Genomic DNA, 115,343 nt, shown 5'->3' with positions numbered 1-115,343 from the left:
GCTGCTGGCCGGCGGAACCGGCGGCGACGGCCTCGAACCGCTCACCGTGAAACGGCTGCACCGCCTGTGCCGCGGAGACCTGCGGCTGCTGCGCGACCTGGTGGCCGGGGCGCGCGAGCGCGGGCTCCTCACCCGCCTTCCGGACTCGGACGAGTGGGAGTGGCGCGGCCCCGTGCCGGTCACCACGGCCGTACGCGAGCGCACCGCACACGTCCTCGACCGCGGCTGCCCCGACGAGCGCGAGACCCTCGCACGCCTCGCCTTCGCCGAGCCGCTGCCCCTGCACCTGGACGAGCTGCCGCTGCGCGCCCTGGAACACCTGGAGGCCGACTCCCTGGTCCACGTCGACGACCAGGGCGCCGTCCGCCTCGCCCACCCCCTGCACGGCCCGGTGCTGCGGGCCGCGGCCGGCCGGCTGCGGGCGAGGCGGCTGTCCCCGACGCCGGACCAGTACGGCCCCGCCCTCGACGCCGAGCGGGCCGAGCTGACCCGCCGCATCGAGGCGGCGGACGTACGGGCCATGCCGACGCCCGTGGGGGAGTGGCTGGTCGGGGAGGGCACGCCGGTGCCGGCCGGATACGCGGCCGTGCGCGCCCGGTTCGCGCGGCTGCGCGGGGAGCTGCGGGAAGCGGCGGCATGGGCGCGCGAGGGGCTGCGGGAGCGCGGTGACGATCCGTCCTGCCGCCTCGAACTCGCCCTCGCCGCGGCGCAGTCCGGCGACACGCCGGCCGCGCACACGATCCTGGGTGGCCGCTCCCACGGGGGTGGGGCGGTCACCCGGCCGGCAACGGCCCGCGGCGCCGCCGACGGGGGCGACGAGGACGACGGGGACGACGAGGCTCTCACCGACGACGCGTACGACGCCGTCCGCCTCGGCGCCCCCGGGCGTGCCGCGGGCCGGCTGACCGGTGTCTTCGCCGCGCACGCCGACGCGCTCGACCGCGCTGACGGACACGCGCTGGACCGGGTGGCCGGTGAACTGGAGGAGCGCGGCTTCCTGCTGTTCGCCGCCGAGGCGCACGCCCAGGCCGTACGGGCCCACCGCGACCCGAGCGCCGCGCGCACCTCACGCACGCGTGCCGTCACCCTGGCCCGCCGCTGCCAGGGCGCCCGCACCCCCGCGCTCTCCGGGCTCGTCCTCGGTGAACTGACCGCCCGGCAACGGCAGATCGTCGACCTGGCGGCCGCGGGCCTGAGCAACCGGCAGATCGCCGAGCGGCTCACCCTGTCCGTCCGCACCGTCGGCAACCACCTGTACAGCGCCTACGCCCGCCTCGGCGCCAGCGACCGGGGCGCCCTGCCATGGCTGGTGGCACTGCCGGACACCCGGTCGGCGTAAGGGAGTCGGACCTCCTGCCGCGGTCTCAGGCCGCGCCGAACGCGGAGAACGCCCACCCCGTCGCCTGGTGCAGCGCGTCGCCCGGCAGCGCCGCCCGCGCGTCGCGCAGTGCCTCCGCCAGGGACAGCCCCTCGCTCAGCCCCTTGTGCAGCGCGAGCATCAGCGGCACCACCGCGGCGTCGTTGACCGGCGCCGTGCACGCCACCACCCCCGCCGTGCCCAGCGGCAGCAGGGCGGTGACCAGGCCGAGCAGTTCGTCGGCGCCGACGGAGGCGAACCGGGCGGTGTCGCAGCAGGACAGGATGATCCGGTACGGGCTGCGGTCAAGGCGTTCGAAGTCGTGCACGACGATCGGCCCGTCCGCCATCCGCAGCGACGAGAACAACGGACTGTCCGCCCGGAACGTGCCGTGGGCGGCGATATGGGCCAGCGCGGCACCGTCCAGCTCCTCCAGCACCCGCGGCACGCGCGCGTCGGCGTGCTCCAGGACGACAGCACCGCCGTACCGCCAGGCCAGGTGCGGCACCTCCGCCCCGCCCGTCGCCAGACCCGGCCCCCGCACCAGCACCTGCCGGCCGCCCGACGGCGCCTCGGTCTCCCGGGCACGCAGCCAACTGCTCGCCGACGGCGACACGCTGAGCACCCGCTCCCGCAGCGACGGCAGCAACGCCCACGGCACCCGGTGCAGCCGGGCAGGCGGCACGATGACGACCGGCCCTTCACCCAGATGGGCCGCGGCCGGACCGAGCAGCAGCTTCTCCAGACACCGCCCCGCGGCCTCCACCACCGCGAGCCGCCCCTCCGCACCCGGGTGGGCCAGCCGCCGCAGCCCGGCCTGGACATGCTCGGCCTCGGTCTCCGCGTCGGCCAGCAGCCCGGCCTCGTACCGCCGCACCCGCCCCTGCCCGCACAGCAGCACCTGCACCCGCCCGTCCAGCACCGCCAGTTCGACCAGACGTACGTCGTCCTCGCCCAGCCGCTCCAGCAGCCGGCCCGGGTCGAAGCGGTAGCCGTCGCCGGGCGCGTCGCCGCGCAGGTGCAGGGTCCGGGCGCGGATCTCCCGCTCCAGGCGCCGCTGTTCACGCTCCAGCGTCAGAATCGGCCGGTCCTCGCTGCGGGCCTCCTCGGCACGCGCCGCGATCTCCCGGAACGCCGTCAAGTCGCTCTGGAGCCCCGGGTCGGCCGGCGGGCGGGTCGGCGGGGTCGACAGCGCGGTGGCCCGCCAGCGCTCGCTCCACACCAGCAGCCGACGCGGACTGCCGGAGTCGAGGCTGGCCTGCTGGGCCAGCGCGGCGAGTTCGGCGCCCTGCGCGGTCGCGCGTGCCCTCAGCTCCGAGGCGCCCAGCGTCATCCGGTGCGCGTCGAGCACGTCCAGGCCACGCCGGCAGGCCTCCACGACACCGCGCCCCGAGCCGGCCGCCCGCGCCCGCAGCGCCTGCGCCGCCCAGCCCGTCATCCGCGCCAGCGGCGGCCCGCTGTGTCTGCTGCGGGCGGCGTCGCGCAGATGCCGCTCGGCGTCGGCCCGCCAGCCCAGGGCCAGCGCCATCCGGCCCGCGAGCAGCGAGGCCTCCGGCGCGGCCGGCGCGCCGAAGGAGGCCAGCCGCTCCGCGACCGCCGCCGTGTCGGCCACGAGCCGCCCCGAACTGCGACCGGCCGCCACCCGCGCCTCGATCAGCACCAGCCGGGCATGCGTCTCCCACCAGCTGCGCCGCTGCCCGGCGAACAGCCGTACGGCCATGTCGGCGCGCGCGATGGCCGTGTGCGCGTCACCCGCCAGCCGGGCGGCCCGCGCGGCGGCCAGCAGCAGCTCGGCCTTGCGGGTGGACTGACCGCCGATGCCGTCGAGCACCCCGATCGCCGCGTCCGCCTCGGCCAGTGCCTCCGGGGCCAGGCCCGCGGCCATCAGCACCTCGCAGCGGCGGATGTTCAGCATGAACGTCGGCGTGCCGAGCTTCGCGTACCGCTCCTCCGCCTCGTCCAGCAGCCGCAGCGCCGCCGGGATGTCGCCCGACCGGAACGCGGCCAGCCCCCGGCTCTCCACCGCGTCGGCCTTGTCGTGCTCCTGGCCCGTGGTGTCCCACAGCGCCTCAGCGGCGGTGAAGTCGGCGTCCGCCCGGTCCACCGCACCGAGCGCCAGGTGCACGGTCGCGCGCAGCGTCAGCGCCCGCGCCGTCCAGATCACGTCGTCCATCTGCCGCAGCACGGGTATCGCCCGGCGCACGTCCTCCAGCGCCTCCCGGTGCTGGCCCAGCACCCAGCGGGCGTAGGCCCGGCGGAACAACACGCGCGCGCGGGTGTGCCCGCTGCCCCGCTCGACCCCGCGCTCCAGCGCGGCCAGCCCCTGCTGGGTGCGGCCCGCGTGCACCAGCGCGACACCGAGCGCGGCCAGGACGTCCGCCTCCCGGTCGGCCGACTCCGCGCGGGCCGCGAGATCCCGGGCACGCCGCAGGTGGTACAGGGCGATGCGCATGTCGCCCCAGTCCCGCTGCCAGATGCCGATCACCTGATGGGCGACGGAGGCGTGCAACGGCGACGGATCGGCGTCGAGCACCCCTTCCGCCCTCGCCAGCGCGTCGTTCGGGGCGGCGAACACCATCGGCAGCAGTTCGAGAACCGAGTCGCTTCCCGCTGTCACTCCACGGATGGTAGTTGCAGCGGAACCGTGCCACACCGGTTTGGCGCTGTATCAATCGGCGACCGCACGGCTCTGACTGACGAAAGCCGCCTCAGGGGGAGGACCCGCCATGGCACCACAGCGATTCCACGAGCAGTTCGAGCAGATCCAGCGCTCCATGCCCGACGTCCCCCTCGCGATGGGACCGGACGACTCCGCCGAGTTCATCTACGAGAAGGGCTACGTGCTGGTCCGCGACGGCGAGGACGCCCGCGTCGTGGAGGACACCGTGCGCGCGCACTTCACCGCCGACCCCGACCTGGTCCAGGACCATGTGCGCCGCGCGGGCCCGCGGACCAACCGCTCGGGCATCACCCGGATCCAGGTCGGCGACCCCGGCACGGGCGACCGCGCCGGCGACCCGACGGTCGCGCACGCCCTGCGCGCCCTGCGGGAGACCGAGGGCCGGGCCGGACGACGGCTCGTCAGCCGCAACCACCTCGTGGGGATCACCGGGGGCGTCAACTCCTGTCCCGGCGACGAACCCGCGCCCGCCACGCTCGCCGACGGCACCAACCCCACGGCGGCCGAGGGCGCCCACGACCCGGGCAGCGCCGTCGGCGTCCTCGTCATCGACACCGGCCTCATGCACGACTACCGCTCCTTCCCGCTGCTCGCCCACACCGAGGGCGACTTCCAGGTCCAGGAGTGCGACGAGCAGGGCGTGCTCCGGCAGTACGTCGGTCATGGCACCTTCATCGCCGGGCTCGTCGCCGCCGTCGCGCCCAACACCGACATCACGGTCCGCAACACCCTGCAGGACGTGGGCGCCATTCTGGAGTCCGAGTTCGGCGAGAAGCTCTTCGAGGCCGTCGACGCGGGCGGCTGGCCCGACATCCTCAGCCTCTCCGCCGGCACCTCCAACGGCCGCACCGACGGCCTGCTCGGCGTGGAGGCCTTCATGCGGGAACTGCGCGACCAGCGCACCCTGCTCGTCGCGGCGGCCGGAAACAACGGCAGCGCCACGCCGTTCTGGCCCGCCGCCTACGCCGACCTGCCCGACTACCAGGACGTCGTGCTGTCCGTCGGAGCGCTGCGCGGCGACGGCGAGTTCGGCGCCTGCTTCAGCAACCACGGCGGCTGGGTGAAGGTGTACGCGCCCGGCGAGCGCCTCACCAGCGCACTCACCGGCTTCGATGGGCCCGTGCCGTACGTGTACCAGCACTCCACCTACGAGGCCTGCCGCTACGGCTTCGGCTACTCCTGCACCTGCCTGTCGCCGCGGCACACCGGCGTGTTGAGCGAGTCGGGGGCCGTCGCCGAGCCCGACCAGGTGATGTTCGAGGGCTACGCCCAGTGGAGCGGCACCTCCTTCGCCACGCCCCTCGTCGCCGGGATGATCGCCGCCCACATGAGCGCGCAGGCGGAGCGCGACCCGCGGGTCGCCCGGTACAAGATGCTCGCCGCGAACTCCGGGTACGCGGAGGTACGGGGGGCGCATGTGCCGGCCCTTCGCCCCCCGACCTGGCGCCCTGTCTCCGTCACACCGCTGGCTCCTCGCTCATGAGGGTCGGAACCGTCCCCTCCGCGGCGTACGATGACTTGCCGTACACGAGGGGTGGGACTGTGGACCGTGCAGATGTCGGTGCGTTGGTCCAGTCCGCCGTCGACGGTGACGCGGCGGCCTGGAAGGCGCTGGTGGAAGGGCTGAGCCCACTGGTGTGGTCCGTCGTGCGCGCGCACCGGCTGGGGGACGCCGACGCCCACGAGGTGTACCAGACGGTCTGGTTCCGCTTCGCCCAGCACCTCGGGCGGATCCGCGAACCCGAGAAGGCCGGGTCATGGCTCGCCAGCACCGCACGGCACGAGTGCCTGAAGGTGCTCAAGAGCATGCGGCGGCTGACCGTGACCAGCGATCCGCAGCTGCTGGACCGGGTCAGCGAGGACCGGACGCCCGAACAGTCGGTCCTGGACTCCGAGGAGGCCGCCGCCGAGTCCGAGCGCATTCGCTGGATGTGGCAGGAGTTCGAGGAACTCGGGGAGCGCTGCCGCCAGTTGCTGCGCGTCCTGATGGCCTCGCCGCCGCCCAGCTACCAGGAGGTGTCCGCCGCACTGGGCATCGCCGTGGGCAGCATCGGGCCGCTGCGCCAGCGCTGTCTGCGCCGCCTTCGGGCCCGACTCGACGCACGGGGAGCGCTGTGAACGACGACATGCACGACGAAGCGACGGGCGAGGAGCCCTTCGGCGACGACGGGTTCGACGTGGAACTGCTGGAGGAGGAGCTCCGCCAGGCCGCCGCCATCCTGGACCCCGTACCGGCCCAGCTGCGGCAGCTCGCCGTCGAGGCCTTCGCGTTGCACGACCTGGACACCCGGATCGCCGAGCTGACCTTCGACTCGGTGGTCGACGCCATTCCGGTCAGGGGAGCCACGGACGTGCCGCGGATGCTGACCTTCCGCGCGGGCGAGGTGACCGTCGACGTGGAGGTGACCGCGCAGGGCCTGATGGGGCAGGTGCTGCCGCCGCAGCAGGCCAGGATCGAGGTGCTGAGCGGCCCGCAGACGGCCGTTCCGGTCGTCGCCGACGACATGGGCCGCTTCACCAGCGACGCACCGCCGGGCGGCCCGTTCGCCCTGCGGCTGCGGACCGGCGGCGAGGTCGTCGTCACGGAGTGGCTGCGGGCCTGAACCCGCGGGTCAGGGGGAGACGGCGTCCACCAGCGCCGCGAGCGCCTTCGCGAGCCGGGTGAGTCCGGAACCGGCCGGACCACCCGGCTCCGCCATGTACGTGTCCCTGCGGATCTCGATCATCAGGGCGCTGACGCGCGGCTCCTTGCCGTAGTACTCCAGCGGCACGTACGTACCGCTGAACGGGCTGTCGAGCCCTGTCTCCCCGCACTCGGCGAACGCCTCCCGGGCGGCGGCGAGCAGGGCGGGCGGGGTGTGGAAGGAGTCGGTCCCCAGGCAGACCGCGGGCCGAGGGCCCGCGCCGTGCAGTTCGTAGGGGAGCGGGGCGGTCGGGTAGGAGTGGACGTCGATGATCACGGCCCGGCCGGTGCCGGCGAGACGGTCGGCCACGGCGTCCGTCATGACCTTCGCGTACGGCCGGAAGTACCGCTCGACAAGCGGGGCGGGGTCGGTGTCGGCGGGCCGCAACGGCTCCTTGTGCGTGGTCCGGGTGTAGACGGCACCCATGCCCACGGCCAGCATCTCCTCCCGCTCGTCCGGGAACCGCTCCGGGTCGACGACCAGCCGGGACAGCCGGTTCACGAACCGCCATGGGGGGCGATGCGCTGACTTGGCCGACGTCTCCGCGAGGTCGGCGGTGTGCGCGTCGACGATGTGGTCCAGCTCGCGTTCCAGGGCGGTGTCGTCCAGGACGATGCCGGTGCGTACGTCGGGTGGTATCTCGCGTGAGGAGTGCGGTATGTGCAGGATCACCGGCGAATCGGGCGCGCCGGGGAGCAGTTCGAATGAGGGCATCACGGTTACTCCGGGGCGTTGTCGGTCGTGTGCTGCGCTGTTGGGGCTCCCCTCATATGGCTCCGCCCCGACCGGTTCACACAACCGGTCGGGGCGGAGCCTCAGTCAGCGAAGTCGCGTCAGCTCAGGGACGCCAGCGCCTCGTTCCAGGTGGCGGACGGGCGCATGACCGCGGCGGCCTTGGCCGGGTCGGGCTGGTAGTAGCCGCCGATCTCGGCCGGCTTGCCCTGGACGGCGTTCAGCTCGTCGACGATCTTCTGCTCGTTGGCCGCGAGCGTCTCGGCGAGCGGGGCGAAGGCCTTCGCCAGGTCCGCGTCGTCGGTCTGCGCAGCCAGCTCCTGCGCCCAGTACAGGGACAGGTAGAAGTGGCTGCCGCGGTTGTCGATGCCGCCGACGCGACGGGTCGGGGACTTGTCCTCGTTGAGGAAGGTCGCCGTGGCGCGGTCGAGGGTGTCGGCGAGGACCTTCGCACGGGCGTTGCCGGTCGCGGTCGCGTACTGCTCCAGGGACGGCACCAGGGCGAAGAACTCACCGAGGGAGTCCCAGCGCAGGTAGTCCTCCTTGACCAGCTGCTGGACGTGCTTCGGCGCGGAACCGCCGGCACCCGTCTCGAACAGGCCGCCGCCCGCCATCAGCGGGACGACCGACAGCATCTTGGCGCTGGTGCCCAGCTCCAGGATGGGGAAGAGGTCGGTGAGGTAGTCGCGCAGGACGTTGCCCGTGACCGAGATCGTGTTCTCGCCGCGGCGGATGCGCTCCACCGACAGCTTGGTCGCCTCGACCGGCGCGAGGATCCGGATGTCCAGGCCCTCGGTGTCGTGCTCCGGCAGGTAGGCGTTGACCTTGGCGATCAGGTTGGCGTCGTGCGCGCGGGTCTCGTCCAGCCAGAAGACGGCCGGGTCGCCGGTGGCGCGGGCGCGGGTGACGGCCAGCTTCACCCAGTCCTTGATCGGCGCGTCCTTGGTCTGGCAGGCACGGAAGATGTCGCCCTCGGCGACCGGCTGCTCGATGACGACGTTCCCGGCCTGGTCGACCAGACGGACCGTACCGGCTGCCTTGATCTCGAAGGTCTTGTCGTGGGAGCCGTACTCCTCGGCCTTCTGCGCCATCAGGCCGACGTTCGGGACCGAGCCCATCGTCGACGGGTCGTAGGCGCCGTTGGCACGGCAGTCGTCGACGACGACCTGGTACACGCCGGCGTAGGAGGAGTCCGGCAGCACCGCGAGGGTGTCGGCCTCCTGGCCGTCCGGGCCCCACATGTGACCGGAGGTGCGGATCATGGCCGGCATCGAGGCGTCGACGATCACGTCGGACGGCACGTGCAGGTTGGTGATGCCGCGGTCGGAGTCGACCATGGCCAGCTCCGGGCCCTCGGCGAGCTCGGCCTCGAAGGACGCCTTGATCTCGGCGCCGTTCGGCAGCGCGTCCAGGCCCTTGAGGATGCCGCCCAGACCGTCGTTCGGGGACAGACCGGCGGCGGCGAGCGCCTGGCCGTACTTCTCGAAGGTCTGCGGGAAGAAGGCGCGCACCACGTGACCGAAGACGATCGGGTCGGAGACCTTCATCATCGTGGCCTTGAGGTGCACGGAGAACAGCACGCCGTCGGCCTTGGCCTGGGCGATCTGCGCCGTCAGGAACTCGCGCAGCGCGGCGACGCGCATCACGGAGGCGTCGACGACCTCGCCGGCCAGGACCGGTACGGACTCGCGCAGGACGGTGGTGGTGCCGTCCGCGGCGACGTGCTCGATCTTCAGCGCGCCGGCCTCGGAGATCACGGCGGACTTCTCGGTGGAGCGGAAGTCGTTCTGACCCATGGTCGCCACGTTCGTCTTGGACTCGGAGGTCCAGGCGCCCATGCGGTGCGGGTGGGTCTTGGCGTAGTTCTTGACCGAGGCGGGGGCGCGCCGGTCGGAGTTGCCCTCACGCAGGACCGGGTTCACCGCGGAGCCCTTGACCTTGTCGTAGCGGGCCTGGATCTCCCGCTCCTCGTCCGTCTTGGGGTCGTCCGGGTAGTTCGGCAGCGCGTAGCCCTGGCCCTGGAGCTCGGCGATGGCCGCCTTGAGCTGCGGGATCGACGCCGAGATGTTCGGCAGCTTGATGATGTTGGCCTCGGGCGTCTTCGCGAGCTCACCGAGCTCGGCGAGGGCGTCCGGGATGCGCTGGTCCTCGGCCAGGTACTCCGGGAACACCGCGATGATGCGGCCGGCCAGCGAGATGTCACGCGTCTCCACGGTGACACCCGCCTGCGAGGCGTACGCCTGGACCACCGGCAGGAAGGAATACGTCGCCAGGGCCGGGGCCTCGTCAGTGTGCGTATAGATGATGGTCGAGTCAGTCACCGGGTGCTCCGCTCCACGTCTGCAACATTGCTCGACATCAAGATATCTCGTGATCGACCTCGGCTCGACAGGGGTCCGCACACCGGTGCGGTATGTCTGCCGAGATAGCGAATCCGCGCAAACGGATGCGGGGCCTCCGCGCAACCGGATCAGGTGACCGAACAGTCATGTAGGGCGATCAACACCGATCCGGAGGCCGGCCCTGACCACCCGGCCGCCCCAGCGAAAGCGGACCATGAGATATCGCAGCAGAGTGACGGCCCCCGCGGCCGCCCTGATCGGCACGGCGGCGGCCCTCGCCGCCGCTCCCTCCGCCCTCGCGGCACCGACGCGCACGGGGACGTCGGCCGCCAAGACCTCCGGCACGCCGGGCTCCGAGACCCTCGGTGACAGCGTCTACCCGGCCCTCGGCAATGACGGCTACCGCGTCTCGGCCTACCACCTCGACTTCTCCTACGACGCCACGACCCGCCTGGTCGACGCCACCGTCACCCTGAGGATCCGCACCACCCAGGCCCTGTCCCGCTTCTCCCTCGACTCCCTCGGCCTCGACATCCGCTCCGTCCGCGTCGGTGGCCGCATGGCGACGTACGAGCAGGTGGCCGAGAAGCTGCGCATCACGCCCGCACGGACGCTGCCGAACAGGTCCTGGGTGACTGTGTGCGTCGAGTACTCGACGGACCCGCGCCGTATTCCGCAGCCGCTCACCGGGTGGGTCGACACGCTGGACGGGTTCGCGGTCTGCTGCCAGCCGAACCTGGCCCACACCGTCTTCCCGTGCAACGACCACCCCTCCGACAAGGCCGACTTCACGTTCCGCATAACCGTCCCGGGCGGTCTGCGCGGTGTGGCCACCGGCCTGCTCGAACGCACCGAGAGCCTCTCCGGCGGCCGTACCGCGTACACGTACCGCTCCCGCGAGCCCATGGCCACCGAGCTGGTGCAGATCACGGTCGGCGACTACGTGATCAAGGACCGGCAGGGCCCGCACGGCCTCCCGCTGCGCGACGTCGTCCCGGTCGCGCGCGCCGCGGCACTGGAACCGGCGCTCGCGCTGACGCCGAACCTGGTCGAGTGGCTGGAGGCGCGGCTCGGGGCCTACCCCTTCGAGACGTACGGCCTGCTGCCCTGCAACTCCGACGCCCCGAACGCCTTCGACTTCACGGGCCTGGAGACGCAGACCCTGACCATCTACAAGCCGAACTATCTGCTCCAGGAGGAGTCGAAGATCGGCTCGCACATGATGCATGAGCTGGTCCACTCCTACTTCGGCAACAGCGTCAGCCCCGCCGGCTGGGCCGACCTGTGGATCAACGAGGGTCACGCCGACTTCTACGGGCTGCTGTACCGCTACGAGCGCGGCTGGGCCGACTCCCTGGGTCTCACCACCATGGAAGCCCGGATGAAGGACACCCACGCCAAGGGCGACCAGTGGCGCTGGGACTCGGGTCCGGTCGCGGCGCCCAACGCGGTGAACCTCTTCGACAGCCAGCGCTATCTGGGCGGCGTCCTGGTGCTGTACGCGCTGCGCAACCTCGTCGGCGAGCAGGCCTTCAACGCCCTTGAGCAGGCCTTCCTCGACCGGTACCGCAACTCCTCGGCGTCGACGGCCGACTACATCGCCGTCGCCTCGGAGGTCTCCGGTCAGGATCTGACCGGATTCCTCCAGGACTGGCTGTACGGCACGAAGACGCCGCGGATGCCGGGGCACCCGGACTGGACGGTCACGCCGGTGAACCCGGCGCCCGCCGCGCCGCACAGCCGTAGGCGCAGCCGCTCCCACGACAACTCGGCCACCCTGTAGGACGGTTCGGGCAGGTCAGTCGAGGCGGACGGGGGGCATCTCGTCCGCCTCTTCGGGCCCGCGCTGCTGCGGGATCGACACCGTGCCCTGCTGGATCGCCACCGTCCGCGTGGGCGCCGGGATGCGGATGCCCTCCAGGCGGTAGCGCTTGTGCAGGCGCTTGATGAACTCGTGCTTGATCCGGTACTGGTCGCTGAACTCACCGACGCCCAGGATGACCGTGAAACCGATCCGGGAGTCGCCGAAGGTGTGGAAGCGGATGATCGGCTCGTGGTCCGGGAGGGCGCCCTCGACCCCGGTCATCACCTCGCCGATGACCTCGTTCGTCACCCGCTCCACGTGGTCCAGGTCGCTGTCGTAGGCGACGCCGACCTGGACCAGGATCGTCAGCTCCTGCTCGGGACGCATGAAGTTGGTCATGTTCGTCTTCGCGAGCTCCCCGTTGGGGATGACGATCAGGTTGTTGGAGAGCGCGCGCACGGTCGTCTGGCGCCAGTTGATGTCCTCGACGTAGCCCTCCTCGCCGCTGCTCAGCCGGATGTAGTCGCCGGGCTGGACCGTCTTGGAGGCGAGGATGTGGATGCCCGCGAAGAGGTTCGCGAGCGTGTCCTGCAGGGCGAGCGCGACCGCCAGACCGCCGACACCCAGGGCGGTGAGCAGAGGCGCTATCGAGATGCCCAGCGTCTGCAGCACCACCAGGAAGCCGATGGCCAGGATCAGGATCCGGGTGATGTTGACGAAGATCGTGGCCGACCCGGCGACACCGGGCCGGGACTGGGTGACCGTCCGCATCAGCCCGGCGATCCCGCGGGCCACCGCCAGCGTCACGACGAAGATCAGCAGCACGGTCAGGATCTGGTTGACGTTGTGCTGGACCGTCCGGGTCAGCGGCAGCGCCGCTCCCGCGGAGGCCGCGCCGCCGAGGAAGGCCGCCCACGGCACCACGGTCCGCAAGGTGTCCACGATCAGGTCGTCGCCGCTCCAGCGGGTGCGGTCGGCGTGCTTGCCCAGCCAACGCAGCAGCATCCGCAGCAGGAAGGCGGCGAGCAGCCCCGCGGCCACCGCGATCCCGGCGACGACCAGGTCGTCCACGGTGAGCGCCCGGTTCACCGGTCACCTCCGGAAACAAAGGCTGCGGCGAATTCCTTCGCCGACGGCCGGATGTGAAGTCTCGTCACGTTGTCACCTGCTCGATTCCGCGATGTGCCGTCGCGCCGGCCACCCCATCCCCCGAGACCGGCGCGAGGGCTCATCCTGCCGTATCGGGTACACGTGTTCGTGTCGGGATCGTCGGCCGGACGGACCGCATCGATCGCTTTCGGGCATTCTCCCTCGGACAACCGCTTCCCCGGAGGGCCGAACGGCCGCACGCCGGGGGTCGACCGATGCGCGACCGCGGCACACGGGGTCGCACACCGGCCAACCGCGCGCCCGGCTCACGCGGACCCGCAGCAGCCCCCGGCGATGCTGCCACCGCGCTCTCCTGACCCCCGCCTCCTCGTCACATGTCCGTGAACGAACCATGCCGCCCGGCGCCGGAGGCGAAACGGGCCGCACCCTCCAGGCTCTCGGCCAGCACGCCCATCCCGTGGGAGAGTTCACCGCGCAGCGCCGCCGCCTCGTCGAGCCCGTCCTGCTCCAGCACCGAGCCCCGGTCGGCGCGCAGACAGGCCTGCGGGAACCGCGCGATCGTGGCGGCCAGCTTCTCCGCCTCGGCGCGGGCGCGTCCGGTCGGCACCACGCGGTTGGCGAGGCCGATGTCGCGGGCCTCGCTCGCGGGCACCGCCCGGCCGGTCAGGATCATGTCGAGCGCGCGGCTCGTGCCGATCAGCCGGGGCAGCCGTACCGTGCCGCCGTCGATCAGCGGCACGCCCCAGCGGCGGCAGAACACCCCGAAGACGGCGTCCTCCTCGGCGACCCGCAGCACCACAGGGCCAGTTCCAGGCCACCGGCCACGGCATGCCCGGAGACCGCCGCGATCACCGGCTTCGACAGGCGCAGCCGGGTCGGCCCCATCGGCCCGTCGCCCTCCTCGGTGACCCGGTTGCCCCGCTCGGTGCCGAGCGCCTTGAGGTCGGCTCCCGCGCAGAACGTGCCGCCCTCACCCCACAGCACCGCCACCCGCGCCTCGTCGTCGTCCTCGAACTGGCGGAAGGCGGCGACGAGTTCGGCGGCGGTGGGGCCGTCGACCGCGTTGCGGACCTCGGGCCGGGAGAGGACGACGGTGCTGACGTGTCCCTGGCGCTCGACACGGACCGGCATGGCGGGGCCCCTTTCGGTGGGTCGGACCCCGCACGTTACTGACCGGTCACATGACCTTCCACCGGAGCCGGCGGCTCGGATCACCGTCCACCGGAATCCGCCGCTCAGATCACCGTCCACCGGAGCCGGCGGCTCGGATCACCGCCCGCCCGAATCCGCCGCTCGGATCACCGTCCACCGGAACCGGCCGCTCGGATCACCGCCCACCCGAATCCGCCGCTCAGATCACCGTCCACCGGAGCCGGCCGCTCGGATCACCGTCCACCGGAATTCGCCGCTCGGATCACCGTCCACCGAAACCGGCCGCTCGGATCACCGCCCGCCCGAACCCGCCCCTCAGATCACCTTCCACCGCACCAGCGCACCCAGCGTCAACGCCCCCGGCAGCAGCGGCAGCCACACCGTGATGATCCGGTACGCCAGCACCACCGCCGTCGCCACCGCCACCGGGCCGCCAGCCGCCACCAGCGCCAGGACCAGCGCCGCCTCCACCGAGCCGATCCCGCCCGGCGTGGGCACGAGGGCGACGGCGACGGTCGCCGCGAGGTACGCGAGCGCCATGTGGGCCGGCGGCACGTCCAGCCCCAGTGCGAGGCCGACCAGGACCAGCCCGGCCGCCTGAAGCACCGGAAAGGCCAGGGAGCCGCCCCACAACGCCAGCGCCCGCGAGGGCCGGGTGTGGACCGAGCGCGCCTCGCCCAGCGCGGTCCGCAGGAACGACAACACGGCGGTGCGCAGCCGGCGTACGAGCGCGAAGACGGCCCCGACCACGAGCGCCGCCGCACCGATGACCAGCAGCAGCGGACCCAAGGCGCCGTCCGGAAGGAGCGGCCCGAGCCGCAGGGCGTGCGGGAAGGCGATGAGCAGCGCGGCCAGCAGGCCGACCCGGGCCACGCTCTCCGCGAGCAGATACAGCGCCAGCGCCGCCGAGGAACGGGCGAGCGGCAGCCCGCACACCGTCATGAAACGCAGATTGACCGCGCTCGCGCCGAGCCCGGTGGGCAGCAGATGGTTGGCCGAGCCCGCCGCGAACTGCGTGACGAGCAGCCGCAGCCGGGGCAGCCGGTCGACCACGGCGCCCTGCCGGGTCACCGCCGCCGCCACCCAGGTCAGACAGGTGGCGCAGGCCGCCGCGAGGAGCCAGGGCCACTTGGCCGTCGCCAGATGGCCGATGCCCTCGGCGAGCACGGCCCGGTGCCGCACCGCGACCACGACGACGAGGACGAGCGGGAGCAGGCACAGTATCCGGCGCAGCGGGAGCCGCCTGGCCAGGCGTCCCGCGGAAAGTCGTACGGCTGTCACATTCGGAGAGGTTCCCCACGCCGTGCCAACGGCGGGTTGCGGCCGTGGGGACGGCGCCTTACGGACCGGCTGCGGACGGCTGCCGGTCTTCGCGAAGCCGTCCATACGGCGGGGCGGACGGGCCTCGACAGGAAAAGGGGCCTCGGCAGGAAAAGGATTGACCTCAACGTCGCTTGAGGTTCTACGGTCCCCTCCATGAGCATGGAGACCACAGCCTGGACACAGCTGTACAGCGTCATGAACGCCCAGCGGGAGCGGCGCCCGTTCGCCCGCGCCACGCTGCGCCGCATCGGCGCGTTCGCCCGCCCGCACCGCCGCAGGATCGCGCTCTTCGTCGTGCTCGGGATGATGACCGCGTTGCTCGCCGTCGCCACCCCCGTACTCGCCGGACATGTCGTCGACGCGATCGTGACGGGGGACGACGAGGGCACCGTCGTCCGCCTCGCCCTGCTGATCGCCCTGATCGCGCTCGCCGAGGCAGCCCTCGGGATCCTCGCCCGGCGGCTGTCGGCCACCCTCGGCGAGGGACTGATCCTCGATCTGCGGACGGCTGTGTTCGATCATGTGCAGCGCATGCCGGTCGCGTTCTTCACACGTACTCGTACGGGAGCGCTCGTCTCCCGTCTCAACAACGACGTGATCGGCGCGCAGCGCGCCTTCAGCAACACCCTGTCCGGCGTGGTCAGCAACCTCGTCACCCTGCTGCTCACGGTCGCCGTCATGCTCACCCTGTCCTGGCAGATCACCCTGCTCGCCCTCGTCCTGCTGCCGGTGTTCGTCTTCCCGGCCCGGCGCATGGGCCACCGCATGGCCAGGATGCAGCGGGAGGCCGCCGGCCTCAACGCGGCCATGGGGACCCGGATGACCGAGCGCTTCTCGGCCCCCGGCGCCACCCTCGTCAAGCTCTTCGGGCGCCCGGAGGAGGAGTCGGAGGAGTTCGCGAGCCGGGCCAGGCGGGTGGCGGAGATCGGCGTACGCACCGCCACCGCCCAGTCGTTGTTCATCACCGCGCTCACCCTGGTGTCCGCCCTGGCGCTCGCCCTGGTCTACGGCCTCGGCGGCTGGTTCGCCCTGCGCGGCACGCTGGAACCGGGCGCCGTCGTCTCGCTGGCCCTGCTGCTGACCCGTATGTACGCGCCGCTCACCGCGCTGGCCGGCGCCCGCGTCGAGGTCATGAGCGCCCTCGTCAGCTTCGAGCGGGTCTTCGAGGTCCTCGACCTCAAGCCGCTGATCGAGGAGAAGCCGGACGCGAGGAAGGTCCCGGACGGCCCGGTGGCGGTGGAGTTCGACGACGTCCGCTTCGGCTACCCGTCCGCCGACAAGGTCTCCCTCGCCTCCCTGGAGGAGGTCGCGACCCTCGACACCCGCGGCGGCGCCGAGGTGCTGCACGGCATCTCGTTCCGCGCCGAACCAGGACAGACCGTCGCCCTGGTCGGCTCGTCCGGCGCGGGCAAGTCGACCGTCGCCCAGTTGCTGCCGCGTCTCTACGACGTCGACGAGGGCGCCGTGCGCGTGGGCGGCGTGGACGTGCGTGACCTGAGCGCCGAGTCGCTGCGCTCCACCCTCGGCATGGTCACCCAGGACGGCCACCTCTTCCACGACACCGTCCGCGCCAACCTGCTGCTGGCCCGCCCCACCGCCACCGACACCGAACTCTGGGACGCCCTGCGCCGCTCCCGCCTCGACGCTCTCGTACGGTCCCTGCCCGACGGTCTTGACACCGTGGTCGGCGAGCGCGGCTACCGGCTCTCCGGCGGCGAACGCCAGCGCATGACCATCGCCCGGCTGCTGCTCGCCCGCCAACGCGTCGTCATCCTCGACGAGGCCACCGCCCACCTCGACAACACCTCGGAGGCCGCCGTCCAGGAGGCCCTCACCGAGGCCCTGGAGGGCAGGACCGCTGTCGTGATCGCCCACCGGCTGTCCACCGTGCGGGCGGCGGACCTGATCCTGGTCGTCGAGGCCGGCCAGATCGTCGAACGCGGCACGCACGACGTGCTGCTGGCGGCCGGGGGGCGTTATGCGGAGCTGTACCGGACGCAGTTCGAGCAGGGGCCCGGTGGGATGGCGGAGGTCGCGGCGGAGGTCGCGGCGGCGGGTGAGGCGGCGGGTGAGGTGGCGGGGAAGGTGGCGGGGGAGGCCGCGTAACGAGCCGCGGACGGCGCACGGCCGGGATTCGGCCAACGTCGACGGCAGGACCCGTCAGGAACACACAAACATCGACAGCATCATTGCTTCGACTGTGTTCACAACCTAGTGTGCGTTCGGTTTCCCAACAGCACCGCACAGGATCTGACGTTCCCTCAAGCCACTCAGCGCTCGCGCTCTGCCGTCCCGAGGAAGGCCACGTCATGCCGCACGCTCCCGAGTCTCCTGTCGGCCACCCGTCCCACCCCCAGGGTGTGCCCGTCAGCCGGCGACGTCTCCTGGAGGGCGGGGCCGCCGTCCTCGGCGCGCTCGCCCTGTCCGGACCGTCCGCCGCCGCGGTCCACGCGGCCGACGGCTCCGGGGCCGCGGCGGCCACCCCGGAGTGGAACGGGCAGATCGACGTCTTCCAGGTCGGGACCCAGCCGCCGCACACCACGCTCATGCCGTACGCGGACGTCAGACAGGCGCTGGACGGAGACCGGACGCGCTCGCCGTACCGACTCGGCCTCGACGGAAAGTGGAAGTTCGCCTACGTGGACCGGCCCGACGACCGGGACACCGACTTCTACCGCACCGACGTCGACGACAGCGACTGGGACACCATTCCCGTCCCCTCCGTCTGGCAGATGCACGGCTACGACCGGCCGATCTTCGTCAACATCACCTACCCGTGGTGGGGTCCCAACGGGCTCGGCGAGGACGCCCAACCCCCGGCGGCGCCCACCCGCTTCAACCCGGTGGGCCAGTACCGGCGCACCTTCACCGTGCCGCGCGGCTGGGCGGGGCGGCGGACCTTCCTGCACTTCGAGGGCGTCAAGTCCGCGCACTACGTGTGGATCAACGGGGAGTTGGTGGGATACGCCGAGGACTCCTTCACGCCCGCCGAGTACGACATCACCGAGCACCTCAAGCCGGGCACCAACCAGATCGCCGTCGAGGTGTACCGCTTCTCCGACGGGGACTGGCTGGAGGACCAGGACATGATCCGGCTGAGCGGCATCTTCCGCTCGGTCTACCTCTACTCCACGCCGGAAGTCCACCTGCGCGACTTCAAGTTGGACACCCCGCTGAGCGACGACTACACCGCCGCCGAACTGTCCGTCACCGCGAGCGTGCGCGCGTACGGCGGCCGGGCCGAGGGCGGCTACTCCGTCGAGACGCAGCTGTACGACTCCCGCGGCCACGCCGTCTGGTCCCGGCCGCTCCAGCAGGCCGTCGACCTCGGATCCGCCGAAACCGGCGAGGACGTCACCGTCCGGGCGAGCAGAGCCGTCCCCGAGCCGAAGCTGTGGTCCGCCGAACACCCGAACCTCTACACCGCCGTCCTGCGCCTGCGCGACCCGGCCGGCAAGGTCATCGAGACGCTCTCGCACCGGGTCGGCCTGCGCGAGTTCGCGCTCAAGGACGGGCTGATGCGGATCAACGGGCAGCCCGTCTCCTTCCGCGGCACCAACCGCCACGAGATGCACCCCGACAGCGGCATGACGCTCACCCGGGCGCACATGACCAAGGACATCGAGATCATCAAGCGGATGAACATGAACAGCGTCCGCACCTCGCACTACCCCAACAACCCGCTGTGGTACGAACTCGCGGACGAGTACGGCCTCTACCTCGTCGACGAGACCAACCTGGAGACCCACGGCATCCGCGGCGAGTACCCCGGCAACCACGCCGACTGGACCAAGGCCTGCGTGGCCCGCGCCCAGAGCATGGTCCACCGCGACAAGAACCACGCCTCGGTGGTCATCTGGTCGCTCGGCAACGAGGCCGGCGGCGGCAGCACCTTCGTCGCCATGCACGACTGGATCAAGTCCTACGACACGACACGCGTCGTCCAGTACGAGGGCGACGACCGGCCGACGATCAGCGACATCCGCTCGGAGATGTACGACAGCCCCTCCCGCGTCGAGCAGCGCGCCAAGGACACCGCCGACACCCGGCCGTACGTCATGATCGAGTACGCCCACGCGATGGGGAACTCCAACGGCAACCTCACGAAGTACTGGGACCTCGTCCGCCGCTACGACGTCCTCCAGGGCGGCTGGATCTGGGACTTCGTCGACCAGTCCCTGAGCTGGCCCGTGCCCGTGCGCAAGATCCTCACCGAGTCCGGCCCCGGCGCGGTGCGCGGTGAGGTCCTCACCGCGAGCGGCACCTTCGACCGCGCCAAGGGCGTCTTCGGCGCCACCGTCTTCGCCCGCGACGAGCGCCTCGACCTCACCGGCTCGCTCACCCTGGAGGCCTGGGTCACCCCGCACGTCACCGGCTACCACCAGCCGATCATCGCCAAGGGCGACACCCAGTACGCCCTCAAGCAGTCCGACCGCACCCTGGAGTTCTTCATCTACGGCGGCGGCCAGTGGATCACCGCGAACTGGGCCCTCCCGGACGACTGGACCGGCCGTGAGCACCACATCGCCGGTGTCTTCGACGCGGACGCGGGCAGCCTGACCCTCTACGTCGACGGCGCGCAGAAGGCCACCCGGACCACCACGCGGCGCCCCGCCGCGAACACCGCGCCCCTCGCGCTCGGCACCGACGTCGACAACCCCACCCGCGAGTTCAGCGGCACCATCCGCCGGGCCCGCGTGTACGCCCGCGCGCTGAGCGCCGCCGAACTCGGCTCCGACAGCCGGGGCCCCGGCGACGAGGGCGTACGGTTCTGGTTCGACGCCGCCACCGTCGGCCTCACCGAGCAGCGGCCCCGGCAGAAGACCTTCTTCCCGTACGGCGGCGACTGGGGCGACAACCCCAACGACGGCACCTCCAACGCGGACGGCATCGTCACCGCCGACCGCCGCCTCACCGGCAAGGCGGCCGAGGTCAAGCAGGTCTACCAGGCCGTCGGCGTGGCACCGGCCTCCGGTGGCACCCTCGCCCCCGGCTCGGCGATCACCCTCACCAACGAGTACCTGTTCACCAACCTCCGTGAGTTCGACGGCCGTTGGAGCCTCGTCGCCGACGGCGAGGTCGTCCGCCGCGGCAAGCTGGGCCGCGCCCAGCTGGACGTCCCGCCGCTCAGCAGCAAGGACATCACGGTGCCGGTGCGGCTCCCGGACGACCCGGCGCCCGGTACCGAGTACTTCCTCCAGCTGTCCTTCACCACCAAGGAACCCACCCCCTGGGCGAAGGCCGGCTTCGAGGTGGCCAAGCAGCAGCTCCCCGTCGAGGCCAACAGCCCGGCGGTGACGCCCCTGCCGCTGGCGAGCGTGCCGGCGCTGCGGTACGAGGAGCGGGACACGGCCGTCACCGTCAAGGGCGACGGCTTCTCCGTCACCGTCGACAAGAACAGCGGCGTCATCACGTCGTACGAGGCCCGGGGCACCCGGCTCCTCACCTCCGGACCGGTGCCGAACTTCTGGCGGGCGCCCACCGAGAACGACCGCGGCAACGGCCAGCACACCCGCAACCAGACCTGGCGCGACGCGGGCGCCCGGCGCGCGGTGACCGGCGTGACAGTGCGCGCCCTCGGCGACCGGGCCGTCGAGATCAAGGTCAGCGGCACCCTGCCCACGGCGACCGAGTCGACGTACACCACCGCCTACACGGTGTTCGGCAACGGCGAGATCAAGGTCGACAACACCCTGCACCCGGGCGCCGCGTCCCTGCCGTACATCCCGGAGGTGGGCACGATGCTCTTCCTGCCGGGCCGCTTCGAGCGCCTTCGCTACTACGGCCGCGGACCCGAGGAGAACTACATCGACCGCAGGGACGCCACCGACGTCGGCATCCACTCCGGCACCGTCTCCGGCCAGTGGACCCCGTACATCCGCCCCCAGGAGAACGGCAACAAGACCGACGTCCGCTGGATCGCCCTCACCGACCGCACCGGCACCGGCCTCCTCGTCTCCGGTGAACCCCTGCTGGAGATCAACGCCTCGCACTTCACCCCGGAGGACCTGTCGTCCGGCGTGCGCCACGACTACCAGCTCACCCCGCGCGACGAGGTCGTCCTGCGCGTCAACCACCGGCAGATGGGCCTGGGCGGCGACAACAGCTGGGGCGCCCACACCCACGACGAGTTCAAGCTGTTCCCGAGCCGCGACTACTCCTACACCTACCGGCTGCGCCCGCTGACCGACCTCGACGAGGCGACGAGGGCGTCCCGCAGGCCGACCGCCGTGGAGTAGCGGACGTGACCGGGGTCTCGGTGCGCTGCCGGGACCCCGGTCAGTACTCTGGACGCGCCCGTGCACGCAGAGCCCTTGACCTGGCCACCAGGCAGGGAGCCGACCACTCGGAGCGCCCCATGCTGCGCACTATGTTCAAGTCGAAGATCCACCGCGCCACCGTCACCCAGGCCGACCTGCACTACGTGGGATCGGTGACCATCGACGCGGACCTCCTCGACGCCTCCGACCTGCTCCCCGGTGAGCTCGTCCACATCGTCGACATCACCAACGGCGCCCGCCTGGAGACGTACGTCATCGAGGGCGAGCGCGGCTCGGGGGTCGTGGGGATCAACGGTGCCGCCGCGCATCTCGTCCACCCCGGTGACCTGGTGATCATCATCAGTTACGCTCAGCTGACCGACGCCGAGGCGCGGGCGTTCGAGCCGCGGGTCGTGCACGTGGACGGTGCCAACCGGATCGTGGCCCTGGGCGCCGACCCGTCCGAGCCGGTGCCGGGCTCCGACCAGGAGCGCAGCCCGCAGGCCGTGCCGGTGGCCTGAGCGCACGCGTCGTCCCTTCGAAGCCGGACCAGGAGCGTGCCATGAGCGACATCGAGATCCGCGACGACCGGGCGGCGGGCCGCCTGGAGGCCCTTCTGGGCGACGAAGTCACCGGCCGCGTCGAGTACTTCGTCCTCGAAGCCCCGGCGCGCGCCCTCGTGCCCGTCCACACCATCGTGGAACCGGCCCACGAGGGGCAGGGCATCGCGGGCTCCCTGGCACGTGAGCTGTACGGCATGGCGGCGCGCGAGGGAGTCGTCGTCGCACCGCTGTGCCCGTACGTCGTGAAGTGGGCCGAGCGCCACCCCGACGAGGCGCCGGCGGCCGACCCCGAACTGCTTCAGGCGGCGAAGGACTGGCTGCGGGCGCACCCCGGGCGGTTCTGACGACGGGCCACTTGGGCGCCCGCATTGACGCGGGTGAGTGACTGGTGGAGCGGCCATCGGGTACGCGGGGGAGTAGTCCAGAGCCGATGTCACGGACTGGCTGGAGGACACCATGACCAACCCGTATACGGACCCGGTCCATCCGGGACCGACACCGGGCCCCGACCCGTCGAGCCCGGAGCCGCACCCGGTCCCGCCCCCGGAGCCCCCGCCGACCCCCGAGCCGCCCGCCCCGGGACCGCCCCCGCCCCCGGGCCCCCTGCCCGGCCCGGAACCGACCCCGCCCGCGCCGGTGCCCCCGATGCCGCCGTCGCCCCCGGATCCCGCCCCGTCGCCGATCCCGCCGGGACCCGAGCCGGTACCGAACCCCGAGCCCGGCCCGCCGCTCAGCTGAGCGCCGGACGCCCGCAGGACGCGGTGGGCGGCCCGCGGCGGCTGGACGCCGGTGAGGCCAGGTCCGGACAGGGATCCGCCCCGTGCCCGGACCTACGACCGGACACGGGGCGGTCATCTGACGGCCCGGCAGAGGCTAGCCGGCGACCTCCGACCGGTCCCCGCCCCACAGCGTGTGGAACGAGCCGTCCCGGTCGGTCCGCCGGTACGTGTGAGCGCCGAAGAAGTCACGCTGCCCCTGCGTCAGCGCCGCGGGCAGCCGCTCGGCGCGCAGGGCGTCGTAGTAGGCGAGGGCCGCGGCGAAGCCCGGCGTCGGCACACCCTGCCGGGTCGCCGCGATGATCACCTCACGCCAGTCGTCCTGCGCCGCGGCGATCTCCTGCGCGAACGTCTCGTCGGACAGCAGGCTCGGCAGGTCGGCCCGGGCGTCGTACGCCGCGCGGATCCGGTCCAGGAACGCCGCGCGGATGATGCAGCCGCCGCGCCAGATCGCCGAGACGGCACCCAGGTCGATGTCCCAGTCGTACTCCGCGCGCGCCGCGTCGATCTCGTGGAAGCCCTGCGTGTACGACACGATCTTCGACGCGTACAGCGCCTGTTCCACCCGGTCGGCGAACGCCCCCGCCTCCGCCTCGCTCAGCGGCGACGCCTTGGGGCCGGCCAGCCCGCGGGACGCGTCCCGCAGCGCCGCGTGCCCGGACAGGGAGCGGGCGAAGACGGCCTCCGCGATACCGGAGACCGGCACGCCCAGGTCCAGGGCGATCTGGACCGTCCAGCGGCCCGTGCCCTTCTGCTCGGCCTGGTCGACGACCACGTCCACGAACGGCTTGCCCGTCGCCGCGTCCACGTGCGACAGGACCTCGGCGGTGATCTCGATCAGGTAGGAGTCCAGCCGGCCCTGGTTCCAGGTCCGGAAGATCTCCGCGATCTGCGCCGGCTCGTACCCGGCGACATCGCGCAGCAGCTGGTACGCCTCGCCGATGAGCTGCATGTCGGCGTACTCGATGCCGTTGTGCACCATCTTCACGAAGTGCCCGGCACCGTCCGGACCGACGTGCGTCACACAGGGCGCCCCGTCCGCGGCCTTCGCGGAGATCTTCTCCAGCATCGGACCGAGCGAGTCGTACGACTCCTTCGGGCCGCCCGGCATGATGCTCGGCCCGTGCAACGCGCCCTCCTCGCCGCCCGAGACACCCATGCCGACGAAGTGGATGCCCTGCTCGCGCAGGTCGCGCTCGCGGCGCCGGGTGTCGGCGAAGTGCGCGTTGCCACCGTCGATGATCATGTCGCCGGGCTCCAGGAGCGGCGCGAACTCCTGGATCACCGCGTCGGTCGGCTCACCGGCCTTCACCATGATGACCAGCCGCCGCGGGCGCTCCAGCGCCGCCACGAAGTCCTTGGCGGACTCGGCCGCGATGAACTCGCCCTCGCTCCCGAACTCCTCCACCAGCGCCCGCGTACGCGCCGGCGTCCGGTTGTGGACCGCGACCGTGTAGCCGTTGCGGGCGAAGTTGCGGGCGAGATTGCGGCCCATGACCGCGAGACCCGTGACGCCGATCTGCGCCGAAGTGCTCATGCGTTGGCTCCTAGTGACCTCGATATATCAGCGGTGCCGGTCATGCCCGCCAGTATTGCCCCATCGTCCATCCTGACGTGCCGGTACTCCGGCCGCACACTCGGGGTGGCGCGATGTCGCGCAGGCAGATACGCACGAAAGGCCCCCGCACACTCAGCTGTCCCGAGCGCCGTCCCGGGTGCCGTCCGGGTGCCGTCCGCGCGCCGTCCGGATGTCGTCCGGAGTCGGGCAACGTGCGCCGGTTCCGCGCCACTTGGCGTGAAGAGGCGGCTGAATTGCCGTCTTGTCATGGCCTGTTCGCAGCGCTTACTTTTGCCCCTCCTGACGCATGTCAATGGGGGGCTCCGTCATGGCCGTACGCGGTCGGCACCGCCGGTACCAGCCGAACAGGATCAACCGCGCCTCGCTCACCGTCACCGCGGGCGGCGCCGGGATGGCGCTCCCCTTCATCGGCACCGGCACCGCACAGGCCGCCGACGTGAGCACCTGGAACAAGGTCGCCGCATGCGAGTCGACCAGCCGGTGGGACGTCAACACCGGCAACGGCTTCTACGGCGGACTCCAGTTCGCCCAGTCGACGTGGGAGGCCTACGGCGGTCCGCGGTACGCGGCGCGCGCGGATCTGGCCACCAAGGACCAGCAGATAGCCGTCGCGGAGAAGGTGCTCGACGGACAGGGGCCCGGCGCCTGGCCGCAGTGCTCGGTGCGGGCCGGGCTGACCCGGGGCGGGGACACCCCCGAGATCCACCCGGCCGGCACCCGCGACACCGGCGGCACGAGTCGGAAGACCTCGGTCCAGGACGTCCAGCCGCAGACCACGCCCCAGTCACGGGCGGGCACCGCCGAGATGTACACCGTGGTCCACGGCGACACCCTCTCCGGGATCGCCGAGTCGCAGCAGGTCCGGGGCGGTTGGCGGGGCCTGTACGCCGCGAACCGGAAGGCCGTCGGCGCCGACCCCGACCTGATCCTGCCGGGGCAGCGGCTCGCGCTGCGCGGCAAGGCGCCCACGACGACGGACAGTCCGACCGCCACCCGCAAACCCAAATCCAAGCCCAAGCCCAAGCCCAGAACAGAGCCGCAGCCCAGGACGACTCCCGAGAAGACCTCCTCCGACCGACAGGAACAGGCCACCACGAGCAGCCGCTCGCTGGTCTCCCCGGTGAGCGCCTCCACCGGCACGCCGTACCGCAAGGCCGGTGCCCTGTGGTCGAAGGGCTACCACACGGGCGTCGACTTCGCCGTGCCGACCGGCACCTCCGTGCGGGCCGTCGGCGCCGGGCGGGTCGTGAGCGCCGGGTGGGAGGGGTCCTTCGGCTACCAGGTGGTGATCCGGCACGCCGACGGCCGCTACAGCCAGTACGCCCATCTCTCGGCGATCTCCGTGAAGGACGGACAGTCCGTCGGCGCAGGCCAGCGCATCGGCCGCTCCGGCTCCACGGGCAACAGCACGGGCCCGCATCTGCACTTCGAGGTGCGGACAGGGCCCGGTTTCGGCTCCGACATCGACCCGGTGGCCTACCTCCGGGCCGGCGGCGTCAGGATTTGACGCGCATCCGGTGCCGGTCGACGACCGGCATCATCGGAACGTAAGGGCCTCCGTAGAAGGGACCGTAGAGGTTCGGGGTCTCCTGGAGGTCCTGGAGGTCCTGGAGGTCGGTAACAGGCTGCTCGCCCTCCTCGTACGGCTCCTGCGCGACCTGCGCCGGAATGAGGACCCCGTCGATCCCGTCGGGGACGACGATGTCCTCGGGCTCGCTCGCCCCGGACTGCTCCTGAAGGACACCGACCAGCTCCGGGGCGGGCACCGCGTCCAGAGCCGGTTCCACCAGGGCCGGCCCGCCAAGGGCCGACTCCACCAGGGCCGGCTCGACCAAGGCCTCCTCGGCGTCCACCGTCTCGGGAAGCGCCACCTCGGTCCCGGTCTCCGTACGCGCGATCCGCTCCGTCGTCAGCAGGATCAGGCCACCTGCCGCGACCACGCCGCAGCCCAGGGCGAGCAGGGTGCCCGTGGTGCCGTACCGGAAGGTCTCGCCGAACATCGTGATGCCGACCGCGGCGGCCACCACCGGGTTCACGACCGTCAGCGTGGCCAGCGGCGCCGCGAGCCCGGCGCCCCGGTAGGCGGCCTGGGACAGCAGCATGCCGGCCGTCGCGAAGACGCCTATCGTCGCGAGGGCGGGCACGTCGGACGCCGACACCCCGCCGTTCCAGTCCACCGCGGCGACCTTCGTGAACACCGAGGACATGCCGAAGGCTATGCCGGACCCGGTCGCGAGCAGCATGCTGCGCACCGCCGGATGACGGTGGGCCGCCCGGCCGGCGATCATCAGCGCCACGACGACGCCGCCGGTCACCAGGGCCACGCCCACCCGCTCGGCGGTGGCCAGCGACTGCGACTCGGAGGAGCCGACCAGGGACAGCAGCCCGGCGAGACCCACGGTCGCCATGATCGCGCCCCGCCAGGCCGTCGACCCGGCCTCGCGGCCCACGAACAGCGCCGCCATCGGCAGCGCGAACACGATCGTCAGCGCACCCAGCGGCTGCACCAGGCTCAGCGGACCGAAAGCCAGCGCCACCACGTGCAGCAGACCGCCGAGGCCGTTCAGCGCGACCGCCGCCCACCAGCCCGCCCGGCGCATCGGCGCGAACTGCTGACCCGGGGAGGACGCCGCGACACGCTCCTGCACGATCGCCCCGCCCGCGTACGCGACGGCGGAGACGAGCGACAGCAGCACGGACAACGCGAGGGCACTCATGAGCTGCTCCTCTGCGTGAGGCACGGGCGGTGACCCCGGCGCGGCGAACGGTCGGCTCTCATAGCCAACACGATGCCTCGAAAACCTCTTCCCGTCGTCGTACCAGAGCAGTCACTGTCTCCTACTGCCGATGGAGTACGGGGGCCGCGGCCTCATCCCCAAGGCGGGTGACCCCTGACGGAACCCCGAGGTGACGGTCCCGCGAGGCCTTGGTACTACTGCTCTTCGTGGACCTCGACCCCGATCTCGCCGCGCTCCGGCCGCTCGGCGGCTTCTTCGTACTACACACGGCAGGGGAAGCACTTCGGCCACTGCCGACCCTGGCGGAGACCTACGGAGAACCCCTGTCGGCCCCTCAGGGAGATCCCCTGGGGCTCCGCGTCCGGAAAGTCGCGAACGCCCTGCGTGCCCCCGAGCCGCGGGTCGCCGCCTCCATCGCCCAGCAGGGCCTCGCGGCGCGGCTGTGGTCCGTGACGCTCGGCTGCGCCGCCCTGTACGGCAGCATCCCCGACCTCGACCCGCGGCTGCTCCTCTGGGACCCCGAGGGCAGCGCCCCGGAGGACCTCTGGCTCACCGAGGTGCGCCCGCTCCCGACCGGCGCGGCCGACCCGGCGACCCTCGCGGACGTGGTCCTGCACGCCCACCTGGAACCCCTGGCCGCCGCCCTGCACACCCGCTACCGCGTCGCCACCGGACTGCTGTGGGGCAACGCGGGCTCGGCGCTCGCGGGCGCGGCCCGTCAGCTGGACCAGTGGGCGCGCGCCCATGGCCGTACGGACGCCGCCGCCCGGGCCCGTGCCCTGACCGGGGAACTCTTCGCCCACCCCCTGCTGGCCGACACCGGCACCCGCACCGGCACCGCCTTCCGCCGCCGCAGCTGCTGCCTCTACTACCGCGTGCCGGGCGCAGGCGTGTGCGGTGACTGTTGCTTCCCACGACCCCCGCGCTCTTCCCCACGCGCCACATCTGGGTGACCATGAAAGGGCAACCAGCCGCTGAGAACAGGGGGTTCCGGGTGCGTGTGGGACTGCTGACCCGGGAGTACCCGCCGGACGTGTACGGCGGTGCGGGTGTCCATGTCGAGTTCCTCGCCCGGGAGTTGAGGGATCTCGTCGACCTGGAGGTGCACTCCTGGGGCGAGGGACGCGGGGTCGGCGTGCAACGCCACCGCCCCTGGTCCGCGCTCGACACCGCCAACGACGCGCTGCGCACCTTCTCCGTGGACCTCGCCATGGCCGCCGGACTCGACGGCCGCGAACTCGTCCACTCCCACACCTGGTACGCCAACCTCGCCGGCCACCTCGGCAAGCTCCAGTACGGCATCCCGCATGTGATGACCGCCCACTCCCTGGAGCCGCTGCGGCCCTGGAAGGCCGAGCAACTCGGCGGCGGATACGCCCTGTCCAGCTGGGCCGAGCGCACCGCGATCGAGTCGGCGGACGCGGTGATCGCCGTCTCCGGCGCCATGCGCGAGGACATCCTCGGCTGCTATCCGGCGCTCGACCCGGGCCGCGTCCACATCGTGCACAACGGCATCGACACCACCCTCTACCGGCCCGACCACCGCACCGACGTCCTGGCCCGCTTCGGGCTCGACACGGGCCGCCCGTACGTCCTCTTCGTCGGCCGCATCACCCGCCAGAAGGGCGTACCCCATCTGCTGCGCGCGGTACGGGACATCGACCCCGCCGCCCAGGTCGTGCTCTGCGCCGGCGCGCCCGACACCCCCGAGATCGACCAGGAGTTCCGCGACCTCTACCAGGAGCTGAGCCGGGTCCGAGAGGGCGTGCACTGGATCCCGCAGATGCTGCCGCGTCCCGAGGTGATCCAACTCCTCACCCACGCGGCCGTGTTCGTCTGCCCCTCGGTGTACGAGCCCCTCGGCATCGTCAACCTGGAGGCGATGGCCTGCGGAACTCCCGTGGTGGCCTCGCGGGTCGGCGGCATCCCCGAGGTCGTCGAGGACGGCAAGAGCGGCCTGCTCGTCACGCTGGACGACGACACCGAGGCCTTCGAGGCCGGTCTCGCGCGGGCATTGGACTCGGTGATCGGCGACCCGGAGACGGCCAGGGGGATGGGCGAGGCGGGACGGGAGCGCGCGGTGGGGGAGTTCGGCTGGGACGCGGTGGCCCGGCGGACGGTCCGGCTCTACGGGGAGATCCTCAAACAGGCTTAGCGCGCGCTACTCAGGGGCAGGTTGGGACCAACCAGGGTGAGGGGAGCGGCCATGCGTCGTGGCGGACCTTCGGTGCTCGGAATCGTGCTGGCGGGCGGAGAAGGCAAACGCCTGATGCCCCTGACCGCGGACCGCGCGAAACCCGCGGTCACCTTCGGAGGAACGTATCGCCTGGTCGACTTCGTCCTCTCCAACCTCGTCAACGCCGACATCCTGCGCATCTGCGTGCTCACGCAGTACAAGTCGCACTCGCTGGACCGGCACATCACCACGACCTGGCGGATGTCCAGCCTGCTGGGCAACTACGTCACCCCGGTCCCGGCCCAGCAGCGGCTCGGCCCGCGCTGGTACCTCGGCAGCGCGGACGCGATCCTGCAGTCCCTGAACCTGGTCTACGACGAACGCCCCGAGTACGTCGCGGTGTTCGGCGCCGACCACGTGTACCGCATGGACCCGCGCCAGATGCTGTCCCAGCACATCGAGAGCGGCGCGGGGGTGACGGTGGCCGGCATCCGCGTGCCGCGCGGCGAGTCGTCGTCGTTCGGCGTGATCAGCCCCGGCTCCGACGGCCTGACCGTGGAGCGCTTCCTGGAGAAGCCCGCCGACCCGCCCGGCCTCCCGGACGACCCCGAGTGCGTGTTCGCCTCGATGGGCAACTACATCTTCACCACCAAGGCCCTCATCGAGGCCCTCCAGCGCGACGCCGAGGACGAGAACTCCGTGCACGACATGGGCGGTTCGATCCTGCCGCAGCTCACGGGCCGGGGCGAGGCCCAGCTGTACGACTTCAGCGCCAACCACGTCCCCGGCGAGACCAACCGCGACCGGGGCTACTGGCGGGACGTCGGCACCCTCGACGCCTACTACGACGCCCACATGGACCTGATCGCCGAGCGCCCCGCCTTCAACCTCTACAACCGCAACTGGCCCATCTACACCCACTCCGGCCAGCTCTCCCCGGCCCGCTTCAACGCGGGCGGCATGGCCAGCGAGTCCATCATCAGCGCCGGCTGCCTCATACGCGGCCAGGTCACGCGGTCCGTGCTCTCGCCGGGCGTCGTGGTCGACCCGGGGGCCGTGGTGCAGGGGGCGGTGCTGCACGACAACGTGCGCATCGGGCGGGGCGCGGTGGTGCGGGGTGCCGTGCTGGACAAGAACGTCGAGGTGCCGCCGGGCGCGACCATCGGCGTCAACCCGGAGCGGGACGCCGAGTTGTACACCGTCTCCAAGGGCGGAGTGATCGCGCTGGGAAAGGAGCAGCGCGTCCCGTAGCGGGCGCGAGGCGACACCGAGGGCAGTGCGAGTCCCGTCCCGTCCAGGGGCGGGACTCTTGTCATGTACCTGGACGGGCGGCCGGGATCCGTGCTGTCATGCCAACACCTGTCCATGACAACGTTGATCCATGGCCTGACCGAGGTGTACGTCAACGGCACCAAGGTCACAGAGCACGCGGGCGGCTACGACAAGTTCGCCGCAGACATCACCGACGCCCTGAAGCCCGGCCGCGCCCAGGAGCTCATCGTGGGCGTCCACGACCCGACCGACGCGGCGAACGGCGAGACCCGCCCCTCGGCAAGCAGCGCATGGACCCGAGCGGCATCTGGTACACCCCGTCCTCCGGTATCTGGCAGACGGTGTGGCTGGAGCTGGTCGCCCCGGATCACGTGGACGGGCTGGGGCTCGTCCCCGACGTCGACGCCGGCGCGCTCACCGTAGAGGCTCAGGGTGTGCGCGACGGCGTCCCGGTCACGGCGACGGCGTACGAAGGGCGGCGCAAGGTCGCCACCGCGAGCGGCCGCACCGGACAGCCGCTCACGCTCACCCTCCGCGACCCGCACCTGTGGTCACCCGACGACCCGTTCCTGTACGACCTCAAGGTGACCGTCGGCGCCGACCGCGTCGGCAGCTACTTCGGGATGCGCTCCATCGCCGTCGAGAAGGTGAACGGCGTGCCGCGCACGGCCCTCAACGGGGCGCCGGTCTTCCTGATGGCCACCCTCGACCAGGGCTTCTGGCCCGACGGCCTGCACACGCCGACCGACGAGGCTCTCGCGTACGACGTGAAGGCGCACAAGGAACTGGGGTTCAACTCGGTGCGCAAGCGCATCAAGGTCGAGCCGGACCGCTGGTTCTACTGGGCCGACCGGCTGGGCCTGCTGGTGTGGCAGGACATGCCCGTGATGACCGCGGGGGTGAACCCGAGCGCCGGGGCCCGCGCGCAGTACGAGCGCGAGATGAAGCAGATGATCGACGAGCACGCCGGCAGCCCGTCGGTGATCACGTGGGTCACCTTCAACGAGGGCTGGGGCCAGTACGACATCGGCCGCGTCGCCGAGCAGGCGAAGTCCTGGGACCCGACCCGGCTGGTCAACAACCAGTCGGGGCTGAACCTCGGGGCCGACGGCAACGCCGGCGACATCATGGACGAGCACGGCTGTCCCAGCCCGGCCCTGCCGCCCCGGCCCGACGGCGAACGGGCACTGGTCAGCGGCGAGTACGGCGGCCTCGGCCTGGCGGTCCCCGGGCAGGCCTGGTCGGTGCAGCAGTCGTACGTCGACGTCGACCCGGCGACCTACACCGACGACTACCTCACCAAGCTCGACGAGGTGCGCGCCCTGGTCTGCCGGGGCGGCAACGGTGCCGTCTACACCCAGATCACGGACGTCGAGGGTGAGCTGAACGGGCTCCTGACCTACGACCGCGCCGTGCTCAAACGGGACACCGAACGGGTCAGGTCCGCTCACGAGGCGCTCATCCGTGACGCCTCTCGGGTGACACCGTCGGGATGCCCGGTGCCGCTACCCGTGCTGAAGTGACCTCATATGCACCATGAGTCCCGCCCCTTTCATGAGGGGCGGGACTTAATCTGCCGTTAACTGAGCGTAGCTTGATCGTACTTGACTGTAATCGCCAGCGGGCGATTGACTGCTGGTCCACCCTTCGTCGACGCGAGGCAAGCCATTGACTTCTGACCTGCTGGCACCTCTCGACCTGGCGTTCTGGAACATCGAGTCCGCGGAACACCCCATGCACCTGGGCGCGCTCGGTGTCTTCACCGCGCACTCGCCCACCGCCGGAGCCCACGCGGCCGACCTGCTGGCCGCCCGTGCCGCCGCCGTGCCGGGACTGCGGATGCGCATCCGTGACGCCTGGCAGCCGGTCGGCCTCCTGCAGCCGTTCTCGTTCGGCGGAGCCACCCGGGAGCCCGCCCCGGACTTCGATCCGCTCGACCACGTCCGGCTGCACGCCCCGACCGCCGACTTCCAGGCGGTCGCGGGACGGCTCATGGAGCGCCCGCTGGAGCGCGGCCGGCCGCCATGGGAGGCGCATGTACTGCCGGGAGAGGACGGCGTGTCCTTCGCCGTGCTGTTCAAGTTCCACCACGCCCTCGCCGACGGACTGCGCGCGCTGACCCTGGCCGCCGCCGTCCTCGACCCCATGGACATGCCCGCCCGCAAGCCCCGCCCCGAGGAGCCCCGAGTCCGTGGTCTGCCGGATGTGCGCAGGCTGCCGGGGCTGGTCCGCGGCGCTCTGTCGGACGTCGGCCGGGCCCTGGACATCGGCGCCTCCGTCGCCGTGTCCACGTTCGGCGTGCGCTCGTCGTCCGCGTTGGTCGCCGAGCCCAGCGGAACCCGCCGTACCGCCGGGGTCGTCGTGGACATCGACGATGTGCACGTGGTCCGCAAGGCCGTCGGCGGCACCGTCAACGACGTCCTGATCGCCGTCGTCGCGGGCGCCCTGCGCCGCTGGCTCGACGAGCGCGGCGACGGCAGCGAGGGGGTCGCGCCCCGCGCCCTGATCCCCGTCTCCAAGCGCCGGCCCCGCACCGCGCACCCACAGGGCAACCGGCTCTCGGGTTACCTGATACGGCTTCCGGTCGACGACCCAGACCCGCTGCGCCGCCTCGCCACGGTCCGCACCGCAATGGATCGCAACAAGGACGCCGGACCCAACCGGGGCGCGGGGGCCGTCGCCCTGCTCGCCGACCACGTCCCGGCGCTCGGCCACCGGATCGGCGGACCGCTGGTCAGCCAGGCCGCCCGGCTCTGGTTCGACATCCTGGTGACCAGCGTGCCGCTGCCCGGCATCGCCCTGAAGCTCGGCGGCCACCAGGTCACCGAGGTCTTCCCGTTCGCCCCGCTGGCCCGCGGCCAGTCCCTGGCCGTCGCGATCTCGACGTACCGGGGCCGCGTCCACTACGGGCTCGTCGCCGACGCGGAGGCCGTACCGGATCTCGACGTGCTGGCCAGGGCGGTCTCCGAGGAGGTGGAGTCACTGATCGCCGCCTGCGCTCCCTGAACCCCCGGTTTCCCGGGGTCCTTCGCCGGATTTTGGAGGAGTGACCCGGCGCTCCGTACAATTCCCCGTTCGAAAGCGGGCGCGGTCGGAGCGCCGCTCGGGTGATCAGGGAAACGGCAGCGCGATGACGGTGACAGAGGAAGGCTCGGCGACCGCGAACGAGGTCGTGCACGAGTCCGGTGACGAGGTCGTGTACGGCCCCGGCATCGACCCGGAGCGGCTCGCCGTGTGCCTGAGCGTGCTGGACGAGCTCGACAGGCTGGAGGTCGACCACCCCGACGCGATCACCGTGCGCCGGGCGACCGCCGGGATCTACCGCACCGTCAAGCAGCGCCGCCGCCAGGAGCGCCGGGCCGCCAAGACCGCCCACGACAAGGCGGTCACGGAGGCCACGGCGACCGGCTCGGCGCAGCGCATCGACGACGAGACCGAGGGCATCCTGCCGTCGTCGGCCACCGACGCCGGCAAGATCGCGGGGATACTCCAGCGCCCGCGCTCCTGCTACACCTGCAAGACCCGGTACGTGGAAGTCGACTACTTCTACCACCAGCTCTGTCCGGACTGCGCCGCCCTGAACCGCGCCAAGCGCGACGCCGGCGCCGACCTCACCGGCAAGCGCGCCCTGCTCACCGGCGGCCGCGCCAAGATCGGCATGTACATCGCGCTCAGGCTGCTGCGGGACGGCGCGCACACCACGATCACCACGCGTTTCCCGAAGGACGCCATCCGCCGTTTCAAGGCCATGGACGACTCCGCGGACTGGATGCACCGCCTGGAGGTCGTCGGCATCGACCTGCGCGACCCGGCCCAGGCCGTCGCCCTCGCCGACCAGGTCGCCGACGCCGGCCCCCTCGACATCCTCGTCAACAACGCGACGCAGACCGTACGCCGGCTGCCCTCCGCCTACGCCGCCCTGGTCGACGGCGAGAGCGCCCCGCTGCCCGCCGGTGAACTCCCCGCCCACCACGTCATCGGCGCCTTCAACTCCGGCGCGGTCGACGGCCTCGCCGCGCTGCCGCTCGGCACCAGCGGCCTCGACGCCCAGAAGGTCGCGGACCTCGCCCTGGTCGCGGGTAACGCCAGCGTCGCCCGACACCTCGACGGCACCGCGATCGACGCGGGCGGACTCGTGCCCGACGTCGTCGACAGCAACACCTGGGTGCAGACGATCGAGCAGATCTCCCCGGTGGAGCTCCTCGAGACCCAGCTGTGCAACTACACCGCGCCGTTCATCCTGATCAGCAAGCTCCGGCCGGCGATGGCCGACGCCGCGAAGAAGGCGGCGAGCGGGCGGGCGTACGTCGTGAACGTCTCCGCGATGGAGGGTGTCTTCGGGCGCGGCTACAAGGGCGCGGGGCATCCGAACACGAATGCCGCGAAGGCCGCGATGAACATGGTCACGCGGACCAGCGCGCAGGAGATGTTCCAGAGTGACGGCATCCTGATGACGTCGGTCGACACGGGCTGGATCACCGATGAGCGTCCCCACTTCGACAAGTTGCGGCTCGCCGAGGAGGGGTTCCACGCTCCGCTCGATCTGGTCGACGGGGCGGCTCGGGTGTACGACCCGATCGTGCGGGGTGAGGGCGGGGAGGATGTGTACGGGGTCTTTCTGAAGGATTACGCGCCTGGCAAGTGGTAGGCGGGGGCGGTCGTGCGGCTGCGGGTGAGCGGGGGCTGGTCGCGCCCACGCGGCGGAGCCGCACATCCATACAGCCCCGCGCCCCTCAGGTGGGCCGAGTTCCCGGCGTCCGTAGGTGCTGGTGTATCGCGTACGCCGTTGCCGTGTGCGCCGCGCGTACCCGAGTGCCTCCGTCCACCACCAGGTCTGCCCCCGTCACCCACTCCGCCTGGTCCGACGCCAGCCACACCACCGCCCGTGCCACATCCTCCGGTTCCCCGATGCGCCCGAGCGGGAGTCCGGCGGCGACCTCCTCCTCGCCCGGCTCCCACACGAACCGTGCCATTTCCGTGCGGACCAGGCCGGGGGACACCGAGTTGACCCGCACCTTCGGCGCCAGTTCGCCCGCGAGCTGTTGGGTGAGGTGGAGCAGGGAGGCCTTGGTGGTGCCGTAGGCGCCGATGCGGGGGCCGACGTGGGTGGCGCCCTCGGTGCAGATGTTGACGACCGCGCCGCCGTGGTCGCGCATCCAGGCCCGCCAGGCGCACTGGACGAGCCGCAGGGGTGCCTCGACGTTCACGGTGAAGGCCTCGCGCCAGGCGTGGGGATCGACGTCCATGAGGGGGCCGTACGGCAGGTTGGTCGCGGCGTTGTTCACCAGTACGTCGATCCGGCCGAACTCGTGCAGGGTCAGCTCCACGACCGCCCGCAGATGGTCCGGGTCGGCCACGCTGCCGGGCACCCCGATGCCGCCGAGCCCGGTGGCGGCCCGCCGTACCTCGTCCGCGTCCCGCGCGGTCACGCACACCAGCGCTCCGGCGTCGGCCAGGTGCCGGGCGACGGCGTGCCCGATGCCGCGGGTGGCGCCGGTGACGACGGCGGCCCTGCCCTGAAGTCCGTACGGCGACGTCATCGCCGTACCGTCTCATGACGGGCCGTCAGTCAACAGCCCCGAGCGGCGAGTTCCGTGCCGCCACCAGCTCCAGGACCGTGCGCCAGTCCTCAAGGACCCCGGCGTCGAACTCGGCGCCGCGGCCCTCCTCGTCGGCCTGGCGCAGCCGCTGCAGGTCGTCGTCCGCGGAGTCCGGGGCCCGGTGGTGGTCGCGGACGAGGCGGGAGACCCGTTCGCCGAGGAGGGGGCGCACCGCGTCCGCCGCGGACTCGGAGTGGCGGGCCGCGTCGCTCGGGCGCAGCAGCGGGCCGATGACCTGCACGAGCCCCGCGACCTGGAGCTCCTTGTCGGCGGGGCGGGTGCGGCGCAGCAGGGCGGCGGTCCGCAGCGCGTGTTGGTGCAGATCGACCCGGGCCCTCCCGGGGGCCGGGACGTCCCGGGTGCCCCGGCAGGCGTACAGCAGATCCATCAGCTCTTCGACACTGCGCAGCTCCATGCGTCAGTCCTCCCGCCGGCTGGCCGTTGGCGTCCGTCAGCAGATCATGGCCGCCTTGCGATTCGGCCAACGGGACCTGAACTGCGCGGCGTGGCGAGGTCCGACACGGGGTGGCGTGATGTCGTTGAGCCGAACGAGTGACTGGTAAATGCCGTAATTCACAGCAAAACAGGAGATGGCGGGCAGGTGAAATCCGGTCGACTCCGGATAGTTACCGCTTGTTTGCAGCCCCATCGAGCGGGCGCCCGCTCATTTGGTTAGTCTGTAGCGGACGGACAGCATGACAGGGTCCCAACCCACACCCACGGTCCGTCCCGGGACAAGCCGGTGCACAACGGCCTGCTCTCACAGCAGTACACCGGCGCCACCGCGTCCGAGCCGACTTTGAGTAAGACCCGAGCGGGCGTCAAGTACCGGACCGCAGACTGGACCGGCCTCGCCCCGAGGGTGATCCGACACAAAAGGAGTGCGCGGTGACACCTGAGCAGACGAATCGCGAACAGCGCCCCAAGGAACGCACGGAGCGCGCGGGCCGCCGGTCCAAGGAGATCGGCAGTCTCGATGTGTGGGCCAGGTCCGCCCCCATCCGCCTGGCGGGCTACGAGGACGACCTCGCCGAGCCCCACATCCTGCCCAGCGTCGACTGACGAGTCGACCGAAGGGGCAGAGCCCTTCGCGATTGCCGGACGCATGGGCGTGCGAGACTCACGCCCATGCTGATCAGAGAAGCCGCGGCCGACGACTGGCCGCGGATTTGGTCTTTCTGGCACCGGATCGTCGCCGCCGGCGAGACCTACGCCTGGGACCCGGACACCTCCGAGAACGACGCGCGGACCCTGTGGATGAACCCGGCCAAGAGCGTCTACGTCGTCGAGGACGACGCCGGAGTCGTCGTCGCCTCCGCCTACCTCACCCCCAACTACGGCGGCCCCGCCGCCGGTATCGCCAACGCCGGCTTCATGGTGGACCCCGACCACGGCGGGCGCGGCGTCGGCCGTGCCCTCGCCGAGCATCTGCTGGTCGCGGCCAAGGATGAGGGCTACCGGGGCATGGTCTTCAACGCCGTCGTCGAGACCAACCCGGCCGTGCGCCTGTGGACCTCCCTCGGCTTCACGATTCTCGGCACCGTCCCGGAGGCGTTCGACCACCCTCGGCACGGGCGGGTGGGCCTGCACATCATGTACCGGTCGCTTTAGCCAGTCACCTTCACGGCCTTCCCGTTTGCCTAAACGCTTTAGCTTTATGCATAATCGTTAAAGGCGAACGGGAGGACTGTTGTGGCACGCGTAGGACTGACCACGCAACGCCTGGTCCGGGCGGGTGCGGAGCTGGCCGACGAGATCGGCTTCGAGCAGGTGACCGCGTCGGAGCTCGCCCGGCGGTTCGACGTCAAGGTCGCGAGCCTGTACTCGCATGTGAAGAACTCCCAGGACCTCAAGACGCGGATCTCGCTCTTCGCGCTGGAGGAGCTGGCCGACCGGGCCGCCGACGCCGTCGCGGGCCGGGCCGGCAAGGACGCCCTGGTCGCCTTCGCCAACGTCTACCGCGACTACGGCCGCGAGCACCCGGGCCGCGCCGCAGCCGCGCGGATGCGGCTGGACCCCGAGACCGCGGCGGCCGGCGCGGGCGTCCGGCACGCGCAGATGACGCGGGCGATCCTGCGCGGCTACGACCTGGCCGAACCGGACGCGACCCACGCCGTGCGGCTGCTGGGCAGCGTCTTCCACGGCTACGCCGGCCTGGAGGTCGCGGGCGGCTTCAGCCACAGCGCCCCCGACTCCCAGGAGACCTGGACGCGGATCCTGGACGCCCTCGACGCCCTGCTGCGCAACTGGCCCACCGAGCCCACACCTTGACGACAGGCGGAGGACACATGGACACCGAGCACGGCATGCGGCACGACTGGATCACCACGCCCGTCACCGCCGCCCTTCTGCGCGGCGCCCTCGACATCGAGCACACCGAGCACGGAGTGCTGCCGCACCGGCTGCCCGCCCGGGCCCGCGCCCAGAACACCGACGGACAGCTGGCCATGGCCGAGTCCCAGCCCTCCGGCGTACGGCTGGCCTTCCGCACCCGGGCCACGGCCGTCGAACTGGACGCGCTGCGCACCAAGCGTGCCTATGTGGGCGCGCCGGCCCGACCCGACGGCATGTACGACCTGATCGTCGACGGCCGCCCCGCGGGCCAGGGCAGCGTGACCGGCGGCAACGTGGTGACCGTCGACCTGACCGCCGGAACCGCCGAGCAGGAGTTCGGCCCGGCCGGCACCGTCCGCTTCACCGGGCTGCCCGCCGGCGACAAGGACGTCGAGATCTGGCTGCCGCACAACGAGACCACCGAACTGATCGCCCTGCGCACCGACGCCCCCGTCGAGCCCGCCCGTGATCCGGGCCGCAGGGTGTGGCTGCACCACGGCAGTTCGATCAGCCACGGATCCGACGCCGCGAGCCCCACCGGCATCTGGCCCGCGCTCGCCGCCTCGCTCGGCGGCGTGGAGCTGATCAACCTGGGCCTGGCCGGAAGCGCCCTGCTCGACCCGTTCACCGCCCGCGCCCTGCGCGACACCCCCGCCGACCTCGTGAGCGTCAAGCTGGGCATCAACGTGGTGAACCTCGACCTGATGCGGCTGCGCGCCTTCGGGCCCGCGGTCCACGGCTTCCTCGACACCATCCGCGAGGGCCACCCGACGACACCCCTGCTCGTCGTGTCTCCCATCCTGTGCCCGATGCACGAGGACACACCCGGACCCTGCGCCCCCGACTTCGGCGGCATGAGCGCCGGCCGTCTGCGCTTCGTCGCCATGGGCGACCCGGCCGAGCGCGCGAGCGGCAAGCTGACCCTGGGCGTCATCCGGGACGAGCTGTCCCGCATCGTCAAGCAGCGGGCGGCCGACGACCCGAACCTGCACTACCTCGACGGCCGCGACCTCTACGGCGAGACCGACTCCGCCGAACTGCCCCTGCCCGACGGCCTCCACCCGGACGCCGCCACCCACCGCCGCATCGGAGAGCGCTTCGCGCGGCTGGCGTTCACGGCGGACGGGCCGTTCGGGGCCGGGCCTGGCATGGTGACGCCCTAGGGTCCGTTGCTTGGATCGTGTCGGCGTCGCCGGGCTACAGGACCGGGTCCAGTGGAGCCGTCCGCCGCCACGGCCGCAGCTTCTCGATCTGCTCCGCCAGGCCCAGCAGGTCCGCCTCCGAACCAGGACGGCCCACCAGTTGTACGGCGCTGGGGGCGCCGGAGGGGAGGGTGCCGAAGGGGATCGCCATCGCCGGCCAGCCGGTGAGGTTCCACGGGGGAGTCATCGGCGAGTAGTTGGTGTTGGCCAGGACGTTGCGCAGCCAGCCGCGCTCGTGCCAGGGCTCGGACTTGGGGGAGCGGCGGGCGAGGGCCGGGGTGAGCAGCACGTCGTACTCGGCGAAGAACGGCTCCAGTCGCCGGCGCAGCTGCTCCCGGCTTTCGCCGCCGCGCACCCGGTCCACGAAGCGCTTGCCGACGGTGGCGTGGACCCGGGTCCGGCGGGTGAGCTGCCGGGGGTCGAGACCCCGCACGTCCTCGGCCGTGCCCGCCGTCCAGTGGGTGAGCGAGGTGACCCCCAGCGACATCGGGTACGGCGGGTCCGCGCGCCGCACCTGGTGACCGGCCTTGATCAGCAGCCCGGCGGCCTCGCGGGCGGCCGTCGCGTACGGCTTGCTGACGGCGACGCCGGCGAGCGGGCTGCGCAGGGACACCGCGATCCTGTGGGTGCCGGGCGCGTCCGACCGTACGACGTCGGTGCCGGCGAGGACCGACAGCATCAGGCGGGTGTCCTCGACCGTCGTGGCCAGCGGGCCGTTCTCCGACATGCCGAACCAGTCGCCGTCGCTGACGCCGGCCGGGACCACGCCGTAGCCGGGCTTGATGGTGATCAGGCCGCAGTTGGCGGCCGGGATGCGCAACGAGCCCATGCCGTCGTTGCCGAGGGCGATCGGCACCATGCCCGCGGCGACCGCGGCCGCGCTGCCGCCGGACGAGCCGCCCGCCGTACGGGAGGTGTCCCACGGGTTGCGGGCCGTGCCGTGCACGCCCTCCGTGGTGCCGAAGACGCACAGCTCCGGCACGTTCGTCAGGCCCACGACCACCGCGCCCGCCGCCCGGAGCCGGGCCACGGTCACATGGTCCTCGTCGGCCGGGGTGTCCGGGGTCGCCGCCGAGCCGATCCGCTTGGACTCGCCGCGCACCGCGAGATTGTCCTTGATCGCCACCGGCACGCCCGCCAGCGGCAGTTCGGCGAGGTCGCCGCGCGAGGCCACCTCGTCGGCCTCGGCGAGCGCCGTCTCGGCCCGCACCACCCGGAACGCGCCGACGCGACCGTCGAGCCGCTCGATCCGGGCCAGGTGCTCGGCCACCACCTCACGGGGTGTGGCCCGCTTCTCGCGTACGGCGGCGGCGATCTCGGCGGCGGTCCTGCCGACCCAGCTGGTCACGGCTGCTCCTCGGGCTTACTCGCGAGTATGTAGGAGAACTCTGCCCCGCGGCGGGCCCGGCGTCGAGAGGCGCCACGCTTGGATATTCGGGCGCCTCTTCTTGGACTTTTCACGGCGTCCCTTCCCGGCGCGGGCCCGCTGACCTGCGCGTCATCCGATCAATGAGCCAACTCCGCTCACTTCGCGTCCCATTGACAGCCCCTGGGGCCCGCCCAATCATCAGACATCCGATGAATAGGGGTGCCTCATGAGGAGACGCTGGAGATCGTCAGGTGTCCTGGCGGTGCTGACGCTGATGGTGCTGCTCGTCGCGCCGGTGCCCGCCCTCGCGCGGGAGGCCCGGACGGCAGCGCCGGTCACCGTGCCGGCCCTGGCCGACTGGACCCCGGCATCCGGCAGTTACACCTACCGGCGCTCCGCCCGCCTCGTGGCCGACGGCGCCGGCGAACGGCGCGTCGCCGACACCCTCGCCGGAGATCTGCGCGACGCGGGACACGGCACGCCCGCCGTGGTGCCCGGCGGCACCCGCCCCGGCGACATCGTCATCGACGTCCGGCCCTCCCGGACCACCCTCGGCACGGACGGCTACGAACTCCGCGCGGGCGACCGGCTGTCCATCACCGCGGCGACCGAGACCGGCGCCTTCTACGGCACCCGCACCCTCCTCCAGCTCCTCGTCCGCGGCGACCGCGTCCCGGCCGGCCGCACGGTCGACGTACCGCGCTACAAGGAGCGGGGTGTCGGTGTCTGCGCCTGCTACATCCACGTCTCCCTGCCCTGGCTGGAGAACCTGGTCCGCGAGATGGCGTACCACAAGCTCAACCAGCTGCTCCTCGAACTGAAGGTGAAGAGCGAGGCCCACCCCGAGGCCAACACCTGGGGCTACTACACCAAGGACGAGATCCGCCGCCTCGTCGCCCTCGGCAAGCGGTACCACGTCGAGATCATCCCCGAGATCAACTCACCGGGCCACATCGACCCGTGGATCGAGAGCCGCCCGGACCTCCAGCTGACCGACTCCGACGGCAACAAGCAGCCCTCGCGGCTCGACATCACCAGGCCGGAGGCCTTCGCGTACTACACCAGTCTGATCGACGAGTACGCCGAGGTCTTCCCCGCCGCCTCCTGGCACATGGGGGCCGACGAGTACATGCTCGGATCCGACTTCGCCAAGTACCCGCAGATCCTGAAGTACGCACAGGACAGGTACGGCCCCGACGCCACACCCCAGGACGCCTTCATCGACTTCGTCAACCGCGTCCACACCTACGCGGCCGGCAAGGGAAAGAAGCTGCGCATCTGGAACGACGGACTCACCGGCGCCAACACCGTCCCGGTGACCGCCGGCACGACCGTCGAACACTGGCTGAACGTGGCGGTCAAGCCCAGCCGCCTCCTCGCGCAGGGCTACCCGGTGATGAACGCCGCCTACGCCCTCTACCTGGTCCGCGGCGGCTTCCACAGCGACACCAAGGGGCTGTACGACCAGAGCTGGGACCCGCGCAGCTTCGAGGGCGAGAAGCTCGCCTCAGCCGACGGCGTCACCGGAGCGAAGATCAGCCTCTGGCCCGACAACGGCCGGGGCGAGACCGAGAACGAGGTCGCCGTCGCCCTGTGGCCGGCGCTGCGGCACATCGCCCAGGCGACCTGGGGCGAACCCCACCCGGACGCCACCTACGCCGAGTTCACGGCGCGCGGCACGGCCGTGGGCCACGCCCCCGGATGGCGGGACCTGACCCGCGTACCGGTGGCGGACGGGTCGTACACCTTCCGGGCGTCCGGGCGGTCCTTCACCGCCGAGCTGCGGCGCACGCCCGACGGCTACGCGACCGTGCGCACGGCGGACGGCTGCCTCGAGGTGCGCGGCGGAAAGCTCACGCTCAACGTGCCGCTGCAACCCGGGGTGGAGGCGACACCGCAGACCTGCGATCCCGCGAACACCCTCCAGCGCTGGCAGTTGGAGCCCATGGCCGGTGGATACCGGCTCGTCAACGCCATCACCCGGATGACGGTGAGCGTCACGGACGACGGCCGGCTCGCCCAGTACCCGCCGGACCAGCACCCGCCCGCCGTATGGCACCTGAGCTGAGGAGCCTGCCATGGCCGTATCCCGTCGCGCCTTCGTCGCGACAGCCGCCGTCCTCGCCGCGACCGGCGCCACCAGACCCGCCCGCGCAGCAGCAGCGGCCGACGCAGAGGACCGCTACCGCATCCCCGTCAGCCCCGACGACACCGAGGCCGACCTGGTCCGCAAGGCCTCCCAGGTCCGCCCCACCGCACGGCAGATCGCCTGGCAGCGCCTGGAACGCACCGCGTTCCTGCACTTCGGTGTGAACACGTTCACCGGCCTCGAATGGGGCACCGGCGACGAGGACCCCGACGTCTTCCAGCCGACCGGCCTCGACACCGACCAGTGGGCACGCGCCCTGCGCGACGGCGGCTTCCGGCTCGCCATCCTCACGGTCAAGCACCACGACGGCTTCGTGCTCCACCAGACCCGCTACACCAACCACTCGGTGGCGTCCAGCAGTTGGCAGGGCGGCCGGGGCGACGTCCTGCGCTCCTTCGCCGACTCCATGCGCCGCCACGGCATCAAGGTCGGCGTCTACATCTCGCCCGCCGACGAGAACCAGTACCTCCACGGCGTCTACGCCAACGGCAGCGCCCGCACCGACCACACCATCCCCACCCCTCTCCCGGACGACGACCGCACACCGTCACGGTCGTACACCCTCCCGGCCACCGACTACGGCGCCCATATGCTCAACCAGCTCTACGAGGTCCTCACCGAGTACGGCCCGATCGACGAGGTCTGGTTCGACGGCGCCCAGGGCCGTATCCCGCCGGACAAGGTCGAGAAGTACGACTGGGACAGCTGGTACACCCTGGTCCGCGCCCTCGCGCCCGACGCCGTGATCGCCGTGTCCGGCCCGGATGTCCGCTGGGTCGGCAACGAGGGCGGGCTGGCCCGGGAGGACGAGTGGAGCGTCGTGCCGGTGCAGGAGAAGGACTACGGGCGTACGGACTACGCCCTCTCCTACGACGCGCCCGACATGGGCAGCCGTGCCGCCCTGGTGAAGGCCCGGCCCGTCGCCGACCACCTCCAGTGGTGGCCCGCCGAGTGCGACGTGTCCATCCGCGACGGCTGGTTCTACCACGCCGACCAACAGCCCAAGAGTGTCGAGCAGTTGACGGACATCTACTTCCGGTCGGTGGGCCGCAACTCGGTGCTGCTCCTGAACATCCCGCCGGACACGGACGGCCTCCTGCCCGCCGCGGACGTGGCACGGCTGCGGGAGTTCCGCGAGCGCGTCGACCGCGAGCTCCCCGAGGACCTGGCACGCGACGCCCGGACCACCGCCGCACCGGGCCGTGTCACGGTCGACCTCGGCCGGGAGCGCGAGGTGGACCGGATCCGGCTCGCGGAGGACATCCGGTACGGGCAGCAGGTGGAGAGCTTCGTCGTGGAGGCACAGCGTGACGGGGCCTGGGCGGAGGTGACCCGGGCCGGGGCGATCGGCGCGAGCCGGATCCTGCTGCTGGCGGTACCGGTGCGGGCGCGGCGGTGGCGGGTGCGGGTGACCGGTTCGCGGGCGGCGGCGCGGCTCGTGGAGTTCGGGCTGTACCGGTCGCAGGTCTGAAATTCGGTTGACCGGGACGGGGCCGCACCGGCTGGATGGGGCACATGGCCGACATCCAGGGCACCTACGACCGCCTGTTTCTCGCCGTGCCGAACGCGCTGGCCGACATGCTGGACGCGGGGGACGCGGGCGGCTCCGTCGCCGTCTGCGTGGACGGCGAACCGGTCGTCGACGTCTGGGGCGGCTGGGCGGACGCCGACCGCACCGTCCCGTGGGAGCGCGACACCCTCGTCAACGTCTGGTCCGTGACCAAGACCATGACCGCGCTGTGCGCCCTGGTCCTCGTCGATCGCGGCAAACTGGACCCGGACGCACCGGTCGCCCGGTACTGGCCGGAGTTCGCGGCGGCCGGCAAGGACAAGGTGCTCGTACGGCACCTGCTCTCGCACACGGCCGGTCTGCCCGACTGGGACGGGACGGTCGACGAGCTCCACGACTGGCCGGCCGCCACGTCCCGGCTCGCCGCGCGCGCTCCCCGCTGGGAGCCGGGCACGGCCGCCGGATACCACTCCCTCACCCAGGGATTCCTGGTCGGCGAGGTCGTGCGCCGGGTCACCGGCCGCAGTGTGGGCGAGTTCCTCGCCGCGGAGGTGACGGGTCCCCTGGGCGCCGACTTCCACATCGGTCTGCCGCCCGCACACGACCACCGGGTCGCCCTCACGATCCCGCCGACGGGCCGGGACGAGGACTACGCGGCGAGCGCCCCGGACAACCCGACGGGCTCCGAGGCCGGCAACGGCGTGCGCGTCCGCGACGGCAACAGCCCGGCCTGGCGCCGTGCGCAGATCCCCGCGGCGAGCGGATACGGCAACGCCCGCTCCGTCGCGCTGGTGCAGTCGCTCCTGGCCTGCGGGGGAGAGGTGAACGGCGTGCGCCTGCTGTCGCCGGCCGGCTGCGACCGCGCCGGGGAGGAACAGTTCGACGGCGACGACCGCGTCCTGGGTATGCCGATGCGATGGGGCCTGGGTTACGGCCTGTTCGGCGACGCGTACGGCTGGGGCGGCTGGGGCGGTTCCCTGGTGATGATCGACCCCGACAGCCGCATGGTCGTGGCGTACGTGACCCACCAGATGCGCGAACCCACCGAGGACACCCGGGGGTTGGAGCTCGTGACGACCGCCTACGAGGGGCTTCAGGGGCTGCGCCGCTAGCATGACTCGGTGGCGCGGGGCCGCGGTCCCGGGGCGATCCAGGGGGCGGCGAAGGTCAGGCGCCCCGCGCCACCCCCGTGCTGCCCCGCTCCACCAGCCGCGGCACCGGCACCCGCACCGCCCGCGCCGACCCCCCGTCCAGGAGGGCGGTCAGTTCACGTGCCGCCGTGCGTCCGAACTCCACGCTGTCCCGGGACAGCGCCGACAGCCACGGCTTGACCATGCGGCACAGCGCGGAGTCCTCCCAGGACACCACCGAGACGTCCGCCGGTACCGAGAAGCCGAGTTCGGCGGCCGCGGCGGCACCGGCGACGGCCATCACGTCGTTGTCGTAGATCAGGGCGGTCGGAGGAGTGGGACCCTCCAGCACCCGGCGGGTGACCGCCGCGCCCTCGGCGTCGGAGTAGTCGGTGGTCACGGACTTCACCTCGGACAGGCCGCGCCGCCCGGCCTCGGCACGCAGGGTGCGGATGCGGCGTTCCGTGTGGGCGAGCCCCGGCAGCCCGGCGATGTGCACGATCCGCCGATGCCCGAGGGCGTACAGGCCGTCCACGACCGAGGCCATCGCGCCCGCGTCGTCCGCCCACACGGTCGACAGGCCGGGGTGCCGGTCGTCGGGTGCGCCGCCGATCACCACGGCGGGCAGGCCGAGTTCGTCGAGGAGACCGGGGCGGGGATCGTCCGTGCGCGGGTCGACGACCAGGACGCCGTCCACGCGGTGCTCGGCCCACCAGCGCCGGTACACCGCGCACTCGTCGGCGACGTCCTCCACGACCTGGAACAGCAGCCCGAGATGGCGCTCCGCCAGCACCTCCTGGATGCCGGAGACGAGTTGGAGGAAGAACGAATCCACGCCCAGCGTGTCCGCGGGCCGCGCCAGTACGAAGCCGACCGTCGCCGCGCCCTCCCCGGACAGGGCCCGCGCCGCCGTGCTGGGCCGCCAGCCCAGCTCCTCGGCGACCCGCCGCACCCGCTCACGGGTGTCCTCCGAGACCCCGGGGCGTCCGTTCAACGCGAAGGAGACGGCGCTCTGCGAGACGCCGGCGTGCCGCGCTATGTCCTTCATCGTCGGCCGACGGGCCGGTGACCGCTTGCCTGACATGGTGGTTCCCCTGATTCCCCATTCCGGCGACACATTCCCGGAGCAGTATGCACTAATGCGGTTCAGCTCGATGAGCCTAATGCGCATTAGTCACTAATGAAATTAGCTGTGCGAGAGCCATTGACGGGCTCGCGGAACGGCGTGCAGGGTCTGCCTCGTCGACCAACCCGCCCATAAAAGGAGGACGGTTCACGGTGCCCGTTTCCCGTAGAGCCCTCGCTGCCGCATTCGCCGTCTGTGTCGTCCTGCCGCTGAGCGCCTGCGGCTCGGGAGGGGGCGACGGCGCCGCCACCGACGCCTCCGGCAAGGTCGAGGGCGACATCACCTTCCAGACCTGGAATCTCCGCGCCAACTTCAAGGACTACTTCGAAGGCCTGATCGCCGACTTCGAGAAGAAGTACCCCGGCACCGACGTCAAGTGGATCGACCAGCCCGCCGAGGGCTACGCCGACAAGATCAGCGCCGACGCCGCCGGCGGCACCCTCCCCGACGTCGTCAACGTCTCCCCCGACCTGGTCGCCCCGCTCGCCAAGGCCGGCCTCGCGCTCGACCTCGACAAGGCGGCGTCCCGGTACGAGAAGGAGTACCTGCCCGGCGCCTGGGCCAGCCACCGGATACCGGGCATGACGGGCACGTACGCCTTCCCCTGGTACCTCAACACCGGCCCGCTCTTCTACAACAAGACCCTCTTCAAGGAGGCCGGCCTCGACGCCGAGCAGCCGCCGAAGACGTACGACGAGGTATTCGACGCCGCGCTGAGGATGGCGGAGAAGACCGACGGCGAGGTCGCGACCCTGGCCAACGTCCCCACCATCGAGGACTTCGGCCGCTACGGCGTCCAGCTCATGAACAAGGAAGGCGACGCCTTCACCTTCAACGACGCCAAGGGAGTCGAACTCTTCACGAAATACAAGGAGTTGTACGACGCCAAGGCCCTCGACCCGCAGGCCCTGACCGCCACCCCCGAGTCGTCCGGCAAGAAGTTCCTCACCGGCGCCGTCGCCATGAACCCCGGCAGCGCGCTCGACCTCGGCAACTTCAAGAAGCAGGCGCCGAACCTGTACAAGAACATCGGCATCACCGACCAGATCACCAGCACCGGCCACGTCAACATGTACGTCATGGGCGTGATGGTCAACGCACAGACCAAGCGCACCCCGGCCGCGGTCGCCTTCGCGCACTACGTCACCGACGCCGCGCACCAGATGTCGTTCGCCCAGCAGGTCGCCATCTTCCCCAGCACCGCCGGCTCGCTCGACGACCCGTACTTCACCAAGGAGGACGGCACCGACGAGACCCGGGTGCGGGTGGCCGCAGCCAAGTCGCTGAAGAACGCCGTCAACTACACGCCGGTGCTGTTCAGCGAGCAGATGAAGACCGAGCTGCGCAACGAGGTCGCCAAGGCCCTGCAGGGCAAGGAGAGCCCGAAGGAAGCTCTTGACAACGCTGTCGAGGCCTGCAACCGGCTTCTCCAGCAGCAGGGATAGCGGGCGATGGCCAGTTCCGCTGTCTGTCGGACGCGGCGCCCGGAGCGACGGGTGCGGCGCCAACTGCCCACCAGCCCCTGGCTGTTCGCAGCGCCGGGGATGCTGATCATCGGCGTCTTCATCCTGTACCCGTTCGTCTCCACCCTGGTCAACGCCTTCACCGACCGGCGCACCCTGATCCCGGGCGAGTTCGTGGGCCTGGCGAACTTCCGCGAGCTGGTCCAGGACGACATGTTCTGGATCGGCCTGCGCAACAGCACGCTGTACGTCCTCGGAGTCGTCCCCGCGCTGGTGATCCTGCCGCTGCTGCTCGCGCTGCTCGTGCAGAAGAACATCCCCGGCATCACCTTCTTCCGGTCCGCCTTCTACACCCCGGTCGTCGCCTCGATCGTGGTCGTCGGGCTGATCTGGGTGTGGCTGCTCGACGAGCGCGGCCTGGTGAACGCGCTGCTGGAGGCGATCGGCGTCGGCCGGGTCGGCTTTCTCAGCGACCAGTGGCTGCTCCTGCTGAGCGCCATGGCCGTGACGGTCTGGAAGGGCCTCGGCTACTACATGATCATTTATCTGGCGGCGCTGGCGAACGTGCCGCGCGAACTGCACGAGGCGGCCGCCGTGGACGGCGCCGGCGCGATCCGCCGCTTCCGCACCGTCACCGTCCCGGCCGTCCGCTCCACCATGGTCCTGGTCGGTGCACTGTCCTCGGTCGCCGCCTTCAAGGTGTTCTCCGAGGTGTATCTGATGGCCGGCCCGACCGGCGGACCGGCGGGCGAGGACACCACCCTCGTCATGCTCGTCCAGCGCACCGGCACCGGCCTCACCGGCCGCGTCGGCTACGCCTCGGCCATCTCCGTCGTCGTCTTCGTCGTCACCGTCGCCCTGATGCTGCTCGTGCTGCGCGCCGACCGCAGGGAGGAGTCATGAGCCTGCTGGAGAAGGCACGGACCGCCGCGTCGAAGCCCCCGGCCGCAGCCCGCGAACCCCGCGTCACCGACGAGCACGGCCGCCACGTACGGGTGTGGGAACTCACCCTGCGCTACCTGCTGCTGCTCGCCGTCCTCGCCCTGACCGTCGGCCCCTTCCTCTGGCAGCTGTCGACCTCCCTCAAGGGGCCCACCGAGGACATCTTCAGCTCCCCGCCGAAGTTCCTCCCGGGCGAGCCGACACTGCACAACTACGAGCGTGTCGCCGACACCATCCCCGTCTGGGACTACGCCCTCAACTCGCTGAAGGTCGCCACCGCCAACGTCGTCACCAACTGCGTCGGCGCGGCCCTCGCCGGCTACGCCCTCGCGCGGCTGCGTTACCGGGGCCGCCGCGCGGCCACCCTCGCCTTCATCCTGGCGATGCTCGTGCCCGTGGAGGGCATCATCATCGCCCAGTTCACGACCATGCGGGAGCTCGGCCTCAACAACACCCTCGTCGGCGTCGTCCTGCCCGGCTCCATCAGCGCCCTGAACGTCCTGCTGATGCGCAACGCCTTCCTCAACCTGCCGTACGAGATCGAGGAGGCCGCCTATGTCGACGGCGCCAACGTCTGGCAGCGGTTCCTGCGGATCGCGCTGCCGTCCGTGAAGGGGACCGTCGCCGTCGTCGCGATCTTCGCGTTCATGGGGGCTTGGGACGACTTCCTGTGGCCGCTGATCGTGCTGAGCGACCCGTCCAAGTTCACGCTGACCATCGGCCTCAACTATCTGCACGGTACCTTCGCCAACGACGAGCGCCTCGTCGCCGCCGGCACGATCATCGCCGTGGCGCCGCTGATCGCCCTGTTCGCCTGCCTCCAGCGGTACTTCTTCCGCGGCGTCGGCGAGGGCGCGGTGAAGGGCTGAACCCCCAACCCCCCCGCCTAGCAAGGACACCGCATGCCTTCTGCCGTGCGCTTCGGCGTCAACTACACCCCGAGCGAAGGGTGGTTCCACCACTGGCTCGACTTCGACCTCGACTCCGTACGCGCCGACCTCGACTCCATCGCGGCGCTGGGCCTCGACCACATCCGGGTCTTCCCGCTGTGGCCGTACTTCCAGCCCAACCGCACCCTGATCCGTGAGCGGGCCGTCGCGGATCTCGTACGGCTCGTCGACGCCGCCGCCGAACGTGGTCTCGACGTCAACGTGGACGGACTGCAGGGCCACTTGAGCAGCTTCGACTTCCTGCCGGCCTGGACCCGGACCTGGCACCGGCGCAACCTCTTCACCGACCCCGACGTCGTCGAGGGCCAGGCCGGCTACCTGCGCACACTGGCGGCGGCCCTGCACGGCCGCCCCAACTTCATCGGCATGACCCTCGGCAACGAGGTCAACCAGTTCTCGGCGGGCCCGCACCCCGACCCCGACCGGGCCACGGCCGAGCAGATCGACGCGTGGCTCACCCGCATGCTCGCCGCCTGCGAGGAGGGCGCCCCCGGGCGGCTGCACCTGCACGCCGAGTACGACGCCACCTGGTACCAGGACGACCAGCCGTTCACGCCGGCCCAGGCCGCGCGGCACGGCGGCGTCACGGCCGTGCACTCCTGGGTCTTCAACGGCACCGCCCAGCGCCACGGCCGCACCTCCGTGCCGGCCGAGCACCACGCCGCCTACCTCGTCGAGCTGAGCAAGGCCTGGGCCGACGACCCGCACCGCCCCGTCTGGCTCCAGGAGGTCGGCGCGCCCGCGCCGCTGGTCCCGGCGGAGCACGCCGCCGCCTTCACCGAGGCGACCGTGACCCATGCCCTGGACTGCCCCGACCTGTGGGGCATCACCTGGTGGTGCTCGCACGACGTGTCCCGCGAGCTGGCCGACTTCCCCGCACTCGAATACGGGCTCGGCCTGTTGACCAACGACCGGAAACCGAAGGACACGGCCGGCGTTCTGGCGCGGGCCGCGAGCGCGCGGCACACCTACGCGCCCGCGCCCCGGACCACCGCACTCGTGGTCCCCGCCGACCCGGCCGTGCGCTCGGCCTGCGCCCCCGGCGGCCCCGTCTTCGACGCCTTCTTCCGGCTCACCGCCGACGGCGCCCGCCCCACCACCGTGCTCGACACCCGCGCCGACGACCAGGACCACCTGGCCGCGCGCGGCGTCACCGAGGTCGTCACTCCCGATCAGGCACTCCCCGCCCCACAAGGACGCCAAGGAGGCACCCGCTCGTGAAACCCACCAGACGCATCGTCCTGCTCGCCGGCGCCGCCACCCTGCTGCCGCTGACCTCCTCGGCCGCGACGGCCGCACCCAGGACCAGGGCCGCCGCCCTCCAGCCGTACGCCTCCTACTGGTACCCGGACTCCCTGCCCTCCGGCACCCCGGGCCCCGGCATCGCCTGGCGTGGCCTGAAGTCCTGGCGCCCCGCCGACGACCCGGACCTCGCCTTCAACGCCTCGACCGTGCCGCTGGCCCCGCGCTTCGCCCCGACCCCGGCCAACACCACGGCCCGCGCGGGTCAGGCCCGCATCCAGTCCCTGGTGTCCTTCGGGCCCACCGCGAGCAACCCCTCCCAGGGGTCGGCCACCGCCGACTACTACGCCCTCACCCACTGGGCGTACATCGACGAGCTGGTCTTCTGGGGCGGCTCGTCGGGCGAGGGGCTGATCCTCGCGCCGAACGCGCCGATCGTCGACGCCGCCCACCGGCACGGGGTGCCCGTCCTCGGGAACGTCTTCCTGCCGCCCGTGGCCTACGGCGGGCAGTTGCGGTGGACGCGGGACCTGGTACAGAAGGACGCCGCCGGGCGGTATCCGCTGGCCGAGCGGCTGGTGGCGGTCGCACAGGCGTACGGGTTCGACGGGTGGTTCGTGAACGCCGAGACCAGTGGCGGGGACGCCGCGCTGGGTGCGGACATGCTGGGATTCCTGCGGGAGCTGAAGACACTCGCCAAGGCCAAGGGGCAGCGGGTGACCTGGTACGACTCGATGACCGTGAACGGGAGCGTGAGCTGGCAGGGGGCGCTCAACGCGCAGAACGAGGCGTTCTTCCAGGCCGCCGACGACATGTTCGTCGACTTCCGGTGGACGGCGAGCGGTCTGTCCGCGTCGGGGCGGCGGTCCCGGCAACTCGGGCGGAGCCCGTACGAGTTGTGGGCGGGCGTCGATGTCGAGGCGAACGGGTGGAACTCCTCCGTGCGGTGGGACGCGGTCGTGCCCTCGGACAAGGCGCATGTCACGTCGGTCGGCTTCTACCGGCCCGAGTGGACGCGCAACCACCTGCCGGCGGACGGTCGGGCGCCCGGTGACTTCCATGCCGCCGACGACCGGTTCTGGACCGGACGCTCGCTCGACCCGTCCGCGCCGGACGGCACGGACGGCTGGCGGGCGCCCGCCGTGTCCGTCGCCGACCGCTCGACGGTGACGTCGGTGCCGTTCGCGAGCGTGTTCAACACCGGGCACGGGCTGCGCTGGTACGAGGCGGGGGAGGTGGCCTCGGACGCGCCCTGGAACCATCTCGGGTTGCAGGACCGGCTGCCGTCCCGGCGCTGGGTCGTGCACACCGACGGGCAACGCCCGGCTGTGACCTTCGACTTCGCCGATGCGTGGCAGGGCGGGAGCAGTGTGCTCGTCGACGGTGAACTCGACGAACCCGTGGTGGTGGATGTGTATGCGACACGGCTGCCGTTGGGTGTTGACACGGTTGTCGAGCTGACACACCGGGTCGACGCCGGCGGTGTGAACGTCGAGCTGGGCGTCGCCACCGCCGAGCCGAGCGAGCCGGGGGCGACACCGCCGTACACCTTCTTCCCTGTGAACTCGGTCAACACGTGGCAGACGTCGACCGTACGGCTCACAGGCCTGGGCGGAACGGTGCGCGCGCTCGGGGTCCGGCTCACCGCGACCGACGGCCCGGTGAGCTGGCGGCTCGGCGGGATCGCCGTACGGAACGAACCCGTCGCCCCCGCCGCCCCCTCCGGCCTGCGGATCACCGGCGCCACCGGCGGCGATCTGCGCCTGGCCTGGGACGCCTCCCCGGGCGCCGTACGGCACTACACCCTGCACCGCGTCCTGCCCGACGGCACCCGGCGCTTCCTCGGCGGAACCTGCCAGCGCGCCTACTTCGTCGCCGGCCTACGGCCCGAACAGGACGAGGTGGCCGCGCGGTTGGAACTGCGTGCCGTAGGGGAGCTGTACACAGCGTCGGCCCCCGTCACCGTGACCCACCCCTGGTAACCGTCCCCCCAGCCTTGGAGCACCCCGCATGCATGACGACCGCAGCCTGGTCGAAGCCCGTCTCAAGCGCGTCCTCGACGAGCGCGTCCGCCCCGCCGTGTACCCCGAGTCCGTGCCGCTGGACGTGGCGGTGTGGCATGCGCCGGGTGAACCGGTGCCGGTCGCCGAGGGGCTCGCGGCCGAACCCGAGGCCATCGAGGTGGGGGCGCGTTGGGGTGCTCCCTGGGGCACCAGCTGGTTCCGGGTCACCGGGACCGTCCCCGAGGCGTGGGCCGGGAAGACGGTCGAGGCGCTGCTCGACCTCGGGTTCGACGAGAACATGCCCGGCTTCCAGTGCGAGGGCCTCGTCTACCGGCCCGACGGCACCCCCGTGAAGGGCCTCAACCCGCGCAACCAGTGGGTGCGCATCGGTGCCCCCGTCGAGGGCGGGGAAGAGGTGTGCCTGCACATCGAGGCCGCCTCCAACCCCGTCATCCTCGACTACCACCCCTTCCTGCCGACGCAGTTGGGCGACAAGGAGACCGCGGGCAGCGAACCGCAGTACACACTCACCCGCATGGACCTCGCCGTCTTCGACGAGACGGTGTGGCAGCTCGTGCTCGACCTGGAGGTGCTCGGCGAGCTGATGGCCGAGCTGCCGGTGGAGTCAGCGCGGCGCTGGGAGATCCTGCGGGCGGTGGAGAAGGCGCTGGACGCGATCGACCTCCAGGACGTGGGCGGCACGGCGGCCCGCGCCCGTTCCCGGCTCACCCGCGTCCTCGCCACCCCCGCCGTACCGTCCGCCCACCGCATCAGCGCCGTCGGGCACGCGCACATCGACTCGGCGTGGCTGTGGCCGCTGCGCGAGACGGTGCGCAAGGTGGCCCGGACGACCTCCAACATGACCGCGCTGATCGAGGACGAGCCCGACTTCGTCTTCGCCATGTCGCAGGCCCAGCAGTGGGCGTGGGTGAAGGAGCACCGGCCCGAGGTGTGGGCGCGGGTGAAGAAGGCGGTCGCGGACGGGCGGTTCGTGCCGGCCGGCGGGATGTGGGTGGAGTCGGACACCAACATGCCGGGGTCGGAGGCGATGGCCCGCCAGTTCGTGCACGGCAAGCGGTTCTTCCTCGACGAGTTCGGCATCGAGAACGACGAGGCCTGGCTGCCCGACACCTTCGGCTTCGCCGCCGGACTGCCCCAGATCATCAAGGCCGCCGGCTCCAAGTGGCTGCTGACGCAGAAGATCTCCTGGTCCCAGACGAACAAGTTCCCGCACCACACCTTCCAGTGGGAGGGCATCGACGGCACCCGGATCTTCACCCACTTCCCGCCCGTCGACACCTACAACTGCTCCATGAAGGGCAGCGAGATCGCCCACGCGGCCCGCAACTTCAAGGACAAGGGCCGGGCCCGGCACTCCCTCGCCCCCACCGGCTGGGGCGACGGAGGCGGCGGCACCACCCGCGAGATGGTCGCCAAGGCGGCCCGGCTGCGTGATCTGGAGGGCTCGGCGACCGTCGTCTGGGAGACCCCGGACGCCTTCTTCCGCAAGGCCGAGGCCGAATACCCGGAGCCGCCCGTCTGGGTCGGCGAGCTCTACCTCGAACTGCACCGCGCCACCCTCACCAGCCAGGCCAGGACCAAGCAGGGCAACCGCCGCAGCGAACACCTGCTGCGCGAGGCCGAACTGTGGGCGGCGACGGCGGCCGTACGGGCCGGATTCCCCTACCCGTACGACGAGCTGGACCGCATCTGGAAGACGGTGCTGCTGCACCAGTTCCACGACATCCTGCCCGGGTCGTCGATCGCCTGGGTGCACCGGGAGGCACGCAAGACGTACGAGCAGGTCGCCGAGGAGCTGACGGGGATCATCCGTGCCGCACAGCGGGCCCTGGCCGGGGACGGGGAGCGGATCCTGCTGTTCAACTCCGCCCCGCACACGCGCGCCGGCGTCCCCGCGGGCGGCGTCGGAACCCCCGAGACCCAGGGGCGGACGCGGGTGACGCCACGCCCGGACGGCGGCCACGTCCTGGACAACGGCCTGCTGCGGGTCGAGGTCGACGGACGGGGCCTGGTGGTGTCCGTCTACGACATCGACGCCGACCGCGAGACGATCGCGCCGGGCGGGGCCGCGAACCTCCTCCAGCTCCACTCCGACTTCCCGAACATGTGGGACGCCTGGGACGTCGACGAGTTCTACCGCAACACGGTCACCGACCTGACCGACGCGAGGATCGTCGACGAGAGCGGGGACGGAGTCCGGGTCGTACGGGCCTTCGGCTCCTCCCGCGTCACGCAGCGGCTCAGCCTCGCGCCGGGCGACAAGCGCCTGCTCGTCGACACGGTGGTGGACTGGCACGAGACCGAGAAGTTCCTGAAGCTCGCCTTCCCGCTGGACGTGCACGCCGAGCGGTACGCGTCGGAGACCCAGTTCGGGCACTTCCACCGGCCCACGCACACCAACACCAGCTGGGAGGCTGCCAAGTTCGAGGCCTGCAACCACCGCTTCGTGCACCTGGCGGAGCCGGGCTGGGGCGTCGCCGTCGTCAACGACTCGACGTACGGCCACGACGTGACCCGTACGGTCCGCACCGACGGCGACCGCGGTACGACCACCACCGTCCGCGTCTCCCTCCTGCGCGCCCCGCGCTTCCCCGACCCCGAGACCGACCAGGGCGTCCACCGCTTCCGGCACGCCCTGGTGCCGGGCGCGGGCATCGGGGACGCGGTGCGCGAGGGCTGGCGGATCAACCTGCCCGAGCGACGGGTGAGCGGCGGCGTCGACGAGGTCGCGCCGCTGGTGACCGTCGACCAGGACGCGGTCGTCGTCACCGCCGTCAAGCTGGCCGACGACGGCAGCGGAGACGTGGTGGTGCGCCTCCACGAGGCCCACGGTGGTCGCGTACGGGCCACCCTGACGGCGGGATTCGAGGTGGCGGACGTCGTGGCCACGGATCTGCTGGAACGTGCGCTGCCCGAGGCGCCGGCGTACGACGGGCGACGTGTCGCGCTGCGGTTGCGGCCCTTCGAGCTGGTGACGCTGCGGCTGCGCCGGGCCCTCTAGGCCGAACGGGGGACGGTGGCGCGCTGTCGTGGAACGGCGCGCCAACCGCTCTCACACTCAAGGGTGTTGGCGTCCCCATCGCGCCTTGGAGGCACTCTTGAAGCTCGTCACACGAGCCCAGCTCGGCTGGCCGGAATCCGCCGCACCCCCACAGACCTCGGCCAAGGGCGTGAAGGTCCACTACGAAGGCGTGCCAGTCAGCGTGGAACTCCTCGACGACCACGACCTCTGCATCGCCAAATGGAAGGCGATCCGCAAGGCCCATCTGGCCGACCCGAAGGAGAACTACTCGGACATCGCCTACAACTACGGGGCCTGCCCGCACGGTCATCTGCTGGAGGGACGCGGCCTCGGCAAACGCACCGGGGCCAACGGCAACCAGGAACTCAACCGCGCCCACTACGCGATCTGCGGCCTGGTCGGCTCCTCGGGGCTGACCCGGCCGACGGACGCGATGCTGGGCGCGATCCGCGACGGCATCGAGCTGCTGCGCCGCCACGGTGCCGGCGAGGAGATCAAGGGGCACCGGGACGGACTGGCCACCGCCTGCCCCGGCGAGCACCTGTACGCCTGGGTGCAGAAGGGAGCCCCGCGCCCCGGGGGTTCGACGACCGTGCCGGGTCCGCGTCCGGTCATCGACCTGTCCGAGGTGATCGCCGCGGCCCTGCACGACCCGGCCGAGGCGGGCACACCGGTGTCGTACGCGGGGGTGCGGGCCGTGGAGAAGGCGCTCGTCGCGGAGGGCCTCCTCGACGCCGGTCACGCCGACGGCCACTTCGGCGGGGCCACCGTCACGGCGTACGCCGCCTGGCAGCACCGGTGCGGCTACACCGGCGCGGACGCCAACGGCATCCCCGGTCAGGTGTCACTGGACCGGCTCGGCGAGGCCCACGGCTTCGACGTACGGCCGTAGCACCGCTGCCCGGGGCGGAGGGTCAGCCGCGCTGCCCGTGGCGGAGGGTCAGCCGCCGAGCTGTGCCCGCAGCCACTCCTCCACCTCGCCCACATGCGCGGCCGCCGCCGCCCGGGCCGCCTCCGGATCGTGGGCGACCAGGGCGCGGTGGATCGCGGCGTGTTCGCGGCGGGTGCGGGCGAAGGCGCCCTCCTCCTGGTAGCCGCGCCACACGCGGGCCCGGAAGGTACGGGAGGACAGGCCCTCCAGGATCGCGGCCATCGTCTCGTTGCCGGCGGCGGCCGCGATCTCCCGGTGGAAGGCCAGGTCGTGGGCGAGGATCTCCTCGGGGTCGTCCGTGGCGTTCATCGCCGTCAGGTGTTTCTCGACCTCCGCGAGCTGGTCCGGTGTGATGCGCGCCGCCGCCAGGGCCGTCGCCGTCGACTCCAGGATCCGGCGCACCTCCAGCAGCTCGACCAGCCGTGGGCCCCGGGACAGATCGGCGACCACCCCGAACGTCTCCAGCAGGTCCCCGGCCTCCAGCTGGGTGACGTAGATCCCCGAGCCGTGCCGGGCCTCCAGCACCCCCAGCACGGTCAGCGCGCGGATCGCCTCCCGCATCGAGCTGCGGGAGATGCCCAGCTGCACGGCCAGATCGCGCTCGGTCGGCAGCCGCTGGCCGGGCTCCAGCCGCCCCTCCGCGATCATCGCCTTGATCCGCTCGATGGCGCGCTGGGTCACGGTGCCCTTCTGCGGGGCTGTCTCGTCCACGTTCACGCCATTCCTCCAGTCACCGGTGCGCCGCAGTCTAACCAGCGAGGTGGTCCGACCAATACAGTCGCGATGCGGGAAAATCTGCCGCTGGAGGGTGTTCTTCCTCGGAAGTGGTCTGATAAATATGCGGGCATCTGCTCGAACCATGTGCTCGAACACGCTCAACGAGGAGCCGCCAGATGCACGGCACAACAGCGCGGAAGCAGAACAGGACTCGCAGAGGTGCGGCGGTGGCCGCGGTCGTCGGAGCCTCGCTCGTGCTCGCCGCCTGCGGCAGCACCAAGGACACCGGCGCCGCGAGCGCGGAGGGCGGTGGCAGCGGCGAGGTCGGGGTGATCCTGCCCCTGCTGACCTCGCCGTTCTGGCAGTCGTACAACGACTACGTGCCGAAGATGGCCGACTCCGAGGGCGTCGACACGCTCAAGACGGTCAACTCCAACAGTGACCCCTCCCAGCAGATCACCGACATCAACAACCAGCTCAACCAGGGCGTGAAGGGCCTCGTCGTCGCCCCGCTGGACAGCGCCGCCATCGAGGCCGGCCTCGACCAGGCCGAGCGCAAGGGCGTGCCGGTCGTCGCCGTCGACGTGGCGCCCGACAAGGGCAAGGTCGCCATGGTCGTACGGGCCGACAACGTGGCGTACGGCGAGAAGGCCTGCCAGTACCTCGGCGAGCAGATCCCCTCCGGCAAGGTCGTACAGATCATGGGCGACCTCGCCTCGGTCAACGGCCGGGACCGCTCGGAGGCGTTCCGCGCCTGTGTGAAGAAGAACTTCCCCAAGCTGAAGGTCCTGGAGATACCGGCCAAGTGGGAGTCCGACGCCGCGGCCTCCAAGCTGGACACCCTCCTGAACGCCAACCCCGACATCAAGGGCATCTACCTGCAGGCCGGCGGCGTCTACCTCGCGCCGACCCTGCAGACCCTGAAGTCCAAGGGCATGCTGAAGACGGCAGGGGAGTCCGGGCACATCACGATCGTCTCCAACGACGGCATCCCGCAGGAGTTCGACGCCATCCGCAAGGGCGAGATCGACGCGACCGTCTCCCAGCCCGCCGACCTGTACGCCAAGTACGGCATGTACTACATCAAGGCGGCGATGGCGGGGAAGACCTTCGAGCCCGGCCCCACCGACCACGACTCCACCATCGTGAAGCTGCCCAGCGGCATCCTGGAGGACCAGCTGCCCGCCCCGCTGGTGACCAAGGACAACGTCGACGACCCCAAGCTCTGGGGTAACACGGTCAAATGAGTACGGCTGTGATCACACCCCTCGCCGAGGCGCGGGACATCGTCAAGCGGTACGGCCCCACCACCGCCCTGGCCGACGGGCGGCTCACCGTGCTGCCCGGCGAGTCCCACGCCCTCGTCGGCCGCAACGGCGCCGGCAAGTCGACCCTGGTCAGGATCCTCACCGGCCTCCAGGCACCCGACGAGGGCACCGTCCGCTTCGACGGCGAACCCGCGCCCCCACTGGCCGACCGCGACGCCTGGCGCCGCAAGGTCGCCTGCGTCTACCAACACCCCACGGTCGTCCCCGAGCTGACGGTCGCCGAGAACCTCTTCATCAACAGGCAGCCGCTCCAGCGCGGCTTCATCAGCTGGCGCAGACTGCGGACCGAGGCGGCCGACCTCCTCGCCACCTGGGACGTGCAGGTCGACCCGGAGGCCCGGACGGCCGACCTCAAGGTCGAGGACCGCCAAATGGTGGAGATCGCCCGGGCGTTGAGCTTCGGCGCCCGCTTCATCATCCTCGACGAGCCCACCGCCCAGCTCGACAACCGCGAGATCGAACGCCTCTTCACGCGGATGCGGGCGCTCCAGGACTCCGGCGTCACCTTCCTGTTCATCTCGCACCACCTCCAGGAGGTGTACGAGGTCTGCCAGACCGTCACCGTCCTGCGCGACGCCCGCTGGATCACCACCGCTCCGGTCGCCGAACTCCCGCGCCGGGCCCTGGTGGAGGCCATGGCGGGGGAGTCCCTGGAGGCCCTCGCCGAACAGGCCGTCGACCCCGGGGACGTCGACCACGACGCCCCCGTCCTGCTCGAAGCCCGCGGGCTCACCTCACCGGCGTACGAGAACATCGACCTCACCATCCGTCGCGGCGAGGTCGTCGGACTCGCCGGGATCAGCGGCAGCGGCAAGGTCGAGCTGGCCGAGTCCTTCGCGGGGCTGCACACCCCGACGGGCGGAACAGCTCGACTCGGCGGCGAGCGGCTGCAGTTCGGGGACGTGCAGGCCGCGCTGAAGGCCGGAGTCGCCTGTGTGCCCCGGGACCGGCACGACCAGGGGCTCGTCGCCGGCATGACCATCGGGGACAACGCCACGATGAGCGTGCTCGACCGGCTCGGCCGCTTCGGCTTCGTCGGCACCGACCGCAAGCGTGGCTTCGCCACCGCCCTCATCGAACGCCTCGACATCCACGCCGAGGGCCCCGACCAGCCCGTATCCGACCTGTCCGGCGGCAACGCGCAGAAGGTCGTCATGGCCCGCGCCCTCGCCTCCGACCCCCGTCTGCTCGTGCTGATCAACCCCACCGCGGGCGTCGACGTGAAGTCCAAGGAGTCCCTGCTGGCCCGCATGGACAGCGCCCGCGAGGACGGCACCTCCGTACTCGTCGTCTCCGACGAACTCGACGACCTGCGCCGCTGCGACCGCGTCCTCGTCCTGTTCCACGGCCGGGTCGTCGCCGAGCACCCGGCGGGCTGGCACGACCACGAGCTGATCGCCTCCATCGAAGGAGTGGACAACCATGGCTGACACCAAGGCTCCGCCGGTGAAACCGGTGAGCGTGCCCCACGCTCGGTCGGCGAAAGCCGTACTGCTGAGCCGGGCACGCGAACTCGCCCTGGTTCCAGCCCTGTTGCTGTTGCTCGTGCTCGGCGCCGTCCTCAACGACTCCTTCTTCACCGAGGCCACGCTGATCTCCATTCTGGCCTCGTCGGCATCGTTGGCCATGGTGGTGCTGGCCGAGTCGCTGGTACTCATCACGGGCAAGTTCGACCTGTCGCTGGAGTCGGTGGTCGGCATCGCGCCGGCGGTAGCCGCGCTGCTGGTGTTGCCGGCCGCCCAGGCCGGCTGGGGCACGGAACTCCCCGCCGGGCTCGCGCTACTGGCCATCCCGCTGGTGGGCGCGGCCATCGGTGCCTTCAACGGCATCCTGGTGGTGAAGGTGAAGCTCAACGCGTTCATCGTCACGCTCGCCATGCTGATCGTTCTGCGCGGGCTCCTTGTCGGTGCCACGAAGGGCAAGACACTGTTCGGGATGCCCGACGCGTTCTTCTCACTGGCCACCACCACGTTTCTGCGCATACCGATCTCTGTATGGGTGGCCGCCGCGGCCTTCGCCGTCGTCGGGCTGGTGCTCAAGTACCACCGCGTGGGCCGTTCGTTGTACGCGATCGGCGGCAATCTGGAGGCGGCCCGCGCCGCCGGTTTCCGCGTCGACCGGGTTCGGCTCGGTGTCTACGCCGCTGCCGGTGTCCTCGCCTCGATCGGCGGTTTGATGTACACCGGCTACGTCGGCGCGATCGGCGCCAATCAGGGCCAGAACATGATCTTCACCGTGTTCGCCGCCGCGGTGATCGGCGGGATCAGCCTCGACGGCGGCAAGGGCACCATGTTCGGCGCCCTGACCGGCGTACTCCTGCTGGGTGTCGTCAAGACGATGCTCACCATGGCCCAAGTGCCGTCGTTCTGGATTGACGCCATCTACGGCGGAATCATCCTGCTCGCGCTGATCATCGCCCGCCTCACCACTGGCCGCGCCCAGGACTGACCGTCCCATGCCTCCGACCGAAAGGCCCTCAGTGTCCCCGACCCCCGACCCCTCTCATCGCGTCACGGCGCTCGAAACCTATGACATCCGCTTCCCCACCTCGCGCGAGCTCGACGGCTCCGACGCCATGAACCCGGACCCGGACTACTCGGCCGCGTACGTCGTCCTGCGCACCGACGCCGGGGACGGTCTGGAGGGGCACGGGTTCACCTTCACCATCGGGCGGGGCAACGAGGTCCAGGTCGCCGCGATCGAGGCGCTGCGCGGCCATGTCGTCGGCCGGTCCGTCGACGAGCTGTGCGGCGACCCGGGGACCCTGAACCGCGACCTGATCGGCGACAGCCAGCTGCGCTGGCTCGGCCCCGAGAAGGGCGTGATGCACATGGCGATCGGCGCCGTCATGAACGCCGTGTGGGACCTCGCCGCCAAGCGCGCCGACAAGCCACTCTGGCAGCTCCTCGCCGACGCCGACCCGGAGTGGATCGTCCGGCAGATCGACTTCCGCTACCTCACCGACGCGCTCACACCTGAGGAGGCCCTGACGATCCTGCGCCGGGGCCGGGAGGGGGCGCGGGAGCGTGCGGCCCGGCTCCTGGAGCGCGGCTACCCCGCCTACACCACCTCCGCCGGCTGGCTCGGCTACGACGACGAGAAACTCAGCCGGCTCGCCGCCGAGGCCGTCGCCGACGGCTTCCGGCAGATCAAGCTGAAGGTCGGCGCTGACCTGGAGGACGACGTACGGCGCTGCCGGGTCGCCCGCTCGGTCGTCGGCCCGGACATCCGTATGGCCGTCGACGCCAACCAGCGCTGGGACGTGGCCGAGGCGATCCGCTGGACCAAGGCCCTCGCCGAGTTCGACCCGTACTGGATCGAGGAGCCCACCAGCCCCGACGACGTCCTCGGCCACGCGGCGATCCGCGAGGCGGTCGCACCGGTGAAGGTGGCCACCGGCGAGCATGTGCAGAACAGGGTCGTCTTCAAGCAGCTCCTCCAGGCCGGTGCCCTCGACGTCCTCCAGATCGACGCGGCCCGCGTCGGCGGCGTCAACGAGAACCTCGCCATCCTGCTGCTGGCCGCCAAGTTCGGCGTGCCGGTCTGCCCGCACGCGGGCGGCGTCGGCCTGTGCGAACTCGTCCAGCACCTGTCGATGTACGACTACGTCGCCCTCACCGGCACCACTGAGGACCGCGTCATCGAGTACGTCGACCATCTGCACGACCACTTCCTCGACCCGGTGGTGATCAGGGAAGGTCACTACACGGCACCCACCGCGCCCGGCTTCTCGGCAGCCATGCGACCGGAGTCGATCGCGCGGTACACGTTCCCGGACGGCGCCTTCTGGGCCGCCGACCTCAGGACCACCGACGAGAAGGGGCACGCGGCATGAGCGACTTCGACGGTCTCAAGGCGCTGGTGACAGGAGGCGCCTCCGGCATCGGCCGGGCCACGGCCGAACTCCTCGCCGCGCGCGGCGCCCAGGTCGCCGTACTCGACCTGGACCCGTCGTCGGTGGAGAAGCCGCTGCTCGCCTACAGCGCCGACGTGACCGACGACGCGTCCGTACGTACGGCCGTGGCCGCCGCCGTGGCCGACCTCGGTGGACTGGACGTGCTGGTCAACAACGCCGGCATCGGCGCCCATGGCACCGTCGAGGACAACGACGACGCCGAGTGGCACCGGGTCATGGACGTCAACGTCGTCGGCATGGTCCGCGTCGCGCGCGCCGCCCTCCCGCATCTGCGCGCCTCCTCGCACGCGGCGATCGTCAACACCTGCTCCATCGCGGCCACGGCCGGGCTCCCGCAGCGGGCGCTGTACAGCGCGACCAAGGGCGCGGTGTACTCGCTCACCCTCGCCATGGCCGCCGACCACGTCCGCGAGGGAATCCGCGTCAACTGTGTCAACCCCGGCACGGTGGACACCCCGTGGGTCGGACGGCTGCTGTCCAAGGCCACTGACCCGGCCGCCGAACGCGCCGCCCTGGAGGCCCGCCAGCCCACCGGCCGCCTCGTCTCGGCCGCCGAGGTCGCGGGCGCCGTCGCCTACCTGGCGAGCCCGCTCTCCGGCGCCACCACCGGCACCGCACTCGCCGTCGACGGCGGCATGCAGGGACTGCGCCTGAGGCCGGTGGGTCAGTGAACCGGCTCGGCCGCACCGACGTCGAGGTCAGCCCGCTCTCCTTCGGCGGGGCCGTCATCGGCAACCTCTACACCGAGGTCGGCGAGCAGCAGGCGTACGAGGCGGTGGACGCGGCCTGGGACGCGGGCGTCCGCTACTTCGACACGGCCCCGCACTACGGCCTCGGCCTGTCCGAACGCCGCCTGGGCGCGGCCCTGCGCGAGCGCCCCCGCGACCAGTACGTGATCTCGACGAAGGTCGGCCGCCGCCTGGAACCGGTGCCGGTGCCGACGGGTGACGACCTGGCCCACGGGTTCGCCGTCCCCGCCGACCACCGCCGCGTCTGGGACTTCAGCGCGGACGGCGTACGACGCGGCCTGGAGGAGAGCCTGCAACGGCTCGGCCTCGACCGCGTCGACGTCGTCTACCTGCACGACCCCGACGACCACGCCGAACAGGCCTTCCGCGAGGGCTATCCGGCGCTGGAGAAGCTGCGCTCCGAGGGCGTGGTGGGCGCGATCGGCGCCGGGATGAACCAGGCCGAGATGCTCACCCGCTTCGTCACCGACACCGACGTCGACGTGGTGCTGTGCGCCGGCCGCTACACGCTGCTCGACCAGAGCGCGCTCGACGACCTGCTGCCCGTGGCCGTCGAGTGCCACACCTCCGTCGTCGTAGGCGGCGCCTTCAACTCCGGCCTCCTGGCGGACCCGAGTCCGGACGCCACGTACGACTACAGCCGGGCGCCGCGGGAGTTGCTCGACCGCGCGCTGCGCATGAAGTCCCTCGCCGAGCGCCACGGCATCACCCTGCGGGCCGCCGCCCTCGCCTTCTGCGCCGCGCACCCGGCCGTCGCCAGCGTCCTCGTGGGTGCCCGGTCGGCCGACGAAGTCCGGGACTGCACCGAGCAGTTCGCGACCCCGGTGCCGATGGCGTTCTGGCAGGAGTTGCTGGAGTCCGGTCTGCCGTCCGACAAGGGACCGTCATGAGAGTCGCCCTGCACACCAAGGTCCGCGCGGACCGTGTCGCCGAGTACGACGCCGCCCACCAGGAGGTGCCGGCCGAACTCACGGACGCCATCCGCGCGGCCGGTGCCACCTCCTGGACGATCTGGCGCAGCGGCACCGACCTCTTCCACGTCCTGGAGTGCGAGGACTACGGCCGCCTCCTCGCCGAGCTGGAGAAGCTGCCGGTCAACGTGGCCTGGCAGGCCCGCATGGCCGAGCTGCTGGACGTGGTGCACGACTACTCCGGCGAGGGCGCGGACGCCGGCCTGCCCGTCGTATGGGAGCTGCCGTGACGATCGTCGACGCCCACCACCATGTCTGGGACCTCTCGGTCCGGGACCAGGACTGGATCACCGGCCCCGAACTCCGGCCGCTCCGGCGGAACTTCACCGTCGCCGACCTCGACCCCGAGGCGCGGGCCGCCGGTGTGGACCGCACGGTCCTCGTCCAGACGGTCACGGTCGCCGAGGAGACCCCGGAGTTCCTGGCCCTCGCCGCCGAGCACGACCTCGTCGCGGGCGTCGTCGGCTGGACCGACCTCACCCGCCCCGACGTCGCCGACGAACTGGCCCGGCTGCGGGAGCTGCCCGGGGGCCGGTATCTGAAGGGCATCCGCCACCAGGTCCAGGGCGAGTCCGACCCAAAGTGGCTGCTGCGGGCGGACGTACGGCGCGGGCTGGCCGCCGTGGCGGAGGCGGGGCTGGTCTACGACCTGGTCGTCCTCCCGCACCAGCTGCCCGCCTGCGTGCGCGCCGCGGCCGTACTGCCCGAACTCACCTTCGTCCTCGACCACCTGGGCAAACCGCCCATCGCCTCCGGCGGGCGGGAACCCTGGGAGACGGCGGTCCGCTCCCTGGCCGCCCTCTCCAACACCGTCTGCAAGGTCTCCGGCATGGTCACCGAGGCCGACCTCGCCTCCTGGACGGTCGCCGACCTGCGTCCTTACGCGGACGTCGTCCTGGACGCCTTCGGCCCGGACCGGCTGATGTTCGGCTCCGACTGGCCGGTGTGCACGCTGGCGGCGTCGTACGGCCAAGTACTCGACACGGCACGTGAGTTGACGGAGAAATCCGACCTACGGAAGATCTTCGAGACGACCGCCACCCGGGTCTACGACCTCTGAGTCATCCCGGCCAGCCTGGTCGGCGGCAGATACTCCCGCACATACGTCCGCTCCCAGCACGCCCCCGTCTCCCGCAGCTCACGCCACGTCGTGTAGCGGTACCGGAAGAGACGGGCGCGGATGTAGCGCGGCGGTGCGTCGGGCGGGAACGGGGAGCGGCGCAGCAGCCTCAGCGTGGCGCGGTCGTTCTCCAGGAGCCGCTCCACCAGCGCGGCGAACCACGACCCGGCGTAGGCGGGCGACAGCGCGGCGAACCACATCAGCCAGTCGAGCCGCAGATGGTAGGGCGCGAACTGCCGCGGCCAGCGCCGGGGATCGCCGGGTTTGCCCTTGAACTCGTACTCCCGCCAGTCCGAGTCCTCCCGCGGCACGTCGTCATCCGTGCCCTCGATCACCACCTCGTACCGGATCCGGCTGACGCTGCCGAAGGCGCCGTAGGTGTTGACCAGATGGAGCGGGTCGAAGGAGCGGTTCATGATCTGGCGGCGGGAGACCATGTTGGCGACCGGGTGGTAGCTCAGGAAGACGAGGAGCGCGGCGACCGCGAGGACCACGACCTCGTACCAGAGCGGTGCGTCCGCCGTGGACGGCGGATCGCCCGGGAACTCGATCGCCGACAGGGCCAGCACGATGGTGATCCAGTTCAGCCAGGAGAAGTTGCCCGACAGGACCAGCCACAGCTGGGTGACGACCATCAGGGCGGCGGCGGCCGTCGCGATCGGCTGGGGCGTGAAGAGGAGGACCGGGACGACGAGCTGTGTGACGTGGTTGGCGGCCACCTCGGCCCGGTGCAGCGGCCTCGGCAGATGGTGGAAGAACCAGCTCAGCGGTCCCGGCATCGGCTGGGTCTCGTGGTGGTGGTCCAGGCAGGTCAGCTTCCGCCAGCACTCGTCGCCGCGCATCTTGATCAGACCCGCGCCGAACTCGACGCGGAACAGGATCCAGCGCAGCAGGAACAGCACCACGACCGGCGGCGCCACCTCGTCGTTGCCGAGGAAGACGGCGAGGAAGCCGACCTCCAGCAACAGCGACTCCCAGCCGAACGAGTACCAGGTCTGGCCGACGTTCACGATCGACAGGTACAGCGCCCACGGGACCAGCCACAGCAGCATGGCGGCCCACAGCGGCACGGCGTTGTCCAGCCCGGCCAGCAGCGCCGCCGACAGCGCGGCGCCCGACCAGGCGCACGCGGCGAAGAAGCGGTCCGAGTAGTGGAGTTGGAACAGGCTCGGCGCCGCCCTGAAGCGCACCTGCGCGACGAAGCGCGGCACGGGCAGCATGCCGCGCTCACCCATCAGCGCCCGGAACTGGAGGGCCGCCGTCAGGAACGCGACGAGATACACGCCGGCCAGAGCCCGCTGGAAGACCAGCCGGCTCGTCCAGTAGTCCGGTGCGATGAACCACTCCACAGCCCGTCCCCTCCCCTCCTCTCCGCTCTTCTCCTCATTGTCGCGCCATCCGCCTCATGTGACTCTCCGTATACCACTTCTCCGCTTGCGTAACCCGAGCGAGTGAAGCAGACAATGGGGCGAAACGTCCCACAACCGGCGGGAGGACGTGGTGCCGACACCCACCCGAACCCTCGTCACGGCCTGCGCGCTCTCGGCGGCGCTCGTCGTCGCCGGATGCGGTGACGGCGGCGACCAGGACACACGAGCGGACGGCGGTGTCCTTCTCCAGCCCGTCGCCGACCAGGGCCCCGATCCCTTCACCGAGTCCACGGCGACCTCGACCGTCGCCCCGCCGCCGGTCACCCGGACGCCGAGGCCGGCGCGGTCGGGCCGGACCGGACTCCAGTCCCTGTCCGGTGAGACGCCCGGCCTGTACGGCGGCACCCGGGGCGCCGGCAGCTGCGACGTCCGGCGGCAGACCGACCGGCTCACCGCCGACCGGGCCAAGGGGCATGCCTTCGCCCGGGCCGCGGGCATCTCCCAGGCGTCGATCCCCGGCTATCTGCGCGGACTCACCTCGGTCGTCCTGCGCGCCGACACCCGGGTCACCAACCACGGGTTCCGCGATGGCACGGTGACCGCCTACCAGTCCGTCCTCCAGGCCGGCACCGCCGTCCTCGTCGACCGTCACGGGGTGCCGCGCGTCCGCTGCGCCTGCGGCAACCCGCTCGCCCCGCCCCTCGACCCGCGCGGCGGAGGCGGCACCAGCGGGCGGGCCTGGTCCGGATACCGGCCGGACCAGGTGATCGTGGTGGCCCCGACACTTCAGGTGATCACCGACATCACGATCATCGACGTCTCCCACCGCACCTGGATCGAACGGCCGGTCGGCCATCGCGGCCACGACCACGACCACGTCGTACGGCCCCCGAAGCCGGCGACCCCGACCCCGGCCCCGACCCCGCCCCGGACCCCGGTCCCGCACCCGCACGACAGCGGCTCCGGCACCCCCAGCGCCTCGCCCGGCGAGCCCACCTCGCCGCCCGAGCCGCCGACCGACTGCGTGACCTCGACGCCCGGCGCCACCCCTGCCACCCCCGCCGCCCCGGACGAGCCACCGGCCGGAACCCCCGCGAGAGCGCCCCGCGACTGCCCCACCGCCACCGCCACCGCCACCGCCACCGCCACCGCCTCGGCGTCGGCGTCGCCCCCGACGTCCCCCGCAGAGCCCAGCCCGCCCACCTCCCGTCCGGAACCGCGGACCTCCCCGGCCACCTCGGACTCCCGGGACACCCCCGAGGAGACCGGCCCCGAGACCGTCCCGGACGCCCCTGACGCACCCGACGGCGGCGGGCTCGTCCCCGACGCCCCGGACGACCCCGACACCCCCGCCGCCACCGACAGCGTCTTCGGCAGCCCCACCGACGTCTTCGACGGCTGACCGGGGCCGTGGAGCGGTCGTGGAATCAAGCGAAGGCAGTTCCGTCACCCCGGTCGAAGAATCCGGCAAACCCTGGCAAGGTGGCCCCATGGTTGATCGGGGAGCGAGCGCCCTGTCACTCCCGGACGACTGGCCCGCCCACCCGGATCCGATCCTGGCGCTCAACCGCATGGGCAGCTTCGACTGGGACCTGGACTCCGGTCAGTTCCACATGGACGCCCAGGCCCACGAGGTCTTCGACCTGCACCCCGACGAATACGACGGCAATCCCGCCACCCTGGCGATCCGGGTCCCGCCGCCGGAGGCCTACCGGCTGGACGGCCTGGTCTCCAAGGCGATGAAGGACGGCAGCGAGAACTACGGCGTCTACTTCCGCATCCGCTGCCGCGACGGCACCCTGCGCTGGACCCACACCCAGGGCTACATCCGCCGCGACGAGACCGGCCGCCCGCGCCGCATCATCGGCATCGTCCGCGACGCCACCGACGAACTCGCCGAGAGCGAGGAGCGGCGCGAGCAGGCGGCGGCGGACGAGGCACGCCGTCAGCAGACCAGCGTCGTGCAGCTCACCACGGCCGCCCTCGCCCACGCCCGCACCGTCCAGGACGTCATCGACGTCCTCAAGGACACCCACGGCATCACCCATCTCGGCGCCACCAGCCTGGTCATGGGCCTGGTCGAGGCGGGCCGCATCCGGCTGGTCGCCGAGGGCCCCGCGGGCAGCTTCGTGCCCGGGACCATGGTCACCCGGATCGACGAGCAGTACCCGATGAGCGAGGTCGTACGGACCCTCAGCCCCCGCTTCATCGAGTCGCCGGAGGAGTTCGCCAAGCGCTACCCGGTGCTCTGGCCGCACATCACCGATCTGCACATCACGTCCGCCGCCTATATGCCGCTGATCGCCCAGGCCCGGCCGATCGGCGCCATCGGCCTGCTCTACAGCGACCGGCGCGGCTTCTCCACCGAGGACCGCAACGTGCTCGTCGCCCTCGGCAGCAGCATCGCGCAGAGCCTGCAGCGGGCCATGTTCTACGAGCAGGAGAAGGACCTCGCCACCGGCCTCCAGCAGGCCATGCTGCCGCGCACCATCCCCAGCGTGCCCGGCGCCGACGTCGCCGTCCGCTACCGCTCCGCCTCCCTCGGCCGGGACATCGGCGGCGACTGGTACGACCTGATCCCGCTGCCGGGCGGCCGGGTCGGCGCGGTCATCGGCGACGTCCAGGGCCACGACACGCACGCCGCCGCCGTCATGGGCCAGCTGCGCATCGTCCTGCGCGCCTACGCCGCAGAGGGGCACACCCCGGCCACCGTGATGGCCCGCGCCTCGGTGTTCCTGCACGAGCTGGACACCGACCGCTTCGCGACCTGTCTGTACGCGGAGGCCGACCTGTCCACCGGCGTCGTCCAGGTGGTCCGGGCCGGCCACATCGACCCCCTGCTGCGGGAGCCCGGCGGCGCCTGCCGACGCGTGCCCGTCGAGGGCGGGCTGCCGCTCGGCCTGTCCGCGGAGTTCGGACGGCTCGAATACCCGGTCGGCACCATCGAGCTGGACTCCGACCACACCCTGCTGCTGTGCACCGACGGCCTGGTCGAACAGCCCGGCGCCGACCTGGACGACGGCATGCAGACCCTCACCGCGCTCATCGCCACCGGCCCGAACGACGTACGGGACCTCGCGGACCGCCTGATCGACGTCGCCGAGGAACGCGGCGGTGACGACGACGTGGCCCTGCTCCTGCTGCGCCGCCGCGTCCTGGACGCCCCGCAGGCCGGCGGCCGCCTCCAGCAGCACGTCGCCCCCGGCGACCCCGAGGCCCTCACCGGCGCCCGCCACATGATCCGCGCGGCCGTGCGCGCCTGGAGCGCCGGCGACCGGGCCGACGAGATCGAACTGGTCGCCGACGAGCTCATCACCAACGCCCTCATGCACACCGAGGGCTCCGCCGTGGTGACCCTGCGGGTCCTGGCCGGCTCCGACCGCCGGCTGCGCGTCGAGGTCGAGGACTCCTCCAGCGCCCTGCCCCGGCGCCGCGAGGCGGGCGAGTCGGGCGTGTCAGGCCGCGGCCTGCTCCTGGTCGACCTGCTGACGGACGTCTGGGGCGTGGAGGCCCGGGGCGGCGGCAAGGCGGTGTGGTGCGAGTTCGTGGTACCGGAGCGGAGCTGAGCCGTACCGGGCTGAGGCTGTCGGTGCCGGGTGGCACTCTGGACGTATGCCGGAACTCCCCGAGGTCGAAGCGCTCAAGGACTTCCTGACCGAGAACCTGGTCGGCCACGAGGTCGTGCGGGTGCTGCCCGTCGCGATCAGTGTCCTGAAGACGTACGACCCGCCCGTCAGCGCCCTGGAGGGCCACGAGGTCACCGCGGTGCACCGCTACGGCAAGTTCCTCGACCTGGAGACGGCCGACGGCCCCCGGCTGGTGACCCACCTGGCGCGCGCGGGCTGGCTGCACTGGAAGGACGAACTCCCGAGCGGCATGCCCCGCCCCGGCAAGGGCCCGCTCGCGCTGCGCGTGGCTCTGGAGACCGGCGCCGGCTTCGACCTGACGGAGGCGGGCACCCAGAAGCGTCTCGCGGTGTACGTCGTCCAGGACCCGCAGCAGGTCCCCGGCATCGCCCGCCTCGGCCCGGACCCCCTCGCCGACGACTTCGACGAGGCCCGTTTCGCGGCCCTGCTGAAGGACGAGCGCCGCCAGATCAAGGGCGCCCTGCGCGACCAGAGCCTCCTCGCCGGGGTGGGCAACGCGTACAGCGACGAGATCCTGCACGCGGCGAGGATGTCCCCGTTCAAGCTGGCGGCATCACTGACACCTCAGGAGACGGCCAGGCTGTACGAGGCCCTGCGGACGACCCTCACCGAGGCGGTCGAGCGCTCGCGCGGGGTGGCGGCCGGCCGGCTGAAGTCGGAGAAGAAGAGCGGCCTGCGCGTCCACGGCCGCACCGGCGAGCCCTGCCCGGTCTGCGGGGACACCGTCCGCGAGGTCTCCTTCAGCGATTCCTCGCTCCAGTACTGCCCGACCTGCCAGACGGGCGGGAAGCCGCTGGCGGACCGGAGGCTGTCGCGGTTGCTGAAGTAGCCACACCGGGGCGAAGCGGTCAACGGGGCTTGAGCGGCCTCACCGGGGCGTGAGCGGTCAATGGGGCTTGAGCGTCACCAGGTGGTCCCCGCCCGCCGTCCGGACCTCGTAGCGGACGATGTCGTCGGTGTGCATCGCCGAGGCGCCCGTCATGGTGTTCTCGCCGGATCCGTGGTCGGAGGCGTGCCAACTGGTCACGGTCTCCTCCGAGCCGTCCCGGCCGATGGCGATCAGATGACAGGGACGCTGACCCGCCCCGTCCTTCACCTTCAGCTCCACCTGGCTGCCGTAGGCCTCGTTCTCGGTGGTGACCTGCGCCCACACCCCCGAGCGCGCGTCGGTCGCCTGGAGCACCTGGGCGCTCCCGTCGTCGCCGCTCGCCATCATCGCGACCCCGGGCCCGGCGAGGGCGATCACCACCGAGGCGGCCACGGCGTACACCGTGCGCCTGCGCCGGGCGCGATGGCGGGCCGCCACCGCGTCGAGCAGCCGGTTCAGCAGCTGCGGGCCCGGCCTGGTCATGGGGTGCACGAACTGGGGCGTCGACCGCCGGTACAGCATCAACTGGCGGGTGATGGGCCCGAACTCGGTCACGTGTGCCGCGCAGCGGGGGCACTCCATGAGGTGGTCCTCGAAGCGGAACGCCTCCGCCTCGTTCAGCACGCCGAGCGCGTACGCGGCGACGTCGCGATGCCTCTCCAGGGACCTCATGCCGAATCCTCGTGCCGTTGGGTGTGGGGTGTGTTACTCCTTGCGCCCACTGGTACGCACCAGGCAGTCGAATCACTCAAGGCCGACACCGAATCGCAACCAAGGGATTCGGAGCCGTCCGGGGCGAGGATTGGTCCGTGGAGAAAAGAACTTAAAAAAGGTGGATGGCGAGGTGCCCGAGCGGCAGCCCCAGCTGCCACGCCGGTGTCCACACCTTCGGTCCCTCGTCCTCCCCGACCAGTGCCCCGCCGCCCGGCACCGCGTTGAGATCGGGCGCGAGCAGCTCGGTCTCCTGGAGCCAGCGCCAGGCCGCCTCGGCCAGTTCCAGGTCGGGCGCGGGCCCGCCGGACCGGTCCGCCTCGGCCGCGAGACCCGCCATGCGCTCCCGCACCCAGTCCTGCCACGGCTGGTCGTAGGCCGTCAGCGACAGCCACGTCTCCAGCTGGGTGACGACCCGGATGCCGGAGAGCTCGCCGTCGGTGTCGGACAGGAAGATGGTCAGCGCCAGGGCGTCGCGCCCGGCGCGGAACTCGAAGGACGTCGGCGGCATGAGATCGCCGGTCCGCAGCAGCTCGTCGGCGATGTACTCGGCGTACAACCACGCCATGGGGACGGTGAGTTCACCGCCGCCGGTGCCGTCCGTGCTCTCTTGACCTCTGTGCAGCATCCCTTCCTGCCTTCCTCCGGTGAGTGCGTCGCCCTACCCCGGGGCCTCGGTCCCTGGCCCAATCCGGAACACGGATGAGGACAGCCGATTACTCAACCGGGGTGTTCAGCAAGGCGCTTTACGGAGGTTTGACTCTCCCATTGGTTTCACCGCAGGTCGGCCGCGTATCCCGGAAGCACCCGGCGCAGGGCCCGCAGCGCGTAGTACGCGCGGGACTTCACCGTACCGGGCGGAATACCCAGGGCCTGCGCGGCCTCCGCAACACTCGCCCCTTGGAAGTACACGAGCACCAGGACTTCACGGTGCTCCGGAGTGAGTGTCTTCACAGCCTCGCGCACATCGAGCATCTCCGCGGCCCGCTCGGCGTGGTCGGAGATCACCCGCGCGTTCTCCAGGACCGCGTCCCCGACCTCCGGCGGCCGCGCCTGCCGGGCCCGCCGCGCGTCGATCGCGAGCCGCCGTCCGACGGTCATCAGCCAGGGCCGTACGGAGTCGAAGTCGTCGGCGCGCAGGGCCTCGGGATGCTGCCAGGCGCGCACCAGCGTCTCCTGGACGAGGTCCTCGGCGCGCTGCCGGTCCCCGTCGCAGAGCCGGAGCAGCAGTGCGAAGAGGGGCCGGCCGTGCTCCCGCTGCAGTGCGGCGAGCTCGTGCTCGGCGGTCGTCGTCCCGTTCGTGAGGGTGGTTCCGGCCGTCATGGCCGTATGGCATCGCAGGCGGCGGTTCCGGGACAGGGCGCGCACACGGATCTGCGGCGGACGGTCGATCGCGTCGGCGAACGGTTCGACGAACGGTCCCTTCCGCCTGGCGTCGGTCCCAAGGGGTGCGCGCCGGACGGGCTAACGAAAGTGGCCGGATTGTTTGCGGGCGGGTAGGGCTTCATACCTGTTGATCCGTATATACGACCACAAGGGGTGAGCCGATGATCCCACGCAGTCGACTTGTGGCCCTCGCCGCGACGGCCGTTCTCGCGGCAGGCGCCGCATGCCAGGCCCACAGCCGGGAGGCCCCGGGGCAAGCGGGCCCCTCCGGCAAGGGGGCTCGTGGCTTCACGCTCGTCGCCTCCGGCGACGTCCTGCCGCACGCCTCGATCATCGAACGCGCGCGCTTCGACGCGGGCGGCACCGGTTACGACTTCCGCCCCATGCTCGCCGGTGTCAGACAGGTGGTGTCCCGCGCGGACCTGGCGCTGTGTCATATGGAGACCGTCTACGGCGAGAAGGGCCGCTACACCGGCTATCCGCTCTTCAAGTCCCCGCCGGAGGTGGCCCGAGGGCTCGCCGCCACCGGCTACGACGGCTGTTCCACCGCCTCCGACCACAGCCTCGACGATGGCGCCGCCGGCATCCTGCGCACGCTGAACGCCCTCGACCGGGCGAAGGTGCGGCACGCGGGAACGGCGCGCACGGCCGACGAGGCGCGCACGGTCACCGTGCTGCGCGCCGGTCCGGCCAGGGTCGCGCACCTGGCGTACACGTACGGGGTCAGCGGCTTCCCCCTTCCGCCGCAGCAGCCCTGGGCGGTCAACATGATCGACGAGAGCAAGATCCTCGCGGACGCCCGGGCCGCCCGGAAGGGAGGCGCCGACGTCGTCGTCGTCTCCCTGCACTGGGGCACCGAATGGCAGGACAGGCCCGACGACGAACAGGTGACCCTGGCCCGCGACCTCACGGCCGCCCGCACCGACGGCCGCCCCGACATCGACCTGATCCTCGGCACCCACGCCCATGTCCCGCAGGCGTACGAGAAGGTCAACGGCACCTGGGTGGTCTACGGCATGGGCGACCAGATCGCCGGTGCGATGTACAACGACCGGGGCGTGCAGGACCCGCGCGGCAACCAGTCCACCCTGGCCCGCTTCACCTTCGCCGCGCCGGACCGCAAGGGCGGCCGCTGGGAGGTGTCGAAGGCCGAGTTCGTCCCGCAGCTGTTCGACATCGACGCCGGCCGGGTGGTCGATCTCAACCGGGCGCTCGCCAAGGGGGCCGACGTGCGCGGTGTCCGGGACCGGATCCGGGACGTCGTACTGAGCCGGGGGGCCGGGAAGGACGGGCTCACCATGGGGGAGTAGGTCAGTCCGGGTCGACGTCGTCGAAGGTCTTCATCATCTGCTTCAGCACCCGCACGCACGCCCGGAGTTCGGCCTCGGTCAGATCGCCGCCGACCTGCCGGTTCAGGGCGTGCTCGCGGGCGAGGATCGCGGTGATGACGGCCTCGCCGTCGGCCGTGATCCGGATCAGCGAGGACCGCTGGTGCGCGGGGTTGGGGGTGGCCTCGGCCCAGCCCCTGGCCGTCGCGTCGTTGACCATGCGCTGCACGAACTGCCGGGTCAGCGCCATGACCCGGCCCATCTGGGGCACCGTCATCGGCCCGTAGCGGTGGAGCAGGGTCAGGACGGAGCGCACGCCGACGGACACCCCCTCGATCTCCTGGCCCTGTTCGAGCTTGCGCAGGCCGCGCCGGTAGAGCGCGCCGATCAGGTCGAACACCTCGCTCACGCGGTGGCCGAGGTCGTCGGGCGGCAGCGGTGCGTCGATCTCGTTCACCCGGCCATCATGACACCTAGGTTGCCAAACTCGACGGAAGATGACACCTTGGTTGTCATGACAGTTGCTTCGGAACTGACCCGATTCACGTCCGCCGACGGCGATCTCGCCTACCTCGACACCGGCACCGGGGACCTTGTGGTCCTGCTCCACTCCGGGTACGTCGACCACCGGGTCTGGCACCCCCAGATCCCGGCCCTCGCGGTCGACCACCGCGTGATCGCCCTGGACGTCCGGGGCCACGGGGCCTCCGCCAACGCCTCCAAGCCCTTCCGCTGGGCCGACGACGTGGCCGCCCTGCTGCGCCACCTCGACGCAGGTCCCGCGGTCCTCGTCGGCCTGTCCATGGGCGGGCTGATCGCCACCAACACGGTCCTGGAGTATCCGGAGCTCGTCCGCGCGGTGGTCACCTGCGGCGCCGCGACCGGAGAGTTCCAGTACACCGACCCCTGGACCCGCGAACTCCAGGCCGAGATGGCGCGCACGCTGGCCGCAGGGGACCTCGAAGGCTGGCTCGCCGCCTTCGCGCAGGTCGTACCCGGTGAACACCGGTCCCTCGACGACGTCGACCCGGGCATCCTGCGCCTGGTCTAGGACCTGGCCCGCGGCACGCTCGCCAAGCACACGCCCGGCGAGAAGGACTGGTTCGTACCCGTGACCGACACCTTCGCCCGGGCGGCGGAGATCACCGTCCCCCTGCTCACCCTCAACGGCGGCCTGGAACCCGCCGACATGCTCGCCGCCGCCGAGCGCCTCGCCACCACCGCCCGGGACGGCCGCTCCGAGGTCATCAGCGGCGTCGGCCACTACCCGAACCTGGAGAAGCCGGAGCTCTTCAACCGGATCCTGGCCGAGTTCCTGCACACGCTCTGACGCAGGACACCGCGGTTCAGTCGGCGACCGCGTAACTCAGGTCCTGCACATGGAGCGACGCCGGCGTCAGACGCAGCCACACCGTGCCGCGCTCCGCGGGGTCGTCGTACAGATAGCGCACGAACCGTTCGTCCCAGCGGCCTTCGTCCGCGCCCAGGTAGCGCGCGAGCTTGCGGCGGCCCCTGGGCACGTCGAAGGACACGAGTTCGGCCCGGCCCCGCGCGATCACCTGGCGCACGAGCCCCGTCGCCGGGTCGCACTCGTCCACCACGAGGGCCACCGCCGGGTCGTCCCCGACCCGGTGGAAGAGCCGGGTCCACGGCCCGGTGAGGATCCAGAAGGCGCCGTGCTCCCAGAGGAACCAGACCGGGCGCACCGTCGGCCCGTTGGTCGCGAGGCGCGCGGTCAGCGGCTGCTGCAGGAAGACGTCCACGTCGAAGGCGGTCATCCCGCCATCCTCGGTCGCCGCGCCCCTGCCGTACACCGACCAGCGACCTACGACCGCGGACCCGCCGACCCTAGGGCACCACCGTCACCGGCCACCGCCCCGCCTTCACCAACCGCACCGCGACCGAGCCCACGATCCGGTGACCGGCCTGTTCCGACGCGCCCACCACCACCGCGTCGGCCTTCAGGTCGTCCGCCGCCTTCACCAGGCCGTTGTAGGGGTCGCCCTGGAAGGTGTGGAACTCCCAGCGGACGTCGAATATCCCCTTGAGCCGCTCGGTCGCGTCCCGGATCTGGGCGATCAGGCTCTCGGCGATCTCGTTGGTCGTCTCCGCGACCGGCGCCCCGAGCGCCGCGCCCGCCGTCATCACCGGCTGCACGTACACGACGGCCAGCAGCGCCCGCTGCCGTCGCGCGAGACCACCGGCGTAAGCCGCCGCGCGCAGCGAGGAGTCGGAGCCGTCCACGCCGACCACGATGACCTTGGGCCCGTCCGTGCCCCGCTCGAACTGGTGCGAGTGCTGTTCCGTCACGGCAGGGAGGCTATCGGAAGCCCCAGGTCCGCCCTGCGGGCAGGACGCTCGACGGGCGAGGAGGCCGCGCTCTTCCTAGAGTCGGAACATGAGTGCCACCGTGGAGGCCACCCGGGAGAAGAGCACCAAGGGCCCGATACGGTCGCCCCGGCACGGCGCCCTGAGCAGGGTGCCGGAGGGTTTCGCGACCTTCTTCGGCGCCCTCGGACTCCTCTGCGTCCTGCTCGCCCTCATCCCACCGCTGCGCACCGCGCTGCGCCCCGTCGTGCGCGCCCTCGACCAGCTCATCGTCCCGGTCAGCGCCAACCTCGCCTACGCCGTCTTCCTCTTCCTGCTCGCCGCGGCGACCGCCGCCCGCAAGAAGATCGCCTGGTGGCTGGTCGTCGTCTACCTCGGGCTACTGGTCCTGAGCGACCTGCTCGGCACGGTGTTCGGCGACTACGCGGACTCCGTCCCGTCCCTGATCGTGTGCGCCCTCGCCCTGGCCCTGCTCATCGTCGCCCGCAGGGAGTTCTACGCCGCGTCCCGCCGCGCCGCCGTACGCCGGGCCCTCGGCGTCCTGGTCGTCGGGCTCGCCCTCGGCATCCTGGTCGGCTGGGGACTCGTCGAGCTGTTCCCCGGCACGCTGCCGCAGGGCCAGCGGCTGGCCTGGGCCGCCGACCGGGTCTGCGGCGGACTCGTCTCCGGCACCTCCTACGACGGACGCCCGCCCCGCCCCCTCTACTTCCTCCTCGGCCTGTTCGGCGCCCTCGCCCTCCTCAACGCCGCCACGACGCTCTTCCGCTCCCAGCGCATGGAGGCCGCCCTGCACGACGACGAGGAGGCCCGCATCCGCGCCCTGCTCAAGGCCTACGGCGGCCAGGACTCCCTCGGGTACTTCGCCACCCGCCGCGACAAGGCCGTCGTCTTCTCACCCAGCGGCAAGGCCGCCGTCACCTACCGCGTCGAGGCCGGCGTCTGCCTCGCCAGCGGCGACCCGGTCGGCGACCGCGAGGCCTGGCCGCACGCCATCGCCGTCTGGCTGGACGCGGCCCGCTGGCACGCCTGGGTGCCCGCCGCGATGGGCGCCTCCGAGGACGGGGCCACCGCCTACGCCCGCGCCGGCCTAGGCGCCCTCCAACTCGGCGACGAGGCCATCCTCAACGTGCCGGACTTCGGCCTCGACGGCCGCGACATGCGGGTGACCCGGCAGGCCGTCCACCGCGTCCGCCGCACCGGCGCCCACTGCCGTGTCCGCCGCCACTCCACGCTCACCGAGACCGAGATGGAGGAGGTGATCGGCAAGGCCGACCACTGGCGCGACACCGAGACCGAACGCGGCTTCTCCATGGCCCTGGACCGCCTCGGCGACCCCGCCGACGGCGACTGCCTCCTCGTGGAGGCCCTCGGCGAGGACGGCGAACTGCTCGCCCTGCTCTCCTTCGTGCCCTGGGGCAGGGAAGGCGTCTCCCTGGACCTGATGCGCCGTGACCGCGCCGCGCCCAACGGCGTCATGGAGTTCATGATCGCCGAGCTGTGCGCGGTGGCCCCGAAGCTGGGCATCCGCCGGATCTCGCTGAACTTCGCCGTCTTCCGCTCGGTCTTCGAGGAGGGCGCCCGCATCGGCGCCGGACCCGTACTGCGACTGTGGCGACGGCTGCTGCTGTTCTTCTCCAAGTGGTGGCAACTGGAGGCCCTCTACCGCTCCAACGCCAAGTACAACCCGCAGTGGTTCCCACGCTTCATCTGCTACGGCGAGGCAGCCTCCCTCGCCCGGATCGGCATGGCCTCCGGCATCGCGGAGGGATTCGTCTCCGTACCGTCGCTGCACAAACTCCGCAGAAACGGGCACCCGCGAGGCGGGCCGCGTCCCGCCACCACCGAAGGACTGCCCTCGCTGGCGGCGCTCGGCCTCGACGGAGGGGACGAGGCCGGGGCGGCCGGGCCGGATGCGGGCCTGCCCGAGCAGGTCCGCATCCGGCACCGCACCCTCGACCGGCTGCGCGCCGACGGCGTCGACCCCTACCCGGTCGGCATCCCCGCCCGCACCCACGCCCTCACCGACGTCCGCGCGGGCGAGCAGGTCACCGTCGCAGGCCGGATCATGCTGGTCCGCGACTTCGGCGGCATCGTCTTCGCCGTACTGCGCGACTGGTCCGGCGACCACCAGCTCGCCCTCACCCGCAAGGACTCCGGCGCCGCCCTCGACCGCTTCACCGCAGACACCGACATCGGCGACCTCATCAGCGCGACCGGCCGCGCGGGCGTCAGCGACAAGGGCGAGCCCACCGTCTTCGTCACCTCCTGGCAGCTCATCGGCAAGTGCCTGCGCCCCCTGCCCGACAAGCGCCGGGGCCTCGCCGACCCCGAGGCCAAGGTCCGTATGCGCTACCTCGACCTGGTCTCCAGCCCCGCCGCCCGCGACGTGGTCCGCGCCCGCTCCACCGCCGTCCAGGCCGTACGCCAGGGCCTGCTCCAGCGAGGCTTCCTCGAGGTCGAGACACCGGTGCTCCAGCAGATCCACGGCGGCGCCAACGCCCGCCCCTTCACCACCCACATCAACGCCTACGACCTCGACCTCTATCTGCGCATCGCCCCCGAACTGTTCCTCAAGCGGCTGTGCGTCGGCGGCCTGGAGAAGGTCTTCGAGATGGGCCGCACCTTCCGCAACGAGGGCGTCGACTACAAGCACAACCCCGAGTTCACGATCCTGGAGGCCTACCAGGCGTACGCCGACTACGACGTGATGCTCCACCTCGTCCGCGAACTGATCCAGGGCGCCGCGACCGCCGCCTACGGCTCACCCGTCGCCCACCAGGACGGCAAGGAGTACGACATCTCCGGGCAGTGGCCGGTCAAGACGGTGTACGGCGCGATCTCCGAGGCACTGGGCGAGGAGATCGGCCCCGGCACGGAACTGCTCCGCCTGCACCGGCACTGCGACCGCGTGGGCGTGCCGTACGTCGCCGACGACGGCCACGGCGACGTGGTCCTGGAGATGTACGAGCGCCTGGTCGAGGAGAAGACCGTCCTCCCCACCTTCTACAAGGACTTCCCCACCGACGTCTCCCCGCTCACCCGCCAGCACCGCACCGACCCCCGCCTCGCCGAACGCTGGGACCTCGTCGCCTTCGGCACCGAACTCGGCACCGCCTACTCCGAACTCACCGACCCCGTCGAACAGCGCCGCCGCCTCACCGCCCAGTCCCTGCTCGCCGCAGGCGGAGACCCCGAGGCCATGGAACTCGACGAGGACTTCCTCGACGCCCTCGAATACGCCATGCCCCCCACCGGAGGCCTCGGCATCGGCGTCGACCGCCTCGTCATGTTCCTCACCGGCCTGACCATCCGCGAGACCCTGCCGTTCCCGTTGGTACGCCGCCGCTGACGGTGTGCCCCAGACCTGACGGCTGGGCCGCGTGGGTGTATTCGTACCTCCGTACCGGTGTCGTACTGGTGCGTCGGTCGCTCGCCGGGCGACTGATGAGTCATGACGAAGGATCAGCTGCCCACCAGTCCGCTCACGCGACGCCGTGCGTTGCTCGCCGGTGTCGCCGCCGTCGGAGCGGCCGGCAGCGCCGGGCTGCTGGCGACGGTCGCGGGCAACGGTGACGAGCCCGTCCGGGCCGCCCCGGCCGCGGGCCCGCAGGCACGTCCCGCGCTCAAGCCCTCCTCGTACCGCCTGCAGCCCCTGACGGGCTACGGCCCGCCCCGGGCGGCGCCCCGCCCCACCCTCGTACGGCGCGCACCCCTGCTGCGGGTGTCCGGCCGCGGCCGCACCATGGTGCTGACCTTCGACGACGGACCCGACCCCCGGTACACGCCGTACATCCTGGACACCCTGCGCGAGTACGACGTCCGCGCGATGTTCTTCGTGTGCGGCGAGATGGTCGTCGACAACAAGGACCTGCTGGCCCGGATGGCCGAGGAGGGCCACGTCGTCGGCAACCACACCTGGTCCCACCCGCTGCTCACCCGTCTCAGCCACGCCCGGATCCGCAAGGAGATGGAACGCACCAGCGACGTCGTCGAGGAGAGCTACGGCGAACGCCCCGCCTGGTTCCGCGCCCCCTACGGCGCCTGGAACCGCGCCACCTTCCGGATCGGCGCCGAACTCGGCATGGAACCGCTCGCCTGGACCGTCGACACCCTCGACTGGACCGCCCCCGGCACCCGCACCATCGTCGGCCGGGTGGAGAACGGCGCCGCCCCCGGCGTCGTGGTCCTCTCGCACGACGCCGGGGGCGACCGCTCGCAGAGCGTCCGGGCCCTGCGCACCTATCTGCCGCAACTGCTGGATGCCGGCTACCACGTCACGGTCCCCACACGGCGTTACCGGTGACGGCTCACGCCCGCCCGGTCGAGCCCGCTCAGCGGACCTCGACCAGGCGGGCGAAAGCGACGACGTTCCCGTCGTAACCGCCCTGCTTGGTGAAACCGCCCCCGCAGGTGATGACCCGCAGTTCCGCGCTTCCCTTGGAGGCGTACACCCGGTCGCCCGGGAAGTTGTTCTTCTCGAACACCTCGATGCCGTAGATCTCGAAAACGGCCGTCTTCCCGTCCTTGCGGGCGATCTCGACGCGATTTCCCTTCTGCAGGCCGCCGAGCCCGTAGAACACGGCGGGACCCTGGGTGTTGTCGACATGGCCGACCACCACCGCGGTGCCCTTCTCGCCGGGAGAGACGGAACCGGTGAACCAGCCCGCCAGATTGGGGTCCTCCGGCGGCGGCGCGCCGACCCAGCCGTCCACGTCGAGGCCGACCGGGATGACCGGGGCGTCCACCTGGATGCCGGGGATCCTGACCCGCTCCGGCAGCGCGTACGGCAGCGGCTGCGCGGCACCGGCGAAGAGCCCGCCGGGCACCCTGCGGTCCGGGGCGGCCGCCGAGGCGGGCTGCGGCGGCCCCTCGTCGAACTCACCCGAGCCATTGCGAACGAGCGCGAGACCGGTCAGCAGGACCAGCGCTATCACACCCCAAGGAGCACGTCTCTTCCGTCGCTCCTCCTCTTCGGCCAGCTCGGCCAGCTCAGCCTCGGACGCAGACATTTCGCGCATACGTGAACGCTAAGTCCCGCACGCGCAACCGGCGACGGCACAGATACGAACGGGTGGCCCCCCGCTTTCGGTGCGCCATCCGAGTTGCCACCGGCAGGAAAATTCTGACGGTCCGTGACCTGCGGCAATTCCGATTGTGGGGTGATCGGTCGGCGTGTCCTCTCACCAGGACGGACCATTGCCGAAATGCGGCCTCGCGCACGGCATCTGAGGGTCTTTCTGGGAGGCGCTTCTCGCCGATCGACCGGGGACGGTTCCCGGGGCGTCTTCCGCGGAGGATCACATGCGTACAACACGTGCCATGGCGGCCGCTGCCACCGCGGTAGCCGCTCTCAGCCTCGCCGCCCCCGCGGCCGTCGCCCGCGACGGCATGCCCGTCGGCCCGAGCAACATCGTCGCTCTGCCCAGCGTCATCGCCCGCGGCGGCCAGCTCACCATCACCGTCGACAACTGCCCGCGGGGCGGCACCGCCAGCTCGGACGCCTTCCGGCCCACCCGCCTGAGCCCCGTCCAGGGCAGCAACACGGCGCGGGGCACCGCGACGGTCAACAGGAACGCGCGGCCGGGCTCCCACAGCATCACGGTCGTCTGCGACTCCAGGAGTCTGACCAACCCGGCCGCCTTCACCGTCATCGGCGGCGTCCAGGGCGGTCTCGGCGGCAGCAGCTCCACCGGGGCGACCCCGACCGACATGGCCATCGGAGGCGGGCTCATCGGCATCGCCATCGTCGGTGGCGGGGTGTTCTGGATGCGCCGCCGCGCGGAGAAGCGGGCCTGACGCGCCGCCCGTCGCAGGCGGACCCGCCGCGGACAGCCCCGTCGCAGACCCATCGCACGCGGACCGGCCTTCGCCCCGGCCCCCTCATGGGGAACCGGGGCGAAGGCCTGAGCAAAGACGGGAGAGGTCGGACGGGGCGGCGGTGTCAGGCACCGTCCTCGTCCGTGCGGCGCCGGGAGAGGTGGTACGCCGTCCCCAGCGCGCCCGTGACGAGCGCGGCGCCCAGAGCGAGCTCCTTGAGGTTCAGCCCGGCGAAACTGCCGCCCCCGCCCGCGTGCACGCCCTTGTGCGGATGATCGGGCCGCACCGGGGCGGGCCGGCCGCCGGCGATCGTGAGGTCGACGCTCTGCCAGAACGTGCCGCAGTAGAACGACACCTCGTACACGCCACCGGGCCTGGCATCCCGGTCGACCGTGGCCCTGGCCGTCGTACGCCCCCGGGGAATGGTGACCGTGTCGAAGACCGCCGACGCCACGGTCACGCTCTGCTCGCAGCCGCTCGCGTGCAGCGTGACCCGGCCGCCGGGCGCGACGGTGGCGGGCAGAACCCTGGCCCAGAAACCCGAGTCGTCCTCGTACGCCCGGGCGGCCGGGGCGGTCAGGGCGAGGGCGGCGGCACCCAGCAGTGCCGCCGAAGTGACGCGTATCGCGCGCATGGTGGTTCCTCCGGGTTCCCCGAGGAGCAGCCGCGGACCTCTTCCGCTTGCGACGGAAATGCACCTCGATGAACGAAACGCTAGGAAGGTGCGTCCACCTGCGCGATTGCTGTCGTACGAATGGGTCAACCGTGTGGGCCGCTCAGGGGACGGTGTCCCCCGGGGTGGCCCACACGGTTGACGGCCGGTCAGCCCTTGATCTGCGGGAAGAGTTCCAGGAACGGTTCGGCGGACGCCGTGACGCCCCGGCTGTAGGGCGCGTCGAAGTCCCAGATGAGGAACAGCAGGAAGGCGATCAGCGCGGAGAACAGCCCGGCCAGGACCAGCTCACGGGGTGTGCGCCGGATCTGGAGGGCGAAGATCATCCCGATGGTGACGACGCCGCCCGCGATGAGCCCGAACCACACCACGCCCGGCATGGTCTCCCCGGTCGAGTTCGCCCGGGCGTTGCGCGCCTGGTCGGCGGCGGTCACCTGGTCCAGCAGCGGCTGGTAGGCCTGCGCCTCGAAGTCCGTCTTCGGCTGGTAGTCGGTGACGTCCTCCCGGACACGCTGGAGAAGCTCGGTGCCGCGCTCGGTCATACGACCGTCGTCCGCCATCGTCTTCCACTCGGTGTTGACGACGTGTCCGACATAGGCGTTGACATCCGCCCGAATACGGTCGCGGATGTCGGCGGGATAGACCCGGACCCGCTCCGAGACCTCGTGCAGCGCCACTGCCTCGGCCTGGACGTGGTCCTGGGCGGCACTGCGGCCCTCCCATACGCCGGCGATGGCCAGGCCCAGGACGATGGCGTACACCACGCCGATCCACATCGTCATGTACTCGATGACGTCCGGGGTCTCGGAGGGATCCTCGTCCTCGGGGGCCGTGCGGTGCCGCAGGAGGGTGATGATGACCACCACGGAACAGGCGGCCAGCATCGCGAGGGTGAGAACAAGCCATTCCGGCAAGAGAAGCCTCCAGGTTCAGCGGGGTCAGCGCGGCCGCAGCGCGGCCACGGCGGCGATGGCGGGCGCCGCGATGAGCAGGACGAAGGTGAGGGGCGACGGGGCGTCACGCGCCGGCCGCCGGTGCTGACCGGCGCGGTAGGGCGGGTAGTGCACCGGGGTCGCGGACGGACTCGGGGTGGGCTTGGCCGACGGCTTCGGAGTGGGCGTCGGGGTGGGCGCGGGCGGTGTCGGCCGCGGACGGGGTGGCGCGGGGCGAGGAGCCGGGGGCGCCTGGGGCGTCGGCGGTGGGGGCGGCGGGGGAGGCGGCGGCTCGGGTTTAGGGGTGGGCGTGGGCTTCGGAGTCGGCGTCGGTGTGGGATCCGGTGAGGGCGACGGCTTCGGCGTGGGCGTGGGCGTCGGAGTGGGGCTCGGGGTCGGGCTCGGGGTCGGCGTCGGGCAGTGCGGGGGAGTGGGCCAGGTGAGGCTCCCGGCGACCGCGACCGCCCTCGCGCCGTCCGGTCCGGTGTCGGCGTACGCGCAGACCGTGGCCTCCGCCACGGCGGCCGGTGCCGACACCAGGAGCCAGGTCAGCGTCAGCACCGTCAACACCCTTGTGGTCAGGGTGGATTGGGTCGGTTCGAGTCCATGCACGACGAAGATCCTGAGCCCAGTGCGCGCTTTCAAACGCCGGAGAGTGAGGGGATTGCCCCGAACGGGCGACGGATGACCCACGAAAGGTTTGATCAGGGGGCGGACGCGTAACCGCCGAGGCGTACGGGGGTGCGAGACGGTGCGGCGGCCGGTGCGGGTGGGGCGCGGGATTCACAGGTGCGACGCGGGCGGTGTCACAGGTTCCGGAAAGAAATTCGTGCGCCGGTTGAACACGAGCATGGCTCTCGTGCGTACCTCTTGTCGTGCGGCGGCGCAGCAGGGCGCTGCAACACCCGTGTGAGTATGGGGAGTTGACGATGAAGACCTCGTGGCGGAGCGCCTCGCTCGTGGTGAGCGCCGTGGCGGTGGCGGCGCTGACGACGGCATGCGGCTCGGAGACCGCCCCGCCGGCGAGCAGCCAGAACGTGGGTGCCACGGCCGCGGCCGGGGACTACGGAACCGCCGGCACCGGCCTGGGCAACGGATCCGGTTACGACGCCGGCGCGGCGGGCCAGGAGGCCGCCACGCAGTCGAGCTCGGCCGGTGAACTGTCCGTCTCCACCAACCAGGAACTCGGCAAGGTACTGACCGACAGCGCCGGTCTGACGCTCTACCGCTTCGACAAGGACACCGTGGAGCCGCCGAAGTCGGCCTGCGACGGCGACTGCGCCAAGAAGTGGCCGCCGGTCCCCGCGGACGACGCCACGGCCGGAGCCGGCATCGACAAGGCGCTGCTCGGCTCGGTCACCCGCTCCGACGGCACCAAGCAGCTCACGGTCGACGGCTGGCCGGCGTACCGCTATGTGAAGGACGTCAACGCCGGCGACGTCAACGGCCAGGGTGTCGGCGGCACTTGGTACGCCCTCGCCCCCGACGGCAAGAAGGCGCAGGGCGGGGCGGAGGGCGGAGCCGAGGCGGGCGACCTGCCCGGTCTGTCCACCCGCGAGGACGCCAAGCTCGGCGAGATCGTCGTCGACAAGAACGGCCACACGGTCTACCGCTTCATGAAGGACTCGCCCTGGCCGATGAAGACGGCGTGCACCGGCGACTGCCTGGAGAAGTGGCCGGTCATCGCGCCGGTCGACGCCGCGGACACCAAGGGCATCGACCTGAAGGGGTCCGGCCCCAGGGGCCAGGGCTACGTGGTCTTCGACCGGCCCGACGGGATCAAGCAGCAGACCATCGACTGTGTGCCGATCTACACCTTCGCCGGTGACAAGAAGCCCGGCGACACCAACGGTCAGGGCGTCGGCGGCACTTGGTTCGCCATCCGTCCCGACGGCAAGCCGGTCGGCGCGTCGGAACAGTAGAGATCACACCTCCCCAGGGTTGATCGCCTCACCAGTCGAACAACGCACGGACCGCGGAGGGAGGGACGAGGACAGCGAGAGTGCCGGACGAACGGCCGGCGCGCCGACCCACCGGTCCGCCCCCCGCGGCTCAACGCGCGGGGGGCGGACCGGTTTGCCGTGGTTCACCGCGGTTCTCCGCGCTCTTTCACCATGGTTCGCGACTCTGTGGAATGCTTCGCATGCTTTCGTGAAGAGTGCGTGGGGCGTCCGTGCGGCACGTGCCACAGGCAGTGACCGGGAACGGATGGTCAATTTCCGTTTCCGCTCGCTCCTTTGGCAGGCGATCAGTAGCCTCAGCTCGAACACCGGATCGCCTACGCCATGGAGAGACAGATGGAGCGTCCCGCCTGGGCCCCTCGGAGCATCGACATCTCGGTGCCCAGTGTCTCGCGGATCTACGACTACTACCTGGGCGGTTCGCACAACTTCGAGGTCGACCGGGAAGCCGGCCGCAAGGCCATGGAGTTCATGCCGGGACTCCCCAAGATCATGCAGGCGAACCGGGCGTTCATGCGCCGCGCGGTGCGCTTCGCGCTCGACGAGGGCATCACCCAGTTCCTGGACATCGGCTCCGGCATCCCGACCTTCGGCAACGTCCACGAGGTGGCCCAGGCGGCCAGCCCCGACGCGCGTGTGGTGTACGTCGACCACGACCCGGTCGCCGTCGCGCACAGCCAGGCCGTCCTGGAGGGCGACGACCGGGCGGGCGTCGTCGCCGCGGACCTGCTCAAGCCGCAGGAGATCCTGGCCAGTTCCGAGGTGGAGCGCCTCATCGACCTGAACCGGCCGGTGGCGCTGCTGCTCGTTGCCATACTGCACTTCGTGGAGGACGAGGACGACCCGTACGACGTGGTGGCCCAGCTGCGCGACGCGCTCGCGCCCGGCAGTCTGCTGGTGCTCACGCATGCCTCGTACGAGGGAATCCCGCTGCCCGAGGAGCGGGCCAAGGGCACGGTCGACGTATACAAGGACATTCGCAACCCGCTGATCATGCGCTCGCGCGACACCATCGCGCGGTTCTTCGAGGGGTACGACATGGTGGAACCCGGACTGGTGCCGATGCCGCTCTGGCGGCCGGACACCGCACCGGAGGACGAGGATCCGTGGGCCTTCTCCGGGTTCGCCGGCGTGGGGCGTACGGCGTGAGCGCGGGGCCGGACGGGCCGGAGGACAGACTGCGCCGGTTCGCGACGATCTGGAGCCGGGCGGTCTTCCCGGTCACCTCGACGTCGTCGACCCGGCCGGAGTTCGAGGAGCAACTGCTCCCGCTGGCCCGGCGGTTGAGCGAGGCGCTCAGGTCCAGGACCTTCGACGCGAACGAGGGCAAGGCGGTCGGCGCCGCCCTCGTCACCGCGCACTGCACCGACCCCGAGGCGCTCAGCCGCTCGCTGGACTGTGTCGACGCCTACCTCGTGCTCTACTGCGGCACCGACGGCGACCAGGAGGACCAGCGGGCCCGCTCCGCGCGGCTCCAGCACGCCATGGCCGCCGGGTTCGCCCAGGCGCTGCGCGAGCGGACACTGGCCGAGCAGGAGGCGATCTCCGCGGCCGCCCTCAAGGCCCAGGGCGTGGTCGCCCAGGCCCTGCACGCCACCGAGGCCCGCTTCCGCGCGGTCTTCGAGGGCGCGGCCATAGGCATCGGCATCGCCGACCTGGAGGGCAACGTCCTGCAGGTCAACGGCGCCCTGCTGCGGATGTTCGGCGTCTCCGAGCAGACCATGCACGGCCGCAACGTCATGCAGTGGACCCATCCCGAGGACGCGCCGCAGACCTGGAAGCTCTACGAGGAACTCGTACGCGGCGAACGCGAGCACTACCACGTCGAGAAGGCGTTCTCCCGCCCGGACGGCACGGTCCTGTGGACCAACCTCACGGTCTCCCTGCTGCGTGACCCCGACGGCAACCCGCAGTACCAGCTGGCCCTCATGGAGGACACCACCGAGCGCCGGCTGCTCAACCTGCGGCTGCGCTACGAGGCCACCCACGACGCGCTCACCGGCCTGCCCAACCGCACCTTCTTCTTCGAGCGCCTGGAGAAGGCACTGGGCGCCGGGGTGGGCCAGCGGTTCGGCCTGTGCTACCTCGACCTGGACGGCTTCAAGACCGTCAACGACAGCCTCGGCCACGCCGCCGGCGACCGGCTGCTCGTCGAGGTCGCCGACCGGCTGCAGTCCTGCGCCACCGCGCCCGGCGAGATGGTCGCCCGGCTCGGCGGCGACGAGTTCGTGGCGCTGACCACAGGCCCCGACACCGAACAGGAGGTCGACGAGCTCGCCGCCCGCATCATGAACGCGCTGATCGCCCCGATCAGCGTCGACGGCCGGGAGCTGACCGTGCGCGGCAGCATCGGCATCGTCGAGGGCCCGGCCGGGGAACGCAGCCCGGCGGAGGTGCTGCGCAGCGCCGACATCACCATGTACCGGGCCAAGTCCGCGGGCGGCAACCGCTTCGAGCTCGCCGACGAGGAGGCCGACGCCCGCGCCATCACCCGGCACGGACTGACCACGGCGCTGCCGATGGCCCTGGAGCGGGGCGAGTTCTTCATCGAGTACCAGCCGCTGGTGCACCTCGGCGACGGCAGTGTGCGCGGCGCGGAGGCCCTGGTGCGCTGGCTGCACCCGCAGCACGGCATCCTCGGCCCGGACCGGTTCATCCCGCTCGCCGAGCACACGGGACTCATCGTGCCGCTCGGCCGCTGGGTCCTGGAGCAGTCGGTACGTCAGGCGCGCGAGTGGCGAGAACGGCTCGACGACGCCGGACCCCTGCGCATCAACGTCAACCTCTCGCCCTGCCAGCTCACCCACCCCGGGCTGGTCCAGGACACGGTGGACATCCTGGAGCGCGCGGGCGTGGCACCCGACGCCCTCTGCCTGGAGGTCACCGAGTCGGCGTTGATCGGCGCCGACGACGATCTGCTCAAGCCCCTGCGGCGCCTCGCCGAGATGGGCGTCGACATCGCCCTGGACGACTTCGGCACCGGGTACTCCAACCTCGCCAACCTGCGCCGGCTGCCGGTGAGCATCCTCAAGCTGGACCGCTCCTTCACGCAGAGCATGCAGCAGTTCCCGGCCGACCCCGTCGACCTCAAGATCGTCGAGGGGATCGTCTCGCTCGCCCACGGCCTGGACCTCACGGTCACGGTGGAGGGCGTGGAGACCGGAGCCCAGGCCGAGCAACTGCGGATCCTGGGCTGCGACACGGCCCAGGGCTGGTACTACGCCCGCCCGGGCCCGCCGGACCGGCTGCACGAGCTGGCGCTGGTGGACGCGACGGGCTGAAGCGCGGTGCCCGTACGGGCCCGGTGAGTCGCTTCCCGGGCCGGTACGGCGGGTTGCTCCCCCGGTCTCCGCGCGCAGTGGCGGGCCGGGAAGGCGCTGCTCCCGCCCGCACCGACGCGGGGGCTGGGTGGCCACCGGCCCCTTACGGCTCCTGTCGGCGCACACGGTCGGCAGTCGTGTCGCCCACACCCCGGCCCACACCCCGGCCGACGATCCGTCGCGGCCCGTCCGGCCAGGTCGGATAGCGTGCATTGCGCCGACAGCGGCACAGCACGCCGAGTCGGTCGGCGAAAAGGCGGGACCGGCCATGCCCGACAGGCCGATCGATCTGGATCTGCGCAAGGTGCGTTACTTCGTGGCCGTGGCCGAGCGGCGGCACTTCGGCCAGGCGGCCCTCGCCCTGCACGTCACCCAGCCCGCACTCTCCCGGCAGGTGCGGCAGCTGGAGCACGACCTGCGGGTCGAGCTCTTCACCCGCAGCACTCGCGACGTCACGCTCACCTTGGCCGGCGAACAGTTCCTGCACGACGCCAAGGCCCTGCTCGCCGCCGCGGAGGCCGCCCAGGACCGGGCCCGTCGGATCAGCGCCGGAACGACGCCCTGGTCGTCGGGTTCATGCTGGGCACCGACGTCACCCTGGCGCTGAACGCGTTCTCCGCCCGGCACCCCCACGTGACCGTCGAACTGGTCCGTCTTAGCTGGTGGACCCAGGCGCGGGACATCCTGGACGGCAGCGTCGACGTCGGGCTGGTGCGGCCGCCCTCGACGACGCCGGGCTGGATCTGCTGCCCCTGTACCCCGAGCACCTCTCCGCGGTCCTGCCGATCGCCCATCCTCGGGCCGGCGACGCCGAAGTGTCGCTCGCAGCCCTGGCCGACGACCCCGTCCGCATGGGCGCCCGGGCGGCCGTCGTGAGCCGTTCCCGGCGCGGCGAGGACCAGGCCAAGACCCTGGGCGCCGAACTGTTCGTCGCCACCGACGCGTCCGACCCGGCAGACGCCCTCAGGGCCTGGGACGGCGGCGCCGGCCTGGTGCTGAACGCCGCCCCGTCCACCGCCGCGGCCACCGCCACCTGGGCGGCATCGCCCCCGACGGCACGCTCCTGCTCCTCGGCTACGGCTCCGAGCCGCTCACGCTGCCCACCCAGCCCAGGATCCTCAACCGTCTGCACGTGGCCGCGTCCCCGTCCGGCTCCCCGCACGACCTGCGTGACACCCTCGCCTTCTCGGCGGCCCACGCAATCCTGCCCGAGGTCACGCCGATCACCCTCGACCAGGCCCCGGCGGTCCTCGACGCGATGGCCGACGGCTCCGCACGCGGCCGCAGCGTGATCACCTTCGCCTGACGCGCCGGGCCCGTGCAGGGGCTCATGAGCGTCTCACCGCTCCAGCAGCATCCGCTGCAGCTCCCGCGCCGCCCGTGGCGGCGCCACATCGCTGCGGTGGGCCAGCGCGATCGTGCGGTGCAGTCCGGGCCGGGCGAGCGGGGTGACCCGTAGCCCCCGGCCCGACCGGGCCGCGACCATGCGCGGGACGACGGCCACCCCGAGCCCCGCCCGCGCGAACCCCAGCACCGCGTCCATCTCACCGCCCTCCACCGCGAAGTCCGGTTCGAAGCCCTCGGCGCGGCAGGCGGCCACGGTCAACTCGCGCAGGTCGTAGCCGTGCCGGAACATCACCAGGCGTTCGCCCTCCAGGTCGGCGATGCGCACGGTGCGCCGGCCGCCGCCCGGGCGGGGGGCCTCCGGCGAGGAGACCACCACCAGGTCCTCGCGGAGCAGCTCCACGGTGGTCAGTGCGGGGGAGGGGGTCGGCAGCGGCAGGACGACCAGGGCCAGGTCGAGGGCGCCGCGGGCCAGCTCCCGGACCAGGTCGTGCGAGCCGCCCTCCTCGATCAGCAGCTGGATGCCGGGGTAGCGGTCGTGGAAGGCGCGGAGCACGTCCGGGAGCAGGCCCGTGCACACGCTCGGGGTCGCTCCCAGCCGGACCCGGCCCCGGCGCAGCTGCACCAGTTCCTGCACCTCGTGCCGTGCGGTGTCCGCGTCGGCCAGGATGCGCCGGGCCAGCGGCAGCAGGGCCTCCCCGGCGTCCGTCAGCGTGATGTTGCCGCGCGCCCGCAGGAACAGGTCCGCGCCCAACTCCCGCTCCAGCGCCTTGATCTGCTGCGACAGCGAGGGCTGCGCGACATGCACCAGGTCGGCGGCCCGGGTGAAGTGCCGGGTCTCGGCGACCGCCACGAAGTACTGGAGCTGCTGGAACTGCATACGGCCAGCATAGAGGGTGGATAGGGACAGCCTATGGAAACGAGCCGGACCATGTCTTGGACCGATGAGGCCCGGCGGCCGTAGCGTCCTGTTCCATGGCTCTGGCAACGCGGACGGACCGACGGCCGTCCATGGCACGCACGGTGTGGAACAGCTCCGTCGGCAAGAAGACCGTGATGGCGGTCAGCGGGCTGATCATGCTGCTGTACCTGGTCGTCCACATGATCGGAAACCTGAAGATCTTCTTCGGGGCGGGCGAGTTCAACGACTACGCGCACTGGCTGCGCGTCGTCGGCGAGCCCTTCATGCACTACGAGTGGACGCTCTGGCTCGTGCGGATCGTGCTGGTCGTCGCGGTCGTCGCCCACGCCACCTCCGCGTACCAGCTCAGCCGCCGCGACATCAGGGCCCGCCCCAGCAAGTACGTCCACAAGAAGCCGCGGGCGAGCTACGCGACCCGCACCATGCGCTGGGGCGGCATCATCCTCGGCCTGTTCATCGTCTGGCACGTCCTCGACCTGACGACCGGCACCGTGCACGCCGGCGGCTTCCAGGAGGGCCGGCCCTACCAGAACGTCGTGGACACCTTCTCCACCTGGTACGGCAACGTCATCTACGTCGTCGCGATGCTCGCCCTCGGCCTGCACATCCGGCACGGCTTCTGGAGCGCCGCGCAGACCCTCGGCGCCGGCAGCCGCACCCGCGACCGCGCCCTGAAGGCCACGGCCAACATCCTCGCGCTGCTGCTCACGGCCGGCTTCATCGCCGTACCCGTGGGCGTCATGACCGGATTGGTGAGCTGACATGTCTACCTACGCCGAGTACACGACCGGCGAACCGGTCGCCGACGCCAAAGCCCCCGCCGGGCCCGTCAACGAGCGCTGGGACAAACGGCGTTTCGAGGCCAAGCTGGTCAACCCCGCCAACCGCCGCAAGCACACGGTGATCGTGGTGGGGACCGGGCTGGCCGGCGGCTCCGCGGGCGCCACCCTCGCCGAACAGGGCTACAACGTCGTCCAGTTCTGCTATCAGGACTCCCCGCGCCGCGCCCACTCCATCGCCGCCCAGGGCGGCATCAACGCGGCGAAGAACTACCGCAACGACGGCGACTCCGTCCACCGCCTCTTCTACGACACCGTCAAGGGCGGTGACTTCCGTGCCCGGGAGTCCAACGTCCACCGGCTCGCGCAGATCTCCGTCGAGATCATCGACCAGTGCGTCGCGCAGGGCGTGCCCTTCGCCCGCGAGTACGGCGGACTGCTCGACACCCGGTCCTTCGGCGGCGTCCAGGTCTCCCGGACGTTCTACGCCCGCGGCCAGACGGGCCAGCAGCTGCTGCTCGGCGCCTACCAGGCCCTGAGCAGGCAGATCGCCGCCGGGAACATCGAGATGCACCCGCGTACCGAGATGCTCGACCTGATCGTCGTCGACGGGCGGGCACGCGGGATCGTGGCCCGGGACCTCGTCACCGGCCGGATCGACACGTACTTCGCGGACGCGGTGGTGCTGGCATCCGGCGGCTACGGCAACGTCTTCTATCTGTCGACGAACGCCATGAACTCCAACGCCACCGCCGTCTGGCGGGCGCACCGGCGCGGCGCCTACTTCGCCAACCCCTGCTTCACCCAGATCCACCCCACCTGCATCCCGCGCACCGGCGACCACCAGTCCAAGCTGACGCTGATGAGCGAGTCGCTGCGCAACGACGGCCGGATCTGGGTGCCGAAGGCCCGGGGTGATGACCGCCCGGCGAACAAGATCCCCGAGGACGAGCGCGACTACTACCTGGAGCGCATCTACCCGTCCTTCGGCAACCTGGTCCCGCGCGACATCGCCTCCCGCGCCGCGAAGAACGTCTGCGACGAGGGCAGGGGGGTCGGCCCCGGCGGACAGGGCGTCTACCTCGACTTCGCCGACGCCATCAAGCGCATGGGGCGCAAGGCCGTCGAGGCCAAGTACGGCAACCTCTTCGACATGTACCAGCGGATCACCGACGAGGATCCGTACGAGGTGCCGATGCGGATCTACCCGGCCGTGCACTACACGATGGGCGGACTGTGGGTCGACTACGACCTCCAGACCACCGTGCCGGGCCTGTTCGCGATCGGCGAGGCGAACTTCTCCGACCATGGCGCGAACCGCCTCGGCGCCTCCGCGCTGATGCAGGGCCTGGCCGACGGCTACTTCGTCCTCCCCGCCACCATCAACGACTACCTCGCCCGCAACCCGCACCACGAGCGGGTCACCGCCGAACACCCCGTCGTACAGGAGGTGCTGGCGGAGACCGAGGACCGGCTCAACCTGCTGCTGTCCGTCGACGGCGACCGCACCCCGGACTCCTTCCACCGCGAGGTCGGCGAACTGATGTGGGAGTTCTGCGGCATGGCCCGTACGGACTCCGGTCTGCGCAAGGCGCTGGAGCGCATCCCGCAGATCCGTGAGGAGTTCTGGCGGCGCATCAAGGTGCCCGGTGTCGGCGAGGAGTTCAACCAGTCACTGGAGAAGGCCAACCGCGTCGTCGACTACCTGGAGCTCGCCGAGCTCATGTGCCTCGACGCACTGCACCGCGGCGAGTCCTGCGGCGGCCACTTCCGTGAGGAGTCGCAGACACCGGACGGTGAGGCGGCCCGCAAGGACGACGAGTTCGCCTACGCGGCGGCCTGGGAGTTCACCGAGACCGGCGCCGCTCCGGTCCTGCACAAGGAAGACCTCGTCTTCGAGTACGTCCACCCCACCCAGCGGAGCTACGCATGAAGCTCACCCTGCGCGTCTGGCGGCAGAAGAACGCCGACGCCGAAGGCGCCATGTCCACGTACGAGGTGGACGGCATCTCCTCCGACATGTCGTTCCTGGAGATGCTCGACACCCTCAACGAGGAGCTCATCCTCCGCGGTGAGGACCCCGTCGCGTTCGACCACGACTGCCGTGAGGGGATCTGCGGCGCGTGTTCGCTCGTGATCAACGGCGACGCGCACGGCCCGGAGCGGACCACCACCTGCCAGCTGCACATGCGGTCCTTCAAGGACGGCGACACGATCGACATCGAGCCGTGGCGGGCGTCGGCGTTCCCTGTGATCAAGGATCTGGTCGTGGACCGGACGGCGTTCGACCGGATCATCCAGGCCGGCGGGTACGTCACCGCACCGACTGGGGCGGCTCCCGAGGCCCACGCCACGCCGGTGCCGAAGCCGGACGCCGACTTCGCCTTCGAGCACGCGGAGTGCATCGGGTGCGGGGCGTGCGTGGCGGCGTGTCCCAACGGGGCGGCGATGTTGTTCACGTCCGCCAAGATCAATCATCTGAACGTGCTGCCGCAGGGGGCGCCCGAGCGGGAGACGCGGGTGCTGGACATGGTGGCGCAGATGGACGAGGAGGGGTTCGGGGGGTGCACGCTCACGGGGGAGTGTGCCACGGCTTGTCCGAAGGGCATTCCGTTGATGTCCATCACCGGGATGAACAAGGAGTGGCTGCGGGCTACTCGGAAGGTGAAGCGGTAGCGCTGTAGGGGCGGCGGTCGTGTGACGGCTGCGGGGCGTCGTGGCTGGTCGCGCAGTTCCCCGCGCCCCTTGGGGGTGTCGCCCGGGTCGGCCGGCAAGGAAAGGACGTTCGCCGTAGGTGCGGACGGGCGGGGTCGGGAGGTGCTCCCCGGCCCCGTCTCGCCTTTCGGCGCGCCAGCGAAGCGTTCAACCTCCGCACATCCACTCTCCTGGCACCGGTCACGCATACGCCAACCGGCATCGGAAGAACAGGGGCGGCACCTCACACCGCTCGCCTCTGCCCTCCGCTCGCCGTCCCCGGCCCGTGACCAGGAGTAAGCCATGACCGGCGTACTGACCGTCGACCGTCCCCCGCAGCCCACCGCACCCACCCGCTACACCGTCGGCCTCGCCCGCAACGAGGAGGACGTGCGCGCAGCCCAGCGGCTGCGGCACGACGTCTTCGCCGGTGAGATGGGGGCCCTGCTGTCCACCCCGCAACCGGGCCACGACATCGACGCCTTCGACGCGTACTGCGACCACCTGCTCGTCCGCGAGGAGGTGTCCGGGCAGGTCGTCGGCACCTACCGGCTGCTGCCGCCGGAGCGCGCCGCGGTCGCCGGGCGGCTGTACTCCGAGGGCGAGTTCGACCTCACCCGGATCGACGCCCTGCGCCCCAACCTGGTCGAGGTCGGCCGCTCCTGCGTCCACCCCGACCACCGTGACGGCGCCGTCATCAGCCTCATCTGGGCCGGCATCGCCCGCTACATGGTGGACCGCGGCCACGAGTGGCTGGCCGGCTGCTGCTCGATCCCGCTGGCCGACGGCGGCACGCTCGCGGCCGGGACCTGGGACCGGGTGCAGGCCAAGCACCTGGCCCCGGAGGAGTACCGGGTACGCCCGCTGCGCCCCTGGCAGCCGACCGCCCCGGCCCCCGCCACCCGCACCGAACTCCCGGCCCTGCTGCGCGGCTACCTCCGCCTCGGCGCCTTCGTCTGCGGCGAGCCCGCGCACGACCCGGAGTTCGGGGTCGCCGACCTGTACGTGCTGCTGTCGATGCGCCGGGTCAACTCGCGCTATCTGCGGCACTTCCTCTCCCTCGTCCCGGCGTGACGGACGTGGCGGCCATGAGCACCCACTCCCTCAGTGCCGTGCGTGTCCCCACGGCGACCGCCCCCGAGGCCAGGGCGGCCGGGCTCCCGGTCGCGGGGCCCCACCCCGTCGAGGCGGCGAACCTCTGGCGGCCCAGCGCGCCCTGCACCCCGCGGGCCTGCGTCGACGCGACAGGACCCGTCCGGGCCGTCCCCCTGGCCGCCCTGCGGCTCACGGCGGTCCTGCTCCTGCTGGTCGTCGGCTTCCTGACCTGCCCGCTGAGTGCGCGCATCCCCGCGGCCCTGATCCGGCGCTGGTGCGGCTGGGTCGTGCGGGCCGCGGGGGTCCGGGCCCGTATCGACGGCGGTGCGGCGGCCGACGGCGGGCTGCTGCTGGTCGCCAACCACGTCTCCTGGCTGGACATCCCGCTGGTCGCCGCCGTCCGCCCGGCTCGGATGCTCGCCAAGTCGGAGATCCGGGACTGGCCCGTCGCCGGGTGGCTGACCGCCCGCAGCGGCGTCCTCTTCATCGACCGCGACCGGATCCGCGCCCTGCCCGCGACGGTGGCCCGGATCGCCGAGGCGCTACGAGCCGGCGAGGCTGTCGCCCTCTTCCCCGAGGGCAGCACCTGGTGCGGCCGCGCCCAGGGCCGCTTCCGCCGGGCCGCCTTCCAGGCGGCCCTCGACGCGGACGTCCCCGTCCAGCCGGTCCGCCTGACGTACCGGACGGCGCGGGGCACGGCCGGCACACGGGCCGCCTTCGTCGGCGACGACGCGCTGCTGACCTCGGTGTGGCGGGTGGTGCGGGCACGCGAGCTGGTCGCCGACGTCGAGGTGCGGGAGCCCATCACGCCCGGCCGTCACACCGACCGCCGGGACCTGGCCCGAGCCGCCGAACGCTCCGTACTACCGGGGGCGCAGCAGCCGCAGATCCTCGCCCCAGCCGTCCAGCACCGCCTCGTGCCCCGCCCGGCGGGCCGCGGCCTCCACCAGGGCGAACAGCCGCCGCTGGACCGTTACGTCGCCGCTCGCGCAGACACGCTCCATGTCCCGCAGCAGGGCGGCTCCGTCCCAGCCCGGCAGCGGGTGGCGGGCGAGCTCCCAGCGTAGGTACTTGTTGTACGGGCGAGGACGCCGGTCCAGGGCGAAGAGCAGCTCCAGCAGGTGCCCCAGACCGTCGGTGGCGTCGAGCCGGGCGGCGAGCGGCTCGCCGTCACGGTCGTTCTTGACCGAGCGGTAGAGCGAGTTGACGTACGCGTCGAGCCATCCGTCGGCCGCCCGGAACGCCTCGTCGGCGCCGAGCCGTGCCTTGGCGGCGAGGATCTCCGCGATCCCACCGTCCAGCCGGTCGAGCACGACCCGTGCCCGGGCGAGGGCGTAGCGCTCGAAGCCCGGCATTCCGGCCGCCCGGAACTCGGCCAGAGAGACGATCACCAGATCCAGCCGGGCCGTGCGGTGCCCGGTGAGGCGACGCAGGCCGGTCGCCGCGCCGTCCGCGAGGACGACGTACAGATCGTGGTCGGAGTGCTCGGTGGCCATGCCGTCATGGGCCCGCGAGCCCTTGAGGACGAGGCCGGCGACGGCGGGGTCGGCCGTGGCGAGCGCGACGAACGCGTCGTAGGTGAGGCACTGCTGCGCGGTCATGCGTGATCTCCGTGGGAGCGGTGACGGATATGCCTGCCGGGGCGGCCACGGATCATCCGGGCGCCCACACGGTCCGCGACGGCACGCGCCGCCGCGCGGAGGATCAACGCACGCGGCGATTCTACGAGGCACAAGTGCCAGGTCCCCAAGGGCTGTTCAGGGCATCACCCGCGCAGGACTCAAGGCATCACACGAGCCAGGTACGGCGCCGTGGCGCTCCCCTCCGCGCGCGCCACCTCCGCCGGCCGGCCCGCCGCCACGATCCGCCCGCCCGCGTCACCGCCGCCCGGCCCCAGGTCGATCACCCAGTCGGCGCCCGCGACGACGGACATGTCGTGCTCGACCACGACCACGGTGTGCCCGGCGTCGACGAGCCCGTGCAACTGGCGCAACAGCACCTCCACATCGGCCGGGTGGAGGCCGGTCGTCGGCTCGTCGAGGAGGTACAGGGTGTGGCCGCGGCGGGTCCGCTGCAACTCGCTCGCCAGCTTGATGCGCTGGGCCTCGCCACCGGACAGCTCGGTCGCCGGCTGTCCGAGCCGCAGATATCCGAGGCCGACGTCCAGCAGGGTGGCGAGGCTGCGGGCCACGGCCGGCGTGTCCGCGAAGAACTCCGCGGCCGCCTCCACCGTGAGGTCCAGCACCCGCGCGATGTTCCGTCCCCGGTACGCCACTTGGAGCGTCTCGGGGTTGTAGCGCGCCCCGCCGCAGTCCGGGCACGGCGCGTACGTGCTCGGCAGGAACAGCAGCTCCACGCTGACGAACCCCTCGCCCTGACAGGTCTCGCAGCGACCTCCGGCGACATTGAAGGAGAAGCGCCCGACGCCGTACCCGCGCTCCCGTGCCTCGTCGGTGGCCGCGAACACCTTGCGTACGACGTCGAAGAGGCCGGTATAGGTGGCGAGGTTGGAGCGCGGGGTGCGGCCGATGGGCTTCTGGTCGACCGAGACCAGGCGCCCGACCCCCGCCAGGTCCTCGGTGATCTCGCCGATGAGCGTGGACTTGCCCGAGCCGGAGACCCCGGTGACAGCGGTGAACGCGCCGAGCGGGAACTCGGCCGTCACGCCGCGCAGGTTGTGCCGGGTGACCGGGCCGACCTTCAACCGGCCGTGCGGGGAGCGCACTTGGCGTACGGCGGCGGGGGAGTCGTCGAACAGGAAGCGCGCGGTGGCCGACTCCGCGACCGTCGCCAGCTCCGCCACCGGCCCGCTGTGCAGCACCTGCCCGCCGTGCTCGCCCGCCCGCGGACCCACGTCGACCAGCCAGTCGGCGCCGCGCATGACGTCGAGGTGGTGCTCGACCACGAACACCGTGTTCCCGGCCGCCTTCAGCCGCGCCAGCACCGTCAGCAGCGCCTCCGTGTCAGCCGGGTGCAGTCCCGCGGACGGCTCGTCGAGGACGTACACGACACCGAACAGCCCGGACCGCAGCTGGGTCGCGAGCCGCAGGCGTTGCAGTTCGCCCGCCGAGAGCGTGGGCGTGGCGCGGTCGAGGCTGAGATAGCCCAGGCCGAGCTCGACGACGGGCGCGATACGCGAGCGGAGGTCCCCGGTGAGGACACGGGCCGTCTCCGACACGGCCTCGCCGTTCAGCGTGCCGGCCAGCTCGGTGAGCGGCAGCGCGGCCAGCTCGGCGATCGTCCGGCCGGCGAACGTCACCGCCAGCGCCTCGGGCCGCAGCCGGCTGCCGCCGCACGCCGGGCAGGGCGCGGCGGCGAGGAACCGCTCCGCCCGGGCCCTGAGGGTCGGGCTCTTGGAGTCGGCGAACGTCTTCATGACGTACCGGTGGGCGCTCATGTACGTGCCCTGGTAGGGCCGTTGGATACGGTCGGCGTCGCGCACGGGGTGGACGGTGACGACCGGCTGCTCGTCGGTGAAGAGGATCCACTCGCGCTGCCCGGCGGGCAGTTCGCGCCAGGGCCGGTCGACGTCGTGACCGAGCGCGTCGAGGATGTCGCGCAGGTTCTTGCCCTGCCACGCCCCCGGCCACGCGGCGATCGCGCCCTCCCGGATCGACAGCGACGGGTCGGGGACCAGCAGCTCCTCGGACGTACGGTGCACCTGGCCGAGGCCGTGGCACTCCGGGCACGCCCCGGCCGCCGTGTTCGGCGAGAAGGCGTCCGAGTCGAGCCGCCCGGCGCCCGGCGGGTAGGCGCCGGCGCGGGAGAACAGCATCCGCAGGGAGTTGGAGAGGTTGGTGACCGTGCCGACGGAGGAGCGGGACGTCGGCGCCGAGCGGCGCTGCTGCAGCGACACGGCGGGCGGAAGTCCGCTGATCTCGCCGACTTTCGGCGCGCCGACCTGGTGGATCAGCCTGCGCGCGTACGGCGCGACCGACTCGAAGTAGCGGCGCTGGGCCTCCGCGTAGATCGTGCCGAACGCCAACGACGACTTCCCGGACCCGGAGACGCCTGTGAACACGGTCAACACGTCCCGCGGAATGTCAACGTCCAATCCCTTGAGGTTGTGCTCACGGGCACCACGGACGCGGACGTACGGATCGTGCGGGGAACGCATGGGCACAAGCTCCGGGACGGGCGGATCGATGGGCGTGGGGCAAACCCCGCGATCCTATGCGAAGGGGACCCGGGCGGCCGTACGAGACCGCGACCGGGTCACGTGCTGACGATCCGGGCGAGCCGCCGGTAGGAGTCCGCCAGGGCCGCACGGTCGTACGTACTCGTCGTGACCAGCACCTCCTGCGCGCCCGTCTCCTTCAGCACGGTCTCCAGTTCGTGCGCGACCTGGTCCTCCGTCCCGACGATGTGCCCGGCGAGGCCGCCCTCGTAGAAGCCGCGCTCCTTGTCGGTCATCGTGAGCGCCTCGACGCGCTCGGCGGGCGGCAGCGGCGGGAAGGTGCCGTGCGTGCGCGAATGGGCCATCGACCAGGCCTCGGGCACGAGCAGCCGCCGGGCCTCCTCGGGCGTGGCGGCCACCGCGATCGTGCCGGAGATCACGACGTACGGCTCGCTCGCCCAGGGCGAGGGCCGGAAACCGGCGCGATAGTGGTCGATGCCGCGCCGCATCTTCTCCCTGTTCCGCAGGTCACCGATGACCATGGGCAGGCCCGCCCGGGCCGCGATGTCCGCCCCCTCCCCCATGGCCAGCACGAACGGCGGCACGGTCAGGCCCTCGGCAGGGCGCGCGTGCACCCCCGTGGGCGAGGTGCCCCGGAACCAGCCGAGCAGCTCCTGGATCTGCGCCGCGAAGTCCTCCGCGTCCCCCTTGTCCCGCCCGAGCGCCCGACGCACCCCGTCGGTGAAGCCGACCGAACGCCCCACCCCCATGTCGATACGCCCCGGGAAGAGGGACTCCAGCACCCCGAACTGCTCGGCCACGACCAGCGGTCGATGGTTGGGCAGCATCACGCCGCCGGTGCCGACCCGGATGGTGCGGGTCGCGGACGCCACGGCGGCGGCCAGCACGGTCGGCGCGGAACCGGCGACGCCGGGCACGCCGTGGTGCTCCGAGACCCAGACACGGTGGTACCCCAGCTCCTCCAGCTCCCGCGCCAGCGTCACCGTGTCACGCAGCGCCTCGGCGTTCGTCCCGCCCTCCCGGGTGCGGGAGCGGTCGAGGACGGAGAAACGGGTCTGCGCGATCACGGAGCTCATGCAGGGTTCAACACCGCGGCGCCCGGGGGATTCCCCGCGGGCTTCCCCACGGGGCGATGTTGTGGTGCGGCAGCCAGGCCGGGCCCGAGGGGAACTCAGTGGGCGGAGGCCTGGAGCGGGGGCGCCTGCTCGTGGTCGCAGGTGTCGTCGATGCCGTACGTGTCCCAGTCCGGGAACGGGTCGGCGGCCGGGACGCTCTCGCCGTCGGCCATCAGGCACTCCGTGAGGGCGGACCGGAGCGCCGGCGCCCGCAGGTGCGTGCCGATGAAGACCAGCTCCTGGGCGTACGGCGCGTCGGCGTCCCGTGCGGCGCTGGGCTCGAAGCGGGCGACGGAACCGGCCTGCGACCACAGCCCCGTCACCTGGGGACGGCTGGCCAGGGTGAAGAACCCCTTGGAGCGCAGCACCTTCCCGTACGCGCCGCTGTCGAGGTCCTCCGTGACGAAGGTCCACAGCCGCCCCGGGTGGAAGGGCACCGCGGCGCGGAACACGGTGGAGGAGATTCCGTACTCCTCGGTCTCCGGCACATGGTCGCCGTTCAGTTCCCGCACCCAGCCCGGCGCCTGCTGGGCCCGCTCCAGGTCGAACAGCCGGGTGCCGAGCACCTCTTGGAGCGCCACCTGCCCGTTTACGGCGTCGACGATCCGCGCCGCGGGGTTCAGGCGGGCGAGCGCGGCCCGCAGCTCGTCCGCCGTCTCGGCGTCCACCAGGTCGAGCTTGTTGAGCACGAGGACGTCAGCGAACTCGACCTGGTCGATGAGGAGATCGCTGACGGTGCGCTCGTCGTCCTCGTACTGGTCGAGGCCGCGCTCGGCGAGCTCGTCGCCGCTGTCCAGCTCGGCGAGGAAGCCCGCGGCGTCGACGACCGTGACCATGGTGTCCAGGAGGGCGAGGTCGCCGAGAGTGGCGCCGTCGTCGCGGGCGAAGGCGAAGGTGGCGGCGACCGGCATGGGTTCGGAGATGCCGGACGACTCGATGAGGAGATGGTCGAAGCGGCCCTCGCGGGCCAGCCGGTCGACCTCCTCCAGCAGGTCGTCGCGCAGGGTGCAGCAGATGCAGCCGTTGGTCATCTCGACCAGGCGCTCCTCGGTCCGCGACAGCGCGGCCTCGCCGCCGCGCACCAGGGCGGCGTCGATGTTGACCTCGCTCATGTCGTTGACGATCACCGCCACACGCAGTCCCTCGCGGTTGCCGAGGACATGGTTGAGCAGGGTCGTCTTGCCGGCCCCGAGGAAGCCGGACAGGACGGTGACGGGCAGACGGCTCTCGTACGGCATCCCCGGTCAGCCCTCGGGGCGCAGGAGACCGCGCTCGTACGCCTTCACCAGGTGCTGCGGCACGAGGTGGCTGACGCCGTCGACGGTGACGGGGACGAGCTGCGGGGTGCTCGCCTTCCACTGGGCGCGGCGGTGACGGGTGTTGCTGCGGGACATCTTCCGCTTGGGAACAGCCATGACGGACCTCCTCGGTGGGTGAACACCGAGGACGCTACATGAAAATGGATCCCATTAACAATTTCCGGCCGCGGGGTCAGCGACGTGAGCGGACCCGGGCGTCCCGTGGCGGCTGGATGAACTGGAGCTCAAGGGTGACGGGCGGCCGGGCGAGGCCCGGTCCGCCCGCGGCGGCCCACTGCACGATCTCCTCGGTGCAGTCGTCGTCCATCGCGAACCCCACCCAGGTGGCCCGTCCGCCGGCCCGGCGCCCCGCGGCCGACGGCTGGACGACGATCACGTTGGCCTGGTCGCAGGGGCCGAGGCAGTCGGTCGTGCGGACCTGGAACCCGTGCTCCGACCCGGCGGCGCGCAGGCGCTCCAACTGCCAGGCGTGGTCGGTGCCGGGGTGCTTGCGGGGGTCACCGCAGCAGCAGCCCCGGCAGACGACGAGGGTGCACGGGCGCTCGCGGGCCGCGCCGATCAGGAACGTACGAGTAGACATGACGAAAGCATGTCCTACTCCTTGGCCCCCACCAGCATCCGGACCTCGAACTCCGCGTAGGCGGCATCGCCCTTGGCTCCCTGCCGCTCGCTCAGCACCGTGCCGAGCCAGCCGAGGAGGAAGCCCGCCGGGATGGAGACGATGCCGGGGTTCTGCAGCGGGAACCAGGCGAAGTCGGCGTCCGGGTAGAACGAGCCCGGCGTGGAGGAGACCACGGGGGAGAACAGCACCAGCAGGACCGAGCAGACCAGGCCGCCCCAGAGGCTGAGCAGTGCTCCCTCGCCGGTGAAGCGGCGCCAGAAGAGGGTGTACACGATCGTCGGAAGGATCGCGGACGCCGCGATGGCGAAGGCGAGGAAGGCGAGCGTCGCGGTGTTGGCGCCCCAGGAGATCAGGGCGAGCATCATGGCGAGGACGCCGATGACGGCGGCGGACAGCCGGGCCACCATCAGCTCCTCGGTCTCGCTCGCGCGGCCCTTGCGGATCACCTCGCCGTACAGGTCGTGGGCGAGGGACGAGGCGGCGGCGAGGGTGAGGCCGGCCGCGACGGCGAGCAGGGTGACGAAGGCGAGGCAGGACAGCAGGGCCGTCAGGATGCCGCCGCCCAGGGCGTTGGCGAGGAGCAGGACCGCGGAGTCGCCCTTGTGGTCCGTCTGCGCGATGGTCTCCCGGCCGACGACGGCCGTGGCGCCGAGGCCGAGGATGCCGGCCGCGAGGCAGACCAGGCCGACCAGGCCGACCGCCCACACCAGGGAGGAGCGCAGCACGTCGACCTTGCGCGGGGCGAGCAGGCGCATCAGGACGTGGGGAAGTGCGGCCAGGCCCAGGACGATCGCCAGTTCCAGGCTGAAGAAGTCGAGCTTGCTGGTGGTGCTGACGCCGTAGCGCAGTCCGGGTTCGAGGAACTGGGTGCCGGTGCCGCTGTGGTCCGCGGCCGCCGACAGCAGGGCGCCCGGATTCCAGTCGTAGTGGTGCAGCACCATGACGGCGGTGACCGTCACGCCCGCGATGAGCATCACGGCCTTGATGATCTGGATGACGGTGGCGCCGGGCGCGCCGCCGATGGCGGCGTAGACGATCACGATGGTGCCGATGACGATCACGCACAGGGTGCGGGTCGCGGCGCTGGGCTCGCCGGTGAACTGGGTCAGCAGGGCCATGCTGCCGACGAGTTGGGCCACCAGGTACAGGGTGGTGATGGCGAGGGTGCACACGGCGAGGGCGAGCCTGGCCGGGCGCTGCAGCCGGGTCAGGCGCAGGGCGAGGGTGTCGCCGAGGGTGTACTTGCCCGCGCGGCGCAGGGGTTCGGCGACGAGGAGCAGCACCATCATCCAGGCGACGACCGTGCCGCCGAGGTACAGCAGCCCGTCGTACCCCGTCAGGGCGACCAGTCCGGTGCTGCCCAGCAGGGTCGCCGCCGAGACGTAGTCGCCGCACATGGCGAGGCCGTTGCGCAGCGGGGACATGGTGCGGTTGCCGAGGTAGAACTCGCTGATCTCGTCGCGCTGAGGGGCCGTCAGCAGCGCCATGAACAGGGTGACCACGACCACCGACAGGAAGAGCACGAACGTCAGGTTCAGGCTGAACCTGTCGACTATGCCCTCGGACACGGTCACCACGTGCGGAACCCCCTGGAACTGCCCGGCCTGAAGGTCTGACCGGCCTCGCCGTTCGGCGCGGCGGCGCGGAGCGAGTTGGCCTCGTGCTGCTCCAGTCGTGAAGCCAGGCCGCGGGCCAGCGGGTCGACCCGGGTGCGCATGTACCGGACGTAGCACCAGGCGGTCACGCCCATCACGACGAACTGCCCGAGCCCCAGGGCGAGGCCGAGCGTGAGGTTCCCGGCCAGGCGCTGGTTCATCAGGTCGGGGAACGAGTGCGACAGCAGGGCGTACAGGAGGAACCCACCTACCGAGAGGAGCGTCGCACGGACGCCGAAGCGGCGTTGGGCGCGGCGCAGGGAGTGAAATTCCGGGTCTTCGGATATGCGCCGCGACGGAGCGGGTTCGCTATTCGGCGGACTGTATGTGAGCGAATTGTCGTGCCATGGTGAAAAATCGGGCACAGGCGCACCTTCTTTGCTGCGTCATGCCGAACACACACTGGTGGGTGTGGGCTGGTGGGGGGACGGATGCGGTGACGGCGAAAGCCGGAAGCCGGAGTATGTCAGCGGGCTCTTTGAACAATCAACCGCGGAGGTGAATTCCCCTGCTCCGGTGGCGCGTTCACACCCCTCGTGATACGCCCGCAGTCTTGCGTGGCCTGTGAAAAAGGGGGCCCCGGGAAATAGTACGGACCATTTCTTTCGGCCGGGCTGTCTCAAATGCGACGCACAGGGACGGCCCGGCCGGGCGGTTCAGAACCGGGCGCCGACCGCAGCGCCGTTGCGGGGCACGAGGAACGTCGGGGCCTTCGGCAGTGAACCGTCGGCGGAGCGCGGGCCCGTCAGGGCGCCCGGGTCGGTGCTGAGCATCGACGCGGCGTTCCAGGTCCCGCCCAGGTTCCAGGAGTTGCCGCTGGCGGCCGTCCCCGACCCTACGGCGGCCGCACGACCGTCGGCGACGGACAGGTTGGCGGTGAGGGTGGCGGTGCCGCCCGAGACGTCGGCGTCGAAGCCGGTGTCGGCGTTGGCCCAGGTCGTGTTGCGGGTCAGGGTCTGCGCGCCGGGATTGCCGTTGTCCGTGACGCCGTGCGCGGCGTTCTTGAACGCGATCGAGTTGCGCAGGGTGTGTCCGACCGACGGAGCCGGGGTGCCGCCGCCCATCTTGAAGCCGTTGCCGTCGCCCGCGAAGTCCGGGAAATTCCAGCGGTTGAACCCGTTGCCGTACGCGATCGTGTTCTCGATCAGAATCGGCGAGGCGAACTTCCAGGCGTCGAACCCGTCGTCCACGTTGTTCCACAACCGGGCGCCCCGCACCACATTGCCACTCCCGCTGCCCTCCTTGACGGCCAGCCCGTCGGCGCTCTCGCCGTTCTTGCGCGGGTCGCGGTTGCCGTAACTGTCCAGATTCAGGATCTGGTTGTCGCTGGAGGAGCCCTGGAGCTGGAAACCGGATTCGTAGTTGTCGTGTGTGGAAATCCTGGAGAAGATGTTGCCGTTGCAGCCGTCGCAATAGATCCCGTACGGGCCGTTCACGATCTCCAGGCCGGAGATCCGCCAGTGCGAGGCCTCCATGTGGATCGCCCCGCGTTCGGCCCGGGGAACGCTGCCGCCGACCGGCGTGTGACTGGCGGGCAGCCGCTCGCCGTCCACGACCACGCGCTCGCCCTGGTAGGCGCCGAGGCCGATGGGCTGGGAGGCGGTGCCCGACGTGGCGATGGTGACGTTGTCGGTCAGGGCGTACGTGCCCCCGCGCACGGCGATGACGTCGCCGGGCCGCGCCAGGTCCACCGCCCGCTGGATGGTCCGCAGCGGCTGGGCCAGGGTCCCCGGGGCCGAGTCGTTCCCGTCCGTCGCCACGACCAGCGTCGTCGCGGCGGACGCCTCGCCCGCCGGGGCGAGCACCGTCACCACCACCGCTCCCACCACCGCCACCGCCGTCCGCATCGCCGTACGCCGCATACCGCTCGCTGTGCCGTCCATCGGGGCCTCCCGCCTGTCGTCCGCGTGCCGTGTCGCACAGCAGTGGCCGCCCGGCGCGCGGAGGTTGCCGGGGTGCGGGGCCGGGCAGCGCCCACGGTGTCCGCACAGCCCCTTCACCACGCCGCCCGGCCGCCGAGAGCCCCCTGCACCGCCCTCGGACCGCGCTGCGCGCAGCTGGGGCGGGAGGCGCCCCCTAGGGTGAGTGTGTGACCGACAACAGCGCACGCCCGCTCGCCGTGTTCGACCTGGACAACACCCTCGCCGACACGGCGCACCGGCAGCACTTCCTGGAGGGCAGGCCGCGCGACTGGAACGGGTTCTTCGCGGCCGCGCCGCAGGACCCGCCCCTCGCGGAGGGCATCGCGCTGGTGCTGGAGAGCGCGAAGGAGTGCGAGGTCCGCTATCTGACCGGGCGGCCCGAGCGCTGCCGGCGGGACACGCTGGAGTGGCTCGCCGCGCAAGGGCTGCCCGAGGGGCGCGTGTACATGCGGCGCAACGACGACCGACGGCCCGCTCGGCGCACCAAGCTGGAGATCCTCGCCCGCCTCGCCCGCACCCGGGAGATCCGGGTCCTGGTGGACGACGACGAACTGGTCTGCGAGGACGCCGAACGGGCCGGTTTCACGGTCGTACGGGCGCGCTGGACCGCCCCTTCCGCCGCGCTGAAGGAGGCGCAGGAGCGGGAGGGGCGGACCTGAGGGCCGTACCCGGCGGGCTGCCCGGACTTCCCGGCGCGCTAGCCGGCGTCGTCCAGGCGGAAGCCGACCTTCATGGTCACCTGCCAGTGCGCGATCTGCCCCTCTTCGAGCTGGCCGCGCACCTCGGTCACCTCGAACCAGTCCAGGTTGCGCAGGGTCTGCGAGGCCCGCTCGATCCCGTTGCGGATCGCCTGGTCCACGCCCTCCGGCGAGGTGCCGACGATATCGGTGACCCGGTAGGTGTGGTTCGACATGTGGGTGCTCCTCTCACACGCGTCACTCCACGGTGCCCCAGGGCGGGGCGACGCGCGAGCCGTCGGTCACCGCGCCACGCTCAGTGACAGCGCGAACCGGTCCGCACCGTCCGTCCACCAGTGCGCCAGTTCCAGCCCGGCTGCCGCCAGTTCCGCGCGGACACCGTCCCTGCGGAACTTCGCCGACACCTCGGTGCGCATCTCCTCACCGGCGGCGAAGTGCACGGCGAGGTCCAGCGCGGGCACCTTGACCGTCTGCGCCGTACGGGAGCGCAGCCGCATCTCGATCCACTCGTGGTCCGCGTCCCAGAGCGCCACGTGCTCGAACGCGCCGGGATCGAAGTCGGCGCCCAACTCGCGGTTGATCACGGTCAGGACGTTCTTGTTGAACGCGGCCGTCACCCCGGCCGCGTCGTCGTACGCCTCGACCAGGACCCGCTCGTCCTTCACCAGGTCCGTGCCGAGCAGCAGCGCGTCACCGGGGGAGAGCAGGGCACGGACGGAGGCGAGGAACGCGGCGCGCTCGGCCGGCAGCAGATTGCCGATCGTGCCGCCGAGGAACGCCACCAGCCGCGGACCCGGCGTCTGCGGCAGGACCAGCCCGCCGGTGAAGTCGGCGATCAGGGCATGCACGTCCAGCCCCGGCCGCTCCCCGGCCAGCGCCTGCCCGGCCTGGGTGAGCGCGCTCTCGCTGACGTCGACCGGGACGTACGTGTGCAGCCCGGTCAGCGCGTCGATGACGTACCGCGTCTTCTCCGAGGAGCCGGAGCCCAGCTCGACCAGGGTGCGGGCCCCGGTGGCGGCGGCGATCTCGCCGGCCCGGCCGACGAGGATCTCGCGCTCGGCGCGCGTCGGGTAGTACTCGGGCAACTCGGTGATCTTCTCGAAGAGTTCGCTGCCCTGCGCGTCGTAGAACCACTTCGGCGGCAGCGTCTTCGGCGTGCTCGTCAGACCCTTGAGGACGTCGGCGCGCAGCGCGGCGTCGGTGGCGTCCTCGGGCAGGGTGCGGGTGAGAAGGAACGGGCTCACGTGCGGGGCTCCTTCGGTCGTGAGGGTGCCAGGGGGGCGTCGGGATCCTTCAGCGGGGTGAGCAGCACATCGGTGCCGCTCGCCGCGAGGAGGGTGCGGTCGGGGACCTCCTGCCAGTGCGGGTCGTCGTCGTAGGGCTCGGAGGCCACGACGGTGCCGCCGCCGGGCCGGGTGAGATACCAGAGGGTGTCGCCCCAGGCGGTCGCGGTGATCGTCTCGCCGTTGGTGAGCAGCAGGTTCAGCCGGGAGCCCGGCGCCGCCTCGGCGACCTCAAGGACCGTGTCGGCCAAGGCCTGCCCCTCGTCGTCACCGCCACGCAGCCGCGCCAGGACCAGCGCCCAGACGAGCGCCGAGTCGTTGCGGGCCTCCATCGACAGCAGGTCCACCGCGGGCAGGGTCGGCACGAGGGGCGCCAGCGAGGCCGGCCAGCCCTTCACGGCGCCGTTGTGGCTGAACAGCCAGGGACCCGCGGCGAACGGCGCCGCCGCGGCCTCGGCGTCGGCGCCCGACAGCGTCGCGTCCCGTACGGCGGCGAGCAGTGCGGTGGACCGCACCACCCGGCCCAGATCGGCGAAGGACAGATCTGCCCAGATGGGCCCGGCCCTGCGGTACCGCGCCGGCACCGGATCGCCCTCGGCGTACCAACCGACCCCGAAACCATCGGCGTTGACCGTCCCGTGCCGCTGCCGCTGTGGCGCCCACGACTGGCGGTACAGGGCGTGCGGGGGCTCCACGAGAAGCTTGCCGAGCGGCTCCTCGGGGCCCACATAAGCCACATGACGGCACATCAGGCGTCCCCCGCGGAGCGGGCCGTGCGGAAGCCGGAGAAGATCTGCCGGCGTATCGGATAGTCCCAGTTGCGGAAGGTGCCCCGGCAGGCCACCGCGTCCACGGCGAACGAACCGCCGCGCAGCACCTTGTGCTCGGGACCGAAGAACACCTCCGAGTACTCCTTGTACGGGAACGCCTGGAACCCCGGGTACGGCAGGAAGTCGCTCGCCGTCCACTCCCACACGTCACCGATCAACTGCCTTACGCCGAGGGGTGATTCGCCCTGCGGATAGCTGCCCGCCGGGGCCGGCCGCAGATGCCGCTGGCCGAGGTTGGCGTGCTCGGGCGCGGGGTCGGCGTCGCCCCACGGGTAGCGCATGGAGCGGTCAGCGGCCGGGTCGTGGCGGGCGGCCTTCTCCCACTCGGCCTCGGTGGGCAGCCGGCGCCCGGCCCAGCGGGCGTAGGCGTCGGCCTCGTACCAGCACACGTGCAGCACGGGCTCGTCGGGCGGCACCACCTCGGTGACACCGAAGCGGCGTCTGAGCCACTGCCTGCCGTCCCGGCGCCAGTACAGCGGGGCGTGGATCGAGTGCTGCCGGATGTGCGCCCAGCCCTCCGGCGTCCACCAACGGTCGTCGTCGTAACCGCTGTCGTCGATGAACGCCTGGTACGCGGCGTTCGTCACCGGGGCGGTGTCGATGTGGAACGCGGGCACCTCGCGCTGGTGCGCCGGACGTTCGTTGTCCAGTGCCCACGGCTCGGTCGAGGTGCCCATGGTGAACGGGCCGCCGGGGACCAGCACTTCCGACGGCCCCGTGACCAGGGGCGCCGGCTCGGGGGCCGGGGCGTGCAGGGCCTGCGGACCCTTGCGGAGCTGATGGGTGATCAGCATCGTCTCGTCGTGCTGCTGCTCGTGCTGGGCGATCATCCCGAAGGCGAAGCCCGCCTCGGTCAGCCGCGTCCCGTGGAACGCGGTGCTCTCCAGCAGGTCCAGGACCCGGCCGCGCACCTCGGACGCGTAGTGCCGGGCCTCGGCCGGCGGCAGCAGCGGCAGCGAGGGGCGCTCGGCGCGCGGGTGCTCGAAGGCGTCGTAGATGCCGTCGATCTCCGGCCGCATCGCGTCCCGTCCGGCCACCGTCCGGAGCAGCCACTGCTCCTCCTGGTTGCCGATGTGCGCGAGGTCCCACACCAGCGGGGACATCAGCGGCGAGTGCTGGGCGGTCAGGTCGGGGTCCTCGACGCAGCTGGTCAGCAGGGTGGTGCGGGCACGGGCGGTGGTCAGGGTGGTCACGGCCCGCTCGCGGAGCGTCTCGGCGTCGTGGGCGGGGTCGGTCATGTCCGGTCGTCCTTCCCGTGCAGGGTGCGCTCCGTGCCGTAGAGCTCGTCCAGCAGGTCGTCGGCCGGGCAGCGGCCCCGGCTGACATAGCGGTCCCGGTACGCCGCCACGGCGTCCGTGACCTCGGCCGTGGCCCCCAGCCGGGGCAGCGCCTCCAGTGCCGCCGCGAAGCAGATGTCCGCCACCTCCCGCAGCTCGGGGTCGGCGAGCCCCGAGCGGGCCGCGTCGATCCACAGCGGATTGTGCGGCGCGGGCAGCGACAGCGCGCGCTCGGCCAGCGGCTTCACGGCGCGGTACGCGGTCTCGGCGGCCTCCGGGTCGTCGAACAGCGCGGCCGTCACGGCCAGCGGCACGATCCAGCCGTCCTCGCCGGGCTGCGCGTCGATCATGCGCAGTTCCAGATGGCCACGGGGTCTGACCGGCGGGAACAGCGTCGTGAGGTGGTAGTCGAGGTCCTCGTGCGTCGGCGGTCTCGGCGCCCCCGACCGGGTCCACTCCCGGAACGTCAGCGCGTCCGGGACGTCCCACGGGCCGGCGTCGCGCCGTACGCACATCACCGGCGAGTCCAGCACGTGCCGCGCCCAGGCGGCCCGCGGATCGCCGTCCAGCGGGGGTGCGCCCGCGCGGCCCGCGCCGATCTCCATCCACAGCAGCTGCCGGGTGGAGAGCCAGCCCGTGGGCTCACGCCCGGCCAGCGGCGAGTTCGCGAAGGCGGCGACCAGGACCGCGCCCAGCTGGTGGGCCAGCCACCAGCGCCGTCCGTGCCCGAGTGGGCCCGGCTCCTCGTACCCGGCGTCCAGGCACACCTGCACGGAGGCCGAGGTGCACATCATGGCCCGGCCGGCCGGACCCGCACGGTCCAGGCAGGCCTCCATCGCGTCGTAACGCGGCTGGCGCAGGAAGCGGCGTGGCGAGTGCCAGGGGTCGTTGCCGATGCTGACCAGGCCGAGACCGTGCTCGCGCAGTACCGCGCGGGCGGCATCCAGGTCGGCGGAGACGGTACCGATGCACTCCATCAGGGAGGCGGCGGGCGGCGAGCTCAGTTCCAGCTGGCCGCCGGGCTCGACGGTGAGCGCCGACCTCAGGGGCACGGTCCGTAGTGCGGCGTAGGCCGCTTCGAGTCGTTCGGGTGTCACGGGGAGCCGCGGTCCGCGCAGCTCATGGACGAGCCATTCCACTTCGACCCCGAGGGTGCGGGGTGGGCCGGTCTTGAAGCAGATGCCCCTGACCAGGGCCTCCACCTCGGCTTCGGCGACTGCGGTACGGGGCTGCTCCGTACAGTCGCTCACCGAATCTGACATGTCGGGATCCTCCTGAGAGTCCTCGATGCCGCCCGGCCCGGATCTTGTGGGCGGGCCGGCACACTCGTCCCACCCAAGACCCTCGCGTCGCTTCGCACAAGGGTGCGTACCGGCACGTTCCGGGTCGGTAACCTTCCCTCTCCGGCCGTTGGCAGGGGATTTCCCGGCCGTTCGCGCTCTGCCGCGGGGCCGGGAAACTCCGTTGCACCGCATCACCAGCATCACCCAGGATCGGTGCGTGAGCACGACGGGGGAGATCGCGCGGAGCGCGTTCATGGCGCGCACGGGGGTGGCGCCATGAGCGCGCGGCTGCGCGGTGTCGCACAGCAGACGGAGCAGATCGTCGCGGCGGGGGCGTACCGCGCGTCCGACGGACGCGAGGTGTCGATCGCGGCGGCCGTCGAGGCCGCCCGCAAGGGCACCCGGATGTACGGGCCGGACCCGGTGCCGGTGCCGCGGACCTCCGACGCCGAAACGTTCTTCGAGGTCACCGGCGAGAGCAGCCTGGAAGCGGCCCGCCGGCTCGGCGACGGCACAGCCGTACTGAACTTCGCCTCGGCCCGCAATCCGGGCGGCGGTTTCCTGAACGGCGCCCAGGCCCAGGAGGAGGCGCTGTGCCGCGCCTCGGCGCTGTACACCTGCCTGCTGGAGGCCCGCCCGTTCTACGACCACCACCGCGCCCACCGCGACCCGTTCTACACGGACCGCGTCATCCACTCACCGGGCGTGCCCGTCTTCCGCGACGACCGGGGCCGGCTGCTGGACGAGCCGTACCCGGTCGGCTTCCTGACCTCCGCCGCGCCCAACGCGGGTGTCGTACGGCGTACGGCCCCGCAGCGCACGGCCGAGCTGCCGCACGCGCTGGCCGTACGGGCCGAGCGGGTGCTGGAGACGGCCGTGGCGCACGGGTACCGGCGGCTGGTGCTGGGCGCCTGGGGCTGCGGGGTGTTCCAGAACGATCCGGCGCAGGTGGCGGGCGCCTTCCGGGCACTTCTCGCGCCCGGCGGGCGGTTCGCCGGGGCCTTCGAGCACGTGGTGTTCGGCATTTTGGACCGCACCCCGGACAGCCCGGTGCGCGCCGCGTTCGTACGGGCGTTCCCGTAGCGTCGGCACCGGCCGCAGGGTCAGGTCCAGCCGTAGCGTTCGTGCAGCCGGTGCCTGACCAGGTTGAACCGCCCGCGGTCCAGGGCGCAGGCCTCCCGGCGCATGCCCTGCTCGTGCAGCCGCAGGATGCGGTCCACGTCCACCCAGGAGTCGCGGCCCGTCCGGTCCCACGGCCCGCTGCCGATGGCCACCCACTCACGGTCCCCGTCGTGCCGCTTGCTGGACAGCTGCACGGCGAGGAAGGTGCCGCCGGGCTCGCGGGCGACGACGAGCACCGGGCGGTCCTTGCCCCTGCCGTCGTTCTCTTCGAAGGGAACCCAGGTCCAGACGATCTCGCCGGGGTCGGGGTCGCCGTCGTGCGCGGGCGAGTACTCGGTGCGGACCTTGCCGACCGCGCGGGGGTCGGCCTCGGTGGTGGCGGTGGGGCCGTGGCGGCCCGGGACGTTCTCGTCGGTAAGCGTGCTCACGGGGGCACCTTAGGGGCTGCCCCCGTGAGCTGTGCGTGAAGGGTCACCGAAGAAGCGTGGAGCCTCACTTCTCGTCCATGGGCACCTTCTGCGCAAGCCCGTTCAGCGGGGTCTCCTTGGGCGCCTGCCCGTT

Annotated in this window: 96 protein-coding genes and 4 pseudogenes (2 of these 100 cut by a window edge); 59 read left to right on the top strand and 41 right to left on the bottom strand. The window is 71.8% G+C overall.

All coding sequences use genetic code 11. The features are described from left to right. Positions 1 to 1,339 carry the 3' portion of a LuxR family transcriptional regulator AbsR2 gene (locus AQJ67_RS01520; RefSeq protein ID WP_062716123.1) on the top strand. It extends 497 nt beyond the left edge of the window, so the window shows 1,339 of its 1,836 coding nt (coding positions 498-1,836); its start codon lies off the left edge, out of view; the stop codon is at positions 1,337 to 1,339. A gap of 25 nt (positions 1,340 to 1,364) precedes the next feature. Here AQJ67_RS01520 and AQJ67_RS01515 read toward each other — a convergent pair whose 3' ends face one another. After that, positions 1,365 to 3,935 (bottom strand): CHAT domain-containing protein, encoded by a 2,571-nt coding sequence (locus tag AQJ67_RS01515; RefSeq protein ID WP_062716122.1) that lies wholly within the window; start codon positions 3,933 to 3,935, stop codon positions 1,365 to 1,367. A 148-nt stretch (positions 3,936 to 4,083) separates the two neighbouring features. Between AQJ67_RS01515 and AQJ67_RS01510 the strand changes: the two genes are divergently transcribed. Genes AQJ67_RS01510 through AQJ67_RS01500 form a run of 3 tightly spaced genes read left to right on the top strand, consistent with a single transcriptional unit; the run spans position 4,084 to position 6,640 of the window. Continuing rightward, positions 4,084 to 5,520, top strand: a complete 1,437-nt coding sequence (locus AQJ67_RS01510) for a S8/S53 family peptidase (protein WP_062716121.1) — start codon at positions 4,084 to 4,086, stop codon at positions 5,518 to 5,520. Positions 5,521 to 5,579: 59 nt separating this feature from the next. Then, positions 5,580 to 6,155 (top strand): RNA polymerase sigma factor, encoded by a 576-nt coding sequence (locus AQJ67_RS01505; RefSeq protein WP_062716120.1) that lies wholly within the window; start codon positions 5,580 to 5,582, stop codon positions 6,153 to 6,155. A gap of 8 nt (positions 6,156 to 6,163) precedes the next feature. Further along, on the top strand, positions 6,164 to 6,640 hold the full coding sequence (locus AQJ67_RS01500; RefSeq protein WP_062716748.1) for a hypothetical protein: 477 nt from the start codon (positions 6,164 to 6,166) through the stop codon (positions 6,638 to 6,640). A 9-nt stretch (positions 6,641 to 6,649) separates the two neighbouring features. Here AQJ67_RS01500 and AQJ67_RS01495 read toward each other — a convergent pair whose 3' ends face one another. Continuing rightward, entirely contained in the window at positions 6,650 to 7,435 is a 786-nt protein-coding gene (locus AQJ67_RS01495; RefSeq protein WP_062716119.1) for an N-formylglutamate amidohydrolase, read from the bottom strand. Positions 7,436 to 7,554: 119 nt separating this feature from the next. Next, positions 7,555 to 9,774, bottom strand: coding sequence for an NADP-dependent isocitrate dehydrogenase (locus tag AQJ67_RS01490; protein WP_062716118.1), 2,220 nt, complete (start codon positions 9,772 to 9,774; stop codon positions 7,555 to 7,557). Between the two features lie 235 nt (positions 9,775 to 10,009). Here AQJ67_RS01490 and AQJ67_RS01485 point away from each other — a divergent pair, with 235 nt between their 5' ends. Then, entirely contained in the window at positions 10,010 to 11,578 is a 1,569-nt protein-coding gene (locus tag AQJ67_RS01485) for a M1 family metallopeptidase (RefSeq protein WP_062716117.1), read from the top strand. A 15-nt stretch (positions 11,579 to 11,593) separates the two neighbouring features. Here the strand turns inward: AQJ67_RS01485 and AQJ67_RS01480 are convergent, their stop codons facing one another. From AQJ67_RS01480 to AQJ67_RS01470, 3 genes and pseudogenes are all read right to left on the bottom strand, one after another. Further along, on the bottom strand, positions 11,594 to 12,688 hold the full coding sequence (locus tag AQJ67_RS01480) for a mechanosensitive ion channel family protein (protein ID WP_062716116.1): 1,095 nt from the start codon (positions 12,686 to 12,688) through the stop codon (positions 11,594 to 11,596). Between the two features lie 391 nt (positions 12,689 to 13,079). Continuing rightward, positions 13,080 to 13,840, bottom strand: a pseudogene (locus AQJ67_RS01475) (crotonase/enoyl-CoA hydratase family protein). Positions 13,841 to 14,176: 336 nt separating this feature from the next. Then, entirely contained in the window at positions 14,177 to 15,142 is a 966-nt protein-coding gene (locus AQJ67_RS01470) for a lysylphosphatidylglycerol synthase transmembrane domain-containing protein (protein ID WP_079055716.1), read from the bottom strand. A gap of 195 nt (positions 15,143 to 15,337) precedes the next feature. Here AQJ67_RS01470 and AQJ67_RS01465 point away from each other — a divergent pair, with 195 nt between their 5' ends. From AQJ67_RS01465 to AQJ67_RS01450, 4 genes are all read left to right on the top strand, one after another. Further along, complete coding sequence (locus tag AQJ67_RS01465) at positions 15,338 to 17,290, top strand: ABC transporter ATP-binding protein (protein ID WP_079055715.1); 1,953 nt, start codon at positions 15,338 to 15,340, stop codon at positions 17,288 to 17,290. A gap of 203 nt (positions 17,291 to 17,493) precedes the next feature. Further along, a complete protein-coding gene (locus AQJ67_RS01460; protein WP_062716115.1) occupies positions 17,494 to 21,423 on the top strand; it encodes a glycoside hydrolase family 2 TIM barrel-domain containing protein in 3,930 nt (1,309 codons plus the stop codon). Positions 21,424 to 21,542: 119 nt separating this feature from the next. Continuing rightward, a complete protein-coding gene (panD, locus tag AQJ67_RS01455; protein WP_062716114.1) occupies positions 21,543 to 21,965 on the top strand; it encodes an aspartate 1-decarboxylase in 423 nt (140 codons plus the stop codon). 41 nt (positions 21,966 to 22,006) lie between these two features. Continuing rightward, positions 22,007 to 22,351, top strand: coding sequence for a GNAT family N-acetyltransferase (locus AQJ67_RS01450; RefSeq protein WP_062716113.1), 345 nt, complete (start codon positions 22,007 to 22,009; stop codon positions 22,349 to 22,351). A gap of 529 nt (positions 22,352 to 22,880) precedes the next feature. Here AQJ67_RS01450 and gndA read toward each other — a convergent pair. After that, positions 22,881 to 24,320, bottom strand: coding sequence for an NADP-dependent phosphogluconate dehydrogenase (gndA, locus tag AQJ67_RS01445; protein WP_062716112.1), 1,440 nt, complete (start codon positions 24,318 to 24,320; stop codon positions 22,881 to 22,883). Between the two features lie 349 nt (positions 24,321 to 24,669). Here gndA and AQJ67_RS01440 point away from each other — a divergent pair, with 349 nt between their 5' ends. After that, positions 24,670 to 25,869, top strand: a complete 1,200-nt coding sequence (locus tag AQJ67_RS01440; protein WP_062716745.1) for a peptidoglycan DD-metalloendopeptidase family protein — start codon at positions 24,670 to 24,672, stop codon at positions 25,867 to 25,869. Here the strand turns inward: AQJ67_RS01440 and AQJ67_RS01435 are convergent. Next, on the bottom strand, positions 25,859 to 27,079 hold the full coding sequence (locus AQJ67_RS01435) for a DMT family transporter (protein ID WP_062716111.1): 1,221 nt from the start codon (positions 27,077 to 27,079) through the stop codon (positions 25,859 to 25,861). The genes AQJ67_RS01440 and AQJ67_RS01435 overlap by 11 nt on opposite strands. A gap of 227 nt (positions 27,080 to 27,306) precedes the next feature. Here AQJ67_RS01435 and AQJ67_RS01430 point away from each other — a divergent pair, with 227 nt between their 5' ends. The 6 genes and pseudogenes from AQJ67_RS01430 to AQJ67_RS01405 all read left to right on the top strand — a co-directional run bounded on the left by AQJ67_RS01430 (position 27,307) and on the right by AQJ67_RS01405 (position 35,196). Then, the gene (locus tag AQJ67_RS01430; protein WP_062716744.1) at positions 27,307 to 28,053 is read left to right on the top strand and encodes a (2Fe-2S)-binding protein; all 747 of its coding nucleotides are present in this window, start codon (positions 27,307 to 27,309) and stop codon (positions 28,051 to 28,053) included. 41 nt (positions 28,054 to 28,094) lie between these two features. Then, positions 28,095 to 29,255 (top strand): glycogen synthase, encoded by a 1,161-nt coding sequence (gene glgA, locus AQJ67_RS01425; RefSeq protein WP_062716110.1) that lies wholly within the window; start codon positions 28,095 to 28,097, stop codon positions 29,253 to 29,255. A 51-nt stretch (positions 29,256 to 29,306) separates the two neighbouring features. Further along, positions 29,307 to 30,527 carry a glucose-1-phosphate adenylyltransferase gene (glgC, locus tag AQJ67_RS01420; protein ID WP_062716109.1) on the top strand — a complete coding sequence of 407 codons (1,221 nt, stop codon included), beginning with the start codon at positions 29,307 to 29,309 and terminating at the stop codon, positions 30,525 to 30,527. A 138-nt stretch (positions 30,528 to 30,665) separates the two neighbouring features. After that, a pseudogene (locus AQJ67_RS01415) lies at positions 30,666 to 32,071 on the top strand (glycoside hydrolase family 2 TIM barrel-domain containing protein); the annotation flags it as partial. Between the two features lie 145 nt (positions 32,072 to 32,216). Continuing rightward, positions 32,217 to 33,554 (top strand): wax ester/triacylglycerol synthase family O-acyltransferase, encoded by a 1,338-nt coding sequence (locus tag AQJ67_RS01410; protein WP_062716108.1) that lies wholly within the window; start codon positions 32,217 to 32,219, stop codon positions 33,552 to 33,554. Between the two features lie 124 nt (positions 33,555 to 33,678). Further along, positions 33,679 to 35,196 (top strand): SDR family NAD(P)-dependent oxidoreductase, encoded by a 1,518-nt coding sequence (locus AQJ67_RS01405; protein ID WP_062716107.1) that lies wholly within the window; start codon positions 33,679 to 33,681, stop codon positions 35,194 to 35,196. Positions 35,197 to 35,281: 85 nt separating this feature from the next. Here the strand turns inward: AQJ67_RS01405 and AQJ67_RS01400 are convergent, their stop codons facing one another. Next, positions 35,282 to 36,088 (bottom strand): SDR family oxidoreductase, encoded by an 807-nt coding sequence (locus AQJ67_RS01400; RefSeq protein ID WP_062716106.1) that lies wholly within the window; start codon positions 36,086 to 36,088, stop codon positions 35,282 to 35,284. A 25-nt stretch (positions 36,089 to 36,113) separates the two neighbouring features. After that, positions 36,114 to 36,563: a hypothetical protein gene (locus tag AQJ67_RS01395; RefSeq protein ID WP_062716105.1), complete on the bottom strand. Its 450-nt coding sequence runs from the start codon at positions 36,561 to 36,563 to the stop codon at positions 36,114 to 36,116. 473 nt (positions 36,564 to 37,036) lie between these two features. On the opposite strand from AQJ67_RS01395, the gene AQJ67_RS46510 reads away from it, so the two are divergent. From AQJ67_RS46510 to AQJ67_RS01380, 4 genes are all read left to right on the top strand, one after another. Further along, the gene (locus AQJ67_RS46510; protein WP_107122756.1) at positions 37,037 to 37,210 is read left to right on the top strand and encodes a hypothetical protein; all 174 of its coding nucleotides are present in this window, start codon (positions 37,037 to 37,039) and stop codon (positions 37,208 to 37,210) included. 66 nt (positions 37,211 to 37,276) lie between these two features. Beyond that, positions 37,277 to 37,759 (top strand): GNAT family N-acetyltransferase, encoded by a 483-nt coding sequence (locus tag AQJ67_RS01390; protein ID WP_062716104.1) that lies wholly within the window; start codon positions 37,277 to 37,279, stop codon positions 37,757 to 37,759. 81 nt (positions 37,760 to 37,840) lie between these two features. Continuing rightward, the gene (locus AQJ67_RS01385; protein ID WP_062716103.1) at positions 37,841 to 38,419 is read left to right on the top strand and encodes a TetR/AcrR family transcriptional regulator; all 579 of its coding nucleotides are present in this window, start codon (positions 37,841 to 37,843) and stop codon (positions 38,417 to 38,419) included. 17 nt (positions 38,420 to 38,436) lie between these two features. After that, positions 38,437 to 39,645, top strand: coding sequence for a GDSL-type esterase/lipase family protein (locus tag AQJ67_RS01380; protein WP_062716101.1), 1,209 nt, complete (start codon positions 38,437 to 38,439; stop codon positions 39,643 to 39,645). 34 nt (positions 39,646 to 39,679) lie between these two features. Here the strand turns inward: AQJ67_RS01380 and AQJ67_RS01375 are convergent, their stop codons facing one another. Continuing rightward, complete coding sequence (locus AQJ67_RS01375; protein ID WP_062716099.1) at positions 39,680 to 41,032, bottom strand: amidase; 1,353 nt, start codon at positions 41,030 to 41,032, stop codon at positions 39,680 to 39,682. A gap of 247 nt (positions 41,033 to 41,279) precedes the next feature. Between AQJ67_RS01375 and AQJ67_RS01370 the strand changes: the two genes are divergently transcribed. The 3 genes from AQJ67_RS01370 to AQJ67_RS01360 are packed head-to-tail and all read left to right on the top strand — an operon-like array spanning position 41,280 to position 45,824. Continuing rightward, the gene (locus tag AQJ67_RS01370; protein ID WP_062716098.1) at positions 41,280 to 43,121 is read left to right on the top strand and encodes a family 20 glycosylhydrolase; all 1,842 of its coding nucleotides are present in this window, start codon (positions 41,280 to 41,282) and stop codon (positions 43,119 to 43,121) included. 10 nt (positions 43,122 to 43,131) lie between these two features. Beyond that, entirely contained in the window at positions 43,132 to 44,673 is a 1,542-nt protein-coding gene (locus tag AQJ67_RS01365; RefSeq protein ID WP_062716096.1) for an alpha-L-fucosidase, read from the top strand. A 44-nt stretch (positions 44,674 to 44,717) separates the two neighbouring features. Then, the gene (locus tag AQJ67_RS01360) at positions 44,718 to 45,824 is read left to right on the top strand and encodes a serine hydrolase domain-containing protein (protein ID WP_062716094.1); all 1,107 of its coding nucleotides are present in this window, start codon (positions 44,718 to 44,720) and stop codon (positions 45,822 to 45,824) included. 55 nt (positions 45,825 to 45,879) lie between these two features. On the opposite strand, the gene AQJ67_RS01355 is transcribed toward AQJ67_RS01360, so the two are convergent. Then, positions 45,880 to 46,926 carry a LacI family DNA-binding transcriptional regulator gene (locus tag AQJ67_RS01355; protein WP_062716092.1) on the bottom strand — a complete coding sequence of 349 codons (1,047 nt, stop codon included), beginning with the start codon at positions 46,924 to 46,926 and terminating at the stop codon, positions 45,880 to 45,882. Positions 46,927 to 47,120: 194 nt separating this feature from the next. On the opposite strand from AQJ67_RS01355, the gene AQJ67_RS01350 reads away from it, so the two are divergent. The 7 genes from AQJ67_RS01350 (at position 47,121) to AQJ67_RS01320 (ending at position 57,503) form a co-directional block, all read left to right on the top strand. Further along, the gene (locus AQJ67_RS01350; protein ID WP_062716091.1) at positions 47,121 to 48,413 is read left to right on the top strand and encodes an ABC transporter substrate-binding protein; all 1,293 of its coding nucleotides are present in this window, start codon (positions 47,121 to 47,123) and stop codon (positions 48,411 to 48,413) included. Between the two features lie 6 nt (positions 48,414 to 48,419). Beyond that, positions 48,420 to 49,334, top strand: a complete 915-nt coding sequence (locus AQJ67_RS01345) for a carbohydrate ABC transporter permease (protein ID WP_062716089.1) — start codon at positions 48,420 to 48,422, stop codon at positions 49,332 to 49,334. Further along, positions 49,331 to 50,242: a carbohydrate ABC transporter permease gene (locus tag AQJ67_RS01340; protein WP_062716087.1), complete on the top strand. Its 912-nt coding sequence runs from the start codon at positions 49,331 to 49,333 to the stop codon at positions 50,240 to 50,242. The genes AQJ67_RS01345 and AQJ67_RS01340 overlap by 4 nt, the downstream gene beginning before the upstream one ends. Positions 50,243 to 50,275: 33 nt before the next feature. Continuing rightward, the gene (locus AQJ67_RS01335; protein ID WP_062716085.1) at positions 50,276 to 51,544 is read left to right on the top strand and encodes a glycoside hydrolase 5 family protein; all 1,269 of its coding nucleotides are present in this window, start codon (positions 50,276 to 50,278) and stop codon (positions 51,542 to 51,544) included. Further along, positions 51,541 to 53,547 (top strand): endo-beta-N-acetylglucosaminidase, encoded by a 2,007-nt coding sequence (locus AQJ67_RS01330; protein ID WP_062716083.1) that lies wholly within the window; start codon positions 51,541 to 51,543, stop codon positions 53,545 to 53,547. The genes AQJ67_RS01335 and AQJ67_RS01330 overlap by 4 nt, the downstream gene beginning before the upstream one ends. A gap of 28 nt (positions 53,548 to 53,575) precedes the next feature. Next, positions 53,576 to 56,590, top strand: a complete 3,015-nt coding sequence (locus AQJ67_RS01325; protein ID WP_062716081.1) for an alpha-mannosidase — start codon at positions 53,576 to 53,578, stop codon at positions 56,588 to 56,590. A 97-nt stretch (positions 56,591 to 56,687) separates the two neighbouring features. After that, positions 56,688 to 57,503, top strand: a complete 816-nt coding sequence (locus AQJ67_RS01320) for an N-acetylmuramoyl-L-alanine amidase (protein WP_062716079.1) — start codon at positions 56,688 to 56,690, stop codon at positions 57,501 to 57,503. Between the two features lie 48 nt (positions 57,504 to 57,551). Here AQJ67_RS01320 and AQJ67_RS01315 read toward each other — a convergent pair whose 3' ends face one another. Further along, a complete protein-coding gene (locus AQJ67_RS01315; protein ID WP_062716743.1) occupies positions 57,552 to 58,253 on the bottom strand; it encodes a FadR/GntR family transcriptional regulator in 702 nt (233 codons plus the stop codon). A gap of 182 nt (positions 58,254 to 58,435) precedes the next feature. On the opposite strand from AQJ67_RS01315, the gene AQJ67_RS01310 reads away from it, so the two are divergent. The 8 genes from AQJ67_RS01310 to AQJ67_RS01275 are packed head-to-tail and all read left to right on the top strand — an operon-like array spanning position 58,436 to position 66,283. Further along, on the top strand, positions 58,436 to 59,506 hold the full coding sequence (locus tag AQJ67_RS01310; RefSeq protein WP_062716077.1) for a sugar ABC transporter substrate-binding protein: 1,071 nt from the start codon (positions 58,436 to 58,438) through the stop codon (positions 59,504 to 59,506). Continuing rightward, positions 59,503 to 61,017 (top strand): sugar ABC transporter ATP-binding protein, encoded by a 1,515-nt coding sequence (locus AQJ67_RS01305; protein ID WP_062716075.1) that lies wholly within the window; start codon positions 59,503 to 59,505, stop codon positions 61,015 to 61,017. Before AQJ67_RS01310 ends, AQJ67_RS01305 begins: the two co-directional genes overlap by 4 nt. Continuing rightward, the gene (locus AQJ67_RS01300; protein WP_062716074.1) at positions 61,010 to 62,035 is read left to right on the top strand and encodes an ABC transporter permease; all 1,026 of its coding nucleotides are present in this window, start codon (positions 61,010 to 61,012) and stop codon (positions 62,033 to 62,035) included. Before AQJ67_RS01305 ends, AQJ67_RS01300 begins: the two co-directional genes overlap by 8 nt. A gap of 31 nt (positions 62,036 to 62,066) precedes the next feature. Then, positions 62,067 to 63,422: an L-fuconate dehydratase gene (locus AQJ67_RS01295; RefSeq protein ID WP_062716072.1), complete on the top strand. Its 1,356-nt coding sequence runs from the start codon at positions 62,067 to 62,069 to the stop codon at positions 63,420 to 63,422. Further along, the gene (locus AQJ67_RS01290) at positions 63,419 to 64,174 is read left to right on the top strand and encodes an SDR family NAD(P)-dependent oxidoreductase (protein ID WP_062716070.1); all 756 of its coding nucleotides are present in this window, start codon (positions 63,419 to 63,421) and stop codon (positions 64,172 to 64,174) included. Before AQJ67_RS01295 ends, AQJ67_RS01290 begins: the two co-directional genes overlap by 4 nt. Next, complete coding sequence (locus tag AQJ67_RS01285) at positions 64,171 to 65,142, top strand: aldo/keto reductase (RefSeq protein WP_062716068.1); 972 nt, start codon at positions 64,171 to 64,173, stop codon at positions 65,140 to 65,142. The genes AQJ67_RS01290 and AQJ67_RS01285 overlap by 4 nt, the downstream gene beginning before the upstream one ends. Next, a complete protein-coding gene (locus AQJ67_RS01280; protein WP_062716066.1) occupies positions 65,139 to 65,453 on the top strand; it encodes an L-rhamnose mutarotase in 315 nt (104 codons plus the stop codon). The genes AQJ67_RS01285 and AQJ67_RS01280 overlap by 4 nt, the downstream gene beginning before the upstream one ends. After that, positions 65,438 to 66,283 carry an amidohydrolase family protein gene (locus AQJ67_RS01275; protein WP_062716064.1) on the top strand — a complete coding sequence of 282 codons (846 nt, stop codon included), beginning with the start codon at positions 65,438 to 65,440 and terminating at the stop codon, positions 66,281 to 66,283. Before AQJ67_RS01280 ends, AQJ67_RS01275 begins: the two co-directional genes overlap by 16 nt. On the opposite strand, the gene AQJ67_RS01270 is transcribed toward AQJ67_RS01275, so the two are convergent. After that, entirely contained in the window at positions 66,271 to 67,692 is a 1,422-nt protein-coding gene (locus tag AQJ67_RS01270; RefSeq protein ID WP_062716062.1) for a lipase maturation factor family protein, read from the bottom strand. The genes AQJ67_RS01275 and AQJ67_RS01270 overlap by 13 nt on opposite strands. Before the next feature lie 151 nt (positions 67,693 to 67,843). On the opposite strand from AQJ67_RS01270, the gene AQJ67_RS47440 reads away from it, so the two are divergent. The 3 genes from AQJ67_RS47440 (at position 67,844) to AQJ67_RS01255 (ending at position 72,189) form a co-directional block, all read left to right on the top strand. Continuing rightward, on the top strand, positions 67,844 to 69,115 hold the full coding sequence (locus AQJ67_RS47440; protein ID WP_062716059.1) for a DUF6777 domain-containing protein: 1,272 nt from the start codon (positions 67,844 to 67,846) through the stop codon (positions 69,113 to 69,115). Between the two features lie 88 nt (positions 69,116 to 69,203). Then, complete coding sequence (locus tag AQJ67_RS01260) at positions 69,204 to 71,279, top strand: SpoIIE family protein phosphatase (RefSeq protein ID WP_062716057.1); 2,076 nt, start codon at positions 69,204 to 69,206, stop codon at positions 71,277 to 71,279. A 46-nt stretch (positions 71,280 to 71,325) separates the two neighbouring features. Beyond that, positions 71,326 to 72,189 (top strand): Fpg/Nei family DNA glycosylase, encoded by an 864-nt coding sequence (locus tag AQJ67_RS01255; protein ID WP_062716056.1) that lies wholly within the window; start codon positions 71,326 to 71,328, stop codon positions 72,187 to 72,189. Positions 72,190 to 72,246: 57 nt separating this feature from the next. On the opposite strand, the gene AQJ67_RS01250 is transcribed toward AQJ67_RS01255, so the two are convergent. The 3 genes from AQJ67_RS01250 to AQJ67_RS01240 form a co-directional block, all read right to left on the bottom strand. Further along, on the bottom strand, positions 72,247 to 72,900 hold the full coding sequence (locus tag AQJ67_RS01250) for a zf-HC2 domain-containing protein (RefSeq protein ID WP_062716053.1): 654 nt from the start codon (positions 72,898 to 72,900) through the stop codon (positions 72,247 to 72,249). Between the two features lie 151 nt (positions 72,901 to 73,051). Next, entirely contained in the window at positions 73,052 to 73,567 is a 516-nt protein-coding gene (locus AQJ67_RS01245; protein ID WP_062716051.1) for a hypothetical protein, read from the bottom strand. A 146-nt stretch (positions 73,568 to 73,713) separates the two neighbouring features. Further along, a complete protein-coding gene (locus tag AQJ67_RS01240; RefSeq protein ID WP_062716049.1) occupies positions 73,714 to 74,262 on the bottom strand; it encodes a sigma-70 family RNA polymerase sigma factor in 549 nt (182 codons plus the stop codon). 224 nt (positions 74,263 to 74,486) lie between these two features. Between AQJ67_RS01240 and AQJ67_RS01235 the strand changes: the two genes are divergently transcribed. Next, positions 74,487 to 75,635 carry a CapA family protein gene (locus tag AQJ67_RS01235; RefSeq protein WP_062716047.1) on the top strand — a complete coding sequence of 383 codons (1,149 nt, stop codon included), beginning with the start codon at positions 74,487 to 74,489 and terminating at the stop codon, positions 75,633 to 75,635. Between the two features lies 1 nt (position 75,636). Here the strand turns inward: AQJ67_RS01235 and AQJ67_RS01230 are convergent, their stop codons facing one another. Next, a complete protein-coding gene (locus tag AQJ67_RS01230; protein ID WP_062716044.1) occupies positions 75,637 to 76,110 on the bottom strand; it encodes a MarR family winged helix-turn-helix transcriptional regulator in 474 nt (157 codons plus the stop codon). Positions 76,111 to 76,167: 57 nt separating this feature from the next. Here AQJ67_RS01230 and AQJ67_RS01225 point away from each other — a divergent pair. After that, a pseudogene (locus AQJ67_RS01225) lies at positions 76,168 to 76,983 on the top strand (alpha/beta fold hydrolase). 16 nt (positions 76,984 to 76,999) lie between these two features. On the opposite strand, the gene AQJ67_RS01220 reads toward AQJ67_RS01225, so the two are convergent. Continuing rightward, a complete protein-coding gene (locus tag AQJ67_RS01220) occupies positions 77,000 to 77,431 on the bottom strand; it encodes a pyridoxamine 5'-phosphate oxidase family protein (protein ID WP_062716042.1) in 432 nt (143 codons plus the stop codon). Between the two features lie 70 nt (positions 77,432 to 77,501). Next, complete coding sequence (locus AQJ67_RS01215) at positions 77,502 to 77,963, bottom strand: universal stress protein (protein WP_062716040.1); 462 nt, start codon at positions 77,961 to 77,963, stop codon at positions 77,502 to 77,504. A gap of 88 nt (positions 77,964 to 78,051) precedes the next feature. Here AQJ67_RS01215 and lysX point away from each other — a divergent pair, with 88 nt between their 5' ends. Together lysX and AQJ67_RS01205 are read left to right on the top strand one after the other, a co-directional pair. Further along, entirely contained in the window at positions 78,052 to 81,330 is a 3,279-nt protein-coding gene (gene lysX, locus AQJ67_RS01210) for a bifunctional lysylphosphatidylglycerol synthetase/lysine--tRNA ligase LysX (RefSeq protein WP_062716038.1), read from the top strand. A gap of 102 nt (positions 81,331 to 81,432) precedes the next feature. Then, positions 81,433 to 82,284: a polysaccharide deacetylase family protein gene (locus AQJ67_RS01205; RefSeq protein WP_062716036.1), complete on the top strand. Its 852-nt coding sequence runs from the start codon at positions 81,433 to 81,435 to the stop codon at positions 82,282 to 82,284. Between the two features lie 28 nt (positions 82,285 to 82,312). Here the strand turns inward: AQJ67_RS01205 and AQJ67_RS01200 are convergent, their stop codons facing one another. After that, positions 82,313 to 82,990 (bottom strand): class F sortase, encoded by a 678-nt coding sequence (locus AQJ67_RS01200; RefSeq protein ID WP_062716034.1) that lies wholly within the window; start codon positions 82,988 to 82,990, stop codon positions 82,313 to 82,315. Positions 82,991 to 83,282: 292 nt separating this feature from the next. On the opposite strand from AQJ67_RS01200, the gene AQJ67_RS01195 reads away from it, so the two are divergent. Then, the gene (locus AQJ67_RS01195; RefSeq protein ID WP_062716032.1) at positions 83,283 to 83,777 is read left to right on the top strand and encodes a hypothetical protein; all 495 of its coding nucleotides are present in this window, start codon (positions 83,283 to 83,285) and stop codon (positions 83,775 to 83,777) included. A gap of 145 nt (positions 83,778 to 83,922) precedes the next feature. On the opposite strand, the gene AQJ67_RS01190 is transcribed toward AQJ67_RS01195, so the two are convergent. The 3 genes from AQJ67_RS01190 to AQJ67_RS47435 form a co-directional block, all read right to left on the bottom strand. Then, complete coding sequence (locus AQJ67_RS01190) at positions 83,923 to 84,432, bottom strand: hypothetical protein (protein WP_062716030.1); 510 nt, start codon at positions 84,430 to 84,432, stop codon at positions 83,923 to 83,925. A gap of 188 nt (positions 84,433 to 84,620) precedes the next feature. Further along, positions 84,621 to 85,385, bottom strand: coding sequence for a bestrophin-like domain (locus tag AQJ67_RS01185; protein WP_062716028.1), 765 nt, complete (start codon positions 85,383 to 85,385; stop codon positions 84,621 to 84,623). Positions 85,386 to 85,409: 24 nt separating this feature from the next. Further along, on the bottom strand, positions 85,410 to 85,964 hold the full coding sequence (locus tag AQJ67_RS47435; protein ID WP_159058699.1) for a hypothetical protein: 555 nt from the start codon (positions 85,962 to 85,964) through the stop codon (positions 85,410 to 85,412). Between the two features lie 368 nt (positions 85,965 to 86,332). On the opposite strand from AQJ67_RS47435, the gene AQJ67_RS01175 reads away from it, so the two are divergent. The 6 genes from AQJ67_RS01175 to AQJ67_RS47430 all read left to right on the top strand — a co-directional run bounded on the left by AQJ67_RS01175 (position 86,333) and on the right by AQJ67_RS47430 (position 91,990). Further along, positions 86,333 to 87,325, top strand: coding sequence for an SCO0930 family lipoprotein (locus tag AQJ67_RS01175; protein ID WP_062716026.1), 993 nt, complete (start codon positions 86,333 to 86,335; stop codon positions 87,323 to 87,325). A gap of 375 nt (positions 87,326 to 87,700) precedes the next feature. Next, positions 87,701 to 88,513 carry an SAM-dependent methyltransferase gene (locus AQJ67_RS01170; protein ID WP_062716025.1) on the top strand — a complete coding sequence of 271 codons (813 nt, stop codon included), beginning with the start codon at positions 87,701 to 87,703 and terminating at the stop codon, positions 88,511 to 88,513. After that, complete coding sequence (locus tag AQJ67_RS01165) at positions 88,510 to 90,645, top strand: putative bifunctional diguanylate cyclase/phosphodiesterase (protein ID WP_062716742.1); 2,136 nt, start codon at positions 88,510 to 88,512, stop codon at positions 90,643 to 90,645. The genes AQJ67_RS01170 and AQJ67_RS01165 overlap by 4 nt, the downstream gene beginning before the upstream one ends. A gap of 307 nt (positions 90,646 to 90,952) precedes the next feature. Beyond that, positions 90,953 to 91,291: a LysR family transcriptional regulator gene (locus AQJ67_RS01160; protein ID WP_062716022.1), complete on the top strand. Its 339-nt coding sequence runs from the start codon at positions 90,953 to 90,955 to the stop codon at positions 91,289 to 91,291. After that, positions 91,261 to 91,560 carry a LysR substrate-binding domain-containing protein gene (locus tag AQJ67_RS01155; RefSeq protein ID WP_062716021.1) on the top strand — a complete coding sequence of 100 codons (300 nt, stop codon included), beginning with the start codon at positions 91,261 to 91,263 and terminating at the stop codon, positions 91,558 to 91,560. The genes AQJ67_RS01160 and AQJ67_RS01155 overlap by 31 nt, the downstream gene beginning before the upstream one ends. Before the next feature lie 256 nt (positions 91,561 to 91,816). Continuing rightward, positions 91,817 to 91,990, top strand: coding sequence for a hypothetical protein (locus AQJ67_RS47430; protein ID WP_159058698.1), 174 nt, complete (start codon positions 91,817 to 91,819; stop codon positions 91,988 to 91,990). Between the two features lie 33 nt (positions 91,991 to 92,023). Here the strand turns inward: AQJ67_RS47430 and AQJ67_RS01150 are convergent, their stop codons facing one another. After that, entirely contained in the window at positions 92,024 to 92,908 is an 885-nt protein-coding gene (locus tag AQJ67_RS01150) for a LysR family transcriptional regulator (RefSeq protein WP_062716019.1), read from the bottom strand. Positions 92,909 to 93,039: 131 nt separating this feature from the next. Here AQJ67_RS01150 and AQJ67_RS01145 point away from each other — a divergent pair, with 131 nt between their 5' ends. The 5 genes and pseudogenes from AQJ67_RS01145 to AQJ67_RS44590 all read left to right on the top strand — a co-directional run. Further along, positions 93,040 to 93,711 carry a succinate dehydrogenase gene (locus tag AQJ67_RS01145; protein WP_062716017.1) on the top strand — a complete coding sequence of 224 codons (672 nt, stop codon included), beginning with the start codon at positions 93,040 to 93,042 and terminating at the stop codon, positions 93,709 to 93,711. A gap of 1 nt (position 93,712) precedes the next feature. Beyond that, entirely contained in the window at positions 93,713 to 95,662 is a 1,950-nt protein-coding gene (locus AQJ67_RS01140; protein WP_062716015.1) for a fumarate reductase/succinate dehydrogenase flavoprotein subunit, read from the top strand. Next, the gene (locus tag AQJ67_RS01135; RefSeq protein ID WP_062716013.1) at positions 95,659 to 96,405 is read left to right on the top strand and encodes a succinate dehydrogenase/fumarate reductase iron-sulfur subunit; all 747 of its coding nucleotides are present in this window, start codon (positions 95,659 to 95,661) and stop codon (positions 96,403 to 96,405) included. The genes AQJ67_RS01140 and AQJ67_RS01135 overlap by 4 nt, the downstream gene beginning before the upstream one ends. A 321-nt stretch (positions 96,406 to 96,726) precedes the next feature. Next, complete coding sequence (locus tag AQJ67_RS01130) at positions 96,727 to 97,497, top strand: GNAT family N-acetyltransferase (protein WP_062716011.1); 771 nt, start codon at positions 96,727 to 96,729, stop codon at positions 97,495 to 97,497. 14 nt (positions 97,498 to 97,511) lie between these two features. Further along, positions 97,512 to 98,132: pseudogene (locus AQJ67_RS44590) on the top strand (lysophospholipid acyltransferase family protein); the annotation flags it as partial. Positions 98,133 to 98,381: 249 nt separating this feature from the next. Here AQJ67_RS44590 and AQJ67_RS48860 read toward each other — a convergent pair. The 9 genes from AQJ67_RS48860 to AQJ67_RS01080 all read right to left on the bottom strand — a co-directional run bounded on the left by AQJ67_RS48860 (position 98,382) and on the right by AQJ67_RS01080 (position 108,250). After that, on the bottom strand, positions 98,382 to 99,119 hold the full coding sequence (locus AQJ67_RS48860) for a hypothetical protein (RefSeq protein WP_062716007.1): 738 nt from the start codon (positions 99,117 to 99,119) through the stop codon (positions 98,382 to 98,384). Between the two features lie 179 nt (positions 99,120 to 99,298). Then, entirely contained in the window at positions 99,299 to 101,635 is a 2,337-nt protein-coding gene (locus tag AQJ67_RS01115) for an ATP-binding cassette domain-containing protein (protein ID WP_062716005.1), read from the bottom strand. A gap of 98 nt (positions 101,636 to 101,733) precedes the next feature. Then, complete coding sequence (locus AQJ67_RS01110; protein WP_062716004.1) at positions 101,734 to 102,732, bottom strand: LLM class flavin-dependent oxidoreductase; 999 nt, start codon at positions 102,730 to 102,732, stop codon at positions 101,734 to 101,736. A 95-nt stretch (positions 102,733 to 102,827) separates the two neighbouring features. Next, a complete protein-coding gene (locus tag AQJ67_RS01105) occupies positions 102,828 to 104,009 on the bottom strand; it encodes a GTP-binding protein (protein WP_062716002.1) in 1,182 nt (393 codons plus the stop codon). Positions 104,010 to 104,015: 6 nt separating this feature from the next. Beyond that, the gene (gene rpmF / locus AQJ67_RS01100; protein ID WP_062716000.1) at positions 104,016 to 104,186 is read right to left on the bottom strand and encodes a 50S ribosomal protein L32; all 171 of its coding nucleotides are present in this window, start codon (positions 104,184 to 104,186) and stop codon (positions 104,016 to 104,018) included. Positions 104,187 to 104,262: 76 nt separating this feature from the next. Further along, complete coding sequence (locus AQJ67_RS01095) at positions 104,263 to 104,670, bottom strand: hypothetical protein (protein ID WP_062715998.1); 408 nt, start codon at positions 104,668 to 104,670, stop codon at positions 104,263 to 104,265. A 14-nt stretch (positions 104,671 to 104,684) separates the two neighbouring features. Further along, on the bottom strand, positions 104,685 to 106,289 hold the full coding sequence (locus AQJ67_RS01090; protein WP_062715997.1) for a solute symporter family protein: 1,605 nt from the start codon (positions 106,287 to 106,289) through the stop codon (positions 104,685 to 104,687). Continuing rightward, positions 106,283 to 106,732: a DUF485 domain-containing protein gene (locus AQJ67_RS01085; protein ID WP_062715995.1), complete on the bottom strand. Its 450-nt coding sequence runs from the start codon at positions 106,730 to 106,732 to the stop codon at positions 106,283 to 106,285. The genes AQJ67_RS01090 and AQJ67_RS01085 overlap by 7 nt, the downstream gene beginning before the upstream one ends. A gap of 291 nt (positions 106,733 to 107,023) precedes the next feature. Next, the gene (locus tag AQJ67_RS01080; protein ID WP_079055711.1) at positions 107,024 to 108,250 is read right to left on the bottom strand and encodes a right-handed parallel beta-helix repeat-containing protein; all 1,227 of its coding nucleotides are present in this window, start codon (positions 108,248 to 108,250) and stop codon (positions 107,024 to 107,026) included. A 206-nt stretch (positions 108,251 to 108,456) separates the two neighbouring features. Here AQJ67_RS01080 and AQJ67_RS01075 point away from each other — a divergent pair, with 206 nt between their 5' ends. Beyond that, positions 108,457 to 108,948, top strand: coding sequence for a phosphatase domain-containing protein (locus AQJ67_RS01075; RefSeq protein ID WP_062715993.1), 492 nt, complete (start codon positions 108,457 to 108,459; stop codon positions 108,946 to 108,948). Positions 108,949 to 108,986: 38 nt separating this feature from the next. On the opposite strand, the gene AQJ67_RS01070 is transcribed toward AQJ67_RS01075, so the two are convergent. From AQJ67_RS01070 to egtA, 5 genes are all read right to left on the bottom strand, one after another. Continuing rightward, entirely contained in the window at positions 108,987 to 109,202 is a 216-nt protein-coding gene (locus AQJ67_RS01070; RefSeq protein WP_030052884.1) for a dodecin, read from the bottom strand. A 66-nt stretch (positions 109,203 to 109,268) separates the two neighbouring features. Continuing rightward, positions 109,269 to 110,231 carry an L-histidine N(alpha)-methyltransferase gene (egtD, locus tag AQJ67_RS01065; RefSeq protein WP_062715991.1) on the bottom strand — a complete coding sequence of 321 codons (963 nt, stop codon included), beginning with the start codon at positions 110,229 to 110,231 and terminating at the stop codon, positions 109,269 to 109,271. Further along, on the bottom strand, positions 110,228 to 111,019 hold the full coding sequence (egtC, locus tag AQJ67_RS01060) for an ergothioneine biosynthesis protein EgtC (RefSeq protein ID WP_062715989.1): 792 nt from the start codon (positions 111,017 to 111,019) through the stop codon (positions 110,228 to 110,230). Before egtC ends, egtD begins: the two co-directional genes overlap by 4 nt. Beyond that, complete coding sequence (egtB, locus tag AQJ67_RS01055) at positions 111,019 to 112,338, bottom strand: ergothioneine biosynthesis protein EgtB (protein WP_062715987.1); 1,320 nt, start codon at positions 112,336 to 112,338, stop codon at positions 111,019 to 111,021. Before egtB ends, egtC begins: the two co-directional genes overlap by 1 nt. Further along, positions 112,335 to 113,639 carry an ergothioneine biosynthesis glutamate--cysteine ligase EgtA gene (gene egtA, locus AQJ67_RS01050; protein ID WP_062715985.1) on the bottom strand — a complete coding sequence of 435 codons (1,305 nt, stop codon included), beginning with the start codon at positions 113,637 to 113,639 and terminating at the stop codon, positions 112,335 to 112,337. Before egtA ends, egtB begins: the two co-directional genes overlap by 4 nt. A gap of 297 nt (positions 113,640 to 113,936) precedes the next feature. Between egtA and AQJ67_RS01045 the strand changes: the two genes are divergently transcribed. Continuing rightward, a complete protein-coding gene (locus AQJ67_RS01045; RefSeq protein WP_062715983.1) occupies positions 113,937 to 114,743 on the top strand; it encodes a TIGR02452 family protein in 807 nt (268 codons plus the stop codon). 20 nt (positions 114,744 to 114,763) lie between these two features. On the opposite strand, the gene AQJ67_RS01040 is transcribed toward AQJ67_RS01045, so the two are convergent. Continuing rightward, complete coding sequence (locus tag AQJ67_RS01040; protein ID WP_062715981.1) at positions 114,764 to 115,210, bottom strand: type II toxin-antitoxin system PemK/MazF family toxin; 447 nt, start codon at positions 115,208 to 115,210, stop codon at positions 114,764 to 114,766. A gap of 64 nt (positions 115,211 to 115,274) precedes the next feature. Next, positions 115,275 to 115,343 carry the 3' portion of an SPFH domain-containing protein gene (locus tag AQJ67_RS01035; protein ID WP_062715979.1) on the bottom strand. 1,398 nt of this gene lie beyond the right edge of the window, so 69 of the gene's 1,467 nt are visible here — the last part of the coding sequence; its start codon lies off the right edge, out of view — the gene reads right to left on this strand; its stop codon occupies positions 115,275 to 115,277.

The sequence above is a fragment of the Streptomyces caeruleatus genome, assembly GCF_001514235.1.
In the GTDB taxonomy this organism is placed as follows: Bacteria; Actinomycetota; Actinomycetes; order Streptomycetales; family Streptomycetaceae; genus Streptomyces; species Streptomyces caeruleatus.
Note: the sequence above shows the minus strand (reverse complement) of the source record. Positions and strands in the feature narration are given on the sequence as shown.

Bases quoted from the DNA above. Each gene is read 5' to 3' on its own strand.
- AQJ67_RS01515 (WP_062716122.1), bottom strand. From the start codon at position 3,935: ATGGTGTTCGCCGCCCCGAACGACGCGCTGGCGAGGGCGGAAGGGGTG.
- AQJ67_RS01510 (WP_062716121.1), top strand. From the start codon at position 4,084: ATGGCACCACAGCGATTCCACGAGCAGTTCGAGCAGATCCAGCGCTCC.
- AQJ67_RS01500 (WP_062716748.1), top strand. From the start codon at position 6,164: ATGCACGACGAAGCGACGGGCGAGGAGCCCTTCGGCGACGACGGGTTC.
- AQJ67_RS01495 (WP_062716119.1), bottom strand. From the start codon at position 7,435: ATGCCCTCATTCGAACTGCTCCCCGGCGCGCCCGATTCGCCGGTGATC.
- AQJ67_RS01485 (WP_062716117.1), top strand. From the start codon at position 10,010: ATGAGATATCGCAGCAGAGTGACGGCCCCCGCGGCCGCCCTGATCGGC.
- AQJ67_RS01465 (WP_079055715.1), top strand. From the start codon at position 15,338: ATGAGCATGGAGACCACAGCCTGGACACAGCTGTACAGCGTCATGAAC.
- AQJ67_RS01460 (WP_062716115.1), top strand. From the start codon at position 17,494: ATGCCGCACGCTCCCGAGTCTCCTGTCGGCCACCCGTCCCACCCCCAG.
- panD (WP_062716114.1), top strand. From the start codon at position 21,543: ATGCTGCGCACTATGTTCAAGTCGAAGATCCACCGCGCCACCGTCACC.
- AQJ67_RS01450 (WP_062716113.1), top strand. From the start codon at position 22,007: ATGAGCGACATCGAGATCCGCGACGACCGGGCGGCGGGCCGCCTGGAG.
- gndA (WP_062716112.1), bottom strand. From the start codon at position 24,320: ATGAGCACTTCGGCGCAGATCGGCGTCACGGGTCTCGCGGTCATGGGC.
- AQJ67_RS01440 (WP_062716745.1), top strand. From the start codon at position 24,670: ATGGCCGTACGCGGTCGGCACCGCCGGTACCAGCCGAACAGGATCAAC.
- AQJ67_RS01435 (WP_062716111.1), bottom strand. From the start codon at position 27,079: ATGAGTGCCCTCGCGTTGTCCGTGCTGCTGTCGCTCGTCTCCGCCGTC.
- glgC (WP_062716109.1), top strand. From the start codon at position 29,307: ATGCGTCGTGGCGGACCTTCGGTGCTCGGAATCGTGCTGGCGGGCGGA.
- AQJ67_RS01405 (WP_062716107.1), top strand. From the start codon at position 33,679: ATGACGGTGACAGAGGAAGGCTCGGCGACCGCGAACGAGGTCGTGCAC.
- AQJ67_RS01400 (WP_062716106.1), bottom strand. From the start codon at position 36,088: ATGACGTCGCCGTACGGACTTCAGGGCAGGGCCGCCGTCGTCACCGGC.
- AQJ67_RS01395 (WP_062716105.1), bottom strand. From the start codon at position 36,563: ATGGAGCTGCGCAGTGTCGAAGAGCTGATGGATCTGCTGTACGCCTGC.
- AQJ67_RS01390 (WP_062716104.1), top strand. From the start codon at position 37,277: ATGCTGATCAGAGAAGCCGCGGCCGACGACTGGCCGCGGATTTGGTCT.
- AQJ67_RS01380 (WP_062716101.1), top strand. From the start codon at position 38,437: ATGGACACCGAGCACGGCATGCGGCACGACTGGATCACCACGCCCGTC.
- AQJ67_RS01370 (WP_062716098.1), top strand. From the start codon at position 41,280: ATGAGGAGACGCTGGAGATCGTCAGGTGTCCTGGCGGTGCTGACGCTG.
- AQJ67_RS01365 (WP_062716096.1), top strand. From the start codon at position 43,132: ATGGCCGTATCCCGTCGCGCCTTCGTCGCGACAGCCGCCGTCCTCGCC.
- AQJ67_RS01360 (WP_062716094.1), top strand. From the start codon at position 44,718: ATGGCCGACATCCAGGGCACCTACGACCGCCTGTTTCTCGCCGTGCCG.
- AQJ67_RS01355 (WP_062716092.1), bottom strand. From the start codon at position 46,926: ATGTCAGGCAAGCGGTCACCGGCCCGTCGGCCGACGATGAAGGACATA.
- AQJ67_RS01345 (WP_062716089.1), top strand. From the start codon at position 48,420: ATGGCCAGTTCCGCTGTCTGTCGGACGCGGCGCCCGGAGCGACGGGTG.
- AQJ67_RS01340 (WP_062716087.1), top strand. From the start codon at position 49,331: ATGAGCCTGCTGGAGAAGGCACGGACCGCCGCGTCGAAGCCCCCGGCC.
- AQJ67_RS01335 (WP_062716085.1), top strand. From the start codon at position 50,276: ATGCCTTCTGCCGTGCGCTTCGGCGTCAACTACACCCCGAGCGAAGGG.
- AQJ67_RS01325 (WP_062716081.1), top strand. From the start codon at position 53,576: ATGCATGACGACCGCAGCCTGGTCGAAGCCCGTCTCAAGCGCGTCCTC.
- AQJ67_RS01310 (WP_062716077.1), top strand. From the start codon at position 58,436: ATGCACGGCACAACAGCGCGGAAGCAGAACAGGACTCGCAGAGGTGCG.
- AQJ67_RS01305 (WP_062716075.1), top strand. From the start codon at position 59,503: ATGAGTACGGCTGTGATCACACCCCTCGCCGAGGCGCGGGACATCGTC.
- AQJ67_RS01300 (WP_062716074.1), top strand. From the start codon at position 61,010: ATGGCTGACACCAAGGCTCCGCCGGTGAAACCGGTGAGCGTGCCCCAC.
- AQJ67_RS01290 (WP_062716070.1), top strand. From the start codon at position 63,419: ATGAGCGACTTCGACGGTCTCAAGGCGCTGGTGACAGGAGGCGCCTCC.
- AQJ67_RS01280 (WP_062716066.1), top strand. From the start codon at position 65,139: ATGAGAGTCGCCCTGCACACCAAGGTCCGCGCGGACCGTGTCGCCGAG.
- AQJ67_RS01275 (WP_062716064.1), top strand. From the start codon at position 65,438: ATGGGAGCTGCCGTGACGATCGTCGACGCCCACCACCATGTCTGGGAC.
- AQJ67_RS01260 (WP_062716057.1), top strand. From the start codon at position 69,204: ATGGTTGATCGGGGAGCGAGCGCCCTGTCACTCCCGGACGACTGGCCC.
- AQJ67_RS01255 (WP_062716056.1), top strand. From the start codon at position 71,326: ATGCCGGAACTCCCCGAGGTCGAAGCGCTCAAGGACTTCCTGACCGAG.
- AQJ67_RS01250 (WP_062716053.1), bottom strand. From the start codon at position 72,900: ATGAGGTCCCTGGAGAGGCATCGCGACGTCGCCGCGTACGCGCTCGGC.
- AQJ67_RS01245 (WP_062716051.1), bottom strand. From the start codon at position 73,567: ATGCTGCACAGAGGTCAAGAGAGCACGGACGGCACCGGCGGCGGTGAA.
- AQJ67_RS01240 (WP_062716049.1), bottom strand. From the start codon at position 74,262: ATGACGGCCGGAACCACCCTCACGAACGGGACGACGACCGCCGAGCAC.
- AQJ67_RS01235 (WP_062716047.1), top strand. From the start codon at position 74,487: ATGATCCCACGCAGTCGACTTGTGGCCCTCGCCGCGACGGCCGTTCTC.
- AQJ67_RS01220 (WP_062716042.1), bottom strand. From the start codon at position 77,431: ATGACCGCCTTCGACGTGGACGTCTTCCTGCAGCAGCCGCTGACCGCG.
- lysX (WP_062716038.1), top strand. From the start codon at position 78,052: ATGAGTGCCACCGTGGAGGCCACCCGGGAGAAGAGCACCAAGGGCCCG.
- AQJ67_RS01205 (WP_062716036.1), top strand. From the start codon at position 81,433: ATGACGAAGGATCAGCTGCCCACCAGTCCGCTCACGCGACGCCGTGCG.
- AQJ67_RS01200 (WP_062716034.1), bottom strand. From the start codon at position 82,990: ATGTCTGCGTCCGAGGCTGAGCTGGCCGAGCTGGCCGAAGAGGAGGAG.
- AQJ67_RS01195 (WP_062716032.1), top strand. From the start codon at position 83,283: ATGCGTACAACACGTGCCATGGCGGCCGCTGCCACCGCGGTAGCCGCT.
- AQJ67_RS01190 (WP_062716030.1), bottom strand. From the start codon at position 84,432: ATGCGCGCGATACGCGTCACTTCGGCGGCACTGCTGGGTGCCGCCGCC.
- AQJ67_RS01175 (WP_062716026.1), top strand. From the start codon at position 86,333: ATGAAGACCTCGTGGCGGAGCGCCTCGCTCGTGGTGAGCGCCGTGGCG.
- AQJ67_RS01170 (WP_062716025.1), top strand. From the start codon at position 87,701: ATGGAGCGTCCCGCCTGGGCCCCTCGGAGCATCGACATCTCGGTGCCC.
- AQJ67_RS01160 (WP_062716022.1), top strand. From the start codon at position 90,953: ATGCCCGACAGGCCGATCGATCTGGATCTGCGCAAGGTGCGTTACTTC.
- AQJ67_RS01155 (WP_062716021.1), top strand. From the start codon at position 91,261: ATGCTGGGCACCGACGTCACCCTGGCGCTGAACGCGTTCTCCGCCCGG.
- AQJ67_RS01150 (WP_062716019.1), bottom strand. From the start codon at position 92,908: ATGCAGTTCCAGCAGCTCCAGTACTTCGTGGCGGTCGCCGAGACCCGG.
- AQJ67_RS01145 (WP_062716017.1), top strand. From the start codon at position 93,040: ATGGCACGCACGGTGTGGAACAGCTCCGTCGGCAAGAAGACCGTGATG.
- AQJ67_RS01140 (WP_062716015.1), top strand. From the start codon at position 93,713: ATGTCTACCTACGCCGAGTACACGACCGGCGAACCGGTCGCCGACGCC.
- AQJ67_RS01135 (WP_062716013.1), top strand. From the start codon at position 95,659: ATGAAGCTCACCCTGCGCGTCTGGCGGCAGAAGAACGCCGACGCCGAA.
- AQJ67_RS01130 (WP_062716011.1), top strand. From the start codon at position 96,727: ATGACCGGCGTACTGACCGTCGACCGTCCCCCGCAGCCCACCGCACCC.
- AQJ67_RS48860 (WP_062716007.1), bottom strand. From the start codon at position 99,119: ATGACCGCGCAGCAGTGCCTCACCTACGACGCGTTCGTCGCGCTCGCC.
- AQJ67_RS01115 (WP_062716005.1), bottom strand. From the start codon at position 101,635: ATGCGTTCCCCGCACGATCCGTACGTCCGCGTCCGTGGTGCCCGTGAG.
- AQJ67_RS01110 (WP_062716004.1), bottom strand. From the start codon at position 102,732: ATGAGCTCCGTGATCGCGCAGACCCGTTTCTCCGTCCTCGACCGCTCC.
- AQJ67_RS01105 (WP_062716002.1), bottom strand. From the start codon at position 104,009: ATGCCGTACGAGAGCCGTCTGCCCGTCACCGTCCTGTCCGGCTTCCTC.
- rpmF (WP_062716000.1), bottom strand. From the start codon at position 104,186: ATGGCTGTTCCCAAGCGGAAGATGTCCCGCAGCAACACCCGTCACCGC.
- AQJ67_RS01095 (WP_062715998.1), bottom strand. From the start codon at position 104,670: ATGTCTACTCGTACGTTCCTGATCGGCGCGGCCCGCGAGCGCCCGTGC.
- AQJ67_RS01080 (WP_079055711.1), bottom strand. From the start codon at position 108,250: ATGGACGGCACAGCGAGCGGTATGCGGCGTACGGCGATGCGGACGGCG.
- AQJ67_RS01070 (WP_030052884.1), bottom strand. From the start codon at position 109,202: ATGTCGAACCACACCTACCGGGTCACCGATATCGTCGGCACCTCGCCG.
- egtC (WP_062715989.1), bottom strand. From the start codon at position 111,019: ATGTGCCGTCATGTGGCTTATGTGGGCCCCGAGGAGCCGCTCGGCAAG.
- egtB (WP_062715987.1), bottom strand. From the start codon at position 112,338: ATGACCGACCCCGCCCACGACGCCGAGACGCTCCGCGAGCGGGCCGTG.
- egtA (WP_062715985.1), bottom strand. From the start codon at position 113,639: ATGTCAGATTCGGTGAGCGACTGTACGGAGCAGCCCCGTACCGCAGTC.
- AQJ67_RS01045 (WP_062715983.1), top strand. From the start codon at position 113,937: ATGAGCGCGCGGCTGCGCGGTGTCGCACAGCAGACGGAGCAGATCGTC.